Origin of the sequence: Pelomonas sp. Root1237, from assembly GCF_001425055.1 — a bacterium.
Classification (GTDB): Bacteria; Pseudomonadota; Gammaproteobacteria; order Burkholderiales; family Burkholderiaceae_C; genus Pelomonas.
The window spans coordinates 112183-206537 of sequence record NZ_LMDK01000022.1; the positions used below are offsets into that span (position 1 = coordinate 112183).

Below are 94355 nucleotides of genomic sequence, written 5' to 3' on the forward strand. Positions count from 1 at the left end.
TGGCGTAGTCGCGGTTGGTGGCCAGGCCCATAAAGCTGCCGGCCTTCTCGCGCGTGGCGCGGTACTCGGGCAGGTAGCGGCCGGCCTGGCGCATCAGCCAGATGGGGGTGTGCTCGGTGGGCTGACGCAGGCAGGCGCGCAGGAAGGTGTCGTTTTGCAGGGGGGCGAACATGGCCAAATTATCCCTGCTGCCTTTCGCCGGCCCTCGCAGCGCGTGGGAGCGCCGTTTGCCGGTGCTCTGCATCCTCCCAGCAGCGAGATGCGCCCATGATCCGAACCCTCGTCACCGTGGCGGCCGCCGCCAGCCTGTCGGGCTGCGGCTACAACCAGTTCCAGACGCTGGACGAGCAGGTCAGCGCCAGCTGGGCCGAGGTGCTGAGCCAGTACCAGCGCCGGGCCGACCTCATTCCCAACATCGTCAACACGGTCAAAGGTGAGGCCAATTTCGAGCAGGAGACGCTGACCCGCGTCGTCGAGGCGCGTGCCCGTGCGACCAGCGTGCAGGCCACGCCGGAGCTGGTCAACGACCCCGAGGCATTGAAGAAGTTCCAGGCCGCGCAGGGTGAGCTGAGCAGCGCGCTGTCCCGGCTGCTGGTGGTCACCGAGAACTATCCCAACCTGAAGGCCAACCAGGGCTTCCAGGATCTGCGCGTGCAGCTCGAAGGCACCGAGAACCGCATCACCGTGGCGCGCAACCGCTACATCCAGACGGTGGCCAGCTACAACGTCCACACGCGCAGCTTCCCGAACAACCTGACGGCCATGCTGTTCGGCTACAAGGCCAAGCCCAACTTCACCGTGCAGAACGAGGCGGCCATCACGACGGCGCCGACGGTGGACTTCGGCACGATGGCCAGGCCGGCGGCACCGGCCGCGTCGAAGTAGCCACGCGATGCGCTGGCTGACTGCCTTGCTGCTGCTGTTGGCGGCGCCGTGGGTCCAGGCCCAGGGCGTGCAGCCCGTGCCGGGACTGAATGCCCGCGTCATCGACCAGACCGCCACCCTCGACGCCGCACAGCGCCAGGCGCTGGAAGACCGGCTGGCCGCCTACGAGCGCGCGTCGGGGCCGCAGATCGTGGTGCTGATGGTGCCGACGACCGCGCCCGAGGACATCGCCGCCTATGCCCAGCGCGTCGCCGACCAGTGGAAGATCGGCCGCCGCGAAGTGGGTGATGGGCTGCTGATCGTCGTCGCCAAGAACGACCGCAAGATGCGCATCGAGGTGGCCAAGGCCCTCGAAGGCGCGGTGCCCGACCTGGCCGCGCGGCAGATCATCGACACGGCCATGAAACCGGCCTTCCGCAATGGCGACTACGCCGGCGGCCTGCAGGCGGCCATCGAGAAACTGCAGGCGCGCATCAACGGCGAAGGCCTGCCAGCCCCCGCTTCCGCGCCGCACGCCGGTGACAACGAGGGCTTTGGTTTCCAGGACCTCGGCATGCTCTTCTTTATCGGCGTGCCGGTCGTCGGCATGCTGCTGACCGGCCTGTTCGGCCGCAAGCTGGGCAGCCTGGCCACGGCAGGCGCCGCCGGCGCGGCGGGTTGGGCCTTTGGCGGCGGCCTCGTCGTGGCCGGCATAGCCGCGGTCGCGGCCCTGGTGCTCGTGGGCCTGTTCGGCATCGGCGCCGCTCGACGCAGCTCCGGCCTTGCCGGACTCAGCGGCCGCCGCGGCGGCATGCTGATCCCGCCCATCATCTTCGGCGGGGGTGGTGGCGGGGGTGGTGGCTTCGGTGGGGGCGGCGGCTTCTCTTCCGGCGGGGGCGGCAACTTCGGCGGCGGTGGCGCCTCGGGAGACTGGTGATGGCGCGCCTGTCACTCCAGCGTTTCATCCGCCATCGCCTCTGGGACGAGGACGATGCCCGCCGCGTGCTGCCACCCGAGGCGCTGGTGCGGCTTCAGCAGCGCGTGGCCGACAGCGAGCAGCGCCACAGCGGCGAGATCCGCGTCTGCGTCGAAGCCAGCCTGCCACTGAGCTACCTCTGGCGCGACGCGCCGGCGCGCGAACGGGCCGTCACGATGTTCGCCAAGCTGCGCGTCTGGGACACCGAGCACAACAACGGCGTGCTGATCTACCTGCTGCTGGCCGAGCACCGCATCGAGATCGTCGCCGACCGCGCGCTGGCGCGCCGTGTCGACGCCGGGCGCTGGCAGCAGCTGGTGGACGCGATGGGCGAAGCGTTTCAGGCTGGCCGTTTCGAGCCCGGCCTCAACGAGGCCATCGATGCCGTGGATGCCCTGCTGGTGGCCCACTTCCCGCGCGCTCCTGGCGCCGCCACGCAGCGCCTCAACGAACTCCCCGACGAGCCCCTGCTCGCGGGGCGCCGTGCCCTATAGCAGCGTCAGGCTCTGCCGGCCCACCCAGCTCTCGCCCGCCGGCAGCTCGACCGGCCGGCCAATGCATGCTGCCTCCACGCACAACATCTCCGACCAGCCTTCGGGGGGCATGTCGGCCAGCTTGGCGCAGCGCTCGGGGCCAGGGTTCCAGACCACGGCATCTTCGAAACCCTGCTGGCGGACGGCCACCTGGCGCCGGTCCTCGGTCACCAGCAGCGGACGCTCCTTGACACCGAAATAGATGCGGTCCAGGTCCAGCACGCCCTTTTCGCCGGTCAGCAGCAGATCCATGCGCTGCAACGCCTCGGCCTGCTTGATGCTGTCGAAATAGCGCAGGCCGGCCAGCCCTTCGACGCTGACCGCGTCCAGGTCGGCCACGCGCAAATAGGTATGCAGCGCCGCTGTGAACTGCAGCGGTGCGTCGCCGAGGTTCTCACAGGCGAGTTCGATGTCGAGGCTGCGGCCGCCCACGCGCACACTCAACTCCAGCTCGAAGGCATGCGGCCAGATCGCACGCGTCGCGTCGCTGTCACGCAGGCGCATGACGGCGAGCGCATCGTCCTTGCCCTGCTGCTGCTGGACCAGCTCCCACGGCAGCGTGCGCGCAAAGCCATGCTTGGGCAGCGGCCCGCGCTCGGCAAACTGCGGGAAACACACTGGCACACCGCCGCGGATGGCCTTGCCTGGCGTGAATTCGCTGCGCGGCGACAGATACAGCTGCTCACCGGCACCGGGCGGACGCCACGACAGCAGGTGGCCGCCGTGCAAGCTGAACTGGGCGCTCGCGCCATCGGGGCTTTGCAGGGTGAAACTGGACGGTTCGGAGCTCATGGCAGGCGGGGCGCGACGGGGCAAAGCCCTATCATCGCCGACTTGTTTTTTCGGGGCCGCCGCCCATGAACACAGCCAGCGCCCGCCCTTCCCAGAAACTGGCCTTCGTGCCCGAGACCCGTTTCGGCCTGTGGTTCCTGTCCACCGCGACCTGGCGTGTTCACGTGCTGGGCCGTGCGCTGAGCGACCTGCAGCGCATGGCGCCGGACGCGCCGCGCGGCGGCGTCATGCTGGACATCGGCACCGGCCAGGGCCACTCCCTGCCGGAGATGGCGGCACGCTTTGCGCCGGCCCAGATCCATGCACTCGACCCCGAGCCCGACTTCGAGGCCCGCTGCGCCGCGATGGTGAAAGCCTGCCCCGTGCCCGTCACCCTGCACGCGGCGCATGCCGAGCGCATTCCGCTGCCGGACGCGTCGGTGGACATCGTGCTGTGCCACCAGACCCTGCACCACATCGTCGACCAGAAAGCGGCCCTGGCCGAGGCGTTTCGCGTGCTTAAGCCCGGCGGCCTGCTGCTGCTGGCCGAGAGCACGCGCGCCTACATCCACAGCTGGATCATCCGGCTGCTGTTCCGCCACCCCATGCATGTGCAGCGCACGGCGGACGAGTTCATCGCCCTGGTGCGCGAGGCCGGCTTCCAGGTGGACGCGGACCGCATCAGCACGCCCTATCTGTGGTGGAGCCGCAGCGACCTGGGTGCGCGCGAATGGCTGGGCTTGGGCCAGCCGAAAAATCGCGAGGAAACGCTGCTGAACGCCGTGGCAAGAAAGCCAGCCCCTCGCCCAGCCTTGCACGGCTGAACGCCGACAAGTCCGGTCGGTCCCCCGAGGGACGGCGATGCTTGCCGGCTCGACCGGCAAGCACATCGCCCTAGGCGGGCCGGCTTGGGAGCGGCCCGGCGCTCGGCCCGCAATGCGCAATCAGTCCAGCGGCGGCTCGGGCAGGATCCAGGCCAGCAGCGAAGTCCAGAAGCCCGGGATGCGGATCTGCACGCTCGGGTCGGTCAGCGCCCGCGCCCGCGCAGCGGCTTCCAAGGATTCGGCCGAGTCGTAGAACGGCGGATCGGCCAACACCAGCCCGGCCTTGTTGGCGCCATCGACGAGGATCTGCAGATACTCGTCGACATGGCTGCCGGTGAAGGGGTTGGCATCGTGGAAGGTCACGACCACCGGCCGCACGCCGTCCACCAGCGGCAGCTCGGTGACCCGCCGGCGCAGCTCGCGCATCTGGTGCTCGAAATGCGAGCGCCGGCGCAGGCTGGCATTGGGCCAGGGGATCTTGCCGTCGTTGGCGGACAGGTCCGTCATCACGACGCTGAGTCCATGGCGCTGATAGGCCGCGAAGGTGCGCGCGTCGTAGGCCCAATGCGGCGGGCGCACCAGCACCGGGGGGCGGCCGGCCAATTCCATATGCGCCGCCAAGCCCTGGCTGAGGCTGCCTTCGAGCAGCTCATCACTCAGCTTGGTGTGGCTGGTGTGGCCGGGCGTCGCGGTGTGAAAACCCAGCACATGGCCCTCCGCCAGCGTGCGGCGCATCAGCGCCTGGCCGCGCGGCGTCGCACCGCCGTTCACGGCGCCCGTCTGCACGAAGAACAGCGCCTTGATGCCCGGCTGGATGGCATTGCGCGCGAGGCCGTCGAGGATCTGGACCGTCGGGTTGTCGGTCTCCCGCGCGCTCGGGCCGTCGTCGAAAGTCAGCAACAGGCGGATGGGCACCGGGGCGCTCACCGACACATGCTCGGCCAGCGGCGACGGGTCGGCCGCGGCATGGGTCGCGACGACCAACGCCAGGCTTGCAAATGCCGCTGCGAAGCGCCATCGCGCCATCCTGCCTCCGTACTGCTTTCGTGGGGCCAGCAGTTTATTCGCCGGCCCTGCGCGCCCGGCAGCGGCGCCACACTGCATTCATGGGGCCTTCGATGCGCACAGGCAACTTGGGATTGCAGGCCACAGCCAGCACCACAGCGCCGATGGTCGTGACGGCCACGTCGCCCTCGGGGTCGTCGCTGAAGTCCAGCGCCCGCATCAGCGCAAAGTCCAGACCCTGTTCGCGCGCCTTGAGCCAGGCCTCCTTGAGCGTCCAGGCCTGCAGAAAGACCTGCGCGCGCGCCTCGACCGGCAAGGCGGCCAGCTCGGCGCGCTGCGCGGGGCTGTGCACCGTCTCGGCCAGGGCCAGGTGGTCGCGCGGCCGAGCCAGGCTTTCCACATCGATGCCGATCGGCACCCCGGCCGCGACGCAGGCGACTGTGCCGGCGCTGTGGCTGATGGACACGAACACATCGCCACGGCCCGCCACGCGGCAGGCACCGCTGCTGGCCACCTCCAGTGCGGGCGGCTCATCCGAGCCCAGCCAGCGCTGCACCGCGCGGCGCGCCAGCCAGCGGCCGGCCAGGAAGGTGTCGCGCCGGGCCTCGGTGCCCAGCGACTGCAGGCGAGCCTGCTCGGAGGGCGTCAGCCAGGCGCCCGGTGACGGCATGCCGACCCGCAGCTCAGGCTCGGCGGCCAGCAGGCAGAGCAGGGTCACCGCGAGCCGTGGTCAGTCACTCAACCTTGGCCAAAGTGCCGCGCAAAGCGACGCCAATGACGAAGGCACCGGCATGGCACTCGAAATCGGTCGCACTCTTGTACTCCACCTTCCGGTAGTAGCTGACGATGTCGACCACGGCATTGGCGCCGTGGCGCTTGGCGCCATCCTGCAGATCGATCAGCGCACTCAATGCGGCCCATTTGCAACCATAGTCGTCCGCCTTGCCGAAGCCGTTGGTCTTCGGATTGGCCACGTAGGTCGCGAGGCGTCTGCTGACCTTCGGCGTCGCTTGACCGGCCAAATAGAACTTGAACGCCGGGTCCAGTTTTTCCTTGGCCTCGGGCAGTTCCAGCACATCGGCCAGCGGGATATGCAGCACGGTGTCGCGCGCGAAGGCTGGCGCCGACAGCAACGCAGCGGCGGCCAAGACCACAAGACGAAACTTCATGAGCACGCTCCTTGAACGGGGCTTTCGATGATGCCGTATCAAGGGCGCCGCACAGGTAGGCGGAAGCCGGCAAATGCGCTGCGCAGCCCTGCGATCACTGCGGCGCGGATGCCGCCTGATCGGCCGTGGCGGCGGCGGGCGCCTGAGGCGCGACGCCCTGCGCCAGCGCCTCGGGGCTCTTGTTGGTCGTCAGGATGACCTCCATGCGCACGCCACCCATGGCCTCGCAGGACTTGCGAGGCGCCTCGTTCCAGCGGATGGCGGTTGCCGTGACCACCGGGCGCACGACGCGCCAAGGCCAGAAGCCAAAACGCTGCGAACTGTTGTAGTCCACGAGGGCATCGGCCTTGTTCGCCAGGGCCTGCTGCACCAGGGCCGGCAGCAACTCCTTGACGCCGCCATAGGTGCCCTTGGCGACCTTGAGCTGTTGCAGTTTCTGGTGCGGCATGTCGGACGGCGCACCGTTGTCGAAGACGCAGAGGTCTCGACCTTCCTGCGACAAGCTGGCGGCGATCCGCTTGCCGTCAGCCAACTCCTGTTCCGGCGAACCGGCTTGCGCCGCAGCGCTCGCCAAGATCATTGCAACGGTCAGTACGCTCTGCTTCATCAGGCCCTCCCAGGCGGGTTGTCGAAATCAAAGGCGGCGCAGGATCAACGAAGTGTTGATGCCGCCGAAGGCGAAATTGTTCGTCATCGCGAACTCGGTCTGCAGCACGCGGCCGCCACTCAACACATAGTCGAGATCGCCGCAGCGCGGGTCGACGCGCTTGAGGTTGATGGTGGGCGCGAACCAGTCGGCGTTCATCATCTCCAGCGTCATCCAGGCCTCCAGTGCACCGCAGGCGCCCAGGGTGTGGCCCATATAGCTCTTCAGCGACGAGATCGCCACACCGGTGCCAAAGATGCTTTGCGTGCCCTGGCTCTCGGCCACGTCGCCCTGGTCGGTGCTGGTGCCGTGAGCGTTGACGTAGGGGATGGCAGTGGCGGGCAGGCCGGCGTCTTCCAGCGCGAGCCGCATGGCCTGGGCCATGGTCGAGGACTGTGGCTGCGTGACGTGGGTGCCGTCGCAGTTGGTGCCGTAGCCGACGATCTCGCCCAGCATCTTGGCGCCGCGCGCCTTGGCATGCTCGTACTCCTCCAGCACGAAGGTGCAGGCGCCCTCGCCCAACACCAGGCCGTCGCGGTCGGCGTCGAAGGGGCGCGGCGTCAGGCGCGGCTGGTCGTTGTACTTGGTGCTGGTGGCAAACAGCGTGTCGAACACCGCCGCCTGCGTCGGGTCCAGTTCCTCGGCGCCGCCGGCCAGCATGGCGACCTGGCGGCCGCTCTGGATGGCCTCGTAGGCATAGCCCAGGCCCTGGCTGCCCGAGGTGCAGGCGCTGCTCGTCGTGATGATGCGGCCGGTGATGCCGAAGAACACCGCGATGTTGACGGTCGCGGTGTGCGACATCATCTTCACGTAGGTGTTGGCGTTGATGCCCTCGATGCTCTTGACCGTCATCATGCGGCCGAAGTCGCCGATGGCGCTGGGTGTGCCGCTGGAGCTGCCGAAGCTCACGCCCATGCGGCCGCTGGTCAGCAGCGGGTCGCCGATGAGGCCGGCCTGCTCCAGTGCCAGCTCGGCCGAGCGCGTGGCCATCTGCGCCACGCGGCCCATGCTGCGCATGGTCTTGCGGTTGTAGCGGTCGGCCGGCAGCTCGAAGGGTGCGCAGGGCACCCCGACCTGCGTGTTCAGGCCCTCGTAGGCGGCCCAGTCGGCCATGCGCTGGACCTTGTTGGTCTCGGCGCGCAGGCTGTCCATGACGGTTTCTGCGTCATGCCCCAGCGGCGACAACGCGCCGATGCCGGTGATGACGACTCTCTTGTTGCTCACCCGACCATCCCCCCATTCACAGAAATCACCTGATTCATGTCTGCCCCTCGTCCGCCGAGTACGCCGGCCGATCCCCCGAGGGGATGCGGGCCGGCTTGGGAGCGGCCCGGCGCTCGGCCCGCCCTCATCCGACCATTCCTCCGTTGACCGAAATCACCTGACGCGTGATGTAGGCGGCGTCCTCGCTCATCAAGAAGGCCACCAGGGCCGCCACCTCCTCGGGCTGGCCGACGCGCTGCGCCGGGATCAACTTCAGCGCGTGCTCCAGCACTTCGGCGTCGATCATGTCCGTCTCGATGAGGCCCGGTGCCACGCAGTTGACCGTGATCTTGCGGCTGGCCAGCTCGACGGCCAGCGCCTTGCTAGCGCCGATGATGCCGGCCTTGGCGGCACTGTAGTTGACCTGCCCGCGGTTGCCCATCAGGCCCGAGACCGAGGCCAGCGTGACGATGCGGCCGGGCTTGCGGCGGCGCACCAGCGGCATGGTCAGCGGCTGCAGCACGTTGTAGAAGGCGTCGAGGTTGGTGTGGATGACGGCGTCCCAGTCCTCACCGGTCAACGCCGGGAAGGCGCCGTCGCGGGCAATGCCGGCATTGCAGACGACGCCGTAATAGCAGCCATGGGCCTCCACGTCGGCCTCCAGCGCGGCGGCAGTGGCGGCGCGGTCGGCGACGTCGAAGGCGAGCACGCGGGCCTGGCGGCCGAGTTCGCGCACAGCCTGGGCGACGGCCTCGGCTTCGTCGCGGCGGCTGCGGCAATGGATGACGACGTCGTAGCCGTCGCGCGCCAGCCGCAGCGCGATGGCGCGGCCGATGCCACGGCTGGAGCCCGTCACCAGCACGGTATGGGGAGTACTCATGGGGTCTGTCCGTTCAGGAAAGCCTCCGGGTCGTCGGGCCCGAAGACATTGAGGCTGGCGCGCGCCACCTCGGCGCCATCGATGCTGATGACGCACTCAAACTGGCCCAGGCCGTTGTCGGCCTGGAAGAGGCGTTGCACCTGCACGCGCAGCACGTCGCCGACGCGAAAGGCGGCACGATTGCACTGGTAGCGGCGCGTGCCGAGCAGGAAGCCGATGCGGGCGGCCCCGCCCTCATCGGCCTTGATGTGACGTTGATAGCCGGCCCATGCAGCGGCCGCCTGGGCCATGTATTCGACGCCGGCCGATGCGCTGAGCTGGCCACCCTGCACCAACAGATGGTCGGCGCGCACGGTGGCCTCGGCCAGCAGCGACTCGGCATCGGCCTCGATGACGCGGTCGAGCCAGCTCATCGCGCCGCGGTGCGGCACGAGGTCGGCTATATCGAGGACAGCGAGGTCAGTCTTCACGGGTGAGCACCAGCGCAGCATTGCTGCCGCCGAAGGCAAATGAATTGGACAACACCGCGCGCGGGGCGGCGGCCAGGCGCTCGCCAGGCTGGACGAGACGGATGGCGGGCAAGGCGGCGTCGCGTTCGCCATCGAAATGGTGGCCGGGCAAGGCGCCATCGCCCAGCAGGGTCAACCAGCCGATGGCGGCCTCCAGCGCACCCGCGGCGCCCAGCGTGTGGCCGGTCAGCGGCTTGGTGGAACTGCAGGGGGTGTTCAGGCCGAAGACGCGCGCCACGGCCTCGCTCTCCATCGCGTCGTTATGCGGCGTGGCCGTGCCGTGCAGGTTGAGGTAGCCGATGTCGGCAGGCGAGAGGCCCGCCATGTCCAGGGCCGCGCGCATCGCGGCCTCGGCACCGCGGCCGTTGGGCTCGGGCGCGGAGATGTGATGGGCGTCGCTGGTCTCGCCCCAGCCGGCCAGGCGGACGGCCGGGCCTTCGCCTCTTTCACGCGTCATCAGGAAAAGTGCGCCGGCCTCGCCGATGTTGATGCCGCAGCGCTGGGCGCTCATGGGATTGCAGCGCGCGTCGCTGACGGCCTCCAGTGCGGCAAAACCGGCGACGGTGAAGTCGCACAGGCTGTCGGCACCGCCGCAGACGACGGCATCCGCCATGCCGGCCTGCAGCAGCCGCGCCGCACTGGCCAGGGCCTTGCTGCTGGACGAGCAGGCCGTGGAGATGACATAGGCGGGGCCCAAGGTGCCGAGCTCTTCGGCCAGCAGCGCAGCGCCGGAGCCGATCTCCTGCTGGCGCACATCGTGCCAGACCGGCAGTTCGCCGTGCTCGCGGTGGTGGGCCCAGGCGGCTTCGCTCTCGCCGACGCCCGAGGTGCTGGTGCCCAGCACGATGGCCACGCGCAACGGGCCGAAGCGTTCGATGGAAGCATCCACCGCGGCGCGGATGGGTTGCAGCGCCGTCAGCAGCAACGCGTTGTTGCGGCTGCGTTGCGCGTTGGCGTCGGGCAGGGGCAGGGGCTGGCGCACACGGCCCAGGTGCAGGGTGCGGCCGCGCCAGGCCTCGGGCTCGACGCCACTGGGCGTGTTGGCCCACAGCGACGCGGCCAGCGTGGCGGCGTCATGGCCGGCGGCGCAGACGACGCCCAGGGCGTTCAAGTAGAAGGACATCAGCCTCCCTCCAAAGGGCGCGACTCGATGCGCAGTTGATAGTGCTCGGCGCGATTGTCGATCTCGACGCGCGCGCGGCCGTCCAGGTAGCGCACGGTCAGGCGCGTCTCGCCGGACTGGCGCAGCGTGCGCTCGTTGCCTGACTCATCCACGGTCCAACTCGCGGGCAGCGCGGCCTGCAATGCAGGCAGCGGCGCGAAGACCAGGGCGATGTCACGCAGCACGCGCGCCGGATCGACGGCGGCGGGCAGCATGGGATGGCGCTGCACCTTCAGCTCGTGGCCGTCCCAGTTCAGCGTCAACACGCGCTGACCGAAAGCGAGGCCGGCGAGTTGCAACTGCTGCGCGTCGACCTGCAGCAGCGTGTCGAGTTGGCGCTCGGTGACGGCACCGCTGGGGTCGTCCGGCACGTCGGTCACCGTCAGCCGCTGCGCCAGCGACAGCTCGGCGCCAAAGGCGGCCGGTGCCAGCTGCAGCGGCGGCAGCGCAGCCGGCGGCGGCAGCGTCTGGCAGGCTGACAGCAACAGCGCAGCGAACAGGATCAGGGGGCGCACAACTGCTCCAGCGTGCGCATGCGCTCGGGGTGCGCGACGTAGGGGTTGGTCAGGTCCCAGGCGTAGCCGGCCAGGATGGACGAGATCATGCGGCGGATGTCGGGGTTCTGGTCCTGGTGGAAGATGACGTCCTGGAAGCCGCCGCGGTACCAGCTCTCCACAAAGGCACGGAAGGCGTCCACGCCGGCACGCAGCGGCTTGGCGTAGTCCTTCTCCCAGTCCACCGCTTCGCCGGCGCGTTCGCGCAGCAGCGCCGTCACGGCCAGGTCGGCGGACTTCACGGCGATGGTCACGCCGCTGGAGAACACCGGGTCCAGGAACTCGCCCGCATTGCCCAGCAGCGCAAAGCCCGGGCCCCACAGCGACTTCACATTGGCGGCATAGCCCTGCAGCTTGTTGGCCGGCGTGTCCCAGACGGCGTCCTTCAGCAGCGTGGCCAGCGTCGGTGTCTCGGCGACGACGGCCTTCAGTCGCTCCGTCGCGTCCTCGGGGAAGCGGTCGAAGTACTCGGCCCGCGCGACGACGCCCAGCGAGCAGCGGCCGTTGCTGAAGGGGATGGTCCAGAACCACACGTCCACGTCGTCCGGATGCACGGTAACGAGGATCTTGGTGCGGTCGAACGTCGGGTCGCTGATGCGGTCCTGCACATGGGTGAAGGTGGCGGCGCGCACGGGGAAGCTTGAGGGCGTCTCCAGGTCCAGCAGGCGCGGCAGCGTGCGGCCGAAGCCGCTGGCGTCCAGCAGATGGCCGGCTTCGACGGTGTAGGCCGCGCCACCGTCCAGCGGCTGCACGTCGAGCTGCGGGCGTTGACCTGCCGCGACGCGCACGGCCGTCACCTCGTGGCGGTAGCGCACATCGGCGCCGGCCTTGGCGGCGCCATTGGCCAGCACCTGGTCGAAATGCGCGCGCTGCACCTGGTAGGTCGTGCCCCAACCGGGCGTGAACTTGTCGCGGAAGTCGAAAGCGGTGCGCTTGGGGCCGCGGCAGAAGGCCGCGCCGTTCTTGAACTGGAAGCCGGCCTCGACGACGTCCTGCAGCAGCCCCGCCTTCTCGATATAGGCCATGGACTGTGGCAGCAGGCTCTCACCGATGGAGAAGCGTGGAAAGAGCTGACGCTCCAGCACCGTCACGGCCAGGCCTTGGCGGCGCAGCAGGGCCGCAGCGACGGCGCCTGCAGGGCCTGCGCCGATGATGCAGACGTCAGTCGTTTCGAGGGTCATGGTCGTTGACGAAGAAAGGGGTGAGGAACCAGGCCAGGGCAATTCCCAGGCCCAGGGTCAGGCCGAAGGCCCGCAAGGCCGGCGTGCCGGACAGGGCCAGCAACCCGAAGGACAGCCAGGTGCTGGCGGCCGCGAGTGTGATGGAGACGAAGCCGCGCAGGTCCCGCCGGCTCGGCTGGGCGAGCAGGAAGATGCCGTAGTCCACTCCCACGCCGAGCAGCAGCAGCAGGGCCAGCACGTGGAAGAGCTGCCAGGGCTGGCCGAGCAAGGCGGTGGCGGCCAGCGCCAGGCTGCCGGCCAGCAACGTCGGCACCAGAGCGCGCCACCAGGCAGCGCCCAGGCGCCAGGCGAGCAAGGCTGCGACGGCGCCCACCGCAATCGCCAGCACGCCGAGCATGCGGATGCGCTGACGGGCGAGCAGCTCGGAGACATCGGCCACTTTGTCGACCCAGCGCACCGTCGTGCCGTCGGCCAGGGCGGCAAGCTGCGGCAAGGATGCCCGCGACACGCCACGCAGCATCACGACGCTGTGCCAGCGGCCGTCGGTATCGCGGCCCAGCCACTGATGGCGCGCGGCCTCGCTGACGGGCGCCGCGCGCCAGGCCTCCACCGTCAGCACCGGCGCCGCAACGGCGTCGGGCTGCGGCACGGGCTGGCCCAGCTGCTCGGCCACCAGCAGCGACACCTCGGCCCAGCGGCGCTGCACCAGGGCCGCATCAGAGGCCTGGCGCGCGGGCGACGGCACCCAGTCGGAAACGGCCTGCCAGCCGCCGATGCCGGGCATGCCGGCGAGCTTGGCCTTCAAGGTTTCCTCGCGTTCGAGCAGGACTTCCTCGCTGCCCGCGTTGAGCAGGTAGAACTGCGCCGGGCTGGGCAGGTCCAGCCGCCGGCCGATGTCGATCTGCTCCTGCATCAGCGCGGGCGGCGTGTTCTGCAGCAGGCGGATGTCGTCGTTGGCCTGGCCGCACCAGGCGGCAGCCGCCAACAGAGCGGCGATGACGACGCCGCCGATCAGGCCGCTGCGCCAGTTCAGTTGCGGCCAGCGCTGCCAGGCGCGGCCCAACGCGCGCGTCAGCGGCCGCACGGGCACGGGGCCGGCGTCCAGATGCGGGAACCACAGCCAGGTGCTGACGAAGGCGGCCGAGAGGCCGGCGGCAGAGAACAGCGCGACCTGCTGCAGGCCCGGGAAAGGCGTCGTCGCGAGCAGGGCATAGCCGGCCAGCGTCGTGCTGAGGGCCAGCACCATGGTCGGCAGCTGCTCGCGCATCAAGGCGAAGCGCTGCGCCGGCGGCTGGGCGATGCGGCTGCTGTAGTGGCTGCTGGCGTAGTTCTCCGCCACGCCGACCAGGCTGGCGCCGAACACCAGCGTGATCAGGTGCAGCTCGCCAAACACCGCCAACGTCGCCGCCACGGCCACCAGCAGGCCGCTGCCCACCGACAGCAGCACTAGCAGGCGCGGCCGAATGCGGGCGAAAGCGAACCAGCTCAAGGCAAACACGCCGACGAGAGAGCCGATGCCGATGAGGTGCATCTCGCGCTGGGCCTGCGCGGCCGCGGCATGCGCATGCAGGGGCACGCCGGCAGCCAGCACCTGGGCCTCGGGCACGGCAGCGCGGGCCTTGGCGAGGGCTTCGGCGATGCGCTCGTTGTCGCCCAGCGCGAAGGCGCTGGCGCCGCTGTCGATGAGGGCCAGCATCCAGTCGCCCTGGGCATCGGCCAGGCGCAGGCGGCCGTCCAGAGCGCGCACCTTGCTGCCCTGGGCTCGCTCGGCGAGCCATGCCCCGAGGGTGTTGAAGGGGTCATCGATCCAGCGGCCCACGCGCGGCAGGCCCATGGGCTGCATCAGGCTGGTCAGCGCCTGTTGAGCCAGCGCTTCCGAAGGAGCGGTCTGCAGGGACTGGCGCTGGGCGTCGGTCAGCAGGGCGCCGCGTTGCGGGGCGAAGAAGCTCAGCCAGTCGGCCTGCTGGGCGTCGGACACGCGGTGGCGCAGCTTGATGGCGGGCGCCTCGACTTGCAGCTTGGCAATGAAGCGGTCCATCGCCGCTTCGCTGCCCTTGGGTGCGCGCAGCATGACGATGATGCGGCCCTCTCCTGCCCTGGCCAGCGCAGCCATCGCCTGCTCGACCTCGGGCCGGCGCTCGTCCTTGGGCAGCATGGCCAGCACATCGGTGTTGATGCGCACGCGGCCCTTGCATGCAGCCAGGGCCAGGGCTGCGGCCATCAGCAGCAGCGCGAGCGCCCACAACCAGGGCGCCAGGCGGCTGGCGCGATCAACCAAGCTGTTTGGCCTCGTCAGCGCTGGGGGCAGCGGGCTCGCGGGCCTGCTCGTCGAAGCGCAGCGTCGTCGTGTCGCCCTGGGCCTCGGTCATGACGATGCGGCGCAGCTGGCGATCACCCTCCAGCTCGATGCGGCTGAAGAGCTGGGCCAGGGCCGCGGCCTTGGGTCTAAGCGCCGCGCGCCAGGCCTTGTCGCCCCCCAGGCTAGCCTGCACCTCGAAGGCCTGCTGCAACGCGCCGAGGTCGCCGTCCAGCAGCGACAGCATCAGCTGGGTCACGACGCGGATGCCGGGCTCCTTGCTGGCATCCAGCTGCAGGCCGCCACCACCGGCGATGCGGTCGCGCGTCAGCACCAACTGGCTGGCGAACGGCGCCGTCGTGCGCCAGATCAGGCCCTTGCCGCGCACCAACAGGTAGTCGCCCTGGCTCTTCAGCGGCTTGGCGAAGCCGGCAAGCTGCTTGTCCTGCTGGAAGCCACCGCGCTGCACCGGCGTGCTGACGAGGCGCTGCTGAACCTGCGCGATGGTGTCGGCCAGCGCGGGCAACGGGCATGCGGCAAGAAGGAAGAGACGGCGCTTCATGGCAGCGGAATGCCCAGACGTTCAAACAGGATAGGCGGGCTGGCGAACTGCATTTCCTTGCTGCGCATGTCCACGGCCACCATCAGCGTGTGGGCCCGGGTCAGGCGCGCGTTGGTAGCGATGTCGCGCACCGTGTAGTCGATGCGCAGGCGGTGCTCCCACTCGGTGATGCAGGCGCGCACGCCCAGGCGCATGCCGTATTCGGCCGGGCGCACGTATTTCAGCTGCAGATGGATGATGGGCCAGGCATAGCCGCTGGCGCGCATCTGCGGGTAGTCGTAGTTGAAGCGCTGCAGCAGCGCGCAGCGCGCCTGCTCCAGGTATTGCACATAGCGGCCGTGCCAGACGATCTCCATCGGGTCGAGATCGTGGAAGGCCGGCGTGATCTCGATCTCGTGGGCCAGGCGCGGGTCTTCACGCAGGCGCATGCAGGGCTCCGTGGGGCAAACGGATCTCGCGCAGCAACATCTGCAGCTCGACATCCAACGCGCGGTCTTCGTCGATCAGCGGCAGGCGTGCACAGAGCTGCTCGTACCAGGCCGACAGCGACGGGCTCAGCTGCAGGCCGCCCAGGCGCTGGCGCAGGCCCAGGCCCTGGCGTGCGCTGATGAGCAGGCCGGCGACGACCTGCTCGCTCAGGTCCAGCACGCGCAGCGCGTCGCGGGCCGCGATGCTGCCCATGCTGACCTTGTCCTGGTTGTGGCACTCGGTGCTGCGGCTGAAGACCGAGGCCGGCATGGTCTGCTTGAGGGCTTCGGCGGTCCAGGCGGAGACGCTGATCTGCAGCGCCTTCAGGCCATGGTTGATGGCGGCGCGCCCGCCCAGGGCACCGCTCAGGTTCGACGGCAGGCCGTGGTTGAAGCGTGTGTCCACCAGCAGGGCGAGCTGGCGGTCGAGCAGGTCGGCGACGTTGGCGACGGCCGTCTTCAGCGTGTCCATGGCCATGGCGATATGGCCGCCGTAGAAATGGCCGCCGTGCAGCACGCGCTCCTCGACGGCGTCCACCAGCGGGTTGTCGTTGGCGCTGTTGAGCTCGTTCTCGATGAGCTGGCGCAGCCAGGGCAGCGCGTCTTCCAGCACGCCGATGACGTGGGGCGCGCAGCGCAGCGAGTAGCGGTCCTGCAGGCGCTGCTCATTGCGGCTGGGGCGGTCGCTGGCGAGGTCGGTGCGCAGCCGCGCGGCGACGCGCTGCTGGCCGGCATGCGGCTTGACGGCGAACAGGCGCTCGTCGAAGTGATGGGCATTGCCGGCGCTGGCGACCACATTGGCCGCCGTGATGCGTGTGGCGAGCAGCGACAGGCGCTCGGCACGCTGGAAGGCCAGGCAGGCCAGCGCCGTCATGACGGCCGTGCCGTTCATGATGGCCAGGCCTTCCTTGGGGCGCAGCGTGTGCGGCTTGAGGCCGACGGCCGCAAGGGCCTCGGCCGCCGGCATCTGCCGGCCCTGGAACCACACCTCGCGCTCGCCGCACAGCACGGCGGCGACATAGCTCAGCGGCGTAAGGTCACCGCTCGCGCCGACCGAACCTTCGCTGGGGATCAAGGGCAGGATGTCGTGCTCGATCAGGGCGGCCAACTGTTGCAGCAAGGCGTAGCTCACGCCCGACACGCCCTGCGCCAGCGACTGCAGCCGCACGGCCAGCACGGCGCGCACCTGCTCGGGCGCCAGCATGGGGCCGGCGCCGATGCCGTGGTAGGTGTAGAGGTGGCGCGGCAGCTCGGCGACCAGGGCCGGCGGGATGCTGACGGTGCAGGAGTCGCCGTAGCCGGTGGTGACACCGTAGACGACGCCGTCCTCAGCCAGCAGGCGGGCGATGAACTCGGCGCCGGCGTCGATGTGGCGCACGAAATCAGGCGCGGTGCTCAGACGCGCGCGGGCCTCGCGGCGGGAGATGGCGGCGATGTCGTCCAGGCTCAGCGGGCGGCCATCGAAAACAATCTCAGGCAACGGCATGCGGGCTGTCCCAGAAAGCGTAGAAGTTGAACCAGTCATAGGGCGATTCGCGCAGGCGGCGCTGCAGAATCCGTGCGTAGCTCTGAGCGTATTGGGCCAGAGCCTCGCGGCGCCCCGCTCGCGGCAGGCTGACGTGCTCGGTCAGCACCTCGAAGCGGATCTCATAGCCGGCCCCCCGGTGCAGGCAGGTCAGCAGCACCAGCGGGCAGTGCAGCACGCCGGCCAGCACATAGGCGCCCACCGGCAGCGGCGCCGGCGCACCGAGGAAGTCGACGCTGACGGTCTGGGCGGATTGGATGGGCACGCGGTCGCCGGCAATGGCGATCCAGCCGCCGGCGTCCACCAGCTCCTTGAGCTGCATGGCCATGGCCGGCCCGAAGTCGGTGACCTCCAGCAGGTTGACAGCGGAGCTCGGGTCCAGGCGCTTGAGGATGCGGTTGAAGGCCTGGGCGTGGCGGGTGTGCACCAGTACCGTCAGCTTCAGGTCCTGCTTGGTGCGGCCCACCATGCGGCACAGCTCCAGGCAGCCCATGTGGGCAGTGATGAAGATGCCGCCCTGGCCCCGGGCCACCATGGCGTCGACGAGAGAGAAGTCCTGCTCGCGCACGCACTCGGCCGGGTAGCGGCCGGCCATGGCCAGCAGCTTGTCGAGCATGGTCTCGGCAAAGCAGGCGACGTGGCGCAGCCCTTCGCGCCAATCGGGTTCACGCTTGAACACGCCCGGTTCGGCACGGTGCAGATGGCGCAGATAGTCCAGCGATGAGCGGCGCAGCGCCGGGCGCGTCAGCCAATGCAACACCACCACGGGAAACATGGCCCAGCGAACCAGGCGCCGGCCGAAGAGCTTGTGCACGCCGTACAGCAGCCAGATACCGCTGACGAAGGTCGTTTCACCCAACGACGCCCAGTGCTGAGCGCGCACTGTCATGGATTGCTCCGCAGCTTGCGCGCCAGCAGTAGCGGCGCGCGCCACAGCATGCCGAAGAAGAGCCGCGTGTGCATGGCCGAGATCAGCACGTTGTCGCGCCAGACGCGAAAGTGCGAGATGCCGCCGACCGGATAGTGCACGCGCGTGGGCTGGTTGACGACCGGCACGCCGGCCCAGACGAGGCGCACGGCGATCTCGGTGTCGAAGTCCATGCGCCGTCCCATGGAGGCATGCGCGAGCTGCGGCAGCGTGGTGGCCAGCGGGTAGATGCGAAAGCCGCACATCGAGTCGCGCACGGCGAAACTCAGCGTGTTGATCCAGACCCAGATGTGGGTGGCGTAGCGGCCGTACAGCCGCGCGCGCGGCACGGAGGCGTCATAGATGGGGCAGCCGCAGATCAGTGCCTCAGGGCGCGCCTGGGCGGCGGCCACGAAGCGCGAGGCATCGAAGGCGTCATGCTGGCCGTCGGCATCGATCTGCAGGCCATGGGTGTAGCCCTGCTCGACCGCCAGGCGCATGCCGGCGATGACGGCCACGCCCTTGCCCTGGTTGTGCGGCAGGCGCAGCAGCTGGATGCCGTCCTGCCGCGCCAAGGCGTCGAGCTGCGCTGCCGTGGCGGCTGCGCTGCCATCGTCCACCAGCAGCACCGGCAGGCCCTGCTCGCGCAGCTTGGCCGCAACGCCACCGACCGTACCGCCATGGTTGTAAACAGGAATGACGGCGCAAACCTTCACACGCCGGCTCCGAAGCGCAGCTTGCCGCTGGCGTGCGCGCCGCGCTCGCTGGTCAGCGCGAAACGCAGCTCGCTGCCGTCGGCATTGATGGTCAGCTCGAGGTCCACGGTGCCGCCGGGGCGGATGACCTGCTGGAACTTGAGCTGGTCCAGCCCGGCAAAGGCCGGCTGCAGTGCGAACAGCTCGCGTGCAAAGCGCTCTGCCCAATCCAGCTGCACGACGCCCGGCAGCACAGGCTGGCCCTCAAAGTGCCCTTCGAAGCCGGGATGGCGGGCCTCGATGTCGACGCGCAGCCGCACCGTCAGCGCCTCACGCATCAGCACCCGGGCGGGCGGGCGCATGGGGTCGAACAAGGCCTGCAATGCGGCCTGAGTGGTCTTGCCCTGGGTGTTGGCGGGGAATTCGCTGACGAGGCGCCAGCGGCGCGGGCGCACGGTGGACTCCAGCTGGGCGGCCAGGCGTTCGCGCAGCGGCGCGAGCCATGCAGCGCGGCCGGCCTGGTCGATGGCGCCCCAGGCCTCGGGCGTGGGCACCAACACGACGCCCAGCTCCTGGCGCGAGCCCGGCAGCAGCAGCGCGCGGGCTTCCTGCACCTGGCCGCTGGCCAGCAGGGCCTGCTCGACGGCGGCCAGCGACACGCGCTTTTCTTCCACCTTGACGATGCGGTCCGCGCGGCCCAACAGCACGAAGCCGGGGCCTTCCGCGCGGGCATGGTCGGCGGCCGTGTACCAGTCATCGCCACCGATATGGGCCGAGCGCAGCTGCAGCTGGCCGTCGCTCAATTGCCATTCGACGCCGGGCAGCGCGCGCCAGGGCTCGGCATCGCCCGCGCCGGGCGGGCGCTGGCGCCAGGCCACACCGCCGGTCTCGCTGCTGCCGTAGACCTCGATGGGCGTCTGACCCAGGCGCTCGGCGCAGGGGGCCAGCGCATCGGCTGGCAGCGGGCCGCCGGAGCTGAACACCGCCGCCAGGCGCTCGGGCAGGTCGCCGGTGACGGCGAGCTGCAGGCGCTTCAGGTGGGCGGGGCTGGCGATCAGCGCGATGCGGCCGGGCACGGCATGCAGGTCTTCCAGATAGGCCACGCGGTTCGCTGCCGTGGGGCGGCCGGCGGCCAGTGGCCACAGCACGCGGAACAGCAGGCCGTAGATGTGCTGGTGGCTGACGGTGGCGTGAACCGTGGCGCCGTCCAGGCGCGCACCGAACTCGGCTTCCAGCGCGCGCACCTCGTCGAACAACTGGTGCAGCTGCTTGGGGATGGCGCCGGGCTCGCCGCTGCTGCCGGAAGTGAAAACGACGAGCTGGGGGGCCTGCGGGTCCAGCGACTGCCAATCCGGCACGGGCGCATCGGCCACGGCAGCAGTGGCATCGCTGCGGCCAGGCCAGTCGCCGGCAAACGCCCCCACCTGCTCGGACAGACGCTGCGCCGTGGCCGGCAGCGCGTCACCGGGCCACCAGACGGTCTTGCGGGCATGCCAGGCGCCGAACAGCGCGGCGGTGGCGTGCAGGGTGTCTTCGAAATGCAGTGCGACGTCGCCCGTCGCCAGCGCCTGGAAATGCGCGAACCAGCCAGCGGCCTGGGCCAGGAACTCGGCCGACATGACAGCCCGGCCGGAACGCCAACCCACGGGCTGAGCGGCCCGCGCCGGGCTCAGGGCACCGGCAAGGCCGAGGCGCAGTTCACGCCACATGCTTGCCGGCTCGTACGCGGCGGCGCACCAGCCACTCGCCGCCCATCAGGGTGCCCATCAGCCCGTAAGTGATGAAGCCGTTGTACAGCGCCCAGGTCTGCTCGCTGGCCCACAGGGCCGTCGCCAGGCTGATGCTGCCGTTGACGATGAAGAAGCCGCACCAGACGATGGTGACGCGGCGCGTGTAGGCCACGCCGTGGGCGTCCAACTCGGGGTCGTGCAGGCGCGCCAGGCGCTCGACGACGGTCTGGCCCTTGAACAGGCTGGCGCCGAAGAGCACCAGCATGGCCAGGTTCATCGCCACCGGATAGATCTTCAGCGGCAACAGCTGGTTGGACCAGGCCGTCAACGCGGCCAGCACCAGGCCGGCCAGCGCGATCGCGAGGGCCTGCTGGCTGCGCGACGCGAGGTAGCGCGCCAGCGCCAGAGCGAGAAGCAGCAGCGCCAACACCCGGGGCTCGGCATGTGCGAGGCCCAGGTAGACGAGAACGGGATAGAGGGCGGTCAGCGCCACCCAGAGGATGTTGCGCACGCTGGGGCGAGAAACGGGATCAGGCGGCGCGCGGCAGCGCGGCCTCGTCTTCACCGGTGGTTTCCTCGGCCTGCTGCAGCAGCGCGGTCAGGGCGTTGACGACGTCCTGCAGCGTGCGCACCGATTTGAAGGCCTCGGGCTGCAGGCGCTTGCCCACCAGGGGCTTGAGCTTGACGATGAGGTCCACCGCGTCGATGGAGTCGATGTCCAGGTCGTCGTACAGCCGGGCTTCCGGGCGGATGCGCTCGGGCTCGATGTCGAAGGTCTCGACCAGGATGGCCGACAGGCGCGTGTAGATGTCGTGTTCGGTCATGGTGTGAACTCCCTGGCGATTCAGCCCTTGCGGCTCGTGGCCACGAAAGCTGCCAAAGCCCGGATGGAGCGGAAATGGCGGCGGGTTTCCTCCGAATCGGCCGACATGGTGACGCCATAGCGCTTTTGCAGCGCCAGGCCCAGCTCGAGCGCGTCGATGGAATCCAGTCCGAGGCCTTCGACGAAGAGCGGCTGCTCGGCGTCGATGTCGTCTGCGCTCATGTCCTCGAGATTCAAGGCGTCGATGAGCAAGGTCTTGATTTCAAGTTCCAGGCTCTGTTCCATCGCCTTTTCCCCCAGAAAAATAGTCCCGCAAGTATCCCGTGAGCCGTCTTGCAGCGAGCGGGAATTCTCCGTGAGCACCCTCTAGAAAGGGTGTCACGGCGATGTCCTCGCCCACATCCAGACTCAGGTGTAACGGCCGGTCGTGGGTTTTCCACCACGGCCAGCCTTTGCTCAATCCCAGCGGCTCGCAGCGAATGCGCACTGGCGTGATGGCCACGCCCGTGCGCAGGGCCAATTGGGCCGCACCGCGCTGCAACTGCAAAGCATGCCCGGGCCTGCTTCGGGTGCCTTCGGGAAAAATTACCAGATTGCTGCCCGCCTGGAGGCTGGCGTTGAAACCTTCCAACACCTCGCTGCCACGGTCGTTACGCAAATAGTTGCAGGCCCGCACCGGCCCCCAGGTGAAGGGGTTGTCGCCCAGCCCGGCACGCACGACGCAATCGGCGTTGGGCGTGCGCCCGATCAGCGCCACCACGTCGATCAGCGTCGGGTGGTTGGCCAGCACCAGCAGGCCACGCCGCTGCAAGCGCTCGGCGCCCGTCCAGCGCACGCGCACCAGACCGAGCAGCGTCATCAGGCCGATAAAGCCGCGAAAGCTGGCCCCCACCAGCGCACGTGACCAGCGGATGCGGCGCACCGGGTCCCACACCAGCAGGTTGATCAGCGGGAAGGCGAGCACGCCCATCAGCAGGCCGCCGATGCCGAAGCAGGCGAAGCTCAGACCCGTGGCCGGCACCCGCCAGGCACGGGACCAGGCCCGGGACCAGTCGGACAGCAGGCTATCGAGCGACGACATGGCGCCACTGCCAGTCCGCGGCGCCGTCCACCTGGCGCAGCTCGGCGGCGGGGTCGAGCAGCCACTGCAGCAGCTGCAGATTGGGCGACAGCGTGCTGGGCGACGCATTCGCCAGCGCGGCCTGGCGCGTCAGTTGCACGGCCGGCTCGCCGGCGCGCGCCACACGCAGACGCAGCGCAAAGGCATGCGGCGGGGCGATCAGGGCGTCCAGCCCGGTATGGGCATACAGCACCGGCAGCGGCGCGTCGAACACCGTCAGCAGCACGGCGGGCGCGCCGGCGGCCAGCAGCGCATGGGCTTCGACCCAGCCGGCGGCAGCGCTGACCTCGCCCGCGGCCACCGCGCTGACATTGGCGGTGATACCGCGCTGGATGGAGTACTGGGCGCCGATGGCGTTGTGCACCGAGTGGCTGAAGGCGGTCGGTGACAGCGCCTCGCCCTGAGCCAGGTCCTGCAGCATGGCGACCGAGCGCGCCAATTCTCCCCAACGCGACGCGAACACCAGTGGCATGGCCGCCAGCGCCGCCGCGTCGACGCCCTGCTGGGCCCAATAGGCCACCTGCAGGGCAGCGCGCCCCAGCGGGTCGATGCGCCGCCGCGCCATCGCCGGCACTTCCGGCAGCGGTGGCGCGGCCGGTGCGTCGGCGGTAACCGGTTGCGGCTGACGCAGCCAGGCCCGCCAGTCGTCCTGGGATGCCAGACCCGGCGCCCACGCCGCCCACTGCTCGACGTGCAGGGCCAGGCCGTCCTGGGCGGCTACGGGGGCAGCGGTGGGCGTGGTCATGGGCGGGTCTGAAAGTAGAAAACCCGCCAAGAGGCGGGCTTGCGGTTGAGCCAGGGAATGCCCTTAGCTTTTCGCGCGGAACTTACGCAGCGCCGCGACCTGGGCCGCCAGCGTGAGCAGCTCGTTCTGGATCGCGGCCTGGTCGAGTTCGCTCTTGGCGTTCTTCAGCGCTTCCTCGGCTTGCTTCTTGGCCTCGATGGCCTTGGCTTCATCGAGGTCCTTGCCGCGGATGGCGGTGTCGGCCAGCACGGTCACGCGGTTCGGCTGCACTTCGAGAATGCCGCCGGCGACGAAGACGAACTCTTCGGTGCCGTCCGGGCGCTCGATGCGCACGGCGCCTGGCTTGATGCGAGTGATCAGCGGCGTGTGCTTCGGCAGGATGCCGAGCTCGCCACTCTCGCCCGGCAGGGCGACGAACTTGGCCTCGCCCGAGAAGATCAGCTCTTCGGCGGAGACCACGTCGACGTGGAGGGTTGCCATGTTCAATCTTCCTTAGCTAACCATTGAAGAAGTCCTGCGGGAGACGGGACGCCGAGACGTCCCCGTCAACCTCACTGGATCTTCTTGGCCTTCTCGAAAGCTTCGTCGATGGTTCCCACCATGTAGAAAGCCTGCTCCGGCAGGTGGTCGCACTCACCAGCCACGATCATCTTGAAGCCGCGGATGGTTTCCTTCAGCGGCACGTACTTGCCGGGCGAGCCGGTGAAGACTTCGGCGACGTGGAAGGGCTGCGACAGGAAGCGCTGGATCTTGCGGGCGCGAGCCACCGACAGCTTGTCTTCCGGCGACAGTTCGTCCATGCCCAGGATGGCGATGATGTCGCGCAGTTCCTTGTAGCGCTGCAGCACCTGCTGCACGGCACGGGTCGTCGTGTAGTGCTCTTCGCCGACGACGTTGGGGTCGATCTGGCGGCTGGTCGAGTCCAGCGGGTCCACGGCGGGGTAGATGCCCAGCGAAGCGATGTCGCGCGACAACACGACGGTGGCGTCCAAGTGGGCGAAGGTCGTGGCGGGGGACGGGTCGGTCAAGTCATCCGCAGGGACGTAGACGGCCTGGATGGACGTGATCGAGCCGACCTTGGTCGACGTGATGCGCTCTTGCAGGCGGCCCATTTCCTCGGCCAGCGTTGGCTGGTAGCCCACGGCGGAAGGCATGCGGCCCAGCAGTGCGGACACTTCCGTGCCGGCCAGCGTGTAGCGGTAGATGTTGTCCACGAAGAACAGCACGTCCTTGCCTTCGTCGCGGAAGGACTCGGCGATGGTCAGGCCGGTCAGTGCCACGCGCAGACGATTGCCCGGGGGCTCGTTCATCTGGCCGTAGACCATGGCAACCTTGGAGTCTTCCAGCTTGTCCTGGACCACGACGCCGGAGTCCGACATCTCGTGATAGAAGTCGTTGCCCTCACGGGTGCGCTCACCCACGCCGGCGAACACGGACAGACCGCTGTGCGCCTTGGCGATGTTGTTGATGAGCTCCATCATGTTGACGGTCTTGCCGACGCCGGCGCCACCGAACAGACCCACCTTGCCGCCCTTGGCGAACGGGCAGATCAAGTCAATGACCTTGATGCCGGTTTCCAGCAGGTCCTGCGACGGGCTCAGCTCGTCGTAGGCCGGAGCGGCACGGTGGATGGAGGCGGTCAGCTCGGAAGAGACCGGGCCGCGCTCGTCGATGGGGTTGCCCAGCACGTCCATGATGCGGCCGAGGGTTGCCTTGCCGACCGGCACCTTGATGGTGTCGCCGGTGTTGAAGACTTCGGTGCCGCGGCGCAGGCCGTCGGACGAACCCAGCGCAATGGTGCGGACGACGCCGTCGCCCAGCTGCTGCTGGACTTCCAGCGTCAGTGCCGAGCCTTCCATCTTCAGCGCGTCGTACACCTTGGGCATGCGGTCGCGCGGGAATTCCACGTCGACGACGGCGCCAATGCACTGAACGATCTTGCCGACTGCTGCTTGAGTGTTAGCCATTTTTGCGTTCCTTCAATTCAATTCTTTGCGTGCCGGGTGACTCAACCGACCGCGGCGGCGCCGCTGACGATCTCGGACAACTCTTTGGTGATCGCGGCCTGACGGGTCTTGTTGTAGACCAGCTTCAGCTCACCGATCAGCGTGCCGGCGTTGTCGGTCGCGGCCTTCATGGCCACCATGCGGGCGGACTGCTCGCTGGCCATGTTTTCGGCAACGGCCTGGAAGACCAGGGCTTCCGTGTAGCGCACCAGCAGTTCGTTGATGACGGTGGCGGCGTCCGGCTCGTAGATGTAGTCCCACGAGTGGCCGGCCTTGTCCGTCACCATGTCGTCGGCCTTCAACGGCAGCAGCTGGTGCACCTTCACCTCTTGCTTCATCGTGTTGATGAACTGCGTGTAGCAGAGGTAGACGGCGGACAGCTTGCCTTCGGCGTACTGGTCGAGCAGCACCTTGACCGGGCCGATGAGGGCCTCAATGTGGGGCTGGTCGCCGAGCTGCGTCGCGTGGGCAACGACCTTGGCGCCGATGCGGTTCATGAAGCCCAGGCCCTTGCCGCCGATGGCGACGACCTCGGCCTTCTGGCCCGCGGTTTCCAGTTCCTTGAGCTTGGCCGTGGCCGCGCGCAGCAGGTTGGTATTGAGACCACCGCACAGGCCCTTGTCCGTCGTGACGACGACCATGCCGACCGCCTTCACGCCCTCGTTCTTGACGAGGAAGGGATGGCGGTACTCGGGATTGGCCTTGGCGAGGCTGGCCGCGATGTTGCCGATCTTCTCGGCGTAGGGGCGAGCCGACCGCATCCGCTCCTGCGCCTTGCGCATCTTGGACGCGGCGACCATTTCCATCGCCTTGGTGATCTTCTTGGTGTTCTCGACCGACTTGATCTTGCCGCGGATTTCTTTGCTTGAAGCCATGCAAATTCCTTAGTCAGTTGGGGACAGAGCTTTTCGCTGCGCTCAAAGGTCTGTCCCGCAAGGTCATCGGCTTCTTAAGCGAACGACTTCTTGAAAGAAGTGATCGCGGCGTTCAGTTCAGCTTCCGCATCCTTGTCCATCGCCTTGTCCGCTTCCAGCTTGGCAAGCAGCGCGGCGTGGCTGGTCTTCAGGTACTGGTGCAGGCCGTGTTCGAAGGCCAGGACCTTCTTCACTTCGATGCTGTCCATGAAGCCCTTGTTGGCGGCGTACAGCGACGCAGCCATCAGCGAGATGGACAGCGGCGAGTACTGGGCTTGCTTGAGCAGTTCCGTCACACGGGCACCGCGGTCCAGCTGCTTGCGGGTGGCTTCGTCCAGGTCGGAAGCGAACTGCGCGAACGCAGCCAGCTCACGGTACTGCGCCAGGTCGGTACGGATACCGCCGGACAGCGACTTGATCAGCTTGGTCTGGGCTGCACCGCCGACGCGCGACACCGAGATACCGGCGTTGATGGCGGGGCGGATACCGGCGTTGAACAGGCTGGTTTCCAGGAAGATCTGGCCGTCGGTGATCGAGATCACGTTGGTCGGCACGAAGGCGGACACGTCGCCGGCTTGCGTTTCGATGATCGGCAGTGCCGTCAGCGAACCGGTCTTGCCCTTGACTTCACCCTTGGTGAAGGCTTCGACGTAGTCGGCGTTCACGCGAGCGGCGCGCTCCAGCAGGCGGCTGTGCAGATAGAACACGTCGCCGGGGTAGGCCTCGCGGCCCGGCGGGCGGCGCAGCAGCAGCGAAACCTGGCGGTAGGCGACGGCCTGCTTGGACAGGTCGTCGTAAATGATCAGCGCGTCCTGGCCGCGGTCGCGGAAGTACTCGCCCATCGTGCAGCCCGAGTAGGCCGACACGTACTGCATCGCGGCGGACTCGGAAGCCGAGGCGGCGACAACGATGGTGTATTCCATCGCGCCGGCTTGTTCCAGCGAGCGCACCACGTTCTTGATCGACGACGCCTTCTGGCCGATGGCGACGTAGACGCAGGTCATGTTCTGACCCTTCTGGTTGATGATCGCGTCGATGGCGACGGCGGTCTTGCCCGTCTGACGGTCACCAATGATCAGTTCGCGCTGGCCGCGGCCGACGGGAACCATCGAGTCAATCGACTTCAGGCCGGTCTGCACAGGTTGGTCGACCGACTTGCGGGCGATCACGCCCGGGGCGACCTTCTCGATGACGTCGGTCATCTTGGCGTTGATCGGGCCCTTGCCGTCGATCGGCTCGCCCAGCGCGTTGACGACGCGGCCGATCAGCTCGGGGCCGACCGGCACTTCCAGGATGCGGCCCGTGCACTTGACAGTGTCGCCTTCCGAGATGTGCTCGTAGGCACCCAGAATCACGGCGCCGACGGAGTCGCGCTCGAGGTTCAGCGCGAGGCCGAAGGTCTGGCTGCCGTCCTTGGCGACCGGGAATTCGAGCATTTCGCCCTGCATCACGTCGGACAGGCCGTGGACGCGGACGATGCCGTCGGAAACGGACACGACGGTGCCCTGGTTGCGGATGTCCGTGCTGCCACCAAGACCCTCGATGCGGCTCTTGATCAGTTCGGAAATTTCAGCGGGATTCAGTTGCATGCTAGGTCTCCCAGGTGGCCGTTCCTTCGCCGGATCAAGGGCGGGGGTCAGACGCGGGGTAAATCGGAATGTCTTGCGGGTGTCCAGCTGCGGATCAGGCAGTCAGCGCAACTTTCATGCGCTCAAGGCGGGCCTTGACGGAGGTGTCCAGCACCTCGTCGCCGACGACGACGCGAACGCCGCCAATCAGGCCGGGCTCCAGCTGCACATGGGCTTCGAGCTTGCGGCCGAAGCGCTTCTCCAGCGACGCCTTGAGTTCGGCGAGCTGAGCGTCGCTGATCTCGTAGGCGCTGAAGATCTGCGCGTCGGACACGCCCGAAGCGGCGTTGGCCAGCACGTGGTACTGGGCCACGATCTCGGGCAGTGCAGCCAGGCGGCCGTTCTCGACGATGGCGCGCAGGAAGTTCTGCACACCGGCGGCGAGGTCTTGCTTGGCCGCGGCGGCGATGACCGCAACGACTTGCTCAACCTGGGCCTTAGGGTGATCGGCGAACTGGCGCAGATCGGCGTCCTGCGCCACCTGGGCCAGCGCGTCGAGCTGCCGGCCCCAAGAGCTCAGGTCTTGCGACTTGGCGACCTGGAACAGGGCTTCCGCGTAGGGGCGGGCGATGGTGGCGATCTCGGCCATTTACAGCTCCGTCTTCAGGCGAGCCAGCAGCTCGGCGTGAACGCCGGCGTTGACTTCCTTCTGCAGGATCTGCTCGGCGCCCTTGACGGCCAGTGCAGCGACTTGCTCGCGCAGGACTTCGCGAGCGCGGGAAACCTGCTGCTCGGCGTCGGCCTTGGCGGCGGCCAGGATCTTGGCGCCTTCTTCTTCGGCCTTGCCCTTGGCGGCGTCGACGATGGCAGCGGCGCGCTTCTCGGCGTCCGAGATCAGCTTGCCGGATTCAGCCTTGGTCTGAGCCAGTTCCTTGGCGATCTGCGCTTCGGCGCCGGCCAGTTCGGCCTTGGCCTTGTCGGCTGCGGACAGGCCAGCGGCGATCTTCGCGGCACGCTCGTCGAGCGCCTTGATGATCGGCGGCCACACATACTTCATCGTGAACCCGACCAGGATCAGGAACACGATCATCTGAACGATGAGCGATGCGTTAATAAACACCTTGGTGCCTCACAAAGTTTCGAGTGCGGAAACCGCCGGGGCAACCTTGGCCACGGCGGGTCGACAGCATCGAATTACTTGGCGCCAGCAGCCAGCGCAGTAGCGATCTGGCCCAGGAACGGGTTGGCGGTGGCGAACCACAGGGCGATACCCGTGCCGATGATGAAGGCCGCGTCGATCAGGCCGGCCAGCAGGAACATCTTGGTCTGCAGTTCGTTCATCAGCTCAGGCTGACGAGCGGCGGACTCAAGGTACTTGCTGCCCATGATGCCGATGCCGATACAAGCACCGAAGGCGCCCAGACCAATGATCAGACCAGCGGCGAGGGCAACAAAGCTAATGACTTCCACGATGACTCCTTGAGGGGAAAAAAGAGAGAAAGGGTTGAGGGAAAACTGCTTGGAAAAACTGGGGGACGGCTGCTGCGGGATCAGTGCGCGTCGTGGGCCTGGCCGATGTAGACCAGCGTCAGCATCATGAACACGAAGGCCTGCAACGTGATGATCAGGATGTGGAAGATCGCCCACACCGAGCCCGCGATGATGTGGCCGATGGCCAGGCCGATGCCGGTGGCCGACAGGCTCCAGGCGCCGCCCATCAGGGCGATCAGCATGAAGATCAGTTCGCCGGCATACATGTTGCCGAACAGTCGCATGCCGTGGGAGACCGTCTTGGCGACGAACTCGATCAGCTGCATGGCCAGGTTGACTGGGTACAGATAGACCTTGTCGCCGAACGGTGCCGCAACGAGCTCGTGAGCCCAGCCGCCGGCGCCCTTCATCTTGACGTTGTAGATGAGGCAGGTGATCAGCACGCCAAGGGACAGGCCCATGGTCATGGACAGGTCCGCAGTCGGCACGACGCGCAGGTAAGCGTGGTGGTCACCAGTGAGGTTCTGCCAGATCCAGGGGAACAGATCCACCGGGAACAAGTCCATCGCATTCATCAGGAAGATCCAGACGAACACGGTCAGGGCCAGCGGCGCGACGAGCTTGCGGCTGTTGGCGTTGTGGACGATGCCCTTGGCCTGATCGGCAACGATCTCGACCAGGATTTCGACGGCGGCTTGAAAACGGCCCGGGACGCCCGAAGTAGCAGCCTTCGCGGCGCGCCACAGCAAGAAGCTGCCCACCAGACCCAGCAGCACGCTGAAGAAGATGGAGTCGAGGTTGACGACGGAGAAGTCGACGATGCCTTGCTGCTTGCCACTCTGCGCGTGGTTCAAGTGGTGAATGATGTATTCACCAGCGCTCGGGGCTGCTGTTTCGTGGCCTTCTGCTGCCATGTTTCGTTCTGCCTCGTCAGGTCAATCTGCGGCCACGCCACGCGAGCGCCAGCCAGTTCACTTTGATGCACACCGCGAGGGTGACCAGCAGGGCTGGCCAGCTCAGGCCCGGCACCACCTTTGGCGCCAGCACCAGCATCGCGATCGATGCACCGATTTTCAAAAATTCCCAACCCATGAACCCGGCAGCCGCACCGACCGCTGAATCCACGCGCTTTGTCATGCCCCGCGCCAGCAGCATGTTTGGCAGCACCACCGCCGCGACGCCATAGAGCGCCGAAACCATGGCCACGCCGGACGCCGTCCACAGCCGGATCACGGCCACGCACAGCAAGCCTGCCACCAGCTGCATCCCCAGCACACGCCAGGGCGACAACATCGGCAACGCCGACTTCAGCGCTGCCGCCTGCTCAGGGCTCAGGGCCTTGACGGGCAGCTCCTCTTTGTCGTCGTCCCAGCCGCCGGCCGTCGAAACGGCGGGGGGCCAGGTCTTTCGGGGGCCGTTCTCGGTCATGGCGCCAGGGTCCTGGGGTGGGCGGCTCAACCCCCCAAACTACCAGGAGCTGATTGCACCGGGATGACGCACGGGCGCCACCCAACAAAGCCAGTCATTATATGTGACGAGTTACACCGGGGTAAATACGCCCCCAGGCCGACACAGGATTCAGGCGCTTGTCAGGGTCGCGGGCAAGCCCGGCACGTCGACGCGCAGTTGCAGCACGGCGCCAGCGAGCGGCTCGCGTTCCAGTTCGTCGGCGGGGCGCTTCTCGCGCGCCGTCGTGATGAAGAGGGTGCGCAAGTCAGCGCCGCCGAAGGTGGGCATGGTCGGGCAGGTCACCGGCAACTCGACACGCTGCACAACTTCGCCGGTCGGCGCAATGCGCAGCAGGCAGCCACCTTCAAACATCGCGGCCCAGTAGTGGCCTTCAGCATCCATCGCTGCACCGTCAGGGCGGCCTCCGTAGGCCTCGCCCGGCGCGCGCGGCTTGAATTCGGCGAAGACGCGCGGGGAAGACAGCGCGCCGGTCGCCACGTCGAAGTCCGCGACGTAGATGCGATGGGCCTTGGTATCGGACCAGTGCATGCGGTGGCCGTCGGGACTCCAGGCCAGACCGTTGGATGTCGTCAAGCCGGGCACCTGAGATTCAAAGACCTTGCCGTCGAAGCGATACAGCGCCGCCTCGGGCTCACGCGCATCCGAGATGCTGCCGATCCACAAACGCCCGGCAGGGTCGACCTTGCCGTCGTTGAAGCGCAGCCTTGCAGGGTCGTAGGGTGGCGGGCTGACGAGTTGCTGCGCACCGGTAGTCGTGTCCAGCGCCCACAGGCCGTCGCGCCGCGCGACGAGCAGGCCGCCGCCGGCGCGAGCCGCGATGCAGCCGGGCTCCGCCGCCTGCGGCCACACGTCTGGCGCGTCGATGCCCGCGCGCCAGCGCAGCACCTGACGGCCCGGAATGTCGACCGCATAGAGCTGCAGTTCGGTGGGATGCCAGAGCGGCGATTCGCCAAGCAGGCAGCGGTGCTCGCCGAGGGGCTGGATGTCGTGTTCGAGTGCCATGCCGGCACTCTAGGCGGTTATCCGAAGTAACTCGGCCGGAAGGCGCCGAGCTCGGCCTTCAGATAGTGGGCGCCGGGGATGGGGTTGAAGTAGAACGGCGGCACCTCGGCAAAGCCCAGGCTTTCGTAGAGCCCACGGGCGGCTTCCATGTCATCCAGCGTGTCGAGCAGCATGGACGAATAGCCGGCCTCGGTGGCGCGATCCATCAGCGCCTGGGCCAGGATGCGGCCCAGGCCAAAGCGGCGGAAGGCCGGGCGCACGAAGAGGCGCTTCATCTCGCAGGCGTTCGGGTAGTCGGCGTCGGGCAGGGGCCGGAAGGCGCCGCTGCCGGCTATTGCGCCATCGACCGTTGCCAGCAGCATCAGCCCGCCGGGTGGTGCATAGGCGCCGGGCAAGGCAGCGAGCTCCTCTTCGAAACCCTGGAAGTCCAGATCGATGTCGAGGCTGTTGGCGTAGTCGCGCAGGACGAATCGAGCCTCCTGCCAGTCCTCGGGCGATTCAGGCGTGATGAGCTGTATGTCGGGGCCGGCCATAGGCGTCGCAGTTTAGCCAGCGGGATCAGGCTGCAAATCCCAAGACCACGCGGCGGGTCTTGGCGCTCTTCTTCTCTATTTTGGTGACGACGACTTTGCCGATCTCGGCGGTATTGCCGACATGCGTGCCGCCACAAGGCTGCAGATCCACGCCCTGCACCTCCAGCACTCGAATACGCCCCAGCCCGCGTGGCGGCTGCACGCTCATCGAGCGAACGAGCCCTGGGTTTGCGTCCAATTCGTCTTCCGTGATCCAGCGGTGACCCACTGGACGCGCCTCTGCGACCAGCCGATCGAGCCCGGCCTGGATGGCTTCCTTGTCGAAGGGCTCGTCGGTATGGAAGTCCAGCCGCGCATAGCCTTCGGTGATGGAGCAGCCGTCGACCGGATAAGGCAGCAGCGCGCACAGCAGATGCGTCGCTGTATGGAAACGCCGGTGAGCCTGGCGGCGCGCGGCGTCGACCTCGATGCGCACCGCCGTGCCGACGGTGGGCAACTCGCCTTCGATCAGGTGGGCGATGGCCTCGGGGTGTTCCTTGCTCTTGCGCGTGTCGGTCACACGCCAGCGCTGCTCGCCCGCGATCAGCCAACCGGTGTCGCCGGCCTGGCCACCGCCGAGCGGGTAGCAGACGGTGCGGTCCAGCAGCACGCCGCCTTCGCCGTGAGCGGTGACGACGGCCTCGCAGGCCAGCAGCGTTGCGTCCTCGCGGAACAGGTCTTCGGTCTTCATCACCCGATCACTCCCAGTTCGACCTCGCCGAGCGGGGTGGCAAGGCGAGCCTTCAGGCCATCACGTGTCTCGAAGCCGAGCAGATGCACGCCCTGATCGGGCAGCGTGTCGGTCGGGTGGGCTTCGTCCCATTGGATGAGCACCGGCAACGCCTCGCGGCGCAGGCGGCGACCGTCCTCGCGCAGCGCGATGCGCCAGCGCAATGCGCCGCGTGAGGCGTCGACCGCCTCACCGGCGTCCACGCCCTCGCCGCGCCAATAGGCCAGCGCCGCGTCCAGGTTGGGGACGCGGGCGACCCAGTGGATGAGCCCCGGCCCCAGCGCCAACCGTTCGCGCAGTGCGGGCTGGTCAAGGTCGAACCAGCGTGGCCGGCCTGGCGGTGGCGCCGCGGGGTCGATGGCGATGATTTCCAGGTAGCAGCGCGGGTGATTGGGGCCGCTGATCGACACCAGGCGGTTGTGCGTGCCCATCAACGCATGCTTGCCGCCGGGTTGCGGCGTGACGCCGAGCACTCGATCGCACCAGGCGACGCCCTCTTCCAGCGTCGCGGCACCAACGACGAGATGGTCGAGTTCCATGCTCACAGCCTCACCTGGCCGTGGATCAGCGGCGTCACGTCGCCGCCAATCCAGGTGCCCTCGCCGTCGCGCTTCACATGCACGCGGCCGGCCCGACCGAGAGCGGCGCCTTGGGCGGCCACATAGCTGTCGCCCGCCAGACCGGACTCCTGCAACCACAACGCCAGGCCGGCGTTGAGGCTGCCGGTGACCGGGTCTTCGGGGATGCCGAGGTCGGGCACAAAGGCGCGCACCTCGAACTGGCATTCACCGCCGGCCGGGTAGGCACCAACGACGCCGAGCTTGAGCCCCTGCATCGCGATGAAGTCCGGCTGCAGCGCCAGCACGCTGGCCGCGTCGCCCAGGCGAGCGGCCATCCAGCCGGGGCCGTTGTCGACCCAGACCAGGTCGAGCAAGGCTTCAGGCGTGATGCGCAGCGCGGCAATCGCCTGTGCACGCTCCTCCGCGCCCACGACACCACTGCGCTTCAACGGCGGCGCGGCAAAGGCCAGGCGGGCGCCGTCGCGCTTCACCCGCACGAGGCCGATGGCACATTGCTGCACGACCTCACCGGCCTTCTTCGCATCGCCGCCACTGGCCAGGAAGGCATGGGCGCTGCCCAGCGTCGGGTGGCCAGCGAAGGGCAGTTCGCCGCCGGGCGTGAAGATGCGCACGCGGTAGTCGGCGCCCGGGTCGGTGGGCGGCAGCAGAAAGGTTGTCTCGGACAGATTGGTCCAGCGCGCGAAGTCGCTCATCTCGGCGTCGGACAGGCCGCTGCCGTCGATGACGACGGCCAGGGCATTACCCTTGAGCGGCACGGCGGTGAACACATCGACCTGGGCAAAGCGGCGCAACTGAGTCATGGCTTGATCACGGCTTGAGATATAGACCGGGGCGGACGATTTCCATGCCGCGCTGCGGCTTGGCCAGTGGCGAGAAGCCGTGGCCGGCGTAGACCGCATGGGCGTCGCGGGTGAAGAGCATGAAGCGGCGCAAGCCCTGCAGGTCGGCGTGGGCCAGCAGCGTCTCGATCATCCATTTCGCCAGGCCGTGGCCGCGGTGGGTATCGAGCACATAGACATCGCAGAGATAGGCGAAGGTCGTCCGGTCCGTCACGACGCGGGCAAAGCCGACCTGGCCGACCCCTTCGGCATGCAACGCGATGCACAGTGAGTTGGCAATCGAGCGCTCGACCAAGGCCAGCGGAATGCCTTCGGACCAATAGGCCCCGACGAGGAAGTCGTGCGCCGCCCGGGCGTCGATGTCCTCGGGCGCAAAGCTGAGCCGGTAGCCGTCGCGCTGCATCAGGGCGCGTGCTCCGCAACCGGCTCCAGCGCCTCGTGCAGCAGACGGCCGAGCTTCTCGACGCCATCCCGGATCAGGTCCGGTGTCAGCGTGACGAAGGACAGGCGCAGCGTGCGCGGGTCGGGCTGGTGGGCATAGAAGGCCGCGCCCGGCACATAGGCGATGCCGGCGTCCACGGCCCGGGGCAGCAGGGCCATCGCGTCCAGGCCTTCGGGCAGGCGGATCCAGAAGAACATGCCGCCCTGGGGCGACAGGTAGTCGCAGCCCGGCGGCAGATGCTCGCGCAGAGCCTCGGCCATCGCATCGCGGTTGGCCTTGTAGAGGGCGCGGATGGTGGGGATGTGGCCGTCCAGGAAGCCATCGCGGATGACCTCGTGGACGACGCGCTGATTGAAGCCCGGCGTGTGCAGGTCGGCGGCCTGCTTGGCCTGCAGCAGCTTCGGGTACAGCTCGGGCGGGGCGATCAGATAGCCGAGGCGAAAGCCCGGCGTCAGCACCTTGGAGAAGGAGCCCAGGTAGAGCGACCCTTCCGGCCATAGGCTGGATAGCGCGGCCGGCGGCGGCTCGTCGAACCAGAGGTCGCCATAAGGGTTGTCCTCGACGATGGGCACGCCGGCGCGGCGCGAGGCTTCGACGACTTCCACGCGGCGCTGAGCGCCCATGACGCGGCCGGTCGGGTTCTGGTAGTTGGGCAGCAGATAGCTGAAGCGCGTGCCGGGTGCGTCATGCGGCAGGGTCGCAATGGCCTCGGGGCGCGGGCCCTGGTCGTCGCTGGCGAGACTCGCAAAGATGGGCTCAAACGGCGTGAAGGCCTGCAGCGCACCGAGGTAGGTCGGCGTCTCGACGGCCACCGGCGCACCAGCGTCGCAGAGGATCTTGCCGACCAGGTCCAGCCCCTGCTGGGAGCCGCTGGTGATCAGCACCTGTTCCGGCGTCACGGTCATGCCGAGTGTTGCGACCCGCGCCGCCACCCATTCGCGCAGCGGCGCAAAGCCCTCGCTGGCCGCGTATTGCAGGGCCTCGCGCGGGTTCTTGCTCAGCACGCGGTCGCAGGCGGCCTTCAGCGCGTCGACCGGAAAGGTGTCCGCGCTCGGCAGGCCGCCGGCCATGGACAGGATGCCGGGCTTCTCGGTGACCTTGAGGATCTCGCGAATGATGGACGGGTTCATCCGCGCGGCGCGGCGCGCTTGGGTCCAGACGGTCGTCATGTCAGCCCCTCGTTCCATGAGTACATGGACCGATCCCCCGAGGGGATGGCGGTCCGGCTAGGGGCGGCCCGGCGCTCGGCCCGCCGGCCGGCAAAGACAGAATGGTGCATGGCAATCACTCGCGGGATTTCAAAGGAGTCAGCCTAGCATCCAGTCGACCGCCGCACGGGCCTGCAAATCGGTGGAGTCGAACAGCGGCAGGGCGGCAGCGCTGTCAGCGGGCAGCAGCAGGCCCAGCTCGGTGCAGCCAAGAATGGCGGCCTGTGCGCCGCGGTCGGCCAGGGCTGCAACCTGGGCGCGCAGGGCCTCGCGCGAGGCCGGTTCAAAGCGGCCGCGGCACAGTTCCTCGTAGATCAAGCGGTGCACTTCCGTGCGGCCTACCTCTTCGGGCGTGATGACCTCGATGCCAAATCGCTCCCACATGCGGTCGCGATAGAAGCCCTGCTCCATCGTGAAGCGCGTGGCCAGCAGGCCGGCGCGTTTGACGCCGGCCGCACGCAGCGCCTCGGCGGTCGCGTCGACGATGTGCAAGACCGGCAGGCCGGCCGCTTGCTCGATCTCGGTGGCGACCAGGTGCATGGTGTTCGTGGCAATCAGCAGCGCCTGCGCGCCGGCGCGCTTCAGGCCGGCGGCGGCTTCGCCCAGCACGCGCGCCGCTTCGGCCCATTGGCCGGCGGACTGCATGGCCGCAATCGGCGCGAAGTCGACGCTGTGCAGCACCAGCTGGGCGCTGTGCAGGCCCCCCAGGCGCGCGGCGACGCCGCGGTTGATCAGCGCGTACAGATGCTGGGTGGACTCCCAGCTCATGCCACCCAGGATGCCGAGGGTCTTCATGCAGCGCCTGCGAGATTCATGCGCCAGCCTCGCGCCGGCTTGGCCTCGACTCTGCGCTTGGGCGCGGGCTGCAGCAATTGAAAGGCTGCTTCCGGCCAGGCCTCGACAACGACCTCCTGACCAGCAGCCAGCGTCAGGCCCTCACCGGCACGCAGCCAGTGGTCGTCGGTGCCTCCCGAAATGGTCAGCCACAGCCGACCACCCGTCACGACGAGGCGGCGCGGCGTGCGAGCGGCAGCCAGGGTCAGCGCCTGGCCGGGCGCAAGTGGGATGGTGAATCGATCATTCATCACAGGCCTCCTTCAGTGAACCGGTTGCCGTTTGCCCAGCCACACGACCGCGAGCACGGCGGCGGCGAAGACCACGGTCATCGCATCCAGCCGCTCGCCCAGCAAGGGCACTGCGAACAGCATGGACAAAAAGGGTTGCAGCACCTGCACCTGGCTGACGCGCATCGTGCCGCCCAGGGCCAGGCCGCGATACCAGGCAAAGAAGCCGATCCACATCGACACCAGCGATACATAGGCAAAGCCGCCCCAGGCCGAAGCCGCCACCGGCGCCGTCGGCCGCGTCAGCACGGCCAGTGGCACGGTGAAGGGCAAGCTGATGACCAGCACCCAGCAGATCACCTGCTCGGCCGTCAGGGCGCTGGTGAGCCGCGCGCCGCTGACATAACCCGCCGACGCGCAGACCACAGCCCCCAGCAGAAGGCCGTCCGCCATCTCCAGCCCGCCCGCCCCGCGCCAGGCCGCAAAGCCGATCACCAATGCCAGCCCAGCCAACGCACAGATCCAGAACCCCAGGCTCGGCCGCTGGCGCAGCACCAGCGCGGCGATGACGGCCGTGGCCAGTGGCAGCACACCGGACACGACCGAGGCATGCACCGCGTCCACATGGCGGACTGCAAAGCCCAGCAGCAGCGGCCAGCCGAACACGACGCCAGCGGCCGTGAAGGCCAGCAGCTGCCATTCGCCGCCGCGCGGCCGTCGCGCGCCGGTGATCCAGAGATAGGCGATCGACAACAGCCCCGCCGCCACCGCGCGCCCGAAGGCGACAAAGGCCGGGTCGAGCTGGGGCGCCGCAGCGCTGCCACCGGCCAGCCGCGTCATCGGGATGCTGAGGGCGAACATGACGACGCCCGCCAGACCGAGCAGCAGGCCACGTGTCGCATCGGACGTGGTGGTCGTCGAGACCGTGGTGGACGTGGAAAACCCTGACATGGACTCAGTCTGAGGCATGACACCGATACAGAACCAGTACAGTCAGCCAACCTGACCAAGAATCTGTACTGCCATGCCCACCGGTACACACCCTCCCCTGCAGCGCGGCGCCAGCCTGCCGCTCGCCGGCCAGTTGGCTGAGCGCTATGCCCAGCGCATCCGGGAACGCCTGCTGCTGCCGGGCGCCCGCCTACCGTCGGTGCGCGACTGTGCGCGCCAGCATGGCGTCAGCCCGCACACCGTCGTCGCCGCCTATGACCAGTTGCAGGCCGCGGGGTTGCTGGAGGCGCGCCGCCAGCGCGGCTTCTTCGTGCGCGAGAGCCGCCCGGCCACCACTCGCGCCGCGCCGCGCCCGCAGGCCATGGCCATGCCGCGCCAGGCGCCGATGGATGCGACGGCGCTGATTCGCGGCATGTTCGAGGCCGACGCCGCGCGCTCACCGGGCCTGGGCACGCTGCCGGCCGACTGGCTGGACCCGACGCTGCTGCAGTCCGCGCTGCGCCGCCTGCATGCCGCCGACTGCCTGGCCCTGCAGGTCGGCTATGGCGACCCGATGGGCGACGACCGCCTGCGCGCGGCGCTCTCCCAGCGCCTGGACGACCTCGGCATCCACGCTGTGCCGGCACAGATCCTGACGACCAACGGCGCCACGCACGCGCTGGACCTCATCATCCGCACCCAGTTGCAGCCCGGCGACGCCGTCCTCGTCGACGACCCGGGCTGGGCCGTCATGTTTGCCCGCCTGACCCAAGGCGGCATTCGCCTGCTGCCGGTTCCGCGTGGCGCCCAGGGACCCGACCTGGAGGTACTGAGCGCGCTCGCCGCCGCCCATTCGCCGCGCGCCTACCTGACCGTGTCGGTGCTGCACAACCCGACCGGCCACAGCCTCAACCTGGCCAGCGCCCACAAGCTGCTGCGCCTGGCCGACGAGCACGACTTCTTCATCGTCGAGGACGACAGCTACGGCTTCCTCGCGCCCGAGCACCTGCCGCGCCTGGCGGCGCTGGACGGGCTGCGCCGCGTCATCTACGTGTCGGGCTTTTCCAAGGTGCTGACGCCGGCCTGGCGAGTCGGCTACCTGGCGGCCGCGCCCGAGCGCCTGCACGCACTGACCGACACCAAGCTGCTCGATGGCCTGACCAGCTCGGCCGTGCTCGAGCGCGCCGTGGCGCTGTGCCTGGAGCAGGGGCGGCTGCGCCGCCATGCGCAGCGCCTGCGCGAGCGCCTGGCCACCGCGCGCCAGCGCATCTCGGCCCTGGCCACCAAGCAGGGCTTCGCCTGGGCTGCGCCGCCGGACGGCCTGTTCGGCTGGCTGGACGTCGGCGTCGACACCGAGCGCCTGGCCCAGCCCCTGCTGGACGCGGGCTGGCTGATCGCGCCCGGTGCCCTCTTCAGCGCCACGCGCGCCCCCGGCTCGCTGGTGCGCATCAACATGGCCACCTCGCAGGACCCGGCCTTCTGGCGCGAGCTGCGCGCCGGCGTTGACGCCTTGAAAGGCCGCGCCGCGCTCCCCTAGGCTCATCCCCCTTGTTCGCTGGAGCAACCCCTGGGCGCTTGAGCGGCGCTGCACCGCAGCCTGGACGGGCGGGTCGACTTGGCGAGCTGGCAGTCGCATGTCGGCCGGCAGTTCGAGGCGGATGGCCACGCGGTCACGCCGCAAGCGCTGAGAGCCGATTTCTGCCGCCTGCAGGGCTGACAAAAAGTTCTCACTCCACCCGGACTTTTTCAAGGAGCCGCGCTCGGGCCGCCGGCAGAATCCGCGTCGCCCGGCGCCGCTGCGGCGCCCGATGTGGACATGAGCAACTCCTTGAAATTCCTTGTTGTAGACCCCCTTACCGGGGTTCAGACCTTTGCTCGCCAGCTGCTGCAAAGCCGCGGCTTCAGCGCCGACAGCATCCTGTGCTGCGCTGACACCGAGGCCGCCCTGGCCCAGGGCCTGCTCTTCAAGCCTCATTTCCTGATCACCGACTGGTTTGCCAAGGCGCCGCTCAGCGGCATCCAGCTCTGCCAGCGCCTGCGTGAGGTGCAGCCATCGCTGCATCTGTCGTTGCTGAGTTTCGAGGTGACGCCCGAACACCAGTTCGAGGCCGAGGCGCACGGCGCCGACTTCCTGCTGAAGAAGCCCTTCACCGCCGAGCAGCTCAAGGCGGAGATGACTCGCTCACTCGAGGCGCTGGCCAAGCGCTCGCCCGGCCTGCATGGCCAGGTGCGCGAGGCGATGCGCGCGGCCAAGCCGGCGCCGCGGCCGGCGTTGCCCGTCATTGCGCCCCAGCCCGTCATCAAGCCGGGCGACAAGGTGCGCTTCAACGGCGCCGTTCACGTGGCCCAGTACGTCGTGCACCGCCACGGCGAGACCGTGGTGCAGCTCAAAGGTCAGAACGGCTTTGTGTCGCTCGAGAAGCTGCAACCCGCCTGACATCAAGTCCCCTCGCCCAGTCCCGCCCCGCTGAACGCGGGCGCGCCTGGTCGGTCTTGCAGACCGCGCTGCGTCTTGAGCCGCAGCTCTTCGGCAGGCGCATGCCGCCCACTGGGCGCCATGTGTCCGGCCTCAGCCCCCGCGGGGACGGCGATGCTCACGGCATCGAGCCGTGAGCACATCGCCCGACGGGCCGGCTAGGGAGCGGCCCGGCGCTCGGCCCGGGCAAGGCACGACTGCCGCAGCACTCAGATCACGACGATGAGGATCATCAGCAGCGGATAAGGCAGGGCCACCGTCGGGCGCAGCGCGCTCTTCAGGTATTGCGTCACCAGGCCCAAGCCGCGCGGCCGGCTGGCGAGCCAGTCGCTGTGCAACTGCATTGCCACCGCCCCCTCGCCCGACTTCAGCCCCGCCTCGACAACGAGCAGGCGATCGCCCAGCCGCCCCTGGAAGGTCTTCAGCACGCCCTCCTGCAGCCACAGCAGGGCCAGCAGCGCCAGGGCCAGGGTGTTGTCCGGCACCAGCACGGTGGCCGCAAACGCCACCAGCTTCACACCCAGGGCCAAGGCCTCGTAGCGCTCGTGCTGCGCCTGCAGGGCCAACCATTCCTGGTGCAAGGCGTTCACTTCGCCTCCAACAGTTCCCACCGCTCCATCAGCACCAGCAGCTCGGCATCGATGTCGGCGGCGCGGTCGGTCACCTCGGCGATGCGGGTCGCGCCCTGCGCGTACAGCTCGCTACCGGCGATCAACGCGTTCAGCTGCGTCTGCTCGGCCTCCAGCGCGGCGATCTGCTTGGGGATCTCGTCGAGCTCGCGCTGCTCCTTGTAGCTGAGCTTGCGCTTGGTCGCGACGACCAACGCGGGCTCGGGCGCGGGCGGCGGTGTCGGAGCAGCCGCGGCCTTGGGTGCGGCCTGCGCCTGCAAAGCTGCGGCGCGCTTGGATTGCAGCAGCCAATCCTGCACGCTGCCCTCGTACTCGCGCCAGCGCGCGTCGCCTTCATAGACGATGGTGGACGTGACGACGTTGTCCAGGAAACGCCGGTCGTGGCTGACGAGGAAGACGGTGCCGTCGTACTCCGCCAGCAGCTCCTCCAGCAGCTCCAGCGTCTCGATGTCGAGGTCGTTGGTGGGCTCGTCCAGCACCAGCACATTGGCGGGCCGTGCGAACAGGCGTGCCAGCAGCAGGCGGTTGCGCTCGCCACCGCTCAGCGTTCGCACCGGCGAGTTGGCGCGTGCCGGCGAAAACAGGAAGTCGCCGAGGTAGCTCTTGACGTGCTTCTTCTGGTTGCCGATCTCGATCCACTCCGAGCCCGGGCTGATGGTGTCGGCCAGCGTCGCGTCGAGGTTCAGCGTGTCGCGCATCTGGTCGAAGTAGGCGACGCTCAGCCGAGAGCCCAGCCGCACCGTGCCGCTGTCCGGCGCCAGCTCGCCCAGGATCATCTTCAGCAGCGTCGTCTTGCCGGCGCCGTTGGGGCCGATGAGGCCGACCTTGTCGCCGCGCAGGATGGTGGACGTGAAGCCGCGCACGATGGCGCGATCGCCGTAGCTCTTGGACACATCCTCCAGCTCCGCGACGATCTTGCCGCTGGCGCCACCGGTGTCAATGTCCAGCCGCACCTTGCCCTGCACATCGCGCCGCGCCGCATGGGCCTGGCGCATCACTTCCAGGCGCTGAATGCGCGCGACGGAGCGCGTGCGACGCGCCTCGACGCCCTTGCGGATCCAGACCTCCTCCTGAGCCAGCAGCTTGTCGAAGCGCGCGTTGAACAGCGCCTCGTTCTCCAGCTCATAGGCCTTGGCGGCCTGGAAGGCAGCGTAGTTGCCCGGGTAGCCGCGCAGCTGGCCGCGGTCCAGTTCGACGATGCGGTTGGCGACGTTGTCGAGGAAGGCGCGGTCGTGGGTGATCAGCAGCAGCGAGCCCTTGAAGTCGTTCAGCAGGCCTTCCAGCCAGGTGATGGCGTCCAGGTCCAGGTGGTTGGTAGGCTCGTCCAGCAACAGCACGTCCGGTTGGGCGACGAGGGCCCGGCCAAGCGCGACGCGCTTCTTCAGGCCACCGGACAGCGTGCTCACCAGGCGCGAACCGTCCAGGCCCAGGCGGTGCAGGGTCTCCTCGACGCGCTGCTCCCAGTTCCAGGCGCCGATGTGCTCGATGCGCTCCTGCACCCAGGCCAGGTCATCGTTCTCATCATGGATCTCGTAGCGCTCGCGCAGCGCCTTGTGCTCGGCCACGCCCTCGCTGATGACGTCGAAGATGGTCGCGTCGCCGCGCAGCTCGGGCTCCTGCGGCACATAGACGTTGGTCAGGCCTTGCTGCTGCTGCAGCAGGCCGTCGTCGAGCTTCTCGAGGCCAGCCAGGATCTTCAGCAGCGAGGACTTGCCGGTGCCGTTGCGGCCGATGAGGCCGACGCGTTCGCCGACTTCGAGAGAAAAGCCAGCACCGTCGAGCAGGGCGACGTGGCCGAAAGCGAGGTGGGCGTTGGAGAGGGAGAGGACTGCCATCCCTCGATTGTCCCTCGGCGGTTCAAACGGCCCTCAGCGACGGCGTTGCCGACAGATGGCCCAGCACCTGCTCCATGACCGCCGGGTCGTTGAGCAGGCGGCGGTGGCCGAGGTTCTCGGTCACGTGCAGGCGGCCCGCCGCCAAGCCGGCCAGCAGGGTCTCGCTGCCGGTCAGTGGCGCCGTCAGATCGCCCCGGTCATGCACCAGCAGCGTCGGCTGGTTCACGCGCACGCCCAGCCAGCCGGGCTCGAAATGCCCCAGCGATGCGCCCTCGCTTTGCTCGATACGGCCGCGCATGCGCGCCGCCAGACCCTCGCCCGTGCCCATGGCCTGGGCGAACCAGCGCAGGAACTGCCAGGGTGGGGGCGCCAGCGCGATCAGCGCCGCCCGCCGCACCGGCAGGCCACGCGCCAATGCGTGGGACAGCGCCATCGCCCCCAGGGAATGCGCGACGACCCCATCCCACGGCCCGAAGCGGGCCGTGACGGCGAACAGCGCCCTCACCCACTGCAGCAGGTTGCTGCGCCAGCCGCTGCTGCGGCCGTGCGCCGGCAGGTCCAGCAGCACGGGCTCGAAGCCGGCCACCGCCAGCGTGTCGGCCAGCGGCCGCAGCTGCTGGGCATCGCCGGCCCAGCCATGGGTCAGCAGCACCTTGGGCCGGCCCGGTTCGCCATGCTCGATATCGCTGCGCTGCCAGACGCTGATGTGGCCACCTTCGAAGGGCAGTTGCCGCTCCACCCAGGGCCGCGGCACGTCGCGAGAACGGGCCAGCCATTTGGTCGGCATGGGCGTGAAGAACAGGCGCAGCGCCACGCGCGCGCCGAGGTCGGGCGACAGGCGATGCAGGCCACGCAACAGCGCCGCGATGCCGCGGGCGGTGGGCGAGGCGTAGAAGGCAGCGGCGGGGTTGTGGGAGGTGGTCACAGGGGCTCCATATTTCGCACGACCGTGCGACGAAAAGGCAAACGAAGAAGATCAGCGGGCAAAGGCGTCATCGATCAGGGAAGGCAGTCGTTCAGCAGGCGCTGCCAGGCACGCTCGGCGCGCTCACCGGCACGGGGGTCGCGCAGGAAGCGGGCGTCGTGCAGCAGGATGATGAAGATGGCGTCCATTTCGAACACCATCTGCTCGGCGTCGAGGTCGGCACGCAGATGGCCCGCTTCAACCGCCTGCAGCACGGTGCGCCGCAGCGTCGCGCGCCAGCGCAGTACACCGTCCAGCAGGTGCTCGCGCACCGGGCCCTCGCGGTCGTCATACTCGAAGGCACCGGCCGTGTAGAGGCAGGTCTTGTGGCGGTCGACGTCGCTGGCCCAGGCCAGCCAGCGGCGCATGACGGTCTGCAGCCGCGGCAGGCCGCGGGCCTCGCTCATGGCGGGCACGAAGACGGTCTGCACAAATCGCCTGTCGAATTCCAGCAGCACAGCCAGTTGCAGTTGCTCGCGCGAGCCCACGCGCGAAAACACGCCGCTCTTGGACAGGTCCAGCCGCTTGGCCACCTCACCGATGCTGATGCTCTCCAGCCCCTCGGTCACGGCCATGTCGAGTGCCGCGCCGACGATGGCGGCCAGCGTGATCTCGGCGCGTTCGCTGCGGGTTTCCATGCCCGCAATTTAGCACGACCGTGCGGGCCTCCGCTAGGGTGCCATGTGCGGGGTCTTCGCGTCCAGCACGGCTTCCGGCTCCTCGGCCTCGGCCGGCGTCTCGTTGTCCAGCACAGCCTGCAGTCGAGGCATGTCCAGGTCACCCGTCCACTTGCCCACCACCACCGTGGCGACGCCGTTGCCCACCAGGTTGGTCAGCGCCCGCGCCTCGGACATGAAGCGGTCGATGCCCAGGATCAGCGCCAGCCCCTCGACCGGCACATGGCCGACGGCCGACAGCGTGGCTGCCAGCACGATGAAGCCGCTGCCCGTCACGCCGGCCGCGCCCTTGGAGGTCAGCAGCAGCACGCCCAGCAGCGTCAGTTGCTGCATCAGGGTCATCGGCGTGTCGGTCGCCTGGGCGATGAAGACGGCCGCCATCGTCAGATAGATGGAGGTGCCGTCGAGGTTGAAGGAATAGCCGGTCGGGATGACGAGGCCGACGGTGGACTTGCGCACGCCGAGGTTCTCGAGCTTGGCCATCATGCGCGGCAGCACCGATTCGCTGGACGACGTGCCCAGCACGATGAACAGCTCTTCCTTGATGTACTTGATGAACTTCCAGACCGAGAAGCCATGCAGCTTGGCGATGGTGCCCAGCACGATGAAGATGAAGATCAGGCAGGTGGCGTAGAAGGCACCCATCAGCTTGGCCAGCGAGACCAGCGAGCCCAGCCCGTACTTGCCGATGGTGAAGGCCATCGCACCGAAGGCGCCAATGGGCGCAAGCTTCATGATCATGCCGACGATGGCGAACAGCACGTGCGAGGTTTTCTCGATGACGTCGAACACCAGCGTGCCACGCCCGCCGAAGCGGTGCAGCGCAAAGCCGAACAGCAGCGCGAACAGCAGCACCTGCAGCATCTCGCCCTTGGCGAAGGCGTCCACCACCGTGGTCGGGATGATGGCGAGCAGGAAGTCCACCGTGCCTTGCAGCTTGCCCGGCCCGGTGTACGCGGCAATGCCCTTGGTGTCCAGCGTCTTGGGGTCCACATGCATGCCGTCGCCCGGCTGCAGCACGTTGACGATGATGAGGCCGACGATCAGCGCGATGGTGGACACGGCCTCGAAGTACAGCAGCGCATAGCCGCCGGTCTTGCCGACACGCTTCATGTCCTCCATGCCGGCGATGCCCACCACCACCGTGCAGAAGATGATGGGCGCGATGATCATCTTGATCAGCTTGATGAAGCCGTCGCCCAGCGGCTTGAGCGCCTCGCCCGTCTGTGGCCAGAAGTGGCCGATCAGCACGCCGATGAGGATGGCTGTGATGACCTGCAGGTACAGCGAACGGTAGAAAGGCTGGCGGCCGGTGGCAGCTTGCATGCGTGTCTCCATCAGTTCTTCGAGCGGAACTGGCTTCGGCGGCAGCTTAGGTGCGAAGGCCGGCGGCGGCGACTGTGGCTTCCCACAAGAATTGCAAAGCCGGCGCCCAACCCCCTAGAACAATTGGCTCGCGTGGTGGCGCAGGTGGTCGCCCATGAAGCTGGCGATGAAGTAGTAGCCATGGTCGTAGCCGGCATGGCGGCGCAGGGTCAAGGGTTGACCCTTGGCGGCGCAGGCGGCCTCGAAGGCTTCGGGGTGCAGTTGCTCGGCCAGGAATTTGTCGGCCAGGCCTTGGTCGATGAGGATGCCCTCCGGGTAAGGGGCGCTGGCCTGTGACTGCATCAACGCGCTGGCGTCGTGGGCAGCCCAGGCGGCCCGGTCCTCGCCGAGATAGCCACTGAAGGCTTTCTGGCCCCAGGGGCATTGCATGGGTGCGGCGATGGGCGCAAAGGCCGACAGTGACGCGAAGCGGCCGGGATGGCGCAACGCCAGAGTCAGCGCGCCATGGCCTCCCATGGAGTGACCGAACAGGCCGGCGCGCGCGAGCCCGGTTTCGCGCTGCACCAGCGGCAGCAGCTCTCGCATCAGCCAGCTCTCCATGCGCCAGCGCCGGGCCCAAGGCTCGCGCGTCGCATCGAGATAGAAGCCCGCGCCGACGCCGAAATCCCAGGCCTCGCTCTCGCCTGCCACGCCGGCACCGCGCGGGCTGGTGTCGGGCGTCAGCAGGGCCAGGCCCAGCTCGGCCGCCAGCGCCTGCGCGCCGGCCTTGATCGCGAAGGTCTCCTCGTTGCAGGTCAGGCCCGCAAGAAACACCAGCAGCGCCTTGGGCTGCGGCGGCAGGAAGAGCCCGAAGCGCATGGGCAGGCCAATCTCGGCCGAGTCGTGCTGGTGGAAGCGCTGGATGCCGCCAAAGCAGCGGTGTTCGCTCAGGATCTGCATCAGTGCCCGCCCGGCCGCCCGAAGGGCACTGACGCCCCCTCGGGGGGCAGGAAACGAAGTTGACGTGGGGGCTTCATGCCCACAGTGTGGCCGCAGAATTCGCAGGATGTCCCAATTCCAGACCTATCTCGTCGGCGGCGCCATCCGCGACCGCCTGCTCGGCCTGCCCGTTAAGGACCATGACTGGGTCGTCGTCGGCGCGTCGCCGCAGGACTTGGCTGCAGCCGGCTATCTGCCCGTCGGCAAGGACTTCCCCGTCTTCCTGCACCCCGACACGCGCGAGGAAGTGGCCCTGGCCCGCACCGAGCGCAAGACAGCCGCCGGCTATCACGGCTTCGCCTTCCATGCCGCGCCCGACGTGACGCTGGAGCAGGACCTGGCGCGCCGCGACCTGACGATCAACGCAATGGCCCAGGACGAGCAGGGGCGCCTCGTCGACCCCCACGACGGCCAGCGTGACATCCGCGACAAAGTGCTGCGCCATGTGTCGCCCGCCTTTGCCGAGGACCCGGTGCGCATCCTGCGCCTGGCCCGCTTTGCGGCGCGCTTTGCGGACTTCACGGTCGCGCCCGAGACCGTCGAGCTGATGCGCGCCATGGTCGCGGCCGGCGAGGTGGATGCGCTGGTGGCGGAACGCGTCTGGCAGGAGCTGTCGCGCGGCCTGATGGAGAACAAGCCGTCGCGCATGTTCGAGGTGCTGCGCCAGGCTGGTGCGTTAGCGCGGCTGCTGCCCGAAGTGGAGGCCCTGTTCGGCGTGCCGCAGCCCGAGGCCCACCATCCCGAGGTCGACACCGGCATCCATCTGCTGATGGTGCTGGACCAATGCGCCCGGCTGGAGGCGCCGCTGACCGTGCGCTACGCCTGCCTGTGCCACGACCTCGGCAAGGGCACGACGCGCAAGGAGGAGCTGCCGCGCCACATCGCTCACGAGGTGCGCAGCGAAAAGTTGGCCCGCGAGGTCAGCGCGCGCTGGAAAGTGCCGACCGATTGCCGCGAACTGGCCGAGCTGGTCGCCCGCGAGCACACCCATGTGCACCAGAGCAGCGCCTTCAGCGCCGAGGCGCGGCTGCGCCTGCTGGAGCGCTGCGACGCCTGGCGCCGGCCCGAACGTTTTGCCGAAATGCTGTGGGCCTGCGAATGCGACGCCCGCGGCCGCCTCGGGCTGGAGGACCGCGACTACCCGCAGCGCGAGCGCCTCGCTGCCGACCTGGCGGCGACGCTGAAGGTCGACCTCGCCGCCGCCAGCGCAGCGGCCATTGCGCGCGGCGCCAAGGGGCCGGACATCGGCCGCGCCGTGCAGCGCGCGCGGCTGGCGGCGCTCAATGCCAGCGTTAGTTAGGGCCCTGTGACGCCCAAGCCCGCCTCAGGGCTTTGCGTTGCTTCACCGGCGTGAAAGCGATCGCATGGCTAAAGTCAGTGGTTTTGCTCCCGGCGCCAGGGTCGGCGCCGGAGCGGGCCGTCGAGAAGCAAGTCGAACAGGACGCAATGATGAAGTTGGCATGGGGTAGCAGCGCTCGGCTGGGCATCTTGGTGGCACTGGGCATGGGGCTGGGCGGTTGCGGCCAGTCCAACAGCCAGACTGCGGCGGCCACGCCGCCCCCGCCCGAAGTGGGCGTCGTCACCGTCACGCCGGGCCGTGCCGACCTCGCCGCCGAACTGCCCGGTCGGCTGGAGGCCTTCCGCGTCGCCCAGGTGCGCGCCCGCGCCGCCGGCATCCTGAACAAGCGCCTCTTCACTGAGGGCAGCGACGTCAAGGCCGGCCAGGCCTTGTTCGAGATCGACGCCGCGCCCTACCGCGCCTCCCTCGCCAGCGCTCAGGCCACGCTCGCACGCGCCGAAGCCAATCTGCTGCAGGCCCAGTCGCTGGCGGACCGCTATGCACCGCTGGCCAAGACCCAGGCCGTCAGCCAGCAGGAGGCGCTGAGCGCCCAGGCCGCGGCGGGCCAGGCCAAGGCCGACGTGGCCGCCGGCAAGGCCGCCGTGCAGACGGCGCAGATCAACCTCGGCTATGCCGCCGTCACCTCGCCCATCTCCGGCCGCATCGGCCGCGCCCTCGTCACTGAGGGTGCGCTGGTGGGCCAGGGCGAGGCCACGCCGCTGGCCATCGTGCAGCAGATCGACAAGCTCTATGTCAACTTCACGCAGTCGGCCGCCGAGGTGATGCGGCTGCGCCAGGCGCTGGCCGATGGCAAGCTGCAACGTGCGGGCGGCAAGGACGCCGCACGCGTGCAGGTGCTGCTCGAGGACGGCAGCGTCTACGCCGAGACCGGCAAGCTGCTGTTCTCGGACTTGAGCGTGGACGCCGCCACCGGCCAGATCACGCTGCGCGCCGAGCTGCCCAACCCCAAGGGCCTGCTGCTGCCTGGCCTGTATGTGCGCGTGCGCCTGGCCCAGGCCGAGGTGGCCGACGCCGTCTGGCTGCCGCAGCAGGCCGTGGCCCGCGGCGCGACGGGCGAGACCGTGCTGGTGGTGGCCGACGACGGCAGCGTCAGCGCGCGGCCCGTGAAGCTCGGCCCGGCCCAGGGCGGCAACGCGCTGGTGCTGAGCGGCCTGAAGGCCGGCGAGAAGGTCATCGTCGACGGCCTGCAGAAGGCCAAGGCCGGCGGCAAGGCGCGGCCGGTGCCATGGACCCCCGCGGGCTCGGCACCGGCCGCAGCCCCTGCTTCGGCCGCCTCGAAGGGCTGAACCTCACATGGCGCAGTTCTTCATCAACCGGCCCATCTTCGCGTGGGTCATCGCCCTGTTCATCACGGTCATCGGCATCGTCGCGGTCACGCAGCTGCCGATCGCGCAGTACCCGCCGGTGGCGCCGCCGTCCATCGTGCTGTCGGTCAGCTACCCCGGCGCCTCGGCGCAGACGCTGGAGGACTCGGTCATCAGCGTCATCGAGCGCGAGATGAACGGCTCACCCGGCCTGATCTACATGGAAGCCGTGGCGCAAGCCGACGGCACCGGCTCCATCACGATGAGCTTCGACCCGGCCACCAGCCCCGACCTGGCCCAGGTGGACGTGCAGAACCGCTACGCACGTGCCCAGCCGCGCCTGCCGCAGGCCGTCATCCAGCAGGGCGTGCGGGTGGACAAGGCCAACCCCAACTTCCTGCTCTTCATCATCCTGTCGAGCAGCAACCCGGCCTTCGACCCCATCGCGCTGGGCGACTACGCCTCGCGCACCGTGCTGCCCGAGATCCAGCGCGTGCCCGGCGTGGGCCAGGGCCTGCTGTTCGGCACCGAGCGCGCCATGCGCATCTGGCTGGACCCGGCCAAGCTCGTGGGCTTCCGACTCGCGCCGGCCGACGTGAACGCGGCCATCCAGGCCCAGAACGCCCAGGTCAGCTCCGGCTCCATCGGCGACCTGCCCAATGTGCCCGGCCAACCGGTCGCGGCCACGGTCGTCGTGCGCGGCCAGCTCACGAACGTGGAGCAGTTCGGCAACATCATCCTGCGCGCCAACGCCGACGGCTCCACCGTGCGGCTCAAGGACGTGGCCCGCATCGAGCTGGGCGCCGACAGCTACACCGGCCGCTCCACGCGACTGAACGGCAATCCCTCGGCCGGCGTGGGCGTGCAGCTCGCCCCTGCGGCCAATGCGCTGCAGACGGCCAAGCTCATCAAGCAGCGGCTCAAGCAGCTGGAGCCCTATTTCCCGGCGGGCGTGAAGGCCACCATCCCCTACGACAGCTCGCTGTTCATCGACATCTCCATCTCGCAGGTCGTCGAGACGCTGGTGGAGGCCGTCGCGCTGGTGTTCCTCGTGATGTTCCTGTTCCTGCAGAACATCCGCTACACCATCATCCCCACGCTGGTCGTGCCCATCGCGCTGCTGGGCAGCTTCGCCACGCTGCTGGCCCTGGGCTTCTCCATCAACGTGCTGACGATGTTCGGCATGGTGCTGGTCATCGGCATCGTGGTGGACGACGCCATCGTCGTGGTGGAGAACGTCGAGCGCGTCATGAGCGAGGAGGGGCTGTCGCCCCTCAAGGCCACGCGCAAAGCCATGGGGCAGATCTCCGGCGCCATCGTCGGCGTGACCGTGGTGCTGATCTCGGTGTTCGTGCCGCTGGCCTTCTTCTCGGGCTCCATCGGCAACATCTACCGCCAGTTCTCGGCGGTGATGGTCAGCTCCATCGCCTTCTCGGCCTTCCTGGCGCTGTCGCTGACGCCGGCGCTGTGCGCCACGCTGCTCAAGCCCGTGGAGGCCGGCCATCACCTGGAGAAGCGCGGCTTCTTCGGCTGGTTCAACCGCGGCTTCTCGCGCACGGCCAAGGGCTACGAGGGCTGGGTGTCCAAGTTCATCTACCGCGGCGCGCGCATGGCTGTGGTCTACGCGGCCGTCATCGCGGCGGCCGTGCTGGTGTTCCAGAAGCTGCCCACCTCCTTCGTGCCCAATGAAGACCAGGGCAACATCCTCGTCAACATCCAGCTGCCGCCGGGCGCCACCCAAGCCCGCACGCTGAATGTCGTGAAGCAGGTCGAGGACTACATGCTCAAGCAGCCCGAGGTGGAGAGCATGGTCGGCGTCGTCGGCTTCAGCTTCTCGGGCGCGGGGCAGAACGCAGGCCTGGCCTTCGTCACGCTCAAGCCCTGGGACGAGCGCCACGGCGCCGAGCACTCCGCGCAAGGCCTGGCCGCCCGCGCCTTCGGGGCGCTGAGCAAGGTGCGCGACGCCATCATCTTCCCCACCAGCCCACCGCCCATTCGCGATCTGGGTCGGGCCAACGGCTTCGCCTTCCGCCTGCAGGACCGCAGCGGCCACACGCGCGCCGAGCTGCTGGCCGCACGCAACCAGCTCCTCGCCTCAGCGGCCAAAAACCCGCTGCTGAACGCCGTGCGCCCCGACGGCCTGGAGGACGCCGCGCAGCTGGAGCTCAGCATCGACCGCGACCGTGCGCAGGCGCTGGGCGTGAACATTGGCGCCGTCAACGCGGTGCTGGGCACGTCGCTGGGGTCCACCTACGTGAACGACTTCCCCAACACCGGCCGCCTGCAGCGCGTCATCGTGCAGGCCGATGCGCCCGCGCGCATGCAGCCCGAGGACCTCGCTCGGCTCAACGTGCTCAACAGCGCCGGCCAGCCGGTGCCTCTGAGCGCCTTCTCGACCAGCAAGTGGGTCACCGGCGCCATGCAGACCGTGCGCTACAACGGCTACTCGGCCATGCGCATCCTGGGCGAGCCGGCCAAGGGCGTGTCCACGGGCGTGGCCATCGCCGAGATGGAGAAGATCGCGGCCACCCTGCCCGACGGCTTCGGCTACGAGTGGACCGGCCAGTCGCGCGAGGAAAAGCTCTCGGGCTCCACCGCCTTCATCCTGTTCGGCTTCTCGCTGCTGGCCGTGTTCCTGTGCCTGGCCGCGCTGTACGAGAGCTGGAGCATCCCGCTCGCCGTCGTCCTCGTGGTGCCGCTGGGCGTGCTCGGCGTGGTGCTGGGCGCGACCTTCCGGGGGCTGGAGAACGACGTCTACTTCAAGGTCGGCATGATCACCATCATCGGCCTGTCGGCCAAGAACGCGGTGCTGATCATCGAGTTCGCCAAGGACCTGCAGGCCCACGGCAAGAGCGTGTTCGACGCGGTGCGCGAAGCGGCCCACCTGCGCTTTCGCCCCATCATCATGACCTCGCTGGCCTTCATGCTGGGCGTGCTGCCGCTGGTGCTCGCCAGCGGCGCGGGCTCGGCCAGCCAGCGTGCCATCGGCACCGGCGTGCTGGGCGGCATGTTGACGGCCACGGCGCTGGCCGTGTTCTTCGTGCCGGTGTTCTTCGTCGTCGTGCGCCGCTTCTTCCCGGGCAGCGAGCGGCAGCGCAAGCGCGATGCCCACGAGGCGGAAGACGACACGGGAGGCCAGGCATGAAGACGTCTCTCTCGCTGATCGCCCTCGCGGCGCTGCTGGCCGCCTGCGCCGGCCCCGAGCCCAAGCGCCCGGTTGCCTCGGAAGCCGCGGCCGCAGCCGTGCCGCAAGCCTTTCCGCAAGCCGGTGGCCCTGGCGCGACGGCCGCCACCGAGTTGCTCTGGGCCCAGGCCTTCAAGGGCGCGCGGCTGCAAAAGCTGATCCCGCTGGCCCTGGCCAACAACCGCGACCTGCGCGTCGCGGTGCTCAACATCGAGAGCGCCCGCGCCACCGCTTCGGCGCGCGATGCCGACCTATGGCCCACCGTCAACGCCGGCATCAGCGGCTCGCGCACGCCGACGGCGGCTGGCGGCATCAACAGCGTCTACCAGGCCGGCCTGCAGGTCTCGGCCTATGAGCTGGACCTGTTCGGCCGCCTGCGTGGCCTGAGCGCCGCGGCCGCCGCGCAGGTGCTGGCGGCACAGTCCAACCAGCAGGCGGTGCGCACGGCGCTGGTGGCGAGCGTCGCCAATGCCGAGATCGCGCTGCAGGCCGACGAGGCCCTGCTCAAGATCACGCGCGACGCCCTCGCCACGCGCGAGCAGTCGCTGTCGCTGACCCGCCAGCGCTTCGAAGGCGGCGTGTCAGGCGAGCTGGACCTGCGCTCGGCCGAGTCCTCCTGGCAGGCGGCCCGCGCCGTGCTGGCCCAGGCCCAACGCCAGCGCGCGCTGGACGAGAACGCGCTGGCCCTGCTGATCGGCGGCCCGCTGCCGGCCGACCTGCCCGCGCCCACCGGCGACCTGGCGGACTTCGAGCCCCTGGCCGAGTTGCCCGCCGGGGTGCCCAGCGAGGTGCTGACACGCCGGCCCGACATCCGCCAGGCCGAGTTCCAGCTCGGCGCAACGGACGCCAACATCGATGCCGCCCGCGCCGCCTTCTGGCCGCGCATCACGCTGACCGGCAGCGTCGGCACGGCCAGCGGCCATCTGTCCGACCTGTTCAAGAACTCGGCCTGGAGCTTTGCGCCGCAGCTGATCCAGCCCCTCTTCGACGCCGGCCGCAACCGCGCCAACCTGGCCGGAGCACGAGCGTCGCGGGACATTGCGCTGGCCCAGTACGAGAAGGCCATCCAGACCGCCTTCCGCGAGGTCGCCGACAGCCTCGCGGGCCGCGCCACGCTGGCCGAACAGCGCGCCGCACTGGCGGCCCAGGTGGAAGCCGAGACTCGCCGCCTGAACGCGGCCGAGCAGCGCTACACGGCCGGTGTCTCCAGCGCCCTGGACCGGTTGGACGCACAGCGCTCGCTGTTCGCGGCCCAGCAGACCCTAGTGCAGGTGCAAAGCCAGCGCGCGCAGAACCTGGTGGCGCTGTACCGTGCCTTGGGCGGCGGAGGCTGACCCCATGCGCGGGCTGGCGCTTGCCCTTGTCCTGCTGGCGCTGCTGCCAACGGCGCAGGCCCAAGGGACGCTGCGAGAACGCATCAAGGCCCGCATCGAGGAGCGCCGCGCCGAACGCGGCACGGCCGAGACGGGCGGCTTGCAGGAGCTGCAGGTGCAGGGCCGCAAGGTGCTGGTCCATCTGCCGACGGGTTATGACGCCAGCCGCCCCGCGCCGCTGGTGCTGGCCTTCCACGGCGGCGGCGGCCATGCCGGGTACATGGCCGACGACGAGAAATACGGCTTGCAGAAGAAGGCCGACCAGGCCGGCTTCGTCGTCGCCTTCCCCAATGGCTACAGCAAGCTGCCGGGTGGGAAGTTCGCCACCTGGAACGCCGGCGGCTGCTGCGGCGACGCGCGCGACCGCAATGTGGACGACGTCGCCTTCGTCCGCGCCACCGTCATGGCGATCAAGGACAAATACAGCATCGACGCCAGCCGCGTCTTCGCCACCGGCATGTCCAACGGCGGCATGCTCAGCCACCGCCTGGCCTGCGAGGCCGCCGATGTGTTCCGCGCCGTCGCTTCGGTCGCCGGCACCGATGCCACCGCCAGCTGCGCGCCGAGCAAGCCCATCGCCGTGCTGCACATCCACGCCAAGGATGATGACCATGTGCTCTTCAACGGCGGCGCCGGCCAAGGCGCCTTCCGCGACGAGAGCAAGGTCATGAGCTTCATCTCCGTGCCCGAGACGATCTCGCGCTGGGTGCAGCGCGACCACTGCGCGGTGCCGCCGCAGCGCGTGCTCGACAAGCCCGGCGCCACCTGCGAGACCTACAGCGGCTGCAGCGGCGGCGTCAGCGTGCAGCTCTGCGTCACCGAGACCGGCGGCCATTCCTGGCCTGGCGCGCCCAGCGTGCGCCGCGGCAAAGGGGCGGCCTCGCAGGCGCTGGACGCCAACGACGTGATCTGGCGCTTCTTCGAGCAGGCCTCACGCTAGACCCTGCTGGAATCGCTTCCAATTTTCTGACCCATACTGCGCTGCACGAACCAATGCCGCTCCCACCGCCATGCGTTTCCTGACCACCGCCCTCCTCGTTGCCACCAGCCTTTGCGCCACCGCTGGCGGCCCGCCGGCCATCTACGACGAAGGCGTCGACGCCAAGGCCGCGATCCGCACCACATTGGCCGAGGCCGAGAAGGCCAAGCTGCCCGTCCTCGTCGTCTTCGGAGCCAACTGGTGCGGCGACTGCCGCATGCTGGACAACAGCTTCAAGCACGGCCCGAGCGCGCCGCTGATCGCCAAGAGCTTCAAGGTCGTCAAGGTCGACGTCGGCCGCTTCGACCGCAATGTCGACATTGCCGAGAGCTATCGCGTGCCACTGAAGAAAGGCATCCCCGCCGTCGCCGTGCTGTCGCCGCAAGGCAAGCTGATCTACGCCACCGAAGGCGGCGAGCTGGCCGACGCCCGCAAGATGGGCGACCAGGGCGTCTACGACTTCTTCAGCCGCGTGACTGCCTCGGCCAAGTGACGGTCTCCCTGACCGGCGCCTCGTGGGCCCTGCGCACGCAGTTCTTCGTGCTGGGCGTGATGTTCGCCACGTGGGGCGTGCATGTGCCCACCGTCAAGGCCCATTACGGGCTGGGCGAGCAAACCCTGGCACTGGCCATGCTGGCCGGCGGCGTCGGCGCGCTGCTGGCCCTGGCCCAGGCGGGCCGCATCGTCGGCCGCTTCGGCCCCAGCGCCGTGGCTGCCACCATGGGCGTGCTGTGTTGCGCCAGCGTCGCCTGCCTGCTGGCGTTCTCGTCCTATGCGGCGCTGCTCGTCGTCATGCTCGGCTTCGGCATCACGGGCAGCCTGCTCGATGTGTCGGTCAACGTCGAGGCGACCGAGATCGAGCGCCTGTCCAAGCGGCCGCTGATGAGCGGCTTCCACGGCATGTTCAGCCTCGGCGGCATGGCAGGCGCGGGCCTGGGCAGCGTCGCGCCGGCGCTGGGCCTCACGCCGCAGGGCCATCTCTTCGTGGCCACCGGCCTGGGTGCCGTCTGCGCGCTGGTGGCCAGCCGCGCGATGCTGCCCGTCGAGCCCGGTGCGGCCGACGAAAAGCGACCGCTGAGCATTCCGCGTGGCCCGCTGCTGCTGCTGGGCGTGCTGGCGTCCATGGGCTTGATCGCCGAGGGCGCGATGTACGACTGGAGCGTGCTCTTCATGAAGCAGGAGCGCGGCAGCGAGCCCAGCACCGCGGCCCTCGCCTACGCCAGCTTCAGCGGCGCGATGGCCGTGGGCCGGTTCGGCGGCGACTGGGTGCGAGCGCGCATGTCGGGCACGAAGCTGATGCGGGCCAGCGGCGTACTCGGCGCCGCCGGCATGGCGCTGGCGTTGGCCCTGCCCTCGCCCGTCGTGGCGCTGATCGGTTTCGCGCTGGTGGGGCTGGGCCTGTCCAACGTCGTACCGGTGATCTTCAGCGCGGCGTCGCAAGTGCCCGGCGTGTCTTCGGCCCACGGCATCGCGGCGGTGTCTGGCGTCGGCTACCTCGGCATGATGGCCGGCCCGCCGCTGATCGGGTTGATCGCCGAGCATTCGTCGCTGACCGCCGGCCTGGTCGTCGTCGTCGTGTTCGCCGTCTTCATGGCGCTGTCGGCGAAGCGGGCAATGCGCGGGGCCTGACGCCGGGCGCAGCAGGACGAAACCGGGGCGGGGTCATCTACCCACGACCGGCCGGCTTGGGCCACTTGATGCGCGCGGTGAGCTCGCCCTTGTGCTGTCGCATGGCGGGCAAACTCGTTTCGGAATTTAAGGCATCAAGCTGGCAGGACCGAAGATAGCGAGACAGTTTCGGAATTTAATGAATTTTAAGTTGTAAAGCCACAGCTGTGGCATGATTTCGGAATTCAAGAAATTCAGCCTTCCGGCATCGTCTGGAGCGCCTCATCCCGGGAATTCCGAAATGACTTCCAACCCTACCGCCCCGCCACCCGAACTCCTGCGCGTCGTGGATGCCGGCGCCCTCGGCCCGGCCATCCGAGCCCGTCGCCGGGCACAGTCGCTGCGCATCGACGATGCGGCCTCTTTGAGCGGCGTCTCCGTCGACCTGCTCTCCCGCCTCGAGAACGGCAAGGGCTCCGTGCGACTGGACAAGCTGCTGGCGGTGTTGGACAGCCTGGGGCTCGCCCTCGTGCTCGGCCCCAAGGACCACCCAACGATGCAGTCCGTCTCGCGTCCCGGCGTCGAGCCTGCGGAGCAGCCATGAACTCGGCCGCCGACGCCCCTGTTGCCCCGCATGCGCTCAACCTCTGGGCCGACGGCCAGAAGGTCGCGACGCTGGGCTATGAGGCCCTGAACGACCGGTGGTCGCTGGACTACGAAGCGAACTGGGTCGCGGCGCCGGGAGCGTTTCCCCTGTCGCCTGCGCTGCCCTTCCAACCCCCGGCCGACGGCTATGCCGTCGGTGCCGTGAAGCGCTTCGTGGAGAACCTGTTGCCCGAGGGCCGCGCGCTCGACGTCACGGCCACGACCTATCGTGTCTCCAAGTCGAACATCTACGCCCTCATCAGCGCACTTGGGACCGAGACCACCGGGGCGTTCCGATTCTGGCGCTCGGATGACGTGCCGCCGGCCGCCGCCGCCAAACCGCCGCGTGAGGTGACCCGCGAAGAACTGGACCAACGAATTGCCGAGCGCGACCAGATTCCGCTGGCCGTCTGGGATGGCAAGGTCCGCATGTCCATCGCGGGCGTGCAGGACAAGTTGATGGTCTACCTGGACCGCCCGCTGAGCGACGCAGGACGTCTGTTCCTGGTCGAGCCGCCCCTGGCATCGACTCACATCCTCAAGCCCGACCCCGCGCGTGGTGTGACACCGCATCTCGTCGTCAACGAACACTTCTGCATGTCATTGGCGCGGCGCATGAAGCTGCCCGTCGCGGAGGTCGGCATCTATCGGACACCACGGCCGGTACTCGTCGTCCGCCGCTTCGACCGGGTTGTCGTGCAAGGCGCCGGAGACGGTGCCGCGCATGGCGCCAACGAGCCCACCGTGCGGCGCCTGCACATCATCGACGCCTGTCAGGCCTCGGACCTGCCCGAGAGCTTCAAGTACGAGCGGAACCTGGGGAGTGGCGCGCACGTCCGCAACATCCGGGAGGGCGTGAGTTTCCAAATGCTGTTCGAACGCGTGGAGCAGACCGTCAACAAGGCCGTGGCACGCATGACCCTGCTGAGGTGGGCCCTGTTCCAATTCCTGATCGGCAACTGCGACGCGCACGGCAAGAACTTCTCGTTCTTCGTGCGACGCGAGGGGCTGGACCCGGCGCCCTGGTATGACCTGGTCAGTGTGGTTCAGTACGCAGGCATCGACCACCAGTTGTCCATGGCCTGGGGCGATGCCTTCTCGCTGGAAGAGGTAGGAGCGTTTCAGCTGGCCGACTTTGCGCAGCGATGCGGGGTCGACAGGAAGCTACTGAAACGCGAGGCCGCACGGCTGGCCAAACTGGCGGTGGAACACGCGCTGGCACAGGCCTTGGCGGACGACTACATCGACGACAGTGAGCGCGCCTTTGCAGGCCAACTCCGTGATTTCGTCGTGGGACAGGCTACCCGGTTGACCAAGCTCGCGGACGAGGCGTCCAAGATGAAACCTGAGTTTCTGTGACGCCTTGGAGTTCGCGGCGCTGACACAGGGGCACAGAGGCACCGCGAAGCAGCCTTCATGCCTTGCCTCTGTGCCTGCGTGCCTATTTGGTTTGCCTTTGAGCTCCATCTCAAGGCGCCACCTCGCACTGCACCCCCGCTTCCGCCAGCAGGGCTGGAAACGGCGCTGGCGGCACCTGGTCGGTGAACAGCATGTCGACCTCGTCGAGCCTGGCCAGCTTGACCATGGCCGGCCGGTTGAACTTCGAATGATCGGCCGCCAGCCACACCTGCCGCGAGTGCTCGATGATCGCCCGCGCCACCTTGACCTCGCGATAGTCGAAGTCGCGCAAGGTGCCGTCGTCCTCGATGCCGGAAATGCCGATCAGCCCGATGTCCACCTTGAACTGGCTGATGAAGTCCACCGTGGCTTCGCCGACGATGCCCCGGTCGCGGGACCGCACCACGCCACCCGCCACGATGACCTCGCAGGCGGGGTTGTCGCTCAGGATGGCGGCGACATTGAGGTTGTTGGTGATGACGCGCAGGCCCTTGTGGTTCATCAGCTCGCGCGCAACCGCCTCGGCCGTCGTGCCGATGTTGATGATCAGCGAGCAGTCTTGCGGCACGACCGCCGCGATGGCCCGCGCGATGCGCTGCTTGCTGTGCTCGTTGAGCTGCTGGCGCTGCCGGTACGCGATGTTCTCGGTCGTCGAGGTGGGCATGCGCACGCCGCCGTGAAAGCGCGCGAGCAGGCCCGCGGCGGCGAGCTGCTTCACGTCGCGACGCACCGTTTGCAGCGTCACGCCGAACTGTTCGGCCAAGGCCTCCACCGAGACCGCGCCGCGATTGCGCACCTCCTGGATCAGCAGGGCTTGTCGAGGGTTGGGGATCATGCGCGCAAGGCAGGGTTCAAGCTTGGGGGGCCAGCGTAAAGGCGCGCGGAGATGTTCCATAGGGGTGGATTTGCTCTTGCGCAGCGTTCGCTTGTGACTTAAAAAGAAAAACTTCGAACCAATACGAACAAAAGCGAACCTGCCGGCGCGCATTGCTCGGCGACCACACGAAGATCGGAGACAGCTTGAACGACTCCCCGACGGGCGTGACACAACCGGCCGCATCTCCCGCCCACCCGAGTGCAGCGCAAGCGTGCGACGTGCTCATCGTGGGCGGTGGCATCAATGGTGCCGGCATCGCGCGCGACCTGGCCGGGCGCGGCCTGTCGGTGGTGCTTTGCGAGAAGGACGACCTGGCCGCCCATACGTCGTCGGCATCCACCAAGATGATCCACGGCGGCATCCGGTACCTGGAGTACTACGACTTCCTGCTGGTGCGCAAGGCGTTGGCCGAGCGCGAGGTGCTGCTGCGCAGCGCCCCGCACATCATGCGTCCGCTGCGGCTGGTGGTGCCACACGACCCAAGCATGCGCCCGGTGTGGATGATGCGCATCGGCCTGTTCCTCTACGACCACCTCGCGCGACGCGAGTTCCTGCCCGGCTCACGCACCATCCGCCTGCGCGGGCACACATTGGGCGCCCCGTTGAACCCGCGCTATTCCCGTGCCTTCCTGTACTCCGACGGTTGGACCGACGACGCCCGGCTGGTGGTGCTCAACGCACTGGACGCCGCCGAGCGGGGGGCCCAGGTGTTGCCGGGTTGGCGCTGCATCGACGCCCAGCGCGACAGCACCCATTGGCAGGTCACCCTCCAGGGCGCCACGGGCACCGTCCGCCTCGTGCGCGCCCGCGCCCTCGTCAACGCGGCGGGGCCTTGGGCGGCGCAGTTCCTGAAGGAGCACGCTCACGCGCAGGCATCGAAGATCAAGCCCCTGCGGCTGGTCAAGGGCAGCCACATCGTCGTGCCCAAGCTGTTCGACCACGACCACGCCTACGCGCTGCAGGGCGCCGACAAGCGCGTCATCTTCATCATTCCCTACGAGGGCGACTACACGCTCATCGGCACCACCGACGTCGAGCACAAGGGCCCGGCCGGCGACGCGAAGATCGACGACGACGAGACCCGCTACCTCTGCGAACAGGCGAGCCGCTACATGGTCAAGCCGGTGGCGCCGGGCGATGTGGTGTGGAGCTACTCCGGCGTGCGTCCGCTGATCGAGGACGACGCCGAAGATCCCTCGGCCGTGACCCGTGACTACCTGCTCGAGCTGGACACCGACGGCCCGCCCTTGCTGACCGTGTGGGGCGGCAAGATCACAACCTTCCGCAAGCTGGCCGAAGACGCGGCGGACGGGCTTTGCAAAGGCCTGGGCTTGAAGACGGCCGCATGGACCGCAGGCACCTGGCTGCCCGGTGGCGACCTGAGTGCCTGGATCGGCCCGGCCACGCGGCCGGATGTCGACTTCGCCCGTTTCGAACAGAAGCTAGGGGAGCGGCACCCGGCGCTGCCGGTCAAACTGCGCCATCGGCTGGCTCGTTGCTATGGCGCTCGCATCGACCGGGTTCTTGGGGCCGAAGGCCTGGGTGAAGAGATCGCACCGGGCCTGCACGAGGGCGAGCTCGTCTACCTGCACGACCACGAATGGGCACGCACGCCCGACGACGTGCTGTGGCGCCGCACCAAGCTCGGGTTGCACATGAGCGAAGCACAACGCCGGGACGTCGCCCGCTGGTGGGCGACGCGCTGGCCGGGTGAAACGACGACGACAACGACAAGCATTGGAGACAGCGTGAGGACGACGACATGGAGTTGACGCTGGAGCGGGTCGGCAAGGTGGTGGGCCCCGAGACCCATCTCTATCCACTGGACCTGAAGCTCGCGCCGGGCGCAGTCACGGTGCTGCTGGGAGCCACCCAAGCGGGCAAGACGACCCTGATGCGCTTGATGGCGGGGCTGGACAAGCCCACGCACGGCCAGGTCCACGTGGACCGCAGGGACGTGACCGGCATGCCGGTGCGAGAGCGCAACGTCGCCATGGTGTACCAGCAGTTCATCAACTACCCGTCGATGAGCGTGTATGACAACATCGCCTCGCCGCTCAAGCTGCGCCGCGAGAAGAACATCGCCGGCCGCGTGCAGGAACTGGCCGCCAAGTTGCACATCGAGCCCTTTCTCTCGCGCCTGCCCGCAGAGCTTTCGGGCGGCCAGCAACAGCGCGTGGCGCTGGCCCGCGCCCTTGCCAAGGCCGCGCCCTTGATGCTGCTCGACGAGCCCCTGGTGAACCTGGACTACAAGCTGCGCGAGGAACTGCGCGACGAGCTCACGCAGCTCTTCGCCGTGGGCGACTCCACCGTGGTCTACGCCACCACCGAGCCCACCGAAGCCTTGCTGCTCGGCGGCTACACCGCCGTGATGGAGGCCGGCGAAGTGCTCCAGTACGGGCCCACGGCCGAGGTGTTCCACAGGCCGCGGTCGATCCGCGTCGCGCGCGCCTTCAGCGACCCGCCGATGAATCTCATCGCCGGCAACGCCACCCCGTCGGGGGTGAGCCTGCCGGCGGGTGTGCAGGTCACGACTCCCCTGCCCGCCACCCGCAGCGCCGCGCTGACCCTCGGCGTGCGCGCAAGCGCGCTGCACCTGCAAAGCCGCCCGGGCGACGTGGCCCTCCCCGGCACGGTGGAGCTGGCGGAAATCTCGGGCTCCGACACCTTCGTGCACGTGGAGACCCCGGTGGGAGAACTGGTTGCCCAACTGACCGGCGTGCACTTCTTCGATTTGGGCGCCAGCCTCACGCTGTACCTGAGCCCTGGCCAGGTGTACGTGTTCGACGCCAGCGGCGAGCTGCTGGTGGCGCCGAGCAAGGAGCTGACCTGATGGCCCGCATCGAACTCGACCTGGCTCACGCCTACCGCCCCAACCCCCAGCAGGACGAAGACTACGCGCTGCTGCCGCTGAAGATGGTCTTCCGCGATGGCGGCGCGTATGCGCTGCTCGGCCCCTCGGGCTGCGGCAAGACGACGCTGCTCAACATCATCTCCGGCCTCGTCACGCCGTCGCAGGGCACGGTGCAGTTCGACGGCATCAACGTGACGCGGCAGACGCCGCAGCAGCGCAACATCGCCCAGGTGTTCCAGTTCCCCGTCATCTACGACACGATGACGGTGGCCGAGAACCTGGCATTCCCGCTGAAGAACCGCGGCGTGCCACGCGACAGGATCAAGCAGCGCGTGGGCGTCATCGCCGAGATGCTGGAGCTGAGCGGCCAGCTCGACACCCGCGCCGCGGGCCTCGCGGCCGACGCCAAGCAGAAGATCTCGCTTGGCCGCGGCCTGGTGCGCGAGGACGTGAGCGCCGTGCTCTTCGACGAGCCTCTCACCGTCATCGACCCGCACCTCAAGTGGCAGCTGCGCCGCAAGCTCAAGCAGATCCACAAGGAGCTCAAGCTGACGCTGATCTACGTGACCCACGACCAGGTCGAAGCCCTGACCTTTGCAGAGGAAGTGGTGGTGATGACGCGCGGCCGCGCGGTGCAGATCGGCACGGCCGGCCAGCTCTTCGAGCGCCCGCAGCACACCTTCGTCGGGCATTTCATCGGCTCGCCAGGGATGAACTTCCTGCCCGCCGACGTCCTGCCCGGTGCCCCCGCCGGCGCGACGACGCTGGGCGTGCGGCCCGAGTACGTGACGCTGGCAGCACCTGATGCGACCGGCGCATTGCAGGCCGTCGTCACGCAGCGGCAGGACGTGGGCACCTACTGGCTCGTCACCGCCAAGGCCGGCGACAGCGTGATCCGCGCGCGCCTCAGCCCCGACATCACGCCGGCCGCCGTCGGCGAGACCGCGTGGTTCAGCGTGAAGGGCGGCCACACCTGCTATTACAAGGACGAGGAGTTGATGGCATGAAGCCGGTCAATCAGAAGGCATGGCTGCTGATCCTGCCGGTCATCCTGTGCGTGGCGTTCTCCGCCATCCTGCCGCTGATGACGGTCGTGAACTACTCGGTGCAGGACATCATCTCCCCCGAGCGCCGCGTGTTCGTCGGCACCGAGTGGTTCAAGGCGGTGATGCGCGACGAGGACTTGCAGGGCGCACTGCTGCGCCAGGTGGGGTTCTCGCTTTCGGTGCTGCTGGTTGAGATTCCGCTGGGCATCTGCCTCGCGCTCTCGATGCCGGCCCAGGGGTGGAAGTCTTCCGCGGTGCTGGTGCTTGTGGCCATCTCGTTGCTGATCCCGTGGAACGTGGTCGGCACCATCTGGCAGATCTACGGCCGCACCGACATCGGCCTGATGGGCGCCGCGCTCGCCAAGCTCGGCATCGACTACAGCTACACCGGCAATGCGACCGACGCCTGGCTGACGGTGCTCGTGATGGACGTGTGGCACTGGACGCCGCTGGTCGCCCTGCTTTGCTTCGCCGGCCTGCGCGCCATCCCTGACGCCTACTACCAGGCCGCGCGCATCGACGGCGCCAGCAAGCTGTCCGTCTTCCGCTTCATCCAGCTGCCCAAGCTGCGCGGCGTGCTGATGATCGCCGTGCTGCTGCGCTTCATGGACAGCTTCATGATCTACACCGAGCCCTTCGTGCTGACCGGTGGGGGCCCGGGCAACGCGACGACCTTCCTGTCGCAGTACCTGACGCAGAAGGCCGTGGGCCAGTTCGACCTCGGCCCTGCCGCGGCCTTCTCGTTGATCTACTTCCTCATCATCCTGCTGCTGTGCTTCATCCTCTACAACTGGATGCAGCGCGTGGGCACGCAGTCGAAGGAGGTGGCCCATGGATGAGCGCCGCTTCAAGAAGCGCACGATCTTCCTGATCGCCTACCTGCTGTTTGCCATCCTGCCGGTGTACTGGATGGTCAACATGTCGTTCAAGACGAACACGGAGATCCTGTCCAGCTTCAGCCTCTGGCCGCAGCACTTCACCTGGGAACACTACAAGACCATCTTCACCGACGAGAGCTGGTACTCCGGCTACATCAACTCGCTGATCTACGTGGCCATCAACACGGTGATCTCGCTGCTGGTGGCCCTGCCGGCGGCCTACGCGTTCAGCCGCTACAGCTTCCTCGGTGACAAGCACGTTTTCTTCTGGCTTTTGACCAACCGGATGACGCCGCCGGCCGTCTTCCTGCTGCCCTTCTTCCAGCTCTACACCACGCTGGGGATGATGGATACGCACATCGCCGTGGCGCTCGCGCACCTGCTGTTCAACGTGCCGCTGGCGGTCTGGATCCTGGAAGGCTTCATGAGCGGCATCCCGCGCGAGATCGACGAGACGGCCTACATCGACGGCTACTCCTTCCCGCGCTTCTTCCTGACCATCTTCGTCCCGCTCATCAAGGCCGGCGTGGGCGTGGCGGCGTTCTTCTGCTTCATGTTCAGCTGGGTGGAACTGCTGATGGCGCGCACGCTCACGAGCGTGAACGCCAAGCCCATCGTGGCGACGATGACGCGCACGGTCAGTGCCTCCGGCATGGACTGGGGCGTGCTCGCCGCCGCCGGCGTGCTGACCATCGTGCCCGGCGCGATCGTCATCTGGTTCGTGCGGCACTACATCGCCAAGGGTTTCGCGATGGGCCGCGTCTAGCGCCCGGCGATCGACCGAAAGGAGACAAGCATGTTCGAGTGGATGGCCTGGACGCTGCCGGTGGCGGTGTTCTTCTGCAGCATCGTGCTGATGCTGATCGGCATGACGGTCTGGGAGCTGAAGTCGCCCACCACCAGCCGCCGCGGCTGGCTGCCGCTGGAGACGACCCGCGGGGACCGCCTGTTCATCGGCCTGCTGGCGGCGGCCTGGGTCAACCTGGCCTTCGTGGCCTTGAGCGAGAAGATGGTCACGTGGTTCGGCCTCGTGGATGAGCCGTCCATCTGGATCAGCTTCGTGATCTCCATGGCGCTGCTCGCGCTGATCATGCGCAAGGGCTAAGAGGGTGAGAGGACATCCAGCATGCCCGCTTTGACTCCCCAAACCACCCTGCTCGTCGTTGCAAATGCTCGCCGTAGCCCGAGCTACGGCTGTGCTTTGCGCCTAGACCAGGGCGCTTTGGGAAGCCATCTCGGCCACGCCGGATGCCCTCTCACCCTCTGAAGCGACGCAGTTTTTTCAAGAAGGCGGCCGGCCATCTCTTCCCGACCGGCGTGCCAGTGCAAGCAATGGGAAGCCATCTCAGGAGACAGACATGAAATTGCGCTTGAATGCCGTGGCCTTTGCCGCTGCTGCTCTGGCTGTGGGTCAGGGCGCATGGGCCGGCGAGGCCGAAGCCAAGAAGTGGATCGACAGCGAGTTCCAGCCCTCCACGCTGAGCAAGCAGCAGCAGGCTGGTGAGATGAAGTGGTTCATCGACGCTGCCAAGAAGCTGCAGGCCAAAGGCGTGAAGGAGATCTCAGTGGTGTCCGAAACCATCACCACGCACGAGTACGAATCCAAGACGCTCGCGAAGGCCTTCGAGGAGATCACCGGCATCAAGGTCAAGCACGACCTGATCCAGGAGGGCGACGTCGTCGAGAAGCTGCAGACCTCCATGCAGTCGGGCAAGTCAATCTACGACGGCTGGATCTCCGACTCCGACCTGATCGGCACCCACTACCGGTACGGCAAGATCATGAGCCTGACCGACTACATGGCCGGCAAGGGCAAGGAGTGGACGAACCCGGGGCTGGACCTGGCCGACTTCATCGGCACCAGCTTCACCACCGGCCCCGACAAGAAGCTCTACCAGCTGCCCGACCAGCAGTTCGCCAACCTGTACTGGTTCCGCGCCGACCTGTTCGCCAAGCCGGACCTGAAGCAGAAGTTCAAGGCCAAATACGGCTACGAGCTGGGCGTGCCGCTGAACTGGAGCGCCTACGAGGACATCGCCGACTTCTTCTCCAACGACGTGAAGACCATCGACGGCAAGCCCATCTACGGCCACATGGACTACGGCAAGAAGGACCCGTCGCTCGGCTGGCGCTTCACCGATGCGTGGCTGTCGATGGCCGGCACCGCCGACATCGGCATCCCCAACGGCAAGCCGGTCGACGAGTGGGGCATCCGCGCCTCACCCGACGGCTGCACGCCGCTCGGCGCCAGCGTGTCGCGCGGCGGCGCCACCAATTCGCCCGCGGCCGTCTACGCACTCACCAAGTACGTCGACTGGATGAAGAAGTACGCCCCGAAGGAAGCCACCGGCATGACCTTCGGCGAGGCCGGCCCCGTGCCGGCCCAGGGCCAGATCGCCCAGCAGATCTTCTGGTACACCGCCTTCACCGCCGACATGACCAAGCCCGGCCTGCCCGTGGTCAACGCCGACGGCACGCCGAAGTGGCGCATGGCCCCGGGCCCGAACGGCCCGTACTGGAAGCAGGGCATGCAGAACGGCTACCAGGACGTGGGCTCATGGACCTTCTTCGAGGCGCACGACGCCAACAAGACCGCCGCCGCCTGGCTGTACGCGCAGTTCGTGACCGCCAAGACCGTTTCGCTGAAGAAGACCATCGTGGGCCTGACGCCCATTCGCGAGTCCGACATCCGCAGCAGCGCGATGACCGACCTGGCTCCGAAGCTCGGCGGCCTGGTGGAGTTCTATCGCAGCCCGGCCCGCGTCGCATGGACACCGACCGGCACCAACGTGCCCGACTACCCCAAGCTCGCGCAGCTCTGGTGGAAGAACGTCGCCGTCGCCGTGACGGGTGAGAAGACCCCGCAGGCCGCCATGGACAACCTGGCCGAGGAGATGGACCAGGTCATGAGCCGCCTGGAGCGCGCCGGCATGGCCCGCTGCGCGCCCAAGCTCAACAAGAAGGAAGACCCGGGCAAGTGGCTGTCCGACAAGAGCGCACCGTGGAAGAAGCTCGCCAATGAGAAACCCAAGGGCGAAACGATTGCCTACGACACGCTGCTGAATGCGTGGAAGTCGGGGAAGGTTCGCTGAGCAAGCCACTGTCTGTCGCCGACGGCGATGGCGTGTCGGACCCGGCGAAGTGCCGGGTCTTTTTTCTTGTTTATTGCGATTGCGCGCGAGCGCCGCAACTGGCCCAGTTTTGCTGGATCAGTGATGGCGGCGTAGTGGCGCGCACGAGGCGCTGGAAGGCCGCCGGTGCGACTGTTGACGAAGTTGTGGGCCGGCGGCAGGGTGCCGATACGGGCCGTGTTCGGCCGTATGCAGATCGATGCGATCAAGCCCCACCACGTGCGCGGCTACATGGACAAGCGCGGTCAGCAGGCCAAGGCCCGTGCGAACCGCGAGAAGGCCCTTCTGAGCCATCTTTTCAACAAGGCCAGGGGTGGGACTACACCGACGCCACGAACCCCTGCCAGGGCGTGAAGGGCTTCAAGGAATCGGGCCACGACCGACACGGGCGACCTGGCGCACTCGCAGAAGCTGCTTGGGCATCGAAACCGGGAAATGACCGAGCACTACGTCCGCGCGCGAATTGGTGACCGGGTCTCGCCGCGGCGCTAAATCTTCGGCGCTGAGGGCGCGGCCGCGGCGGGCGCCGAACCAGCCTGTTTTTGTTCCGCGGACTTGACTTGCCCAAGCGCCGTCATGCTTGCAAGCCGCGCTCGCTTGTGCGCTCTAGCGACATACCACTCTTGGTCTAGTAGGTGGACCAAATCAAGCAGCTGCTTTGCTTCGCCCGGCTCAATATCGATGATCACACTGATATCTCGCTCAGGGTGTGCGCCGATATTGCCAACGCTCTTAACGGCCATCATCGCTTGATAAACATCAGCGTCGCACTTGGTCTCGATTTCCTTCAGTTCGTTGGCCAACGTGTTTTTGCTGACGCCCCAATAGTCGCGAATCATTCCCTGGAGCGCTCTACGCGCCAACGTGGCGGATGCCTTTGGGCTCAGCTCGCAGATGAGATGAGCTTCGCGATAGTCAGCTTGAACGCCTGCCGGCACGTCTCCTGACAACGGTGCGGTTGTAGTCGGCAAAAACGTAAACCGCCCTATGCCGACACGACGCGAATAGTCCGGAATCACACTCGTTCTACCGGAGGAGTTTTCGCCAGTTTTTCCGTACACCGCGCTGACGGCTAGATGTTGCTGCCGGCATTTCTTGTTCGGGCACCGAACCAACGCAGGAAAAACGACAAAGCCTTCATCGTCCTCCCCAACGCTTGTATCTGCCCATAGATCCACGCTCACGCGATGTCGGTCTGCGTCGTGAAGCGTCGAATGATGGCCACAGATCGAACAGGTCCAGTTGTCGCGGTTGTCAGCCATCGGTCCCCCCTCTTTTTGTAGATGTACCGGCGAATTGTAGAAAAGCCCCGACCAGTTTCCTGTGCGGGGCTTGCGCCGAGTGCTTGTCGCGCCAATGGAGTCTAGTGCTTGCCACGAGAGCGGAATGCTCGGGATCGGTCGGACCGATCCCTCGGCCTCGCGGGGCGCTCGGCCCGTGGCCACAGGCCACGTCCAAGGCAGTCCACCGGACTGCCTTGAGCGAACCACTCGGTGGTTCTCATCCGCCCCAAACCCCCAAACGCAAACGGCACCCCGAAGGGTGCCGTTCTTGTCTGGTGGCCTGGGGCGGAATCGAACCACCGACACGCGGATTTTCAATCCGCTGCTCTACCAACTGAGCTACCAGGCCTTGATCTGCTTCCCGAATGGCTGGCGCCGTTCAGCGAAGTCCGCGACTGTAGCACAGGCTGCGTAGCTTTTGCTACGTCAGCCGCCGCTGCCGCGCTTGTTGCGGCTCAGGTCGACGCCCAGCTGCTTGAGCTTGCGGTAGAGGTGGGTGCGCTCCAGGCCGGTCTTTTCGGCGACGCGGGTCATGGAGCCGTTTTCCTTGGCGAGATGGAACTCGAAGTAGCTCTTCTCGAAGGCGTCACGCGCCTCGCGCAGCGGGCGGTCGAGCTCGAAGCTCTGCTCGGACGCCAAAGCGTTGCCAGGCATGTGGCTGTTGCCCGCAAGGCTGGCGGGCGCCGCCTGCATCGGGCTCATCTCGGGGCGGGCATAGCTGTTGGCCATGCCGACCGCCGCTGGCGCGGGGCGCGGCGGGGCGGTCTTGACCAGCGCCTGCTCGACGGCGCGCAGCAGTTTCTGCAGCGTGATCGGCTTTTCGAGGAAGGCGATGGCGCCGAACTTGGTGGCCTCCACTGCCGTGTCGATGGTGCCGTGGCCGCTCATCATGATGACGGGCATGGTCAGCACGCCGGCGCTGCCCCATTCCTTGAGCAGCGTTACGCCGTCGACGTCGGGCATCCAGATGTCGAGCAGCACGAGATCCGGGCGCATGCGTTCACGCACCGCCCGCGCCTGGGTGGCGTTCTCGGCAAGCTCAATGGTGTGTCCCTCGTCGCTGAGGATTTCGGACAACAGGGCACGGATGCCCAGTTCGTCGTCGACAACAAGAATCGTGGCCATGAATCCTTAGGTCTTGGCAGCCTGTGCACCGGGCTCGGTGGCAGGTGCCAGATTCGAAAATGATAGCGAAACTTGCGCGCCGGTCACGACAGCCTCCTGACTGCCGTCCGGGGGAGAACCCGCATCGGAAGCCGGATGCAGGTTGCGCAAGGAGATACGGGCGCCGTGTTCATCGGCAATTTTCTTCACGACGGCCAGGCCCAGGCCGGTGCCCTTGGCCTTGGTTGTCACATAAGGTTCGAAGGCGCGCTTGAGCACTTTCTCGGCAAAACCGGGGCCGTTGTCGACGATGTGCAGGCGCACCGAACGCGGCGTGCCGCCCTCGGTCACGGACAACGAGGAGCGCACGGCCACATGGCCATCGGGGCGCTCGTGCACGGCGTCCAGGGCGTTCTGCACGAGGTTGTGGATGACCTGGCGCAGCTGGCTGGCATCGCCCTTGATGTGGGGCAGGTTGGCGGCCAGCTCGGCCGTCAAGTGTCCCCGCTCCTGCGGCTCGGCGTAGAGGCTGAGCACCTCGTGGATCAGCTCGTTCAGATCCAGGGGCTTGAGCTGGGCCGACGGCAGACGGGCGTAGTCGCGGAACTCGTTGACGAGCTGCTTCATGGCCTGCACCTGGTTGACGATGGTGGCCACCGAACGCACGAGCATGGCCTGGTCGGTACCTTCGAGCTTGGCTTCGAGCTTGTGCTGCATGCGCTCGGCCGAGAGCTGGATGGGCGTCAGCGGGTTCTTGATCTCGTGGGCGAGGCGGCGCGCGACCTCACTCCAGGCGGCCGAGCGCTGGGCCGACACCACCTCGGAGATGTCGTCGAAGACAACGAGGCGCGCGGCCTGCGGCAGCGGTGCACCGCGCACGAGCAGCGTCAGCGGGTCCTGCTTGGGGTCGAGCTTGAGCTCGAAGGAGTCCTGCCAGAGCTCGCGGTCCATGTCGCGCTCGCCGCTGTCGCGGCCGAGGTGCTGCTCGAAGCGCTGGTCCAGCGACGCGGAGAACTCGGCCAGCGGGGCAAGGTCGGCCAAGGGGCGGCCGATGTAGGCCGACAGCGGCAGGCGCAGGATGCGCGTGGCACCCGGGTTGACGGTCTCGAGGAAGCCGTCGGCGTCGATGACGAGGACGCCGGCGGTCAGGTTGTCGAGGATGGTCTGCAGGTGGGTGCGGGCGGCGTCCAGCTCGGCCACGGTGCGCGACACCTGCGCGCGCGCGTCGGCCAGTTGGCCGGTCATGTCGGCGAAGGAGCGTGTCAGGCCGCCGAGTTCATCGCGCGAGGCGAGCACGGGGCGCGCGGAGAGGTCGCCCTGGGCCACGAGGCGCATGCCGTCGGCCAGCATCAGCAGCGGCCGCGCGAGCTGGTTGCCGAGCGTCACGGCCAGCAGCAGGGCCGCGAAGGTGGCCAGGATGAGCACCAGTGTCAGCGTGCCCAGGTACATGCGGCGCAGGCCGACGCGCTCCAGCGAGCGCTGCTGGTATTCGGCGTTGGCGGTCTGCACCGCCAGGGCATTGGTCAGCATGCTGGCCGGAATGCGCTGGATGACCATCAGGTAGCGCTCGTCCAGCCCCAGGCGCAGCTCGGTATTGCGCATCCGCGCCAGCGTGCGGATCTGGGCGCCGCCTTCCAGGGCTGCGGCCTCGTCCTCCAGCCCTTCGAGCTGGCTGGCCACGCTGCCACGGGCCTTGTCCAGCATGGCTCTGCTGGGGCGGTCGGGCGTGAGCTGGCGGGTATCGCCGCCGCCCTCCAGCAGGATCTGGCCGTTGGCGCCGACGACGGCGACCGTGCGGGCGCCAAGCTTGTCGCGCAGCCGCTCCAGCGCCAGCAACTGCGGCGTGCTGCTTTCGGCGAGCTGGTCGGCGGCGTCACGCGTCTTGGTGCCGAGGTCGCTCACCATGGCGTCCAGCGTGCCGCGGCCGAGGTTCAGGCCAGCCTCCAGCGCGCTAGCCAGGCGCACGTCGAACCAGGTCTCGATGCTGCGGTTCACGAACTGGTAGGAGACGGCGTAGATCATCACGCCGGGCACGATGCCCACCAGCGCGAAGATGCTCGCCAGCTTGAGCAGCAGTCGGCTGCCGAAGCGGCCACTGCGCACACGCAGGACGAGACGCACGGCGGCCGTCAGGATGACCAGGGTCAGCACCGCGGCGACCCCCACATTGACCCAGTAGAGCCAGTTGTAGTGGCGCTCGAAGAAGGCGCGCTCGGACGTGGTGCCGACGATGAGTACGAAGGCCAGCACACCGGCCACGCCCGTCAGGGTCACCAGGGTGATGACCCAGCCCCAACGCGAAACCTTGGTCATTTCAGAGTGAAGTCGGGCGCGAAGTAGCGCTTCTGCTCGATGCTGAGCGCAAAGCCCGATTGCATGCCGATCTGCATGGGGCGCGGCAGCTGGGTGACGTCGAGCTTGTAGCTGAACTCGAGGTAGTAGCTGCCGCCGTCCTCGATGTCCTTGGCCTCGGCAATATGCCAGGCGCTCTGGCCGCGCATCGCGGTCAGCGCTTCGTCCAGCGTCGCGAAGCTTTGGTGCAGGCCGCCGTTGGAGACGCGGTACTGCCGGGTCAGGGACTGCCAGGCCAGGCGCCAAGTGCGCTCGGCGCGGGCGACGCGGGCGTCGCGCCAGTACCAACGGTTGCGCAGCACGGTGGCCTCAACGACGAAATACAGCGGCACCCCCTTGTGCAGCGCATCTTCGGCGGGGTGGCTGAGTTCGAAATGAGTCGTGAAGCTCAGGTCCAGGCCGTCGTCGGCCCGGCGCGCGGACAGCTGGGACAGCTCGATGCCGTCGGCCCGCACCGGCCCGGGGGTCAGGGCGAGCAGCACGGCAAAGAAGGCGGCGATGGCGATCCGGGCGAACAAATCAGGGTTTCGTGATCAGTGCGTAGAAAAAGCCGTCCAGAGGCGACTGCTGTTGCGAACCATTGTCAGCCAGGGGCAGCAGGTGACCTGTGAACCCGGGCACGGCATGGGACTTGGCGTCAGTTTGGCGTTGCAAAAACGCGTCGAGCTGGGCCTGGCCTTCGGCGCGGAAGACAGAGCAGGTGGCGTAGACGAGGCGGCCGCCCGGCGCGAGCAGCGGCCACAGCGCGTCCAGCAGCTCGGCCTGGATGCGGGCCAGGGCGGTGATGTCATCGGGGCGGCGCAGCCAGCGCACGTCGGGGTGGCGGCGCACGATGCCGGAGGCGCTGCAGGGGGCGTCAAGGAGGATGGCGTCGAAAGGCTGGCCATCCCACCAGGTGCCGGTCTGGCGGGCATCGGCGGCCTTCAGCGTCGCCTGCTGCTGCAGGCGGTTGAGGTTGTCCTGCACGCGGATGAGGCGCTGCGCGTCGGCGTCCAGGGCGGTCAGCTGCAGGTCGGGCTGCAGTTCCAGCAGATGGGCCGTCTTGCCGCCCGGTGCGGCGCAGGCGTCCAGCACGCGGGCACCCGGCTTGAGGCCTGCGCCGACGACGAGCGGAGCGGCGAGCTGGGCGGCCGCGTCCTGCACGGACACCAGACCCTCGGCAAAACCGGGCAGGGCCGACACGGGCACGGGCTTGTCCAGCACAACGGCCTGGGGCGTGGGGGCGCCCAGGGCCCTTGCCGCGATGCCGGCGGCCGCCAGGCGCTTCACGTAGTCATCCGCCGTGGCGCGCTGGGCGTGCACCCGCAGCGTCATCGGCGGTGGGCGGTTGTTGGCGGCCAGGAGGGCCTGCCACTGCGCCGGCCAGTCCAGCCGCAGCTTCTCGACCCACCAGGCCGGGTGGTTGAAGGCGCCCAGCGGGCTGCGCTCGGCGGCGGCGACGAGGGCGCCGCGTTCGCGCAGAAAGCGACGCAGTACGGCGTTGATGAAGGCAGCGCTGGCCGGCGCGCGCTGCTTGGCGGCGTGGACGGCCTGGTCGACCAGGGTGTGGTCGGCGTACATGGGCGACGAATCGGGTTCGGGGTCGGGCCAGAGCAGGGCCAGCGCGGTCAGCAGCAACGCGTCGACGCGCGCCGGCGGTGCCTTGGGCGCGAGCTGCTGGCGGGCCGCTTCGGCGCCGCCCAGGCGGCGCAGCGCCGTGAAGGCCAGGGCCTGGGTGCCGGGGCGCAGGTCAGCGGGCACGCGGCCCAGCAACTCGGTCAGGGATTTGCCCTCACGCACGCCCTGGACGGCATCGGCGGCCTGGGACAGCAGCCGATGCAGGGGGGCCGACATCGAGCCGGCTTGGGGGCTTTGGGACATCGCGCCAGTGTAGGAGCGGGCTTTGGCCGGAGAATTCGCGCCCATGAATGCACCCGCCCCCGACGCGCCCGTTTCCGAACGCATCCGCTACCGCCTCGTGTCGGCCGGCTGCCGCCACCACGCCAACGACAACATCGCCGCCTACATCGAGCCCGGTGAACTCGACGCGCTGCAGGCCGAGGTGCAGACCCGCATGCAGGAGGTGCTGAAGAGCCTGGTCATCGACACCGACAGCGACCACAACACGCAGGAAACCGCCAAGCGCGTCGCCAAGATGTTCGTGCGCGAGGTGTTTGCCGGCCGCTACGCCGAGGCGCCGACGGTGACCGAATTCCCCAACATCAGCCGCCTCAATGAGCTGATGATCGTCGGCCCCATCACGGTGCGCAGCGCCTGCTCCCACCACCTCTGCCCCATCATCGGCAAGGTGTGGATCGGCATCATGCCCAACGAGCATTCCAACCTGATCGGCCTGTCGAAGTACGTGCGCCTGACGGACTGGATCATGAGCCGCCCGCAGATCCAGGAAGAGGCCGTGATCATGCTGGCCAACGAGCTGGAGACCCGCGTGCGGCCCGACGGCCTGGCCGTCGTCATGGAGGCCGACCACTTCTGCATGCACTGGCGCGGCGTCAAGGACATCGAGGCCGCGATGACCAACAGCGTCATGCGCGGGGCTTTCCTGACCGATCCCAATCTGCGGCGGGAGTTCCTGTCGCTGATGAAGAAGTCGTGAGCCCCTCGTCCAGTCTCGGCCCGACCGCCTACAGCGAGCGCGCTTCGCTGAAGCCGTAGAGATTCGCCAGCACCCGCGTCGGGAACTGGTGCAAGGCCTCGTTGTACTGGCCGACCGCCTGGTTGAACACCTGCCGCGCGAATGCGCGCTGGCGCTCGATCAGTTTCAGCTCGCTGACCAGGCCGTCGATCTCGGTTTCGCTGCGCAGCTCGGGCTGATGGTCCAGCAGAGACAGCAAGCGGGTCAGCGCCGCGGCGTGCAGCGCGCTGGCCACGGCCAGGCTGCCGACCGGGTCGGGTGCCCAGGGCTTGCTCCGCGAGGCCAGGGCTGCGGCTTGCGATTCCGCCTGCGCGCTCGCCAAGGCATCGAACGTCGCTTGTTCGCTGGAGAGCCGCGGCGCCACGGCAGCAAGCAGCTTGTCGCAGACCTCGCCGCGGTCCTTCAAGTGGGCATCGAGCTGCACAAAGGCCTCGCCGATGACATTGCGCAGCGACATCAGCCGGTTGTAGGCACCAATGCCCCAGAAGAACAACAGCGCCGCCCCGGCGACGCCAGCCCAGCTCCAGATCGTCATGCCGCCGCCCGGTAAGCAGCAAACCCATTGGCTCGCAGCGCGCAGGCCGGGCAGTGGCCGCAGCCATGGCCCCAGTCATGCAGCTCGCCGCGCTCGCCGAGGTAGCAGGTATGGGTGTCCTCGACGATGAGCTTCACCAGCGCCCCGCCACCGAGCGAATCGGCCAGGCGCCAGGTGGCCGCCTTGTCGATGAACATCAGCGGCGTGTCCAGCGTCATCGGCGTGTCCAGGCCCAGACTGAGTGCCACCTGCATGGCCTTCATCGTGTTGTCGCGGCAGTCCGGGTAGCCGGAGAAGTCGGTCTCGCACATGCCGCCGACCAGCACCGACGCGCCGCGGCGGTAGGCCAGCGTCGCGGCAAAGGTCAGGAAGAGCAGGTTGCGGCCGGGGACGAAGGTGTTGGGCAGGCCGTTGGCCTGCAGCTCGATGGCACGTTCGCTCGTCAGCGCCGTGTCGCTGATCTGGCCGAGCAGGGACAGGTCCAGCAGATGGTCGGCGCCGAGCTTCACAGCCCAGTGCGGGAACTGGCGTGCGATCTCGGCGCGCACGGTGTTGCGGCAGTCCAGCTCGATGCGGTGGCGCTGGCCGTAGTCGAAGGCCAGCGTCTCGACTTCGGCGAAGCGGTCCAGGGCCCAGGCCAGGCAGGTGGTGGAGTCCTGGCCGCCGGAAAACAGAACCAGGGCTTTGCGGTTGTCGGTCATGGCCGGGATGCTACCCGGCCACCCCGCCCATGCTCGGCGCCAGGCCGGGTGCCGGCGCGCCGGTTCGGCACCTTCAAGAGCCGGCCGACAGGCACCTCGGCCGTGCTTGCGCGCCCCCGAATCGCCCTGCGCGGCGCGCCTTTGCACCGCCCGCGTGCGCGTCCAACCCGCCTCTCCCAGACGCGCAAACTGGCACGGCACATGCTTGTATACCGCATTGAACACAAGCCGGAACTCAACCGGCGCACTTCGTGGATCAAGCAACTTGAGGAGAGCCTGGATGACGCGATCGCAATGGAACCGCCGGCACTTGTTGGGCAGCCTGGGCGCTGCGGGAGCCGGCGTGATGACCGCCGGCTGGAGCGGCCTGGCGCACGCCCAGAAGCCGCTGACCGTGGGCTTCATCTACGTCGGCCCGCGGGACGACTACGGCTACAACCAGGCGCATGCCGAGGCCGCGGCGCTGGTGAAGAAGATGCCGGGCATCAAGGTGGTGGAGGAGGAGAACGTCCCCGAGACCAACGCGGTGCAGAAAACCATGCAGGGCATGATCGCCCAGGACGGCGCGGGCCTGCTGTTCCCGACCTCGTTCGGCTACTTCGCCCCGCACATCCTGGCGCTGGCGCCCAAATACCCCAACGTGCGCTTCGCGCACTGCGGCGGGCTGTGGGACGCGGCCAAGCACCCCAAGAACGCCGGCAGCTTCTTCGGGTACATCGACGAGGCCCAGTACCTCAACGGCGTGGTTGCAGCCCATGTGACCAAGAGCAAGAAGCTCGGCTTCATCGCGGCCAAGCCCATCCCGCAGGTGCTGCGCAACATCAATGCCTTCACGATGGGCGCGCGCAGCGTGCACCCGGACATCACGACGACGGTGATCTTCACCGGCGACTGGAGCATGCCGGTCAAGGAGGCCGAGGCCACCAACAGCCTGGCCGACCAGGGCGTGGACGTGTTCACCATGCACGTGGATGGCCCCAAGGTCATCGTCGAGACAGCAGCCAAACGCGGCAAGTTCGTCTGCGGCTACCACGCCAGCCAGGCCAAGCTGGCACCGCAGGCCTACCTGACGGGCGCGGAGTGGAACTGGATCACCGCCTACAAGCAGATCATCGACGCCGCGCAGACCGGCAAGCCGCATCCGAACTTCGTGCGCGGCGGGCTCAAGGACGGCTTCGTCAAGAGCAGCCCCTACGGCAGCTCGGTGCCCGAAGGCGGGCGCAAGCAGGCCGAGGCAGTGCGGGCGCAGATGCTCAAGGGCAGCTTCGACATCTTCAAGGGCGAACTCAAGGACAACACCGGCAAGGTTGTCATTCCGGCCGGCAAGGTGTTCAAGCAGACCGACATGGAACTGGAGGGCATGAACTACCTGGTCGAAGGCGTCATCGGCAAAGTCTGACCCCGCACCAGGAGCCGCCGCCATGCCCGCCACCTCAAGAGCGCAGGGCTTCGCCGAAGCCCTGCTGCTGCCCGTCTTCGCGCTGACTGCCGCGCTACTGCTGTTTGGCGTCTTCGTGTGGCTGGGCGGCACGTCGCCGGTGGAGGCCTGGAAGCTGCTCTTCCTCGGCGCCTTCGGCGACGCCTTCTCCTGGCAGAACACGCTGCTGCGCGCTGCGCCGCTGATGCTCACCGCGCTGGCCGTGGCGCTGCCCGCGCAGGCCGGCTTGACGATGATCGGCGGCGAGGGCGCGCTGGTGCTTGGTGCGCTGGGCTGTGCCGGCCTGCCCTATCTCTTCGGCCCACCCGGCAACGTGATCGGCAGCGCCATGGTGCTGGCGGCCGGTGCGCTGCTGGGCGGCGGCTGGGTGATGCTCTCCGGCTGGCTGCGCCAGTGGCGCGGCGTCAACGAGACCATCTCCAGCCTGCTGCTGAGCTACATCGCCATCGCGCTGTTCAAGCACTTCGTCGAAGGGCCGATGCGCGACCCGGCGAGCCTGAACAAGCCGTCCACCCATCCGCTGGCTGAAGGCCTGCGCATCGGCCCCATCATGGGCGACGCGGCCATGGAGTCCTGGCTGGGCGACGTGCACTGGGGCCTGGTCATCGGCGTCGTGCTGTGCCTGGCCTGCGGTGCCTGGCTGAGCTTCAGCGCCTCCGGCTTCGCGATGCGCGTGGTGGGCGGCAACGCCCGGGCCGCCCGTCTCGTCGGCCTGCCCACCGACCGCCTCATCCTGCTGGCCTGCGCCCTCGGCGGCGCGGCGGCGGGCCTGGCCGGCGCCATCGAGGTGGCGGCCGTGCACACGGCGGCCAATGCCTCGGTGATCGCGGGCCTGGGCTACACGGGCATCCTGGTCAGCTTCGTGGCGCGACACAACCCCTGGGCCATCCCGCCGGTGGCGGTGCTGTTCGGCGGCTTTGCGGCGGCCGGCAGCCTGCTGCAGCGCCGGCTGGACCTGCCCGACGCCTCGGTGCTGGTGCTGCAGGGCTTCGCCTTCGTCTTCATCCTCGCGGCCGAGGCGCTGCGCGGGCGGTTGTTCGCGCCGCGCGCAGTGGCCAGGCGGCCAGCGCCCGTCACTGCGGCGGCTGAACCTCAGGGGGTTGCATGAGCGCCGCGCAGGGCCGCCCCAAGCAAGCTCGCTCCCGCTTGGCGGGACAGGCCGCAGGCCGAAGGGCGCACCAATGAGCCTCACGCTGAACGTCATCCCCGACCTGCTGCTCGCCGTCATCGGCGGCGCGCTGCGGGTGGGCACGCCCTTCCTCTTCGTCAGCCTCGGCGAGTGCCTGACCGAGAAGAGCGGCCGCATCAACCTCGGCCTCGAAGGCGTGCTCGTCTTCAGCGCCATGGCCGGCTTCGGCGGCGCCTACCTCAGCGGCTCGCCGTGGCTGGGCGTGTTGGCGGCCAGCGGCTGCGGCGCGCTGCTGGCCCTGCTGCACGGGCTGCTGTGCTCGCTGCCGCGCGTGTCCGACATCGCCACCGGCATTGCGCTGATGCTGCTGGGCGCGGGCCTGGCCTTCTACCTGGGCAAGCCGCTGATCCAGCCGCAGGCGCCGCAGATCCCGTCGCTGCCGCTGGGCGCCTGGAGCGACTCGTCCGCCGTGCAGACCGCGCTGTCGGTCAACGCCCTCTTCCCCATCGGCGTGGCGCTGGCCGCGCTGCTGGCCTGGGGCTTCAAGAACACGCGCTGGGGGCTGGTCGTGCGCATGGCCGGCGACAGCAGCGACGCCGCACGGGCGCTGGGCTACTCGGTCAACGGGGTGCGCATCGCCGCCACCACGGTGGGCGGCGCCATTGCCGGCCTGGGCGGGGCGTCACTGTCGCTGTACTACCCCGGCAGCTGGAACGAAGGCCTGTCCAGCGGCCAGGGCCTGATCGCCGTGGCCCTGGTCATCTTTGCGCGCTGGCGCCCCTGGCGCTGCCTGGGCGCGGCGCTGCTGTTCGGCGGCGCGGGCGCCATCGGCCCGGCGCTGCAGAGCGTGGGCGTGAGCGGCGGCTACTACCTGTTCAACGCCATGCCCTACGCGCTGACCCTGCTCATCCTCGTGGCCACCTGCACGCCGAGCCAGTCTCTCAAAGGTGCGCCCGCCGAACTCGGTGTGTCCCGTTGAACCGAAGGAACCCGACCATGCCGACCCTGCGTTCAAAACCCTATGCCTGGCCCTTCGACGGCAACATCAGCCCGAACAACACGGCGCTGGTCATCATCGACATGCAGACCGACTTCTGCGGCATCGGTGGCTACGTCGACAAGATGGGCTACGACCTGTCACTGACGCGCGCGCCCATCGCCCCGCTGAAGGTGCTGCTGGCCGCCGCGCGCCGCAAAGGCATGCACGTCATCCACACCCGCGAGGGCCACCGCCCCGACCTGTCCGACCTGCCGGCCAACAAGCTGTGGCGCTCGCGGCAGATTGGCACCGCGGGCCGCGGCATCGGCGACGCCGGCCCCTGCGGCCGCATCCTCGTACGCGGCGAACCGGGCTGGGACATCATTCCCGAGCTCTACCCCGCCGCGGGCGAGCCCGTCATCGACAAGCCCGGCAAGGGCAGCTTCTGCGCGACCGACCTGGAGCTGATCCTGCACACGCGCGGCATCCGCAACCTCATCCTCACCGGCATCACCACCGACGTGTGCGTGCACACGACCATGCGCGAGGCCAACGACCGCGGCTTCGAGTGCCTGATGCTGTCGGACTGCACCGGCGCCACCGATCCTGGCAACCACGCCGCCGCGCTCAACATGATCCAGATGCAGGGCGGCGTGTTCGGCGCGGTGGCCGACTCGGCCGCCGTGCTCGACCTGCTGGCGCAACTCTGAGCCGCGGCCATGTCCCACCCGCACGCCCTGCAGCTCGATACCTACCGCCTCACCAAGCGCTTCGGCAGCTTCACGGCGCTGGATGACGTCTCCCTCACCGTGCGGCCCGGCACCGTGCATGCGCTGCTGGGCGAGAACGGCGCGGGCAAAAGCACGCTGGTGAAGGCCATCGTCGGCTACCACCGCCCCGACGACGGCGCCGTGCTGGTGGACGGCCGCGAGCGCGAGATCGCCTCGCCGGTCGTGGCCCGCGACCTCGGCCTGGGCATGGTCTACCAGCACTTCACCGTCGTGCCCGGCATGAGCGTCGCCGAGAACCTGCTGCTGGCGCGCGGCCACCTGCCCATGGTCGTGGACTGGAAGGCTGCCCGCGCCGAGCTGCAGGCCTTCATGGACACGGCGCCCTTTCGCCTGCCGCTGGACGCCTGGCCCGGCGAGCTGTCGGCCGGCGAGAGGCAGAAGCTCGAAATCCTCAAGCAGCTCTTCCTCAAGCCGCGCCTGCTCATCCTCGACGAGCCCACCTCGGTGCTGACGCCGCAGGAGGCCGACGAGGTGCTGGGCGCGCTGCGCGAGCAGGCGCATGCGATGGCCTGCTCGGTGCTGATGATCACGCACAAGTTCCGCGAGGTGATGGCCTATGCCGACGACGTGAGCGTGCTGCGCAAGGGGGCGCTGGCGGCCACCGGCGCGGTGGCCGACTGCACGCCCGACAGCCTGGCCACTGCGATGGTGGGCGAGGGCCGCAGCGCGGTCATGAGCCCGACGTGGGTGCGCGAAACGCGCCCGCCCGGTGAGGTCAAGCTCGCCATCGAGGCTTTGGACGTGATGGGCGACCGCGGCGAGCCCGCCGTGCGTGCCCTGAGCCTGGACGTGCGGCGCGGCGAGATCGTCGGCATTGCCGGCGTCAGCGGCAACGGCCAGCGCGAGCTGATGCAGGCCCTGGTGGGCCAGCGCGCCCGCCTCGCCGGCCGGGTGATGGTGGACGACCAGCCCTTCCTGGCCCGCCGCGCCGAGAACCGCGCCCGAAAAGTGCGCAGCCTGCCCGAGGAGCCGCTGGCCAATGCCTGCGTCGGCCCCTTGAGCGTGGCGCAGAACATGGCGCTGCGCAGCTTCGACGAGGCACCCTGGGCGCGCGGCGGCCTGGTGCGCTGGGGCGCGCTGCGCCAGCGTGCGCGCGAATGGATCGCCGAGTACGGCGTCAAGACCCAGGGCGAGCGCGCCGCCATCCGCACGCTGTCGGGCGGCAACGTGCAGCGCGCCGTGCTGGCCCGCGAGCTGGCCGGCGAGTCCGAGCTGCTGCTGGTCAGCAACCCCGTCTTCGGGCTGGACTTCGCCGCCGTCGCCGAGATCCACGGCCGCCTGACGGCCGCACGCAACCGGGGTGCGGCCGTGCTGCTCGTCAGCGAAGACCTGGACGAGCTGCTGGCGCTGGCCGACCGCATCGTCGTCATGAGCGAAGGCCGTATCGTGCACGACGTGCCGGCCGCCGAGGCCACGCGCCAGTCGCTCGGCGAATTCATGGGTGGGAAGGGGCACGCATGAACACGCTGCTCACGCTGGCAACCGCGCAACCCTTTCCCTACACCTTCAACCCGGCGCACACGGCGCTGGTCGTCATCGACATGCAGCGCGACTTCATCGAGCCCGGCGGCTTCGGCGCCAGCCTGGGCAACGACGTGACGCGGCTGCAGGCCATCGTGCCGGCCGTGCGCCGCATGCTCGACGCCTGGCGTGCCATCGAAGCTGTGGTGCTGCACACCCGCGAGGCCCACCGCCCCGACCTCAGCGACTGCCCGCCGGCCAAGCGGCTGCGCGGCCAGCCGTCGCTGCGCATCGGCGACGTCGGGCCCATGGGCCGCGTCCTGATTGCCGGCGAGCCCGGCGCCGAGATCATTCCCGAGCTGGCGCCGCTGCCGGGCGAACTGGTGGTGGACAAACCCGGCAAGGGCATGTTCTACGCCACGCCGGTGGACGCGCTGCTGAAGGAGCGCGGCATCACCCACCTGCTCTTCATGGGCGTCACGACCGAGGTCTGCGTGCAGACGTCGATGCGCGAAGCGAACGACCGCGGCTACGAGTGCCTGCTGATCGAAGACGGCTCCGCCAGCTACTTCCCCGAATTCAAGGCCGCCGCGCTGGCCATGCTGACGGCCCAGGGCGCCATCGTCGGCTGGGCAGCGCCGTCGAGCGCAGTCATCGAAGCGATCACATGACCGAAACCCTGCACACCGTCGCCGACTGGCAGGCCGCCTACGCCGCTGGCGCAGGCCCCTACATCCTGCTGACCGATCTGCTGGCCCGGCTGCAACCCACCGACCCTGCGTGGATCCACGTCTGCACGCCCGAGCAGCTCGTCGCCCAGCTCGCCGCGCTGCCGCCGCGCGGGCCCGCCACACCGCTGTGGGGTGTGCCGCTGGCGGTGAAGGACAACATCGACGTCGCCGGCATGCCCACCACGGCCGCCTGCCCGGCCTTCGCCCACCAACCCGAGCACTCGGCCACCTGCGTGCAGCGCCTGCAGGCGGCCGGCGCCATCGTCGTCGGCAAGACCAACCTCGACCAGTTCGCCACCGGCCTGGTAGGTACCCGTTCGCCCTACGGCGAAGTGCCCAATAGCTTCGCGCCGGAATACGTGAGCGGTGGCTCCAGCTCGGGCTCGGCCTCGGTGGTGGCGCGGGGCCTGGTACCGCTGGCCCTGGGCACCGACACCGCCGGCTCGGGCCGCGTACCGGCCGGCTTCAACCACCTCGTGGGCCTGAAGCCCACGCCGGGCAGCGTGCCCATGCGCGGCGTGCTGCCGGCCTGCCGCACACTGGACGTGGTGAGCGTGTTCGCGCTGACCGTGGCCGACGCGGCACTGGCCTTCTCGCTGCTCGAGGGCGCGGAAGGCGACGAGGCGCGCTTCCACGTCGCCGCGCCGCGCCCGCCGTGGCTGGGCGGCGCCCGCGCAGCGCTGCGCCTGGGCGTGCCGCTGGAGCCCGGCTGCGACGCCGCCCTGGGCTGGCCAGCCGCCTTCGACGCCGCGCAGGCCCGCGCCCGCGAGATGGGCGCCGAGCTGGTGGTGCTGGACTTCGAGCCGCTTTTCGAAGTCGCCAAGCTGCTGTACGAAGGCCCCTGGGTGGCCGAGCGGCTGAGCGTGGTCGACAACCTGCTCGCCGCCGAACCCGAGGCGTTCGACCCCACCGTGGCCCGCGTCATCACGCAGGGGGGCAACCACGACGCGGTGGCGGCCTTCCGTGGCCGCTACAAGCTTGAAAGCCTGCGCGCCGAGTTGCAAAGCCTGTGGCAACAGGTCGATGCGCTGCTCGTGCCCACCGCGCCCACCTGCCCCACGCGCGCCGCCGTGGCCGCCGAGCCGGTGCTGCGCAACAGCGAGCTGGGCCGCTACACCAACTTCGTCAACCTGCTGGGCTGGTCGGCGCTGGCCCTGCCTTGCCAACTGCCCGATGACCCATCCCCGCTGCCCTTCGGCATCACGCTGATCGCCCCCGGCGGGGCCGACGCGGCGTTGGTCGACTTCGGGCTGCGCTGGGAGGCCGCCGGCCCCGCGCTGCTGGGCGCGCGCCTGCGCGAGGCCCGCCCGGCCGACCGCCACGTGCAAGCCCTGCCCCGAGCCGAGCCGACGCTGCTGCTGGCCGTCGTCGGCGCCCATTTGCAAGGCCTGCCGCTGCATGGCCAGCTGCAGGAGCGCGGCGCGCGGCTGCAGGCGCGCACGCAGACCGCGCCGCGCTACCGCCTGCACGCACTGCCAGGCACCGTACCGCCCAAGCCCGGCCTGGCCCGTGTGCCTGAAGGCGAGGCCGGCCACGCCATCGAGGTGGAGGTCTACGAACTGCCGGTGGCCAGCGTCGGCTCGCTGCTGGCGCTGATCCCGCCGCCGCTGGGTCTCGGCAATCTGGAGCTGGCCGACGGCCGCTGGGTCAAGGGCTTCATCTGCGAAGGCGCCGCGCTGCTGGGCGCACCCGACATCAGCCATCACGGCGGCTGGCGCGCCTTCCTTGCCGCGCCATGATGGACCCGCGCCACGTCGACGAACCGGCCGTGCTGGCCGAGCTGCGCGCCGTGTTCGACGCCTACGAGCAGGCGCTGATGGGCAATGACGTGGCCGCGCTCAACGCCTTCTTCTGGCAGGACGCGCGCGTCACGCGCTACGGCATCGCCGACCGGCAATGGGGCATCGCCGAGCTGGAGGCCTACCGCGCCGCCACGCCCGCGCCGGCCTTCACGCGGCGGCTGGAGCACCTGCGCCTGCACGCCTTCGGTCCCGACATGGCGGTGGCGCAGGTCGAGTTCGTGCGCAGCGACACGCCGCTGCGCGGCTTCCAGACGCAGACCTGGGTGCGGCTGCCCGAGGGCTGGCGCATCGTGGCGGCCCACGTCAGCATGATTCCCTTCGCCTGCGGCACGCCAACAATCGTGGAGCCCGAGACTCCCGCGACCTTGCCGTGACCCAGCCCGCCCCCACCCCGCCCGCCGAAGCCCCGAGCCTGGCCGACCAGGCCTATGTACGGCTCAAGCAGATGATCTTTGACTTTGCGCTGATGCCCGGCGACCGCGTCTCCGAGACCGAGTTGGCGCAGCGCGTCGTCGTCAGCCGCACGCCGCTGCGCGCCGCCTTGCAGCGGCTGGAGCGCGAGGGCTTCCTGCAGCTGCTGCCGCGCCTGGGTTGGCAGGTGGCGCCGCTGGACTTCGACGTGATGGACGAGCTCTACGACCTGCGCACCCTCATCGAGTGCGAGGCCGCACGCCACCTCTGCGAGCACGAGCAACGGCCCGAGCTGCAGCAACTGGCCGACATCTGGATGGTGCCGCCTGCCGAGCGCCTGGCCGACGCGGCAGAGGTAGGGGCGCTGGACGAGCGCTTCCATGCGCTGCTGGTGCAGGGCAGCGGCAACCGCGAGATGGTCCGCGTGCACAGGGAAATCACCGAGCGCATCCGCATCATCCGGCGGCTGGACTTCACCAAACCCGCGCGCGTGGATGCAACCTACGACGAGCATGCCCGCATCCTGCGCACCATCACGCGGCGGCGCACCGACGAAGCCCAGCGCCTGCTGCGCGCCCACATCCAGCAGAGCAAGCTCGAAGTGCGGCACATCACGCTCGACATGCTTTACCGCGCCAGGCGGAGCAGCTGATGCCACGCGGCTCCTGGGCATGCGAATGGCACATGAATTGCATGAGCCCACGATGCCGGTTCGTGCGAGCGGCCATGGCGATGCCGGCCGCCAAGAGTCAATTCACGCGTTCTTCATCCACCCCCTAGGAGCTTTGCCTTGAAACCCACCGCACGCCTGCTTTGCACCGCCCTCGCCGCCTTCGCCGCCGGCGCCACCCAGGCCGCCGACTGGGCCGACACCTCCATCGGCTACCGCTACGGCACCAAGTTCGCCGAGCCCTTCGGCACGAACGACATCCACAAGAACATCCTCGACCTCAACCATGCCAGCGGCTACGCCTACGGCACCAACTTCTTCAACGTCGACCTGCTGCTGTCCGACAAGAAGGACCCGTCCAGCCCCAACTCCGGCAGCGGCGCCAGCGAGGTCTACATCGTCTATCGCCACACGCTGGACTTCGGCAAGATCACCGGCAGCCCCATCGCCTTCGGCCCCGTCCGTGGCGTGGGTCTCACCGCCGGCTTCGATGCCAACGTGAAGGTGGATGCCGGCTACAACTCGCGCAAGCAGATGCTCGTGCTCGGCCCCACGTTGATGATGGATGTGCCTGGCTTCCTCAACGTCAGCCTGCTGCTGCTGAAGGAAAGCAACGCGCCGTACAACAAGTTCAGCGGCACGGCGACGCCGCGCTACGACTACAAGAGCCATGTGATGCTGACGGCGGCCTGGAGCATCCCGCTGGGCAAGCTGCCCCTGGCCTTCGAAGGCTTTGCCAACTACATCGCCAGCAAGGGCACGGACGAGTTCGGCGGCGCAACAGGCCCCGAGACCAACTTCGACGGCCAGATCATGTACGACGTGGGCGCCGCCACCGGCGCGACGCCGAACAAGTTCAAGGTGGGGCTGGAGTACCAGTACTGGCGCAACAAGTTCGGCAACCCGTACAAGGGTCCGGCCGGCAGCGGCGCATTCGCAAAGACGCCGATGATCCGCGCGGAATACCACTTCTGAAGTTCCCGCGACGTCCGGCATGTCTCGCCTTGAATTGATCGGCATCACCAAGCAATACCCCGGCGTTCGGGCCAACGACGACATCCATCTCAAGGTGGCGCCGGGGCAGATCCACGCCGTTCTCGGCGAGAACGGCGCGGGCAAGTCGACGCTGATGAAGATCATCTACGGCGCCACCAAGCCGGACGCCGGGCAGATCGCCTGGAACGGCCGCGAGGTCGAAGTGGCCAGCCCGGCGCAGGCCCGCGCGCTGGGCATCAGCATGGTCTACCAGCACTTCTCGCTGTTCGACACGCTGACCGCCGCCGAGAACATCTGGCTGGGGCTGGACAAGTCGGGCTCGCTGGCCGAGGTGGCCGAGCAGACGCGGGTGGTGTCGGCGCAGTACGGCCTGTACGTGGACCCGGCCCGCCCGGTGCACACGCTCAGTGTCGGCGAGCGCCAGCGCGTCGAGATCGTGCGCGCGCTGCTGACCAAGCCGCAGCTGCTGATCCTGGACGAGCCCACCTCGGTGCTGACGCCGCAGGCCGTCGAAAGCCTGTTCGTGACGCTGCGCAAGCTGAGCGGCGAGGGCTGCTCCATCCTCTACATCAGCCACAAGCTGCATGAGATCCGCTCGCTGTGCGATCACTGCACGGTGCTGCGCGGCGGTCGCGTGGTGGGCGAGGTGGACCCGCGGCAAGAGAGCAACGCCAGCCTGTCGCGGCTGATGATTGGCGCCGATGCGCCGGTGCTCACCGCCCGCGAAGGCCAGCGCGGCGCACACGTGCTGCGCGTGGCTGAACTTGGCCTTGAGCAGCTCGACCCTTTCGGCGTCACGCTCAAGGACATCGCCTTCGACGTCTGCGCCGGCGAGATCGTCGGCGTGGCGGGCGTGTCGGGCAACGGCCAGCAGGAGCTGCTCGCGGCGCTGTCAGGCGAGGACCCGCGCGCGGCGGCAGGGACCATCCAGCTCTTCGACCAGGACATCGCCCGCGCCACGCCGGGCCGGCGCCGCGCCGCCGGGCTGCACTTCGTGCCCGAGGAGCGCTTGGGCCGCGGCGCGGTACCGACGCTGTCGCTGGCCATGAACACGCTGCTGACGCGCACCGAGGCGGTGGGCCGGGGTGGCTGGATACGCATCGCCCAGGCGCGCCGGCTGGCGGCCAAGCTGATCGACAACTTCCGCGTCAAGGCCTCGGGCCCCGACGCGACGGCCCGTACGCTGTCGGGCGGCAACCTGCAGAAGTTCATCGTCGGCCGCGAGATCGATGCGAGCCCGCAGCTGCTGATCATTGCCCAGCCCACCTGGGGCGTGGACGTGGGCGCCGCCGCGCAGATACGCGGCGAGCTGCTGCGGCTGCGCAACCAGGGCTGCGCGCTGCTGGTGTTCAGCGAGGAGCTGGACGAGTTGTTCGAGATCTGCGACCGGCTGCACGTCATCGCCGACGGCCGGCTGTCGCCGTCGGTGCCCATCGCGGCAGCCACGCGCGAGCAGGTCGGCGAATGGATGTCGGGGCTGTGGCCCGCGACTGCAGAGGAGCTCGTCCATGCTCAGGCTTGAGCCGCGCACGCAAACCTCCATGCTACTGGCCGTGGCCGCGCCGCTGCTGGCGCTGGCGCTCACCGTGGTCATCGGCGTGCTGCTGTTCACGGCCCTGGGCAAGGACCCGCTGCAGGCGTTGCGGCTGTTCTTCGTCGAGCCGCTGAAGAATGGCCGGGCACTGTCGGAACTCAGCGTCAAGGCCGTGCCGCTGGCACTGATCGCCCTGGGCCTGGCGGTGTGCTTTCGCGCCAACATCTGGAACATCGGCGCCGAGGGCCAGTTCGTGCTCGGCGCTCTGGGCGCCGGCTGGGTGGCCATGCAGGCCGGGCCGGACACCTCCGCCTGGTTCGTCGTGCCGGTGCTGCTGGGCGGTGTCGCGGGCGGCATGTTGTGGGCCGGCGTCGTGGCGCTGCTGCGCGACCGCTTCAACACCAACGAGATCCTGGTCAGCCTGATGCTGGTCTATGTGGCCACGCTGCTGCTGAACTACCTCGTCTACGGGCCCTGGAAGGACCCCGACGGCTACAACTTCCCGCAGACCGTGCTGTTCGCGGCCTCGACGCGGCTGCCGCGCCTGGTGAACGGGTTGCGTATGAACGTGGGCGTGGTCATCGCGCTGCTGGCCGTGGCGGCCTTCGCGGTGTTCCAGTTCCGCACCTACCGCGGCTATGCGTTGACGGTCGGCGGCATTGCCCCGGCCGCCGCGCGCTATGCCGGCTTCTCGTCGCGCAGCGCGCTGTGGACGGCGCTGCTGCTCTCCGGCGGCATGGCGGGGCTGGCAGGCGCCTTCGAGGTGGCCGGGCCGCTGGGGCAGCTGACGCCTTACGTGCCGGTGGGCTATGGGTTCGCGGCCATCATCGTGGCCTTCGTCGGCCGGCTGCATCCGGTGGGCATCGTGTTCTCGTCGGTGCTGATGAGCATGTTCTACATCGGCGGCGAGCTGGCTCAGAGCCGCATGGGCCTGCCCAAGGCGCTGACCAGCGTGTTCCAGGGCGTATTGCTATTCACGCTGCTGGCCTGCGACCACGGACTGCAATACCGCATGCGCTGGGTGGCTGCGGCCAAGACGAGGACGGCGGCATGAACGAGATTGCCTTGCTCATTGCCGCCACGCTGAGCGCCGGCACCGTGCTGGCCATCGCCGGCCTGGGCCTGCTGATCAATGAGCGTGCCGGCATCGTCAACCTGGGCACCGAGGGGCTGATGCTGGTGGCGGCCATCGCCGGCTTTGCCACCGCGGTACACAGCGGCTCCGATCTGCTGGGCTTCATCGCCGGCATGGCGGCGGGCGTCGTGCTGTCGCTGTTCTTCGGGCTGCTGGTGATCTGGCTCAACACCAACCAATACGCCACCGGGCTGGCGCTGAGCCTGTTCGGCGCCGGCTTCTCGGCCTTCGTGGGCATCGAGTACACGCAGCAGCGGCTGGCCGAGCGGGCGCACTGGGCCCTACCCGGCCTGGCCGATTTGCCGGTGCTGGGCAAGGCGCTGTTCGAGCACCACCCGGTCGTCTACCTGGCCATGGCGCTGGCGGTGGCGCTGCACTTCTTCCTGTACCGCACGCGGGCGGGGCTGGTGCTGCGCGCGGTGGGCGAGTCGCCTGAGTCGGCCCATGCGCTGGGCTACCCGGTGCGGCGCATCCGCCTCGCCGCCGTGGCCGCCGGCGGCGCGCTGTGCGGCCTGGCCGGCGCCTACCTGTCCCTCATCTACACGCCGCTGTGGGTGGAGGGCATGGTGGCCGGCAAGGGCTGGATCGCACTGGCGCTGACCACCTTCGCCACCTGGCGGCCGGCCCGCGTGCTGCTCGGGGCCTACCTGTTCGGCGGCGTGACGATGCTGCAGTTCCACCTGCAAAGCGAAGGCATCGCCATCTCCAGCCACTGGCTGAGCATGCTGCCCTACCTCGCCACCATCGCCGTGCTGGTGCTGATCTCGCGCAACCCGGCCTGGATCAAGGCCAACATGCCGGCGTCGCTTGGCAAGCCTTTCAAACCCGGCCATTGAATTCCTTGTCTCAACCGCTCACCCAGGAGAAACGCATGACATCCCTTGCCACCCGCCGGACCTTCGCGCTTGCCGCACTGGCCGCCGCCGCACTCGCGGGCTGCTCCAAGAAGGAAGAGCCCCCCGCCGCCGCGCTGCCCGCGTCCGCCGCCGTCGCCAAACCCGAGCCGCTGAAGATCGCCTTCGCCTACGTCGGCCCGGTGGGTGACGGCGGCTGGACGTTTGCGCACGACAACGCCCGCAAGGCGTTGGAGAAGGAGTTCGGCGACAAGATCGCCACCAGCTTCGTCGAGAAAGTGCCCGAGGCCGCCGACGCCGAACGCGTCTTCAACGACCTGGTGGGCCAGGGCAACAAGCTGGTGTTCGGCACCACCTTCGGCTACATGGAGCCCATGCTCAAGGTCGCGGCCGAGCACAAGGACGTGAAGTTCGAGCACGCCACCGGCTACAAGACGGCCGAGAACCTGCGCACCTACGACAGCCGCACCTACGAGGGCGCCTACCTGGCCGGCGTCATCGCCGGGTCCATGACCAAGACCAACACCCTGGGCGTGGTCGGCTCCATCCCCATCCCCGAGGTCATCCGCAACATCAACAGCTTCACGCTGGGCGCGCAGAGCGTGAACCCCAAGATCAAGACCAAGGTGGTCTGGGTCAACGAGTGGTTCGACCCGCCGAAGGAAACCGAGGCCGCCACCGCGCTGATCAACGGCGGCGCCGACGTGCTGATGCAGAACACCGACTCCGCCGCGGTGCTCAAGACCGCCGAGGAAAAGGGCAAGCGCGCCTTCGGCTGGGACTCCGACATGAAGGCCTACGGCCCCAAGGCCCACCTGGCTTCGGCCGTCATCAACTGGGCACCGTACTACATCAAGGCCACGCGCGACGCGCTGGACGGCAAGTGGGCCACCGGCAAGGCCTGGTGGGGCGTGAAGGAAGGCGCCATCGACATCGTCTCCCTCGCCGACGACGTGCCGGCCGAGGCCAAGGCCAAGGTCGAGCAGGTCAAGGCCGGCCTCAAGGACGGCAGCTTCTCGATCTGGAAGGGCCCGCTGGTCGACAACACCGGCAAGGAAGTGCTGGCCAAGGATGCCGTGGCGGACGATGCCTTCCTGGGCGGCATCAAGTTCTTCGTCAAGGGCGTCGAGGGCAAAGTTCCAGGTTCGAAGTAAAGCCCTGACCGGGGACACTGAGCGCATGCCTACCGATATCGACTTCGACCGCATCCCGCGCTCAGCCCTTTCCGGCCTGCTGGCACGCAGCCCCAAGGCCGAGCTGCACATCCACATCGAGGGCTCGCTGGAGCCCGAGCTGATCTTTGCGCTGGCGGCGCGCAACGGCGTGGCGCTGCCCTATGCCAGCGTGGAGGCGCTGCGCGCGGCCTATGCCTTCACCGACCTGCAGAGCTTCCTGGACATCTACTACGCCGGAGCCAGCGTGCTGCTGCACGAGCAGGACTTCTACGACATGGCCTGGGCCTACTTCGAGAAGGCCGCCCGCGACCACGTCGTCCATGCCGAGCTGTTCTTCGACCCGCAGACGCACACGGCGCGCGGTGTGCCCATGGGCACGGTCATCCAGGGCCTGTCGCGCGCCTGCACCGATGCGCGCGAAAAGCTGGGCGTCAGCGCCGCGCTCATCCTGTGCTTCCTGCGCCACCTGAGCGAGGCCGACGCCTTCGCCACGCTGGAACAAGCCCTGCCCTACCGCGCGCATTTCATCGGCGTCGGGCTGGACAGCTCGGAGCGCGGCAACCCGCCCAGCAAGTTCACGCGCGTGTTCGTGCGCTGCGCCGAACTGGGCCTGCACCGCGTGGCCCATGCCGGCGAGGAGGGGCCACCGACCTACATCGAAGAGGCCCTGGACCTGCTGCGCGTGGAGCGCATCGACCATGGCGTGCGGGCCATAGAGAGCCCGGCGCTGATGCATCGCCTTGCGCTTGAGCGCATGCCGCTGACGGTCTGCCCGCTGTCCAACGTCAAGCTCTGCGTCGTGCCCGACCTGGCCATGCACCCGCTGCCACAGCTGCTGGCCGCCGGCCTGGCCGTGACCATCAACTCCGACGATCCGGCCTACTTCGGCGGCTACCTCAACAAGAACCTGTCGGCGCTGTTCGACGCTCTGCCTCAATGGGGCGCGCGCGAGGCTTATCAGCTGCTGCGCAACAGCCTCGAAGCGAGCTTCCTGCCACTGCCGGCCCGCGCCCCGTGGGTGGCGGCGCTGAACGCCGAGTTCGCGCGGGCGGTGGTCTAGGAGCCGGCCACTGCGGTTCGCCGCAGCTCGCCTCACCCGGTGTTAACTTCCGCGCCGCGTGGGCGCGTTCGCCTGGGGAGCAACAACATGAAATCGACCGTTTTCAGCCTGGCCACCGCCCTGGGGGCTGGCAGCGTACTGGCAGCCGCACCGGCATCACACATCGACGAAGTCCTCGTCTACCCGGGCGGCTCCCAGGTCACGCGGCTGGCCACGGTCGCGGCCGGCGCGCGCGAGCTGGTGCTGAGCTGCCTGTCGGCCCGCTTCGACCCTGACTCGCTGCAGATCGAGGCGCCCGCCGGCGTCAACCTCGGGCCGGTGCAACTGGAGACGCTGCCGCGCGAGCGCGTGCCCGAGTGCGCGCAAAGCCCGCTGGATGAACAGGTCCGCAAGCTGGAGGGCCAGCGCGACACGCTGACCGCCGAGTCAAGCGCACTGGACACCGGCCTCGGCTACCTCAAGGCCCTGGGCGCTGGCGAGGCACGGGCCACACCGGCCACAGGCATCGGCGCGACGGCAGACACGATCCGCAAGACCGCGTTGGAGGGCCTGCTGCGCCAAGCCGCCATCCGCCGCCAGCTGGAAGACCTGGACAAGCAGCTCGCCCCGCTCAAGGCCGAGCGCGACCACGTGGCCGCAGCCAACCCGCAATGGCGCAGCCTGCGCCTGCGGCTGTCCACCGTGCGCGAGGCCGAGCTGAAGCTGAGCTACCGCGTGACGCAGGCCGGCTGGGCGCCGAGCTACCGCGCACTGCTCGACACGGCCACGGGCGCGCTGAACCTGGAGCGCCTGGCCCAGGTGTCGCAGCAAAGCGGCGAGGACTGGAAGAATGTGAAGCTGCGGCTGACAACGGCGCAGGTGGCTCAGAAGGTCGGGCCCGGCTCGCCCCGGCCTTGGCAGCTCGACCTGGCGACCGCCCGCGTGCCGGCACCCGCGATGTCAGTTGCCGAATCGGTGGTCGTGACCGGCCAACGGGCCACCCTCGTCAGCCGGGCCACCGCCGAAGAGGCGGCAGGCAAGCTGGAGCGCTTCGACCTCGGGGTGTTCGAGGGCAGCTACGCGACCGAATTCGTGCTGCCGCTGCGCGTCAACGTCGACAGCGGCACGCAGCGCGCCAGCCTGACGCTCGGCAGCGAGAAGCTGCAGGCCAAGGTGCTGGCCCGCGTGCAGCCGCAAAGCGAGGCTGCCGCCTATCTCGTGGCCGACGCCGCCAAACCCGCCGGCGCCTGGCCACGCGGCGCCGTGCAACTGGTGCGCGACGGCGCGCTGGTGGGCAGCACCCTGTTCAATATCGCCAGCGGCGACGAGCGCCTGGAGCTGCCCTTCGGCCGCGACGACGCGCTGCGCGTGCTGGTTGAGCCCGAGCAGCGCAATGCCGGCAACACCGGCTTCATCAGCACGCGAGCAGAGCACCGCTATGGCCGGGCCTACGTCGTCGAGAACCGCCACACGGCGGGCACGGTGACCCTGCAGCTCATCGAGGCCGCGCCCGTGTCGCAACACGAGGACATCAAGGTGCAGTCTCAATTCAGCCCGGCGCCGACGACTCAGGCGTGGCGCAAGCAGGCAGGGCTGGTGATGTGGGAGCAGCCTCTGGCGGCGGGAGCCAGCCAGCGGTTCATGGCGGACTATGTGATCAGTGCGCCGAAGGAGGCGCAGGTAACAGGGTTGCCGCGTTGAGCGGGTTGAGTTGGCGACTTTCGCTCGCCGCGACGGGCCGTGCCGGGAGTTCGTCCCGGCGGACGACAGCCAAGCCCGACCGCCGGTTGTTGCCGGCTGTTCCATCACACCCCCTCTGAGCCCGCCGAGCAGCGCAAGGCCTTGAGGGCGCGAGCGCAGCTCGCTTCAAGAACTGACTCCGCGCAACTGTTTGAGCAGAGCGTAGCGGCGCGAGTTTTGCGCAGGCCCTCAAGGCCTGAGCAGCGCAGGGAACCCTGCAGCGCAGCGGAGGGGCGGGCGGATCGGGGGCGACTTTTTGCCTTCTTTTTGGTCGCTTGTATAGACCGGAGACATGGGTAACACCCGTGCCAGGACATGGGTAACACCTTCTCAAGTGTCCAACGTCGGCTCGCGCAGGTCGAACTGCGTGAACC

The 94355-nt window shown here is 68.6% G+C and carries 96 protein-coding genes, 1 tRNA gene and 2 pseudogenes (1 of these 99 running past the window's edge); 40 read left to right on the forward strand and 59 right to left on the reverse strand.

Annotation, left to right across the window (positions count from 1 at the left end; all coding sequences use genetic code 11):
- Positions 1-172 carry the 5' portion of a uroporphyrinogen decarboxylase gene (hemE, locus tag ASC91_RS28150; RefSeq protein ID WP_056205487.1) on the reverse strand. 908 nt of this gene lie to the left of the window's left edge, so only the first 172 of its 1080 coding nucleotides appear in the window; it begins with the start codon at positions 170-172; its stop codon lies off the left edge, out of view.
- Between the two features lie 95 nt (positions 173-267).
- Here hemE and ASC91_RS28155 point away from each other — a divergent pair, with 95 nt between their 5' ends.
- Genes ASC91_RS28155 through ASC91_RS28165 form a run of 3 tightly spaced genes read left to right on the forward strand, consistent with a single transcriptional unit; the run spans position 268 to position 2334 of the window.
- Positions 268-885 (forward strand): LemA family protein, encoded by a 618-nt coding sequence (locus ASC91_RS28155; protein WP_056205489.1) that lies wholly within the window; start codon positions 268-270, stop codon positions 883-885.
- A 7-nt stretch (positions 886-892) separates the two neighbouring features.
- The gene (locus ASC91_RS28160) at positions 893-1801 is read left to right on the forward strand and encodes a YgcG family protein (RefSeq protein WP_056205491.1); all 909 of its coding nucleotides are present in this window, start codon (positions 893-895) and stop codon (positions 1799-1801) included.
- On the forward strand, positions 1801-2334 hold the full coding sequence (locus ASC91_RS28165; protein WP_056205493.1) for a TPM domain-containing protein: 534 nt from the start codon (positions 1801-1803) through the stop codon (positions 2332-2334). Before ASC91_RS28160 ends, ASC91_RS28165 begins: the two co-directional genes overlap by 1 nt.
- Here ASC91_RS28165 and ASC91_RS28170 read toward each other — a convergent pair.
- On the reverse strand, positions 2329-3165 hold the full coding sequence (locus ASC91_RS28170; RefSeq protein WP_056205495.1) for a D-hexose-6-phosphate mutarotase: 837 nt from the start codon (positions 3163-3165) through the stop codon (positions 2329-2331). The two genes, ASC91_RS28165 and ASC91_RS28170, sit on opposite strands and share 6 nt — an antisense overlap.
- Positions 3166-3230: 65 nt before the next feature.
- On the opposite strand from ASC91_RS28170, the gene ASC91_RS28175 reads away from it, so the two are divergent.
- On the forward strand, positions 3231-3968 hold the full coding sequence (locus ASC91_RS28175; RefSeq protein WP_056205497.1) for a class I SAM-dependent methyltransferase: 738 nt from the start codon (positions 3231-3233) through the stop codon (positions 3966-3968).
- A gap of 120 nt (positions 3969-4088) precedes the next feature.
- Here ASC91_RS28175 and ASC91_RS28180 read toward each other — a convergent pair whose 3' ends face one another.
- The 41 genes from ASC91_RS28180 to ASC91_RS28380 form a co-directional block, all read right to left on the reverse strand.
- Complete coding sequence (locus ASC91_RS28180) at positions 4089-4994, reverse strand: polysaccharide deacetylase family protein (RefSeq protein WP_056205499.1); 906 nt, start codon at positions 4992-4994, stop codon at positions 4089-4091.
- Between the two features lie 34 nt (positions 4995-5028).
- Positions 5029-5691: a 4'-phosphopantetheinyl transferase superfamily protein gene (locus ASC91_RS28185; RefSeq protein WP_056205501.1), complete on the reverse strand. Its 663-nt coding sequence runs from the start codon at positions 5689-5691 to the stop codon at positions 5029-5031.
- Between the two features lie 16 nt (positions 5692-5707).
- The gene (locus ASC91_RS28190) at positions 5708-6142 is read right to left on the reverse strand and encodes a hypothetical protein (RefSeq protein ID WP_056205503.1); all 435 of its coding nucleotides are present in this window, start codon (positions 6140-6142) and stop codon (positions 5708-5710) included.
- Between the two features lie 94 nt (positions 6143-6236).
- Positions 6237-6749, reverse strand: a complete 513-nt coding sequence (locus ASC91_RS28195) for a hypothetical protein (protein ID WP_056205505.1) — start codon at positions 6747-6749, stop codon at positions 6237-6239.
- Between the two features lie 27 nt (positions 6750-6776).
- Positions 6777-8012, reverse strand: coding sequence for a beta-ketoacyl-ACP synthase (locus ASC91_RS28200; RefSeq protein ID WP_056205506.1), 1236 nt, complete (start codon positions 8010-8012; stop codon positions 6777-6779).
- A 124-nt stretch (positions 8013-8136) separates the two neighbouring features.
- Positions 8137-8871, reverse strand: a complete 735-nt coding sequence (gene fabG, locus ASC91_RS28205; protein ID WP_056205509.1) for a 3-oxoacyl-ACP reductase FabG — start codon at positions 8869-8871, stop codon at positions 8137-8139.
- Positions 8868-9341 (reverse strand): 3-hydroxylacyl-ACP dehydratase, encoded by a 474-nt coding sequence (locus tag ASC91_RS28210; RefSeq protein WP_235532132.1) that lies wholly within the window; start codon positions 9339-9341, stop codon positions 8868-8870. The genes fabG and ASC91_RS28210 overlap by 4 nt, the downstream gene beginning before the upstream one ends.
- Complete coding sequence (locus ASC91_RS28215) at positions 9331-10503, reverse strand: beta-ketoacyl-ACP synthase (protein ID WP_056205513.1); 1173 nt, start codon at positions 10501-10503, stop codon at positions 9331-9333. The genes ASC91_RS28210 and ASC91_RS28215 overlap by 11 nt, the downstream gene beginning before the upstream one ends.
- Complete coding sequence (locus tag ASC91_RS28220) at positions 10503-11057, reverse strand: DUF3261 domain-containing protein (RefSeq protein WP_056205515.1); 555 nt, start codon at positions 11055-11057, stop codon at positions 10503-10505. Before ASC91_RS28220 ends, ASC91_RS28215 begins: the two co-directional genes overlap by 1 nt.
- A complete protein-coding gene (locus tag ASC91_RS28225) occupies positions 11045-12277 on the reverse strand; it encodes an NAD(P)/FAD-dependent oxidoreductase (protein ID WP_056205517.1) in 1233 nt (410 codons plus the stop codon). Before ASC91_RS28225 ends, ASC91_RS28220 begins: the two co-directional genes overlap by 13 nt.
- Complete coding sequence (locus ASC91_RS28230) at positions 12258-14555, reverse strand: MMPL family transporter (RefSeq protein WP_157282221.1); 2298 nt, start codon at positions 14553-14555, stop codon at positions 12258-12260. Before ASC91_RS28230 ends, ASC91_RS28225 begins: the two co-directional genes overlap by 20 nt.
- On the reverse strand, positions 14548-15135 hold the full coding sequence (locus tag ASC91_RS28235; protein ID WP_082533084.1) for an outer membrane lipoprotein carrier protein LolA: 588 nt from the start codon (positions 15133-15135) through the stop codon (positions 14548-14550). The genes ASC91_RS28230 and ASC91_RS28235 overlap by 8 nt, the downstream gene beginning before the upstream one ends.
- Complete coding sequence (locus tag ASC91_RS28240) at positions 15132-15563, reverse strand: thioesterase family protein (protein ID WP_056205523.1); 432 nt, start codon at positions 15561-15563, stop codon at positions 15132-15134. Before ASC91_RS28240 ends, ASC91_RS28235 begins: the two co-directional genes overlap by 4 nt.
- On the reverse strand, positions 15550-17088 hold the full coding sequence (gene hutH / locus ASC91_RS28245; protein ID WP_056205525.1) for a histidine ammonia-lyase: 1539 nt from the start codon (positions 17086-17088) through the stop codon (positions 15550-15552). Before hutH ends, ASC91_RS28240 begins: the two co-directional genes overlap by 14 nt.
- On the reverse strand, positions 17075-18016 hold the full coding sequence (locus ASC91_RS28250; RefSeq protein WP_056205526.1) for an acyltransferase: 942 nt from the start codon (positions 18014-18016) through the stop codon (positions 17075-17077). Before ASC91_RS28250 ends, hutH begins: the two co-directional genes overlap by 14 nt.
- On the reverse strand, positions 18013-18750 hold the full coding sequence (locus ASC91_RS28255) for a glycosyltransferase family 2 protein (protein ID WP_056205528.1): 738 nt from the start codon (positions 18748-18750) through the stop codon (positions 18013-18015). The genes ASC91_RS28250 and ASC91_RS28255 overlap by 4 nt, the downstream gene beginning before the upstream one ends.
- Entirely contained in the window at positions 18747-20438 is a 1692-nt protein-coding gene (locus ASC91_RS28260) for an AMP-binding protein (RefSeq protein ID WP_056205530.1), read from the reverse strand. The genes ASC91_RS28255 and ASC91_RS28260 overlap by 4 nt, the downstream gene beginning before the upstream one ends.
- A complete protein-coding gene (locus ASC91_RS28265) occupies positions 20428-20970 on the reverse strand; it encodes a hypothetical protein (RefSeq protein ID WP_157282223.1) in 543 nt (180 codons plus the stop codon). The genes ASC91_RS28260 and ASC91_RS28265 overlap by 11 nt, the downstream gene beginning before the upstream one ends.
- A 19-nt stretch (positions 20971-20989) precedes the next feature.
- Positions 20990-21283 (reverse strand): acyl carrier protein, encoded by a 294-nt coding sequence (locus ASC91_RS28270; RefSeq protein ID WP_056205534.1) that lies wholly within the window; start codon positions 21281-21283, stop codon positions 20990-20992.
- Between the two features lie 20 nt (positions 21284-21303).
- A complete protein-coding gene (locus tag ASC91_RS28275) occupies positions 21304-21567 on the reverse strand; it encodes a phosphopantetheine-binding protein (protein WP_056205536.1) in 264 nt (87 codons plus the stop codon).
- Positions 21545-22363: a 1-acyl-sn-glycerol-3-phosphate acyltransferase gene (locus ASC91_RS28280; RefSeq protein ID WP_157282225.1), complete on the reverse strand. Its 819-nt coding sequence runs from the start codon at positions 22361-22363 to the stop codon at positions 21545-21547. Before ASC91_RS28280 ends, ASC91_RS28275 begins: the two co-directional genes overlap by 23 nt.
- Positions 22347-23147, reverse strand: coding sequence for a beta-ketoacyl synthase chain length factor (locus tag ASC91_RS28285; RefSeq protein ID WP_056205538.1), 801 nt, complete (start codon positions 23145-23147; stop codon positions 22347-22349). Before ASC91_RS28285 ends, ASC91_RS28280 begins: the two co-directional genes overlap by 17 nt.
- A gap of 63 nt (positions 23148-23210) precedes the next feature.
- Positions 23211-23627 (reverse strand): F0F1 ATP synthase subunit epsilon, encoded by a 417-nt coding sequence (locus ASC91_RS28290; protein ID WP_056205540.1) that lies wholly within the window; start codon positions 23625-23627, stop codon positions 23211-23213.
- A gap of 71 nt (positions 23628-23698) precedes the next feature.
- Complete coding sequence (atpD, locus tag ASC91_RS28295) at positions 23699-25114, reverse strand: F0F1 ATP synthase subunit beta (protein ID WP_056205542.1); 1416 nt, start codon at positions 25112-25114, stop codon at positions 23699-23701.
- Between the two features lie 41 nt (positions 25115-25155).
- Entirely contained in the window at positions 25156-26028 is an 873-nt protein-coding gene (atpG, locus tag ASC91_RS28300) for a F0F1 ATP synthase subunit gamma (RefSeq protein WP_056205545.1), read from the reverse strand.
- 74 nt (positions 26029-26102) lie between these two features.
- Complete coding sequence (gene atpA / locus ASC91_RS28305; protein ID WP_056205547.1) at positions 26103-27656, reverse strand: F0F1 ATP synthase subunit alpha; 1554 nt, start codon at positions 27654-27656, stop codon at positions 26103-26105.
- 94 nt (positions 27657-27750) lie between these two features.
- A complete protein-coding gene (locus ASC91_RS28310) occupies positions 27751-28284 on the reverse strand; it encodes a F0F1 ATP synthase subunit delta (protein ID WP_056205549.1) in 534 nt (177 codons plus the stop codon).
- Complete coding sequence (locus ASC91_RS28315; protein WP_056205551.1) at positions 28285-28755, reverse strand: F0F1 ATP synthase subunit B; 471 nt, start codon at positions 28753-28755, stop codon at positions 28285-28287.
- Between the two features lie 74 nt (positions 28756-28829).
- Complete coding sequence (atpE, locus tag ASC91_RS28320; RefSeq protein WP_056205553.1) at positions 28830-29105, reverse strand: F0F1 ATP synthase subunit C; 276 nt, start codon at positions 29103-29105, stop codon at positions 28830-28832.
- 80 nt (positions 29106-29185) lie between these two features.
- The gene (gene atpB / locus ASC91_RS28325; RefSeq protein WP_056205556.1) at positions 29186-30040 is read right to left on the reverse strand and encodes a F0F1 ATP synthase subunit A; all 855 of its coding nucleotides are present in this window, start codon (positions 30038-30040) and stop codon (positions 29186-29188) included.
- 16 nt (positions 30041-30056) lie between these two features.
- The gene (locus ASC91_RS28330) at positions 30057-30554 is read right to left on the reverse strand and encodes an ATP synthase subunit I (protein ID WP_056205558.1); all 498 of its coding nucleotides are present in this window, start codon (positions 30552-30554) and stop codon (positions 30057-30059) included.
- A 150-nt stretch (positions 30555-30704) separates the two neighbouring features.
- Positions 30705-31598, reverse strand: coding sequence for an SMP-30/gluconolactonase/LRE family protein (locus ASC91_RS28335; protein WP_056205560.1), 894 nt, complete (start codon positions 31596-31598; stop codon positions 30705-30707).
- Positions 31599-31615: 17 nt separating this feature from the next.
- On the reverse strand, positions 31616-32131 hold the full coding sequence (locus ASC91_RS28340; RefSeq protein WP_056205562.1) for a GNAT family N-acetyltransferase: 516 nt from the start codon (positions 32129-32131) through the stop codon (positions 31616-31618).
- Between the two features lie 25 nt (positions 32132-32156).
- Positions 32157-32861, reverse strand: coding sequence for an alanyl-tRNA editing protein (locus ASC91_RS28345; RefSeq protein ID WP_056205563.1), 705 nt, complete (start codon positions 32859-32861; stop codon positions 32157-32159).
- Positions 32861-33439 (reverse strand): VOC family protein, encoded by a 579-nt coding sequence (locus ASC91_RS28350; RefSeq protein WP_056205565.1) that lies wholly within the window; start codon positions 33437-33439, stop codon positions 32861-32863. Before ASC91_RS28350 ends, ASC91_RS28345 begins: the two co-directional genes overlap by 1 nt.
- 2 nt (positions 33440-33441) lie before the next feature.
- The gene (locus ASC91_RS28355) at positions 33442-34281 is read right to left on the reverse strand and encodes a PhzF family phenazine biosynthesis protein (protein WP_056205567.1); all 840 of its coding nucleotides are present in this window, start codon (positions 34279-34281) and stop codon (positions 33442-33444) included.
- Between the two features lie 7 nt (positions 34282-34288).
- Positions 34289-34723, reverse strand: coding sequence for a GNAT family N-acetyltransferase (locus ASC91_RS28360; RefSeq protein ID WP_056205569.1), 435 nt, complete (start codon positions 34721-34723; stop codon positions 34289-34291).
- A complete protein-coding gene (locus ASC91_RS28365; RefSeq protein WP_056205571.1) occupies positions 34723-35931 on the reverse strand; it encodes a PLP-dependent aminotransferase family protein in 1209 nt (402 codons plus the stop codon). The genes ASC91_RS28360 and ASC91_RS28365 overlap by 1 nt, the downstream gene beginning before the upstream one ends.
- Before the next feature lie 138 nt (positions 35932-36069).
- On the reverse strand, positions 36070-36765 hold the full coding sequence (locus tag ASC91_RS28370; RefSeq protein ID WP_056205572.1) for an aspartate/glutamate racemase family protein: 696 nt from the start codon (positions 36763-36765) through the stop codon (positions 36070-36072).
- Positions 36762-37055, reverse strand: a complete 294-nt coding sequence (locus ASC91_RS28375) for a DUF2917 domain-containing protein (protein ID WP_056205574.1) — start codon at positions 37053-37055, stop codon at positions 36762-36764. The genes ASC91_RS28370 and ASC91_RS28375 overlap by 4 nt, the downstream gene beginning before the upstream one ends.
- Positions 37056-37067: 12 nt before the next feature.
- Positions 37068-37985, reverse strand: a complete 918-nt coding sequence (locus ASC91_RS28380) for a DMT family transporter (protein ID WP_056205576.1) — start codon at positions 37983-37985, stop codon at positions 37068-37070.
- Positions 37986-38058: 73 nt separating this feature from the next.
- Here ASC91_RS28380 and ASC91_RS28385 point away from each other — a divergent pair, with 73 nt between their 5' ends.
- Complete coding sequence (locus ASC91_RS28385) at positions 38059-39501, forward strand: PLP-dependent aminotransferase family protein (protein WP_056205578.1); 1443 nt, start codon at positions 38059-38061, stop codon at positions 39499-39501.
- Positions 39502-39780: 279 nt separating this feature from the next.
- The gene (locus tag ASC91_RS28390) at positions 39781-40401 is read left to right on the forward strand and encodes a response regulator (protein WP_157282227.1); all 621 of its coding nucleotides are present in this window, start codon (positions 39781-39783) and stop codon (positions 40399-40401) included.
- A 248-nt stretch (positions 40402-40649) separates the two neighbouring features.
- Here the strand turns inward: ASC91_RS28390 and ASC91_RS28395 are convergent, their stop codons facing one another.
- The 6 genes from ASC91_RS28395 to fghA form a co-directional block, all read right to left on the reverse strand.
- The gene (locus ASC91_RS28395) at positions 40650-41030 is read right to left on the reverse strand and encodes a hypothetical protein (protein WP_056205581.1); all 381 of its coding nucleotides are present in this window, start codon (positions 41028-41030) and stop codon (positions 40650-40652) included.
- Positions 41027-42904: an ATP-binding cassette domain-containing protein gene (locus ASC91_RS28400; protein WP_056205583.1), complete on the reverse strand. Its 1878-nt coding sequence runs from the start codon at positions 42902-42904 to the stop codon at positions 41027-41029. Before ASC91_RS28400 ends, ASC91_RS28395 begins: the two co-directional genes overlap by 4 nt.
- Before the next feature lie 22 nt (positions 42905-42926).
- Entirely contained in the window at positions 42927-43829 is a 903-nt protein-coding gene (locus tag ASC91_RS28405) for an alpha/beta fold hydrolase (RefSeq protein ID WP_056205586.1), read from the reverse strand.
- Between the two features lie 74 nt (positions 43830-43903).
- Positions 43904-44506, reverse strand: coding sequence for a TetR/AcrR family transcriptional regulator (locus tag ASC91_RS28410; protein WP_056205591.1), 603 nt, complete (start codon positions 44504-44506; stop codon positions 43904-43906).
- Positions 44507-44539: 33 nt separating this feature from the next.
- A complete protein-coding gene (locus ASC91_RS28415; RefSeq protein ID WP_056205697.1) occupies positions 44540-45871 on the reverse strand; it encodes a dicarboxylate/amino acid:cation symporter in 1332 nt (443 codons plus the stop codon).
- A gap of 114 nt (positions 45872-45985) precedes the next feature.
- A complete protein-coding gene (gene fghA / locus ASC91_RS28420) occupies positions 45986-46810 on the reverse strand; it encodes an S-formylglutathione hydrolase (RefSeq protein WP_056205593.1) in 825 nt (274 codons plus the stop codon).
- Positions 46811-46916: 106 nt separating this feature from the next.
- Between fghA and ASC91_RS28425 the strand changes: the two genes are divergently transcribed.
- From ASC91_RS28425 to ASC91_RS28465, 9 genes are all read left to right on the forward strand, one after another.
- A complete protein-coding gene (locus ASC91_RS28425) occupies positions 46917-48149 on the forward strand; it encodes a multifunctional CCA addition/repair protein (protein ID WP_056205595.1) in 1233 nt (410 codons plus the stop codon).
- Positions 48150-48295: 146 nt separating this feature from the next.
- The gene (locus ASC91_RS28430; RefSeq protein ID WP_157282229.1) at positions 48296-49495 is read left to right on the forward strand and encodes an efflux RND transporter periplasmic adaptor subunit; all 1200 of its coding nucleotides are present in this window, start codon (positions 48296-48298) and stop codon (positions 49493-49495) included.
- A 7-nt stretch (positions 49496-49502) separates the two neighbouring features.
- On the forward strand, positions 49503-52658 hold the full coding sequence (locus tag ASC91_RS28435) for an efflux RND transporter permease subunit (RefSeq protein ID WP_056205598.1): 3156 nt from the start codon (positions 49503-49505) through the stop codon (positions 52656-52658).
- Positions 52655-54031: an efflux transporter outer membrane subunit gene (locus tag ASC91_RS28440; protein ID WP_056205601.1), complete on the forward strand. Its 1377-nt coding sequence runs from the start codon at positions 52655-52657 to the stop codon at positions 54029-54031. The genes ASC91_RS28435 and ASC91_RS28440 overlap by 4 nt, the downstream gene beginning before the upstream one ends.
- A gap of 4 nt (positions 54032-54035) precedes the next feature.
- The gene (locus ASC91_RS28445; RefSeq protein WP_056205603.1) at positions 54036-55010 is read left to right on the forward strand and encodes a PHB depolymerase family esterase; all 975 of its coding nucleotides are present in this window, start codon (positions 54036-54038) and stop codon (positions 55008-55010) included.
- Positions 55011-55080: 70 nt separating this feature from the next.
- Positions 55081-55542 carry a co-chaperone YbbN gene (locus tag ASC91_RS28450; RefSeq protein WP_056205605.1) on the forward strand — a complete coding sequence of 154 codons (462 nt, stop codon included), beginning with the start codon at positions 55081-55083 and terminating at the stop codon, positions 55540-55542.
- Positions 55539-56678, forward strand: coding sequence for an MFS transporter (locus tag ASC91_RS28455; protein WP_056205607.1), 1140 nt, complete (start codon positions 55539-55541; stop codon positions 56676-56678). The genes ASC91_RS28450 and ASC91_RS28455 overlap by 4 nt, the downstream gene beginning before the upstream one ends.
- Positions 56679-56958: 280 nt before the next feature.
- On the forward strand, positions 56959-57261 hold the full coding sequence (locus tag ASC91_RS28460) for a helix-turn-helix domain-containing protein (protein WP_056205609.1): 303 nt from the start codon (positions 56959-56961) through the stop codon (positions 57259-57261).
- Positions 57258-58661: a HipA domain-containing protein gene (locus ASC91_RS28465; protein WP_056205611.1), complete on the forward strand. Its 1404-nt coding sequence runs from the start codon at positions 57258-57260 to the stop codon at positions 58659-58661. The genes ASC91_RS28460 and ASC91_RS28465 overlap by 4 nt, the downstream gene beginning before the upstream one ends.
- A gap of 109 nt (positions 58662-58770) precedes the next feature.
- Here ASC91_RS28465 and ASC91_RS28470 read toward each other — a convergent pair whose 3' ends face one another.
- Positions 58771-59535: a DeoR/GlpR family DNA-binding transcription regulator gene (locus ASC91_RS28470; protein WP_056205613.1), complete on the reverse strand. Its 765-nt coding sequence runs from the start codon at positions 59533-59535 to the stop codon at positions 58771-58773.
- 185 nt (positions 59536-59720) lie between these two features.
- Here ASC91_RS28470 and glpD point away from each other — a divergent pair, with 185 nt between their 5' ends.
- The 8 genes from glpD (at position 59721) to ASC91_RS30580 (ending at position 67840) form a co-directional block, all read left to right on the forward strand.
- Positions 59721-61349 carry a glycerol-3-phosphate dehydrogenase gene (gene glpD / locus ASC91_RS28475; protein ID WP_200955365.1) on the forward strand — a complete coding sequence of 543 codons (1629 nt, stop codon included), beginning with the start codon at positions 59721-59723 and terminating at the stop codon, positions 61347-61349.
- Positions 61340-62410, forward strand: coding sequence for an ABC transporter ATP-binding protein (locus ASC91_RS28480; protein ID WP_056205615.1), 1071 nt, complete (start codon positions 61340-61342; stop codon positions 62408-62410). Before glpD ends, ASC91_RS28480 begins: the two co-directional genes overlap by 10 nt.
- Positions 62410-63438 carry an ABC transporter ATP-binding protein gene (locus ASC91_RS28485; RefSeq protein ID WP_056205617.1) on the forward strand — a complete coding sequence of 343 codons (1029 nt, stop codon included), beginning with the start codon at positions 62410-62412 and terminating at the stop codon, positions 63436-63438. The genes ASC91_RS28480 and ASC91_RS28485 overlap by 1 nt, the downstream gene beginning before the upstream one ends.
- Entirely contained in the window at positions 63435-64316 is an 882-nt protein-coding gene (locus ASC91_RS28490) for a carbohydrate ABC transporter permease (RefSeq protein ID WP_056205619.1), read from the forward strand. Before ASC91_RS28485 ends, ASC91_RS28490 begins: the two co-directional genes overlap by 4 nt.
- Entirely contained in the window at positions 64309-65121 is an 813-nt protein-coding gene (locus ASC91_RS28495; protein WP_056205621.1) for a carbohydrate ABC transporter permease, read from the forward strand. The genes ASC91_RS28490 and ASC91_RS28495 overlap by 8 nt, the downstream gene beginning before the upstream one ends.
- A gap of 30 nt (positions 65122-65151) precedes the next feature.
- A complete protein-coding gene (locus ASC91_RS28500; RefSeq protein ID WP_056205623.1) occupies positions 65152-65460 on the forward strand; it encodes a DUF2160 domain-containing protein in 309 nt (102 codons plus the stop codon).
- A gap of 253 nt (positions 65461-65713) precedes the next feature.
- On the forward strand, positions 65714-67447 hold the full coding sequence (locus ASC91_RS28505) for an ABC transporter substrate-binding protein (protein WP_056205625.1): 1734 nt from the start codon (positions 65714-65716) through the stop codon (positions 67445-67447).
- Positions 67448-67612: 165 nt separating this feature from the next.
- The gene (locus tag ASC91_RS30580) at positions 67613-67840 is read left to right on the forward strand and encodes a hypothetical protein (RefSeq protein WP_235532133.1); all 228 of its coding nucleotides are present in this window, start codon (positions 67613-67615) and stop codon (positions 67838-67840) included.
- Between the two features lie 134 nt (positions 67841-67974).
- On the opposite strand, the gene ASC91_RS29100 is transcribed toward ASC91_RS30580, so the two are convergent.
- From ASC91_RS29100 to rsmB, 7 genes and pseudogenes are all read right to left on the reverse strand, one after another.
- Complete coding sequence (locus ASC91_RS29100) at positions 67975-68748, reverse strand: DUF4145 domain-containing protein (protein ID WP_082533090.1); 774 nt, start codon at positions 68746-68748, stop codon at positions 67975-67977.
- 294 nt (positions 68749-69042) lie between these two features.
- Positions 69043-69118, reverse strand: a tRNA-Phe gene (locus ASC91_RS28515).
- A 77-nt stretch (positions 69119-69195) separates the two neighbouring features.
- Positions 69196-69381 (reverse strand): annotated as a pseudogene (locus ASC91_RS30990) (helix-turn-helix domain-containing protein); the annotation flags it as partial.
- Between the two features lie 144 nt (positions 69382-69525).
- A pseudogene (locus ASC91_RS30995) lies at positions 69526-69894 on the reverse strand (response regulator); the annotation flags it as partial.
- Positions 69895-69900: 6 nt separating this feature from the next.
- Positions 69901-72186, reverse strand: coding sequence for an ATP-binding protein (locus ASC91_RS28525; protein ID WP_056205631.1), 2286 nt, complete (start codon positions 72184-72186; stop codon positions 69901-69903).
- Positions 72183-72743 (reverse strand): DUF4390 domain-containing protein, encoded by a 561-nt coding sequence (locus ASC91_RS28530; RefSeq protein WP_056205634.1) that lies wholly within the window; start codon positions 72741-72743, stop codon positions 72183-72185. The genes ASC91_RS28525 and ASC91_RS28530 overlap by 4 nt, the downstream gene beginning before the upstream one ends.
- Position 72744: 1 nt before the next feature.
- Positions 72745-74085 carry a 16S rRNA (cytosine(967)-C(5))-methyltransferase RsmB gene (gene rsmB, locus ASC91_RS28535; protein WP_056205636.1) on the reverse strand — a complete coding sequence of 447 codons (1341 nt, stop codon included), beginning with the start codon at positions 74083-74085 and terminating at the stop codon, positions 72745-72747.
- A gap of 43 nt (positions 74086-74128) precedes the next feature.
- Between rsmB and folE the strand changes: the two genes are divergently transcribed.
- Entirely contained in the window at positions 74129-74821 is a 693-nt protein-coding gene (folE, locus tag ASC91_RS28540) for a GTP cyclohydrolase I (RefSeq protein WP_056205638.1), read from the forward strand.
- A gap of 28 nt (positions 74822-74849) precedes the next feature.
- Here the strand turns inward: folE and ASC91_RS28545 are convergent, their stop codons facing one another.
- Both ASC91_RS28545 and queC read right to left on the reverse strand, forming a co-directional pair.
- Entirely contained in the window at positions 74850-75395 is a 546-nt protein-coding gene (locus tag ASC91_RS28545; RefSeq protein ID WP_056205640.1) for a LemA family protein, read from the reverse strand.
- Positions 75392-76096 carry a 7-cyano-7-deazaguanine synthase QueC gene (gene queC, locus ASC91_RS28550; protein WP_056205642.1) on the reverse strand — a complete coding sequence of 235 codons (705 nt, stop codon included), beginning with the start codon at positions 76094-76096 and terminating at the stop codon, positions 75392-75394. The genes ASC91_RS28545 and queC overlap by 4 nt, the downstream gene beginning before the upstream one ends.
- 280 nt (positions 76097-76376) lie before the next feature.
- On the opposite strand from queC, the gene ASC91_RS28555 reads away from it, so the two are divergent.
- The 16 genes from ASC91_RS28555 to ASC91_RS28630 all read left to right on the forward strand — a co-directional run bounded on the left by ASC91_RS28555 (position 76377) and on the right by ASC91_RS28630 (position 93942).
- Positions 76377-77495, forward strand: coding sequence for a BMP family ABC transporter substrate-binding protein (locus ASC91_RS28555; protein ID WP_056205645.1), 1119 nt, complete (start codon positions 76377-76379; stop codon positions 77493-77495).
- 22 nt (positions 77496-77517) lie between these two features.
- A complete protein-coding gene (locus tag ASC91_RS28560; RefSeq protein ID WP_056205647.1) occupies positions 77518-78642 on the forward strand; it encodes an ABC transporter permease in 1125 nt (374 codons plus the stop codon).
- A 73-nt stretch (positions 78643-78715) separates the two neighbouring features.
- The gene (locus ASC91_RS28565) at positions 78716-79642 is read left to right on the forward strand and encodes an ABC transporter permease (RefSeq protein WP_056205649.1); all 927 of its coding nucleotides are present in this window, start codon (positions 78716-78718) and stop codon (positions 79640-79642) included.
- Between the two features lie 17 nt (positions 79643-79659).
- The gene (locus ASC91_RS28570) at positions 79660-80352 is read left to right on the forward strand and encodes a cysteine hydrolase family protein (protein ID WP_056205651.1); all 693 of its coding nucleotides are present in this window, start codon (positions 79660-79662) and stop codon (positions 80350-80352) included.
- A 9-nt stretch (positions 80353-80361) separates the two neighbouring features.
- Positions 80362-81894 carry an ABC transporter ATP-binding protein gene (locus ASC91_RS28575; RefSeq protein WP_056205654.1) on the forward strand — a complete coding sequence of 511 codons (1533 nt, stop codon included), beginning with the start codon at positions 80362-80364 and terminating at the stop codon, positions 81892-81894.
- The gene (locus tag ASC91_RS28580) at positions 81891-82565 is read left to right on the forward strand and encodes a cysteine hydrolase family protein (RefSeq protein ID WP_056205655.1); all 675 of its coding nucleotides are present in this window, start codon (positions 81891-81893) and stop codon (positions 82563-82565) included. The genes ASC91_RS28575 and ASC91_RS28580 overlap by 4 nt, the downstream gene beginning before the upstream one ends.
- Positions 82562-84364 (forward strand): allophanate hydrolase, encoded by a 1803-nt coding sequence (gene atzF / locus ASC91_RS28585; protein ID WP_056205660.1) that lies wholly within the window; start codon positions 82562-82564, stop codon positions 84362-84364. The genes ASC91_RS28580 and atzF overlap by 4 nt, the downstream gene beginning before the upstream one ends.
- Entirely contained in the window at positions 84361-84801 is a 441-nt protein-coding gene (gene hpxZ, locus ASC91_RS28590; protein ID WP_200955366.1) for an oxalurate catabolism protein HpxZ, read from the forward strand. The genes atzF and hpxZ overlap by 4 nt, the downstream gene beginning before the upstream one ends.
- Complete coding sequence (locus ASC91_RS28595) at positions 84798-85490, forward strand: GntR family transcriptional regulator (RefSeq protein ID WP_056205664.1); 693 nt, start codon at positions 84798-84800, stop codon at positions 85488-85490. Before hpxZ ends, ASC91_RS28595 begins: the two co-directional genes overlap by 4 nt.
- A gap of 138 nt (positions 85491-85628) precedes the next feature.
- Entirely contained in the window at positions 85629-86483 is an 855-nt protein-coding gene (locus tag ASC91_RS28600; RefSeq protein ID WP_056205666.1) for a hypothetical protein, read from the forward strand.
- Between the two features lie 19 nt (positions 86484-86502).
- Complete coding sequence (locus tag ASC91_RS28605; RefSeq protein ID WP_056205667.1) at positions 86503-88026, forward strand: ABC transporter ATP-binding protein; 1524 nt, start codon at positions 86503-86505, stop codon at positions 88024-88026.
- Positions 88013-89092 (forward strand): ABC transporter permease, encoded by a 1080-nt coding sequence (locus tag ASC91_RS28610; protein ID WP_056205669.1) that lies wholly within the window; start codon positions 88013-88015, stop codon positions 89090-89092. The genes ASC91_RS28605 and ASC91_RS28610 overlap by 14 nt, the downstream gene beginning before the upstream one ends.
- Positions 89089-90009, forward strand: coding sequence for an ABC transporter permease (locus tag ASC91_RS28615; RefSeq protein ID WP_056205672.1), 921 nt, complete (start codon positions 89089-89091; stop codon positions 90007-90009). Before ASC91_RS28610 ends, ASC91_RS28615 begins: the two co-directional genes overlap by 4 nt.
- Before the next feature lie 35 nt (positions 90010-90044).
- A complete protein-coding gene (locus tag ASC91_RS28620; protein WP_056205674.1) occupies positions 90045-91181 on the forward strand; it encodes a BMP family ABC transporter substrate-binding protein in 1137 nt (378 codons plus the stop codon).
- A gap of 25 nt (positions 91182-91206) precedes the next feature.
- Positions 91207-92262, forward strand: a complete 1056-nt coding sequence (locus tag ASC91_RS28625; RefSeq protein WP_056205676.1) for an adenosine deaminase — start codon at positions 91207-91209, stop codon at positions 92260-92262.
- A gap of 87 nt (positions 92263-92349) precedes the next feature.
- Positions 92350-93942 carry a DUF4139 domain-containing protein gene (locus tag ASC91_RS28630; protein WP_056205678.1) on the forward strand — a complete coding sequence of 531 codons (1593 nt, stop codon included), beginning with the start codon at positions 92350-92352 and terminating at the stop codon, positions 93940-93942.
- Positions 93943-94355 lie beyond the last annotated feature (413 nt).

Excerpts from the sequence above, each read along its gene's own strand:
- ASC91_RS28155 (WP_056205489.1), top strand. The coding sequence starts at position 268 with ATGATCCGAACCCTCGTCACCGTGGCGGCCGCCGCCAGCCTGTCGGGC.
- ASC91_RS28160 (WP_056205491.1), top strand. The coding sequence starts at position 893 with ATGCGCTGGCTGACTGCCTTGCTGCTGCTGTTGGCGGCGCCGTGGGTC.
- ASC91_RS28165 (WP_056205493.1), top strand. The coding sequence starts at position 1,801 with ATGGCGCGCCTGTCACTCCAGCGTTTCATCCGCCATCGCCTCTGGGAC.
- ASC91_RS28170 (WP_056205495.1), bottom strand. The coding sequence starts at position 3,165 with ATGAGCTCCGAACCGTCCAGTTTCACCCTGCAAAGCCCCGATGGCGCG.
- ASC91_RS28175 (WP_056205497.1), top strand. The coding sequence starts at position 3,231 with ATGAACACAGCCAGCGCCCGCCCTTCCCAGAAACTGGCCTTCGTGCCC.
- ASC91_RS28180 (WP_056205499.1), bottom strand. The coding sequence starts at position 4,994 with ATGGCGCGATGGCGCTTCGCAGCGGCATTTGCAAGCCTGGCGTTGGTC.
- ASC91_RS28190 (WP_056205503.1), bottom strand. The coding sequence starts at position 6,142 with ATGAAGTTTCGTCTTGTGGTCTTGGCCGCCGCTGCGTTGCTGTCGGCG.
- ASC91_RS28195 (WP_056205505.1), bottom strand. The coding sequence starts at position 6,749 with ATGAAGCAGAGCGTACTGACCGTTGCAATGATCTTGGCGAGCGCTGCG.
- fabG (WP_056205509.1), bottom strand. The coding sequence starts at position 8,871 with ATGAGTACTCCCCATACCGTGCTGGTGACGGGCTCCAGCCGTGGCATC.
- ASC91_RS28215 (WP_056205513.1), bottom strand. The coding sequence starts at position 10,503 with ATGTCCTTCTACTTGAACGCCCTGGGCGTCGTCTGCGCCGCCGGCCAT.
- ASC91_RS28225 (WP_056205517.1), bottom strand. The coding sequence starts at position 12,277 with ATGACCCTCGAAACGACTGACGTCTGCATCATCGGCGCAGGCCCTGCA.
- ASC91_RS28235 (WP_082533084.1), bottom strand. The coding sequence starts at position 15,135 with ATGAAGCGCCGTCTCTTCCTTCTTGCCGCATGCCCGTTGCCCGCGCTG.
- ASC91_RS28240 (WP_056205523.1), bottom strand. The coding sequence starts at position 15,563 with ATGCGCCTGCGTGAAGACCCGCGCCTGGCCCACGAGATCGAGATCACG.
- hutH (WP_056205525.1), bottom strand. The coding sequence starts at position 17,088 with ATGCCGTTGCCTGAGATTGTTTTCGATGGCCGCCCGCTGAGCCTGGAC.
- ASC91_RS28250 (WP_056205526.1), bottom strand. The coding sequence starts at position 18,016 with ATGACAGTGCGCGCTCAGCACTGGGCGTCGTTGGGTGAAACGACCTTC.
- ASC91_RS28260 (WP_056205530.1), bottom strand. The coding sequence starts at position 20,438 with ATGTGGCGTGAACTGCGCCTCGGCCTTGCCGGTGCCCTGAGCCCGGCG.
- ASC91_RS28270 (WP_056205534.1), bottom strand. The coding sequence starts at position 21,283 with ATGACCGAACACGACATCTACACGCGCCTGTCGGCCATCCTGGTCGAG.
- ASC91_RS28275 (WP_056205536.1), bottom strand. The coding sequence starts at position 21,567 with ATGGAACAGAGCCTGGAACTTGAAATCAAGACCTTGCTCATCGACGCC.
- ASC91_RS28280 (WP_157282225.1), bottom strand. The coding sequence starts at position 22,363 with ATGTCGTCGCTCGATAGCCTGCTGTCCGACTGGTCCCGGGCCTGGTCC.
- ASC91_RS28285 (WP_056205538.1), bottom strand. The coding sequence starts at position 23,147 with ATGACCACGCCCACCGCTGCCCCCGTAGCCGCCCAGGACGGCCTGGCC.
- ASC91_RS28290 (WP_056205540.1), bottom strand. The coding sequence starts at position 23,627 with ATGGCAACCCTCCACGTCGACGTGGTCTCCGCCGAAGAGCTGATCTTC.
- atpD (WP_056205542.1), bottom strand. The coding sequence starts at position 25,114 with ATGGCTAACACTCAAGCAGCAGTCGGCAAGATCGTTCAGTGCATTGGC.
- atpG (WP_056205545.1), bottom strand. The coding sequence starts at position 26,028 with ATGGCTTCAAGCAAAGAAATCCGCGGCAAGATCAAGTCGGTCGAGAAC.
- atpA (WP_056205547.1), bottom strand. The coding sequence starts at position 27,656 with ATGCAACTGAATCCCGCTGAAATTTCCGAACTGATCAAGAGCCGCATC.
- ASC91_RS28310 (WP_056205549.1), bottom strand. The coding sequence starts at position 28,284 with ATGGCCGAGATCGCCACCATCGCCCGCCCCTACGCGGAAGCCCTGTTC.
- atpB (WP_056205556.1), bottom strand. The coding sequence starts at position 30,040 with ATGGCAGCAGAAGGCCACGAAACAGCAGCCCCGAGCGCTGGTGAATAC.
- ASC91_RS28330 (WP_056205558.1), bottom strand. The coding sequence starts at position 30,554 with ATGACCGAGAACGGCCCCCGAAAGACCTGGCCCCCCGCCGTTTCGACG.
- ASC91_RS28335 (WP_056205560.1), bottom strand. The coding sequence starts at position 31,598 with ATGGCACTCGAACACGACATCCAGCCCCTCGGCGAGCACCGCTGCCTG.
- ASC91_RS28340 (WP_056205562.1), bottom strand. The coding sequence starts at position 32,131 with ATGGCCGGCCCCGACATACAGCTCATCACGCCTGAATCGCCCGAGGAC.
- ASC91_RS28345 (WP_056205563.1), bottom strand. The coding sequence starts at position 32,861 with ATGAAGACCGAAGACCTGTTCCGCGAGGACGCAACGCTGCTGGCCTGC.
- ASC91_RS28350 (WP_056205565.1), bottom strand. The coding sequence starts at position 33,439 with ATGGAACTCGACCATCTCGTCGTTGGTGCCGCGACGCTGGAAGAGGGC.
- ASC91_RS28355 (WP_056205567.1), bottom strand. The coding sequence starts at position 34,281 with ATGACTCAGTTGCGCCGCTTTGCCCAGGTCGATGTGTTCACCGCCGTG.
- ASC91_RS28360 (WP_056205569.1), bottom strand. The coding sequence starts at position 34,723 with ATGCAGCGCGACGGCTACCGGCTCAGCTTTGCGCCCGAGGACATCGAC.
- ASC91_RS28365 (WP_056205571.1), bottom strand. The coding sequence starts at position 35,931 with ATGACGACCGTCTGGACCCAAGCGCGCCGCGCCGCGCGGATGAACCCG.
- ASC91_RS28370 (WP_056205572.1), bottom strand. The coding sequence starts at position 36,765 with ATGAAGACCCTCGGCATCCTGGGTGGCATGAGCTGGGAGTCCACCCAG.
- ASC91_RS28375 (WP_056205574.1), bottom strand. The coding sequence starts at position 37,055 with ATGAATGATCGATTCACCATCCCACTTGCGCCCGGCCAGGCGCTGACC.
- ASC91_RS28380 (WP_056205576.1), bottom strand. The coding sequence starts at position 37,985 with ATGTCAGGGTTTTCCACGTCCACCACGGTCTCGACGACCACCACGTCC.
- ASC91_RS28385 (WP_056205578.1), top strand. The coding sequence starts at position 38,059 with ATGCCCACCGGTACACACCCTCCCCTGCAGCGCGGCGCCAGCCTGCCG.
- ASC91_RS28390 (WP_157282227.1), top strand. The coding sequence starts at position 39,781 with ATGAGCAACTCCTTGAAATTCCTTGTTGTAGACCCCCTTACCGGGGTT.
- ASC91_RS28400 (WP_056205583.1), bottom strand. The coding sequence starts at position 42,904 with ATGGCAGTCCTCTCCCTCTCCAACGCCCACCTCGCTTTCGGCCACGTC.
- ASC91_RS28410 (WP_056205591.1), bottom strand. The coding sequence starts at position 44,506 with ATGGAAACCCGCAGCGAACGCGCCGAGATCACGCTGGCCGCCATCGTC.
- ASC91_RS28415 (WP_056205697.1), bottom strand. The coding sequence starts at position 45,871 with ATGCAAGCTGCCACCGGCCGCCAGCCTTTCTACCGTTCGCTGTACCTG.
- fghA (WP_056205593.1), bottom strand. The coding sequence starts at position 46,810 with ATGCAGATCCTGAGCGAACACCGCTGCTTTGGCGGCATCCAGCGCTTC.
- ASC91_RS28425 (WP_056205595.1), top strand. The coding sequence starts at position 46,917 with ATGTCCCAATTCCAGACCTATCTCGTCGGCGGCGCCATCCGCGACCGC.
- ASC91_RS28430 (WP_157282229.1), top strand. The coding sequence starts at position 48,296 with ATGATGAAGTTGGCATGGGGTAGCAGCGCTCGGCTGGGCATCTTGGTG.
- ASC91_RS28435 (WP_056205598.1), top strand. The coding sequence starts at position 49,503 with ATGGCGCAGTTCTTCATCAACCGGCCCATCTTCGCGTGGGTCATCGCC.
- ASC91_RS28440 (WP_056205601.1), top strand. The coding sequence starts at position 52,655 with ATGAAGACGTCTCTCTCGCTGATCGCCCTCGCGGCGCTGCTGGCCGCC.
- ASC91_RS28445 (WP_056205603.1), top strand. The coding sequence starts at position 54,036 with ATGCGCGGGCTGGCGCTTGCCCTTGTCCTGCTGGCGCTGCTGCCAACG.
- ASC91_RS28450 (WP_056205605.1), top strand. The coding sequence starts at position 55,081 with ATGCGTTTCCTGACCACCGCCCTCCTCGTTGCCACCAGCCTTTGCGCC.
- ASC91_RS28460 (WP_056205609.1), top strand. The coding sequence starts at position 56,959 with ATGACTTCCAACCCTACCGCCCCGCCACCCGAACTCCTGCGCGTCGTG.
- ASC91_RS28465 (WP_056205611.1), top strand. The coding sequence starts at position 57,258 with ATGAACTCGGCCGCCGACGCCCCTGTTGCCCCGCATGCGCTCAACCTC.
- ASC91_RS28470 (WP_056205613.1), bottom strand. The coding sequence starts at position 59,535 with ATGATCCCCAACCCTCGACAAGCCCTGCTGATCCAGGAGGTGCGCAAT.
- ASC91_RS28480 (WP_056205615.1), top strand. The coding sequence starts at position 61,340 with ATGGAGTTGACGCTGGAGCGGGTCGGCAAGGTGGTGGGCCCCGAGACC.
- ASC91_RS28485 (WP_056205617.1), top strand. The coding sequence starts at position 62,410 with ATGGCCCGCATCGAACTCGACCTGGCTCACGCCTACCGCCCCAACCCC.
- ASC91_RS28490 (WP_056205619.1), top strand. The coding sequence starts at position 63,435 with ATGAAGCCGGTCAATCAGAAGGCATGGCTGCTGATCCTGCCGGTCATC.
- ASC91_RS28495 (WP_056205621.1), top strand. The coding sequence starts at position 64,309 with ATGGATGAGCGCCGCTTCAAGAAGCGCACGATCTTCCTGATCGCCTAC.
- ASC91_RS28500 (WP_056205623.1), top strand. The coding sequence starts at position 65,152 with ATGTTCGAGTGGATGGCCTGGACGCTGCCGGTGGCGGTGTTCTTCTGC.
- ASC91_RS28505 (WP_056205625.1), top strand. The coding sequence starts at position 65,714 with ATGAAATTGCGCTTGAATGCCGTGGCCTTTGCCGCTGCTGCTCTGGCT.
- ASC91_RS29100 (WP_082533090.1), bottom strand. The coding sequence starts at position 68,748 with ATGGCTGACAACCGCGACAACTGGACCTGTTCGATCTGTGGCCATCAT.
- ASC91_RS28525 (WP_056205631.1), bottom strand. The coding sequence starts at position 72,186 with ATGACCAAGGTTTCGCGTTGGGGCTGGGTCATCACCCTGGTGACCCTG.
- rsmB (WP_056205636.1), bottom strand. The coding sequence starts at position 74,085 with ATGTCCCAAAGCCCCCAAGCCGGCTCGATGTCGGCCCCCCTGCATCGG.
- folE (WP_056205638.1), top strand. The coding sequence starts at position 74,129 with ATGAATGCACCCGCCCCCGACGCGCCCGTTTCCGAACGCATCCGCTAC.
- ASC91_RS28545 (WP_056205640.1), bottom strand. The coding sequence starts at position 75,395 with ATGACGATCTGGAGCTGGGCTGGCGTCGCCGGGGCGGCGCTGTTGTTC.
- queC (WP_056205642.1), bottom strand. The coding sequence starts at position 76,096 with ATGACCGACAACCGCAAAGCCCTGGTTCTGTTTTCCGGCGGCCAGGAC.
- ASC91_RS28555 (WP_056205645.1), top strand. The coding sequence starts at position 76,377 with ATGACGCGATCGCAATGGAACCGCCGGCACTTGTTGGGCAGCCTGGGC.
- ASC91_RS28560 (WP_056205647.1), top strand. The coding sequence starts at position 77,518 with ATGCCCGCCACCTCAAGAGCGCAGGGCTTCGCCGAAGCCCTGCTGCTG.
- ASC91_RS28565 (WP_056205649.1), top strand. The coding sequence starts at position 78,716 with ATGAGCCTCACGCTGAACGTCATCCCCGACCTGCTGCTCGCCGTCATC.
- ASC91_RS28570 (WP_056205651.1), top strand. The coding sequence starts at position 79,660 with ATGCCGACCCTGCGTTCAAAACCCTATGCCTGGCCCTTCGACGGCAAC.
- ASC91_RS28575 (WP_056205654.1), top strand. The coding sequence starts at position 80,362 with ATGTCCCACCCGCACGCCCTGCAGCTCGATACCTACCGCCTCACCAAG.
- ASC91_RS28580 (WP_056205655.1), top strand. The coding sequence starts at position 81,891 with ATGAACACGCTGCTCACGCTGGCAACCGCGCAACCCTTTCCCTACACC.
- atzF (WP_056205660.1), top strand. The coding sequence starts at position 82,562 with ATGACCGAAACCCTGCACACCGTCGCCGACTGGCAGGCCGCCTACGCC.
- hpxZ (WP_200955366.1), top strand. The coding sequence starts at position 84,361 with ATGATGGACCCGCGCCACGTCGACGAACCGGCCGTGCTGGCCGAGCTG.
- ASC91_RS28605 (WP_056205667.1), top strand. The coding sequence starts at position 86,503 with ATGTCTCGCCTTGAATTGATCGGCATCACCAAGCAATACCCCGGCGTT.
- ASC91_RS28610 (WP_056205669.1), top strand. The coding sequence starts at position 88,013 with ATGCTCAGGCTTGAGCCGCGCACGCAAACCTCCATGCTACTGGCCGTG.
- ASC91_RS28615 (WP_056205672.1), top strand. The coding sequence starts at position 89,089 with ATGAACGAGATTGCCTTGCTCATTGCCGCCACGCTGAGCGCCGGCACC.
- ASC91_RS28620 (WP_056205674.1), top strand. The coding sequence starts at position 90,045 with ATGACATCCCTTGCCACCCGCCGGACCTTCGCGCTTGCCGCACTGGCC.
- ASC91_RS28625 (WP_056205676.1), top strand. The coding sequence starts at position 91,207 with ATGCCTACCGATATCGACTTCGACCGCATCCCGCGCTCAGCCCTTTCC.
- ASC91_RS28630 (WP_056205678.1), top strand. The coding sequence starts at position 92,350 with ATGAAATCGACCGTTTTCAGCCTGGCCACCGCCCTGGGGGCTGGCAGC.